Consider the following 115,343-nt stretch of genomic DNA (forward strand, 5'->3'; position numbering starts at 1 on the left):
ACGGGAAATCTCCAACCATTGCTAAAAGATTAAGAGAAACCTTTACGGAAGTTATTCCTGATGAAATGGATCATGTATTGGACAATATGCAGCATATCCGCAATCAACTGACCGGAGATTTCAATTACAAAGTAAAAGAACTCAACAAAATTACCACGGAATATCTATCGGACGGAAAAGCTGCTGCAAAACCGGACATGGAAATCGAAAAGCTGATCAATATTACCAAAACCGCTCAAAGAAAAGCTAATATTTATCTGGCCATCATAGGAGTTTTGCTTCTTTTTGGATTATTTGGACTTGTGGTATATCAGTTCAATCTTTCCGGAGATATTCAGTATTTTCTGAATAAAGATGGTCATATTTTTTACTGGATGCTGTTTGCAGGATTTATGGCAGAGATTGTTGCCGGATCCATGGGAATGGGATATGGTGTGATATGTACCACGATCCTTTTACTCCTGAATGTTCCGCCTCCCGTTGTAAGCGCCAGTATTCATTCTGCAGAATCTTTTACCACTGCGGCCGGAAGCTTCAGCCATTATAAACTGGGAAATGTCAATAAAAAAATGGTATGGGTTTTATTCCCGTTGGCTATCGTTGGCTCTATTATCGGTGCTTTAACCCTGTCTCATTATGGTGAACATTATGCTCATATTGTAAAACCTATTATTGCCTGCTACACGCTGTATCTTGGGATCAATATCCTTAAAAATGCATTCAAGGATAAAAAATCCGGGCAAGGACAAGCCAAGCGAAGAACCAATCTAAGAGTATTAGGTTTGGTTGGAGGCTTTATTGATTCTTTTGCAGGTGGTGGCTGGGGACCATTGGTGACCGGAACATTGATCAAAGAGGGAAGAATTCCCCGTTATGTAGTAGGAAGTTCTACCGTTGCCAAATTTCTACTGACAATAACAAGTGCCATTACCTTCATTTTTACGATTGGTATCCATCACTGGAATATTGTGTTGGGACTTTTGCTGGGTGGCGTTTTTACCGCTCCTTTTTCTGCCATGCTAACGTCAAAGCTTCCCACAAAGAAAATGTTCGTTGTGGTGGGAATAGTGGTGATCCTGATGAGTCTTATTACCATAACAAAATCAATTTTATCATAAGAAACCGATAATAACCTTCGGAAAAAAGTGTGTTTTTTTTAACGCAAAGCTTTTAATGTTTTACTTTATTTTGAGATATCAAAGGGGGAAAATCAATGATACAGTCTATAGACACTATTATTACTCATTTTTAGTAAAAATCTGAAACCATTAAAACTTTGCGTTTTTTTATTTAAAAAACATGTGGTCTTGCTTTTTTAAGATACGCAAAGGCGCAAAATGATATCAAAAATCTGCTGTTAAGGCGCAAAGATTTTATCTCCGATAAAATTGAACACTGTATATTTTTAAATTTCTCGTAGATTATACAAATTAAGCAGATAAGAACAATATCCCTTGCTAAAAATATTTGATTTGCTTGCGTCTTAAAAATTATATACGAAATTTAGAGAAAATTTGCGCCTTTGCGATTATCCAACAAAAATTTACAAAAAACAGCTCCCCAAAAAAGAGAGCTGCTTTAAGAAATTAACTATTTCCAGATTTTGTTTTTATGAAAGTATCAAGTCCCAATCCCGTACATCCCTGAAACAGGAAAAGAAGCAAAAACAGAAGATACAAGGTCTGAGGCAGATAAAGAAAATAGCTCAGCCACGTAAATGGATCCATTTCATAAATTCCGGTTTCTGATTTTATGGGAATAAGTTCTTTTGGAATAGAACCCAGATCATGCGTGAATAAAGCGACAAGTATAATGATGATTAAAAATACAGAGCTTATTCTCGTCCAGAAACCCAGCATTAAAAATAATCCGAATATACATTCACAGAAAGCTGTAAAATTGGCAGTAAACTGAGGAAATGGAAATCCAATCGTACTGATGGTATTGAACATATATCCCTGGAAAATAGGATGAAAAAGTTTATTAAAACCTGCTATAAAGAAGAATAATCCAATGAGTATTCTGCAAATTACGTAAATATTGACTGTATTTTTTTCGAGGGTTGATAGTGTTGTTTTCATTATTTTTTTAATTCATTAATTGATTAAATCCACATGACAAAACCATGAACAACAGGTGGTCATGTGATTCTGATGAGATAATTGGATTTCTTATATAATTTTCAGAAATCCGTAAGATACAATGTTCTGAATTATATTTTCGGAGGTATCCAGATAGAATTAAAAAATGAAGAATAGGGTGGATCATCATACAGGAAATAACGGTTGCTGATCTCCTGATCCATAAATTTTTCAAATGCAAAAGAATGAACAGAAGCGGTAAAAAACAGAGAAAAGTTGGAGCAATAATTACTATTACATTTTATTGGAGTTCTGTTGTTTTCTTCAAAACAGATTTTATTGCATTTTTTATGAGAAGTCTTTTCCTGACTATAATTTTGTTTTGCATTTAAAGAAGAAAAACTGGAATTTTCAGTTTTTAGGATCATCAAATGAATCAGCATTAAACATACATTAAATACCTGTATAAACTGCCATAATTCATTCTTTTTCACCATAAATTCCTTTCAATGAAGACAAATATAGTAAAATATTTGTACTTATTTTTGCTCTGAAACTCATCATAATTGATATTTCCAAGTTACTTATTTTAAATAGGGTTATGTTGTTGTTTGCTGTTCTTTTTTGATCTGTTCAATTCCCTGTCTGTAAGTGGTTACCGGAAATTCCGGGAATCTTTTTCTGAATTTTGAATCGTCAAAGAGATTATCATATTGATATCTTGGAAGCAATTCCTGAAGCTCTTTTGCATTTTTGTTGAATAAAGATCCTATGGTAAAAGCCAGTTTCGGGATTACAGAATACCTGAACTCTTTGCCATAAATCTGAGAGGCTAAAGCAATGAATTCTTTATAAGTTAATTTATGATTATCTACGGGTAGATGCCACGTCTGTCCATAAGCATCCGGAGTATTTCCTATTAAAGCAGTGGCGCGGCTTGCATCAGGTGTCCACATCAGGCTTCGTAATTGGTCATCTCTTAAAGGTACTTTCAGCTTTTTATTCTCCTTAATTGCATTGAAAATAAGGCTATTCGTAATACTCTGCGTTTTTTCAGGGCCATAAAATTCCGGAGCTCTGCAGATTACAGCTTGTATTGTTCCGGCTTTCATTTCTTTTAAAAGCATTTCTGTCATCTGTTTTCTTACCATTCCTTTTCGTCCTATAGGAGCAAATCGGGTTTCTTCTGTTAAAGCATGATTGTTTTGAGGATACATATAGGTGTTATCAAAAAACACGAGCTTGGTACCATTGATTTTACAAGCTTCAATAACGTTTTTCATGATGACCACGAATTGCTTTTCCCACAGATCGGTATCCATCGGAAGTCCAAGGGTGAAATAAGCAATCTCACTTCCTTTCACAGCTTCAATCGCTTTTTCTCTGTCTGATAAATCTGCAGAGAAAACAGTGTCAGTATCATTTACTTTTTTAGCGTTTCTGCTGACAATACGGATATCTGAGGTATAGTTTCTTTTAAGCTCTCTTGCCAGTTCTTCACCAATCTGTCCATTGGCTCCTAATATAGTTTGCATCATTTTTTATTTTGAGGATTATAGATTGCGTTGAAAATAAACAGAATATCTTCAACTGCAATTATTGATGATGCAAAATTCGGGCATAATTATAAAAATAGAGTAGCAGAATCTATGGAAGTTGTAACATAATCTCAGATCATGTAAAAAAGCCGGGAAAGAAAAGCTGACAAAATTTGAATAACATCCTTCCTCTTATTCTCTCTGTAACCTTTTCTATCCCAGCCTTAATCGCTTTTTTTGTTCTTTATCATTTTCTGTCCAAAGCCAGATGATTGTCATCAATTCTGCTGATCAGAATGTAGAACAAACCGGCATAGATCATCTGAATGCCCATTGCCTCCCAATTTTCGACAGTGCTGCTTCCAAAAAGCAGTAAAATAATCAGAGAGGCTCCGGCTATAGCAGCAATACGGGTTTTAAAACCAATCATCAGCAATAACCCGATGAGAAATTCTAAAAAGGGGAGTGTGACTCCAAAAAGATGGACCAATGGCTGTGGAAGCCAGCTTGTTTCAAAACCTTTCATCATTCCTGAGGCGAAGTCCTGCAATTTTACGAGGCGGACCAATCCGTGTCCCAAAAAGTTGATTCCCATCGATACGCGCAGGAAAAAATAGGCTGTTTTTGTATTGTTCATAGAGGTATTTTTTGGGTTGGGAGAGGGAAGCTGGGGGTTGGGAGCTATATTTGTCAAAAAAGTACTTTTCAGACTTCAACAACATCATTCTTCCAGCTTCCAGCCTCCTTACTTATTAAACTTTTCTTCGCTGTTATCAACCGGAGTATCAGCATCATTCATCACCATTTTGGCAATATCATCTTTTCTCATAAAGACTACGCCCTGTTTTTCTTTGGTGTATTTAATGAATTCCTCCATGGCATGAACCATTGCAGGTGTTCCTCCGATTCTGTCATGAAAACTGATGCTCATCATTCTTCTTTTGGATGCGCCTTCTTCATAGAGACGGTCAAACTCAAATTTCAGCTGTGCTAAAAACTGATCAGGACTCCAGTGTTTTCCTTCAATATTGACAATATCATTGTTACGAAGCGTATAAGGAATAACAACAAAGTTTTTTCCTTTTACTTTGGTAATGAAAGGCTCATCATGGCTTAAGTCATCGATATGATATAAAAAGCCCAGATCCTGTAATACTTTAAGGGTATTCGGACTTCTTCTCAACCAATTCGCATTATAACCAACAGCTTTCTTCCCTGTAATCTTTTCAACAATATCTACCCCTTGCTTTACAAAATTCAGTTCATCAGCATAACTCTTATTCCATTGATTGTCCCAGGTAAAACCATGAGCTGCAATTTCATGACCACCGTTGGCAATAGCTTTAGCCACTTCGGGATATCTTTCAGCAGCGGTTCCTACTACATGAGAGGTTACTTTGATATTGTATTTTTTCCATAAATCCAACATCCGGTAAATTCCTTCATTTCCTCCGTAGCGATACCAGCTTTCTGCAGGAAGATCCGGCTGACCTTTAGGAAGAGGAGTTCCACTGAAAGGACTTTCAGCGCCTTCCGGCTGTCCACCGGTTTCAAACTGCATAGAAACGGAAATGACCAATTGAGCTCCATTCGGCCAGTACTTTTTGGTAGAAGTCTGTTTTTCGTGCTGTTGCTTTTTTTCAGTTGTATCCCTGTCATGACGATCAGAAAAGGACATCAGAACAATTGTTGAAGCAAGCAGCAATACGGATTGTTTTATGTATTTCATTTTGAATGTTTTGATAGTACAAATTTGATCAATAATCCATCAGTAGATATTGTAAAAATTAATGGTAAATTTGTAAAAATTCATTCTTCTATGAAACGAATCGTTAATTTCAACTCTTTTAATGTTTTCAGTATTGAAAAAGACAATTGGGATGTTGAATATCACAATCATAACTTTTATGAACTGATCATCATAGAAAGTGGAAAAGGATTTCATCATCTTAACAATATTACATTTCCTTATAAAAAAGGAGATGTTTTTCTTCTCAGACCCAGTGATGGCCATGAATTTTCGATTAAAAACAAAACGAAATTCATTTATATCAAATTTACGGAACAGTATATATGGGAAAATTTGCTGTCTAATAAAAAGAATGAGCTTCAGAAAGTGGTACAGCTCCTGATGGAAGATCATTCTTTTGTGTATGAGTCGGTGATTAAAAGTACAACAGATAGGGTACATCTGTTACAGCTAGCCAGGATTCTCCTGTATGAATTCAGCCATAAAAACACCTATAACAAAGAGATAACTACAGATCTCTTTTCCAGTATTATTACGATTCTGATCCGAAATACGATGCAGAATGTTACTGCAAAAAACCGGATTGCACAAAATGTAAGCAGAATTGAGAGGATCTTGTATTATATCAATGTCAATGCGTTGGATGCGGATAAAATGAAAATTGAAAACCTGGCCAAAGAATTTATGCTGTCGCCGAATTATATCAGCATTTACATCAAAAAACAGACAGGCTTCTCGATACAACAGCATATTATACAACATAAAATAAAAACTGCTGAAAAGCTTTTACTTCAGAGTCATTATAATATCAGTGAAATTGCTGACAAACTGGGCTTCAATGATGCCAGCCACTTCCATAAAATATTCAAGGCATATAAAGAAATATCCCCTTCTGAATTCAAGAAGAACCTGTAATAGGATAATAGCTTATGATATATTAGTACTACAATTTATCGCTTTATTCCAATTGCTTTTAATGCACTGGAAGTTAAAAATATATCGTCAAACACCGTCAGTGATTCTACATCATTGAATCCCGAAGGAATCAGATCATTTTTATTAAAAGACAATTCAATAGAAGGGTCGTAAGAAGCGATGATTCTCACTTTTGAGTATCCATTATAATCTACTTTAAATCCTTCAAACATACAGTTCTGCTCAGCCTTTTGATATTCAGCATATTCTTCAAAACCCATAATGTCCGTTCTCTTCCCGTCATTATGGTCAAGAGATTTCCATGCTGTATAATTTTTGGGCTCTTTTAAGATATTTCCTGTACGGTCTATGGGAACAAACATTCCAAGAGTCAGACGCTTCTTTAAGAAATTGGCATAATTATTCATCAGATTCAAAATCTGAAGATCAGCATATCCTTCGTGGGAATAATACTCCAGCACGAAAGTGGTCATCGGAATCAGCTTAAGAGAAGCATCAGTCGGCATATTTAGTCTTTACTTTTTTGGGCGATAAAAATAGTATTTTTATTTACGCTACCCAATGGAAACAGATGAATAGGATGGAATTTATACCCATTCTGAATAACAATAACTTTAGGACAAACTCTCATTTTTCATTATTTTTGAAGGAATAACCATACAAACCATTATGAACACCTCTGTGAAAGACATGAAAACTTTTGCAGATACCAATTACAATATGTTGAATAAGATACTACTGGCAGCGGGAATCATTCAATGCTGCTTCTGCAATATCCAGGCTCAGAGTGCCGGAGCACGCCCGGTTTATACCTCCGAATGGGGTCACCTTTATCGTGAAAATGGAAAAAATAAGGATGTTTTGGGAATCTTTTCTACCGAAGCACCGGTTTACCTTCTGGATTCTACCCAAACACAATACAAAGTACAGGTAAGCAACGGTGATATTGGCTTTATAGACCGCCAGCCACTCCAAAAGTCTATGCGTGGGAAAAAATCTGCGGGTGAGCCACTACAGTATTTCTATAGAGGAAAAGAGGGATACCAATGTCCACATTTTTATGTGCAGGGATCAGAATTGCGTGTACGAAAAGGACCTACAACGGAAAGCACTGCAACACGCAAGGCAGCTTTAAATGAACTGATTTGTATTGATTATGTACCACTGTATCAGGATGGATGGGTATATATTGGCGACCATTTCCACGAGAATCCGGAATATATCCAGATGAAATACCTGGGAACAGAACTTACCTACGACAAAATTCTGAAAGATTATCTGGCTGCAAAAGGAAAGAACAAGGAAAAAGAACTGACTCAGGTTGGAAGATTACGCGAAATCGCATGGCTGGAAGATAAAAATCTTAAACAAGCATTACTTTATTGGAAAGAATCTTATTCAGGGATAGAAAACCCAAAAGTAGATATCGATTTTGAGCTTCTTCTGGCAGATCAATTGGCAAAAAAGCCCCAAACTGAAATCTATGAGAAAAAGCTGAAAGGGTTGAATATGCATTTCCTATGGAAAGAAACCCAACTTTTTGACGGAAAAATTACAGAAACGCAGGTGAAACAGCTGGAAATGCAGAAGGTAAAAGACATTCCCAATACTCCTGAATGTGGCTGGGAACCTCAATATTTTTACAGAACACCTGATATTATTGTAGCCTTTGAAGAATATAAAGGAAAAGTTTCCGGAAGTATTTACAAAATGTCTTTTAATAACGGTGAAGCTGTAATTCTCGGCAATGAACGCATGGATTCCAATTATAATGAAAAGGATTTTGTTACCCGTTTTGGAGATTTGCTCTCGACACACTGGATTGCTTCTCCCCACGAATATTATATTCAGAATGGAGATGCAGGACTCTTTATTTTTACATTCAAAGAGGGAAAACTTTTCAGCTATGAATGTATGTTTTATTGTTAGAAAATTCTAATCATTTTTATCAATAGAGGTGGGCTTCAGCAGGAACTTAAAAGATAGTAAGTTTTGGCTGAAGCCATAGGATTTTTTGCTTATTGTTAAAACGGGCTAAAGCCCGTTCCTATTGAATATTTACAATTATTAATTTTCAGATAGTTCTTAGATCAATAGAGGCGGGCTTTAGCCCGCTTATTTTATAAAATATTCTTCCATTGGCTTTAGCCGAAACTTAAAATATTTTCTAACACAAGTGATTAAATTTTAAAGCTGTATCTTTACTTCACCAAACAAAATATTACAATATGTCATTTATAACACCGGAAGGAGCCAGGAAGGCTCAGCTATCCCTATCTGAAAGGGCACCCGTTGCTCATTCCATTCTCTCAGGGGAAGAGAATATTTCGAAATACAACAGTGGAGTATGTCATGATGTGGTGGCCTATGCATTGTATATGCGTGGTGCCAGGATAAGTCCTACTCAGCTTGCAGAATCTGCAGGACAAAAATGGTTAACCTTATTCAATTATCCGGCTGGAGAAAAATGGGACGGATACACACCCATTCCTGCAGGAAAAGCCATTGGTTTTTACAGACTTATTGATAAAACATTCTTTCATTCAGCGATTACGACAGGAAACGGAAATGAAATCAGATCTGTCAACGGATTTTCATTAGGATCAGCATGGACAGTACCTGTGGATATGAAATGGGTATTGGGCAAAAAGAATTCTGACGGAACCTTCAATTATGATGGTACCAAAATAGAAGTCTATATTTCTTCTTTATAACAGAATTTATATTTCAATACAACAAAAGGCAGATCAGCATATTCGCTTTTCTGCCTTTTTACTTTTTAAGCATCAGCACATTTCGGGCATATCCCGCTGATGATAAAATTATATTCCTGTGCGATAAAATGTTCCGGTAAACTTATTTCCGGAATAGCGTTTTCAATGCACGTCACGGAATGACATTCCTTACAGTTAAAATGAACATGATTGTGAAAATGCTGTTCATGAGAACATTTTCCACTGCACTTAGCAAAATTCACCACCCCGTCAATGTTGACGATCTTGTGTATAGCGCCTTCGTTTTCAAGTCTTTCCAACACCCTGTAAATGGTTACTCTATTGCACAGATCTCCCAGTTTCTTCTGAATATCAGAATGGGTAAGGGCTACATCTGAACCATTGATAAGGTTTAAAATTTCCGTTTTGGCGTGTGTATTTCTAACCTGTTTCATATTTTAATGCAACAAAGTTGCGTTATTTAAATTTTTATCTATACTTTTGCAACAAAGTTACGATAAGAAAATTAATCCATACTATTATGAAATCAAAAATTCTTGATGCTGTAGGAATCTCCGCTGCTGTTTTATGCCTGATTCATTGTATTGTCTTTCCGTTATTATTAATTGTTCCTTTGGGAATATCCCATAACCCTTATATTGATCTGGCTTTCCTTTGCATTGGAGCTGTTGTGGTTTTCAGAATAACAAAGAAAATGGAAAACCGATGGCTGAAATTTTTATTCTGGGGATCTATAGTCCTCATTTTCATTTCTATACTGACAGATTTCCTGTTTGAAGTCCATATTCCTCTCATTTATGTGGGAGCTGTCGGGTTAATTACAGGTCATATCATCAATTTTAAAAATCATAAACATTAAGAACATGACTAAAAAACTTCCTGTAACGGTACTCAGTGGCTTTCTTGGAGCTGGAAAAACGACACTATTGAATCATATTCTTCACAATAAACAAGGATTAAAAGTAGCAGTCATAGTGAATGATATGAGCGAAATTAATATTGATGCACGCCTTGTTGAAAATCAAAATACCCTTTCAAGAACAGAAGAAAAGCTGGTGGAAATGAGTAACGGATGCATCTGCTGTACACTTCGTGAAGATCTTATGGTAGAAGTAGAACGTTTGGCGAATGAAAACCGTTTTGATTATCTCCTTATTGAAAGTACTGGAATCAGTGAGCCTATCCCTGTTGCCCAAACCTTTACCTATATTGATGAAGAGAGTGGAATAGATCTGTCCCGTTTCAGTTATGTTGATACAATGGTAACGGTAGTCGATTGTTTCAATTTCATGAATGATTTCGGCTCTAATGAAATGCTGCTGGATCGTGATCTTACCGATATGGAAGGCGATTACAGAACCATTGTTAATCTTTTGACCGACCAGATTGAATTTGCCAACGTGATTATTTTAAACAAAACAGATCTTATCAATACTGAAACACTGGGCTTTTTAAAAGCTGCGATCAGGAAACTGAATCCCGATGCAACACTTTTACATGCAGAGTTCGGAAAAATTGATCCTCAAAAGATTTTAAATACACAACTTTTTGATTTTGATAAAGCACAGTCATCCGCAGGTTGGCAAAAAGAATTACAATCCGATCATCACACCCCGGAAACTGAAGAATATGGCATAAGTTCACTGGTTTTCAGAGATAAAAAGCCTTTTCATCCTATGAGACTTTGGGAATATCTGAATCATCATTATCCTGAAGGAGCCATCAGAGCTAAAGGTTTGTTCTGGTTAGCCTCAAGACCCAACGATGCATTGAATTTTTCTCAGGCAGGAGGTTCATTCAGGCTTGAAAAAGCAGGCGTTTGGTGGAGTAGTATGCCTATGAACCATAGGGTGCAGTATTCTTCATTTGTAGAAAACCAAAAGTTCATAGAAAGCAGATGGGATAAAAACTGGGGCGACAGAATCAATGAATTGGTGTTTATCGGACAGAATCTGGACAAAGAACAAATGTTAACAGACCTTCAGCATTGTCTTATTAATGAAAGGGAAAAGGAACTGTTTGACAAAAAACAAAGTTTTGAAGATCCGTTTCCAAGGAATATTTAAAATTAACTTTTAATTAATGCAACAATGTTACGATAAAAAATTAAATACAATAACTTACAGCATTATTTCAAAAACAATATGGACAGAAGAAAATTTCTAAAAGGATCTGCATTACTTTCAGGGTTATTGACCTTATCACCATCCGATCTATGGAGCTTCGGGAAGAATACCGAACTGCACCAGAAAGGCAAAGCTAAGAATATCATCTTCATGGTAAGTGATGGGATGAGCCTGGGAACACTTTCAATGGCAGACTTGTATTCACGGAACATTTTAGGAAAAGGAAGCAACTGGCTTAATCTGTATCATGATAAAAAGGTAACCCGAGCTTTGATGGATACCGCTTCTGCAAGTTCTATTGTTACAGATTCTGCTGCTGCAAGTTCAGCTTTTGGAGGAGGAATAAGAGTTAAAAACGGAACCCTTAATATAGGAGCCAATGGTGAAAAACATCTTCCTATATGGCAGAAATATAAAAAAGCAGGAAAGAAAGCCGGTTGTGTCACTACAGTAACCATTACTCATGCAACTCCTGCAGGATTCTGTATAAATTCTTCTCAAAGAAATGCTGAACCTCAAATTGCAGAAATGTATGCAGAGCTGGAATTCGATGTCTTGTTAGGAGGTGGAGACGAGTTTTTCAACCCTTCAAAAAGAGAAGACAAAAAAGATCTTTATTCTGTTTACAGCAAAAAAGGATACCGGATTCTGAAAACACAAAGCGATCTGAAAGAAATCAAAAAAGGAGAAAAACTATTAGGAATCTTCAGTACAGGAGCGTTACCTTATACTATTGACAGAACGCATCTTACTGAGCACAAAAATACTCCGACTCTCGCTGAAATGGCTAATACTGCTATCCATCAGATGAAAGATCATCCCGAAGGTTTTGTCCTTCAGGTAGAAGCCGGAAAAGTAGACTGGTCTGCTCACGCAAATGATGTGGCAGCACTCATTCACGATCAGCTGGCTTTTGACGAAGCAGTGAAAACTGTAATAGATTTTGCTGAAAAAGATGGAAATACTCTGGTGATTATCACAACAGACCATGGGAATGCAAATCCGGGAACGATTTACGGAGCGGATGCTACCAAGAATTTTAACAGCATTTCAGAATACAAATACACCAATGAATATATTCTGAACAAGATTCACAAAGATTATTCGGTAAAAGACATTAAAGACTGGATTTATGAAGGTAATAAAATTACACTGAACGATGATGAAGCCAAACATATTTTGAGTTTTTACAACGGTCTTGAAAAAGAAGAAGGACTTTATAATTATAAGAAACTGCCTTTTAAATTATATTCAGAAATTCAGAAAAGCAGGAATTCTGTGGGGTGGATCAGCATGGATCATTCCGGAGATTATGTGGAAGTAGCCGCTTATGGCCCTGGAAACGAGCTTTTACAGCCGTTTATTAAAAATACAGACCTTCATGATCTGATGCTGAAGGCCTGTCTGGTATAGACATTCATATTTTTTCATATTTAATTATTTGGGAGATACGAGGCGGATTGATTGTGTCCGCCTTGTTTTTTTGTGCATAAAAAACAAACTTCCATCAAAATTACCCAGTAAGTATTTTTACTTATTTCACATTAAGTAGAAATACTATTGTAACATTCTGTCAATTGAAGTAACTTTATAGTATCATCGATTAAAAAAAATAACCTTAAAAACCTTATTATGAACCATGTAAAATACAGAGTGGGGAAATGGCTACCCTCAGACAGAAAGTTCCTCAACACCTGGTTGGAAAAAAAAGTAAAGCAGGCCCAAAACAGCAGACTCCCAATGAATCCTGCTGTTGCTGATCTCAGGGACGCTATTTACAATGATCCTGTTTTATATATGAGCTTTACCAGCATGTATGATGAGATCCCTCAAGGATATAATGAGCCCGTAAAAAACTTCGAAACCATGCTCCTTATTATCAATCAGGTTTTACAGGAAGCGCCCTGCTACAGTGTAATAGAAGATAATATAGGACTTGTAGGATTTCCCATTAATGCGATTGTAGACTGGGCAATGGGAACTCAGGCAGGATATTTAACGTTTCTCCATCCTGAAGTGAACCAAAAACTAAGCGTTATTTTAGCAGAATGGAAGACTTTTCTGGAATCTCCGGCATCACAATATGTTTTGGTGAATGGTCCGGTAAACCAGCCACAACCGGATTATACCAATCCTTTAGGTTGGTTTTCTCCACAAGCCCTGGAAGCAATTGCCGCCATGGATCCTTTAAGAGGAAAAGGGAATAACCCTGAAGATCCTTTGCAGAATTTCATTTACAATTATCAGTGTCAACCTCATGAACCGTATTTCGGATTCAAAAGCTGGGACGATTTTTTCACCCGTCAATTCAATCCCGGAGTGAGAGAAGTAAGTGAGGAAGATAAAGATCCGTCAGTTATTGTTAATGCCTGCGAATCGGCTCCTTACAATTGTGTTACCAATGCCCAGATGAAAGATAAATTCTGGATGAAAGGGCAGCCATATTCTTTGCTGGATATCATGAACCATCATGAACTGGCCCAGAAATTTGGCGATAACAGCACCGTTTACCAGGCATTTCTTTGTGCTAAAACCTATCATCGATGGAACAGTCCGGTTGATGGCACTATTGTAGCCATTGAGAATGTTCCGGGAACTTATTACGCTGAAGCTCCTATTGAAGGATATGATCCTTCTGGTCCTAATGATTCTCAGGGATATATCACAGAACTGGCAGCACGCGCTTTGATTTTCATCCAGTCAGATAATGATAAAATAGGGTTGATGTGTTTTGTTGCTGTTGGAATGGCTGAAGTATCCAGCTGCGAAATCACTGTAAAAGAAGGAGATCACGTCAAAAAAGGAGATCCTATAGGGACCTTTCATTTTGGTGGATCTACCCACTGTCTGATTTTCAGACCTGAAGTCAATATTGATTTTGATTTCCACGGGCAAACGCCTTGCCTGAATACCTATAACATTCCTTTGAAAGCAAGAATCGGAGTAGTCACAAACTAGATCATACGTCAAAATCATATTTATCAATCATAGAAACAGAGGATAATCTTCAGTTTCTATGATTTTTTTATAGGGTTGTGAAACAGTAAACTTTTCCGAAATTCTGTCCTCAAAACATATGAAACGCTTTACACTAAAATATACAATATCTTATTTATCAATAAATTAAATATCGTTATATAAAATTTAATCAAATGATTAAAATATTTGTTTAAATAAAAATTTTGTTTATATCTTTGTAAGAGAAAATAGTAGGAATGAAAAAAATAGATAGCAGTACGGAAGAAAAAATCAAAGAAGCAGCCCGTACTGTGTTTTATAAAAAAGGATTTGCTGCCACAAGAACGCGGGATATTGCGGAAGAAGCGGGAATCAATCTGGCCTTACTCAACTATTATTTCAGAAGCAAAGCAAAGCTTTTTGAGATGATTATGATAGAAACAATGGCTGGATTTTTTCAGAATTTAATGATGGTACTCAATGATAAAAATACCAGTATTGATGAGAAAGTGGTGGAAGTAGTAGGAAAATATATTGATCTCATCATCAAAGAACCGGAAATTCCAACGTTCATTATCAGTGAGCTTCGCAATAATCCTAATCTGCTTTTACAAAAGATACCTCTCAAAGAAGTAATAGAAACATCCGAGTTTTTAAAACAACATCAGGAAGCCGTAAAGAATGGAAGCATTAAAGAGCCCAATCCTCTACATTTTCTGATCAATATACTCGGGCTTACCGTATTTCCTTTTATTGCCAAACCCATGTTACTGGGAAGCAGTGAACTGAATGATAAAGAGTTTGAAAAGCTCATGCTGGAGCGCAAAAAACTTATTCCTATGTGGATAAAAGCAACCATGTCAGTAGGATAATTTTTTTGCCCTGAATTTAATCATTTGATTAAATCCGATGAATAATAAATACAAAATTGATTTTAACTTAAAATAATCAATTCTTATGGGTAGAAAATTTCATATACCTCTTCTTACGCTTTTTCTAAGTGTGACAGCTGTTACCTCACTGAATGCTCAGTCTGTACCATTAACGCTTGAAGAATGTTACCACCTTGCAAAAGAAAATTATCCTGCAATCAAAAAGCTGGGAATTGTAGCAAAAACAGCAGATTACACAATAGAGAATGCGAATAAAGGCTACCTGCCCAAAATTTCATTTACCGGTCAGGCAACTTATCAATCTCAAACCATCAGCTTTTCTGACGCTTTAGGGGCTCTTCCTATCAATGCATCCCTTCCATCATTGAGTAAAGATCAATATAAAATTCAGGGTGAGGTAAATCAGTTATTATATGACGGTGGTATAATACAAAACCAGAAGGAACTTACAAAAGCCAATACTGAACTGCAGACCCAGAATATAGAAGTTTCTTTATATACATTAAAACAGAGAATCAATGCCTTATTTTTCTCTATTCTTTTAACCAATGCTCAGCTCAGACAAAATGAAATCAAAAAAGCAAACCTGCAGACACAGGTACAGAAAGCAGAAGCAGCTCTGCAATATGGAACAGCCTACCGCAGTAATGTAGATGAACTGAAGGCAGAAGTAGTGAATACAGAGATGGCCAGTACAGAATATATATCAAGCCGAGCCGCTTACCTGAAAATGCTCGGGATCTTTATTGGAAAAGAACTTACCGATTCTTCAGTATTGGAATCACCGGAGCCTGAACTCCTGTCTCCAGAGATAAACAGACCGGAACTGAAAGGTTTTGATCTTCAGAAATCAGTCTACACATTACAGGAAGAACAGCTTAAATCTGATCTTATGCCTAAGGTAAGTGCTTTCTTTCAGGGAGCATATGGAAGACCTACTCTTAATATTATTGAAAATAAATTCGGACCATGGTTTATTACCGGAGTAAGATTCAGCTGGTCTCTGGAAAGTTTGTATACTTCTTCCAATAAAAAACAAATTCTGGAGCTGAACAGAAAAGCTACCGATACGGACAAAGAAACATTTTTACTCAATACCAAAATGGACATGGCTCAGCAGGAAGAAAACATTAAAAAATACAACAACCTGCTGGAGCAGGATAAAACCGTAATCGGCCTGCGACAGTCCGTCACCAGATCAGCAGAAGCCCAACTGCAAAATGGCGTGATTACAACCCATGAATATATTCAGAAACTCAATACAGAACACCTGGCCAATCAGACAATGATTCTTCATCAGATTCAGCTGTTACAGGCCAGATACAATCAGAAATTTATTTCCGGAAATTAATAATCCTCGAATCCTATGAAAAAAATGATCATCATATTAAGTGCTTTCGTCCTGTTAAGTGCATGTAAATCCAAAGACGATTTTGATGCTTCAGGAAACTTTGAGGCAGATGAAGTTATAGTTTCTGCCCAGCAAAACGGAGAATTAATTTCTTATTCCATACAGGAAGGAGCTACGCTCAAAGCAGGAGCTCAGGTGGGCCGTATTGACGTTACCATGGCCGAACTGCAGAAAGCACAGGCAGAAGCCAGCATTGAAGCTTTACAGCAAAAAACAAGCAATACCAATGAACAGGATTTGTTGGTGAAAAAACAATTGGCAGTACAGGAAGCACAGCTGGATCATCAGATTCATGAACGTACCCGTACCGCCAATCTGGTAAAGGCAGACGCTGCAACCCGAAAGCAGTTAGATGATATTGATGCTGGCATTGTACAGCTGAGAAAACAGATCGATGCTACCCGCCAGCAACTTTCCGTCAATAATTCCAACAACAGTACTCAAAACAGAAGTATTTTAAGTGAGAAAGCTCCCCTGGAAAAAACAGCAGCACAATTTCAGGAACAGATTAATAAAGGAACTATTATCAATCCCATCAATGGGACAGTATTGGTTAATTATGCGCTGAAAGGTGAAATGCAGGTGATTGGAAAACCACTGTATAAAATAGCAGATATCAGCACTCTAGATCTCAGAGCCTATATTACCGGCACGCAATTGCCACAGGTCAAACTTGGGCAGAAAGTAAAAGTAAGAATCGATCAGGGAGAAAAAAAATTTAAAGAATACCCTGGAATCATTACATGGATTTCAGACAAATCGGAATTTTCTCCAAAAACCATCCAAACCAAAGACGAAAGAGCCAATCTTGTCTATGCGATCAAAATCCGGGTGAAAAATGATGGCTACCTGAAGATAGGAATGTACGGAGAAACACTATTTTAAAAATTAAATACGATCATCAGAAAATGTTTTCCATTACCGTAAAAAATATAATCAAAACCTACAATGGCGTAAAAGCAGTAGATGATATTTCTTTTGATGTAAAGAAAGGGGAACTTTTTGGCCTTATCGGACCTGATGGAGCCGGAAAAACCTCTCTATTCCGGATTCTGACCACTCTTTTACTGGCAGACAGCGGAACGGCAGAAGTGGAAGGCCATGATGTGGTAAAGGAATATCAGACCATCCGAAATAAAGTAGGGTACATGCCCGGAAAATTTTCTCTTTATCAGGATCTTACCGTTAATGAGAACCTGAATTTCTTTGCCGCCATTTTTGAAACCACAATTGAAGAAAATTACGATCTGATTAAAGATATTTATGAACAGATCAAACCATTCGGTAACCGGCGGGCAGGCAAACTCTCTGGAGGAATGAAACAGAAACTGGCATTATGCTGCGCTCTGATCCATAAACCGGACGTCTTATTTCTTGATGAACCCACTACCGGGGTAGATGTTGTTTCCAGAAAGGAATTCTGGGATATGCTGGCTAAACTGAAACAGCAGAATATCACCATTCTGGTTTCCACACCTTATATGGATGAAGCAAAACTTTGTGACCGGATTGCTTTGATGCAGAATGGAAAAATAATGTCCGTAGACCAACCTGCAAACATTGTCAACAGTTTTCCAAAACCACTTTTTGCTGTTAAAAGCAAAAATATTTACCCACTGCTGGAGGCTCTCCGTACAGACAAAGATGTTGAAAGCTGTTATGCTTTTGGAGAATACCTGCACCTTACATTAAACGAAGATGGAGATATGCAATCTGTAATAGATACAGCAGAAAGATATCATCCGGAAAGTTTGGAAGTGATGAAAATAACTCCAACCATTGAAGACAGTTTTATCAGGCTGATGCGTGAACAAAAAGAAGTAAATCATGGAGAATAAAGCAATTATCTGTAGAGACCTCACCAAACAGTTTGGAGACTTTAAAGCTGTGGATGCCATTTCTTTTGATGTGGATCAAGGCGAGATATTCGGTTTCCTTGGAGCTAACGGAGCGGGAAAAACTACCGCCATGCGGATTCTGTGCGGATTATCTTATCCTACTTCAGGAACAGCATCTGTAGCCGGATTCAATGTATACAAACAACAGGAACAGATCAAAAAAAATATTGGCTATATGAGCCAGAAGTTCTCGCTCTATGACAACCTTACCATTCTGGAGAATATTGAGTTTTATGGCGGTGTATATGGAGTTTCCCGCAAAGATATCAAGACAAGAAGTGCAGAACTGGTTGCTACATTAGGCTTAGAAAACGAAGCAAGAAAACTGGTAGGAGCCCTGCCATTAGGCTGGAAACAAAAACTGGCATTCTCAGTGGCGGTTTTTCACAAACCTAAAATTGTATTTCTTGATGAGCCGACAGGAGGCGTAGATCCTATTACCCGAAGACAGTTCTGGGATATGATTTATCAGGCTGCTGCAGATGGAATTACGGTGTTTGTAACCACACACTATATGGATGAAGCAGAATACTGCAACCGGATCTCTGTAATGGTAGATGGAAGGGTAGAAGCCATGGATACTCCTTCCAATCTTAAAAAGAAATTCAATACCCATTCTATGGATGATGTATTTTATGAACTGGCAAGAGGAGCCAAAAGATCAGGTGACTAGACCTCAACGGATAAAAAGTTGTCCAAAAAAGACTAAACAATGAAACAGTTATTCGTATTCATCAGAAAAGAATTCTATCATGTATTCAGAGACCGGAGAACGCTGCTGATTCTTTTCGGTATGCCCGTTGTTCAGATCATCCTTTTTGGGTATGCTTTGAGCAGTGAGGTTAAAAATATCGGCATTACAGTTTTGGATAATGCCCATGATGTTCAATCTGAGCAGATCATTTCAAAGATAAAATCAAGTTCCTATTTCCAGATGCAGGAATCTTCTCTAAATTATCCGGATATCGAGAAAAAATTCAGGGAAGGGAAGATAAAATGTGCTGTAATATTTCCCGCGAATTTCGGATCAGATCTTTATACCTCAGACGGAGCACAGATACGGATTATTGCCGATGCTTCAGATCCGAATACAGCCACTATTCTTACCAATTATCTCAATGCCATGATTGCAGACTACCAGCAGCAGCTCAGTCCCAATATAAAACCTTCCTATCAGATTATCCCCGAAATGAGGCAGCTTTATAATGAAGAGCAGAACGGATCTCTTAATTTTATTCCTGGTGTTATTGCCCTTATCTTTATGATTGTAAGTACTGCTTTGACATCCGTAGCCGTTGTTCGCGAAAAAGAAATGGGAACCATGGAAATATTATTGGTATCTCCCTTCAAACCCGTTATGGTATTGATAGCAAAAGCCATCCCTTATCTCGTTCTGTCCCTCGTCAACTTTATCATTATTCTCCTTCTCTCTGTTTATTTATTAGACGTAGAGATCCGTGGCAGCCTTGTTTTACTCTTTGCAGAAAGTATCTTATTCATTATTACCTGTCTTTCATTAGGTTTGCTGATATCAAATGTGACCAACTCTCAACAGACCGCTATGTTGATTTCCATGATGGGAATGATGCTTCCTACCTTATTATTAACGGGATTTATGTTTCCCGTAGAAAATATGCCGGTAGTTTTTCAGGTGATATCCAGAATTCTTCCCTCAAGATATTATTATGATATTGTAAAAGCAGTGATGCTGAAAGGTCTTGATTTCAGATATGTATGGAAAGAGACGTTGGTTTTACTCATCATGTCGGTAGGATTGCTGGCACTTGCCCTGAAGAAATTTAAAATCCGCCTGTCATGAGAATAATGGTATTCATATTGAGAAAAGAATTTCGTCAGATATTCAGGGATAAAACAATCCTTGCAATGATGTTTGTAATGCCTATAGTACAGCTGATCATTATGCCTCTGGCCGCCAATTTCGAAGTAAAAAACGTCAATATTGCCTATGTAGATCATGACCACAGCAGCTATTCCCAAAAATTACTTCACAAAATCATGTCTTCCGGTTACTTTAAACTGGCTGGAAATCCTGAATCCTATAAAAATGGATTAAAAATGATTGAAGAGGGAAATGCTGACCTTGTTTTGGAAATTCCTCCCGGATTTGAACGTAATCTTGTTCGTGAAGGAAGCCAGAAGGTGAATCTCTCTATTGATGCAATTAATGGAACAAAATCATCACTGGGAGGAAGTTATTTACTCTCTGTGATCAATGATTTCAATAATAGTCTGGATGTGAATGTTAAATTGTCAGCCCGAAAATCAGACAACTCTCCTGCGAAAATTGTTATTAAAGAAACCAACTGGTATAATCCAAGAGCTGAATATAAATACTATATGGTTCCTGGCATATTAGTACTGCTTCTTACTTTGATCGGAGGTTTTATCACAGCCTTAAACATCGTAAAAGAGAAGGAAATAGGAACGATTGAACAAATCAACGTAACCCCAATAAAAAAATGGCAGTTTATCTTAGGTAAACTGATTCCTTTCTGGATTGTAGGAATGATCGTTTTTACCATAGGACTCATCGTAATGTATGTGATTTACGGTATTTTTCCGGAAGGAAGTCTTTTCACCCTGTATGTTTTTGCCGCAATTTATCTTATTGCTTTACTCGGCTTGGGATTGCTCATATCCACCTTTGCAGATACCCAGCTGCAGGCCATGTTTATTGCCTATTTCTTTATGATGGTATTTATGCTGATGAGTGGTTTTTTTACGAATACCGAAAGTATGCCGGACTGGGCTCGGAAAATGTCTAACCTTACTCCTGTAACTCATTTTATTAAAGTAGTAAGACTCATTGTATTGAAAGGAAGTAGATTTTATGAAGTACAAACCGAATTCTATTATCTGATAGGATTTGCCATTGTCCTCAACGGTCTTGCGATCTATAATTACAGAAAGACCAATTAAACAAAATGAAATGGGTGAAACTTAGATTTCACCCATTACAAACATATTTTCCATAGTCGGAACGCTGCTTCCGCCTTCTTTTTCAAGCGTAATAGCAAAAGCCTGAGCTTCTGGTATACTGGCCAGAGCAATCCTGCTGTCTTTATCTTCAGTGTACATTCCTGCATTTACAGGTTTTCCATCTTCTATCGCCCACAGCTGATATTGCATACCTTCAGGGGCTTTAGGAAGTTTTTCTGCATTCAGATAGACTTCTTTTGTTTTTTTATCCCAGAAAACCATGGCTTTGGCCTCTGTATGTTTTTCTACGCCCTTCAGCATTACCATCTGCATATCAGGATTGGAAAACATATCAATCTTAAGATTCATTTTCTCCATTGCCAGATCCTGATTCTTCTTGTCTGTTGCCATTAATGCCATTTTCTCCTGATTGGCAGATTGCGTATTCATCCAGAATAAATTTCCGCCAACACTTACAAGAAATAATACTGAAGCCGCTATAGCATATGTTTTCCAGGGAGTGCTTCTCTGAATCTCCTTTCTTTCTGTATTATTTTCTGTCTGTCTTCCTACTTCAGGAATATCTGGTGAAGGAGAAAATGTAACTTCTTCAACAATCTGTTCCTGCTGAATTTTATTCCAAATCTTAGATTTCAAATCACTTGGAGGTGTTACAGCCTGAGCTGTAGCAAGATGTTCTAAAGTTTTCTGTGCTTCTTCAAAAGCCGCTTTTACTTCAGCATTATTTTTCATCACACACTCCAAAATCCCTGCTTCCTCGGGAGAAGCATGACCTAGAATATAAGATTCTATAATTCCGGATGATATGTATTCTTTAGTGTTCAATTTATTGATAATCTTTTAGCAAATCTTTTAATTTCATCAGTGCATTCCGCATTTTCGTTTTTACCGTTCCCAGCGGTATCTTCAGTTTTTCGGATATTTCATGTTGGGTATATCCCTGATAATAAGCAAGGTTTATAAGCTCCTGCTTGTCTGCTTCCAGACCTTCCAGCACGTTATTAAATCCGATATAATCGGAAGAATTATTAGTGGTTGAAAGCTCTGCAGTATTATATACGAAATCCGGAAGTGATTGGTTTTTAAGTTCATTCTGGAATCCTTTAGACTTTAGATAGTCGATAGCCGTATTCCTGGCAATATTGATCATCCATGTATAAAACCGTCCTTTGGAGGAGTCATACTGATGAATGGAGTTCCATATTTTAACAAAAACATCCTGAATAACTTCTTCGGTATATTCTTTAGACTGAACGATTCGAAGAATAATTCCGTACAACGCACCGGAATAGTGGTCATACAGATAATGAAAACCGTTTTCGTTTTTTTCTTTTAATAAAACGATAAGTTCCTCTTCAGAATAGGTTGTTTTAATAGCGTTTATTTTTCTGTTCAAATGTAATAAAATAAAAGACATAGTCAACAAAAACCAATACATCTTTTATTTCGTACATGTTTTTCTGAAAATTATTGAAAAATATTCAATATGAAAATTGTATTTCATGGGTTGATTTTATTTTTCATTAAAAATAATTCACTACAAATCAGATAGTTATAATTTATTTTGTTTTTTTTCAATCTAAAATAAAACCAGCCTCGTAAATGATTTTAAAAACACATTCAATATAATTAACTAAAAATCAACGTAATGAACACACATTCAAGAATCACAGTTTTAGCAATGGTAGTTTTATCATTTGCTTTCAGCGGGAAGGTAACTGCACAAACGATGAAAGAAAAAACAGTAATGGTAGGAGGAGCTCCTATGTATCCTTCCAAGAACATTATTGAAAATGCAGTCAACTCCAAGGATCATAAAACCCTTGTAGCTGCCGTAAAAGCTGCTGGTCTGGTAGAAACACTACAGGGAGCAGGACCTTTTACCGTATTGGCACCTACAGATGCTGCCTTTGCAAAACTTCCAAAAGGAACAGTAGAAAATCTTGTAAAACCTGAAAATAAAGCCACACTTACTTCTATCTTAACCTATCATGTTCTTCCCGGAAGATACAGTGCTAAAGAAATATGGGCAGCCGTAAAAGCAGGGAACGGAAAAAGTATGATGAAAACAGTACAGGGTGAAAATCTTACATTCTGGACAAAAGGTAAAGATCTTTACATAAAAGATGCAAAAGGAAACAGTGCCAAAGTAACGATTGCTGATGTGAACCAATCTAACGGGGTGATTCATGTAATAGATACGGTATTGATGCCATAATAAATTCTAAGATTTCAAACAGCATATTCAGTATGCTGTTTTTCTTTCTTTTATATCTAACACTAAAAAAATTAATAGTATGAAAAAAACAATTCAGGTTTCTAATCAAGGTGCCACCCTTGATACCAGCAGAAGAAACTTTTTAAAATTAGGTGGAGTAGGATTAGCCATTGCAGGCCTTACCATCATCGGATGTAATGATGATGACTTCCAGATTATAGAAGAATCCAAGTATGATCTTGGAACAGGAGATGTAGGCGTACTCAATTATGCCTATGCTTTAGAACAGCTTGAAGCCGATTTTTATACGAAAGTGGTGAACAATTTTTATACAGGAATTTCCAGTATTGAAAAAGAGGTTTTTACAGATCTCTACCATCATGAGGTGATTCATCGTGATTTCTTCAAAGTTGCGATTAGCGGTGCTACAGATCACGTGCTTCCTAAACTTGAATTCCAGTATCCGAATGTGAATTTTAATGACCGGAATTCAGTATTGGCTACCGCAAAAGCATTGGAAGATACCGGTGTTGCAGCTTATAATGGAGCAGGAAAATATATTTCCAATCCTGCCTATCTTGTGATTGCAGGTAAAATAGTTTCTGTGGAAGCCAGACATGCCTCTGCCATCAGAAATCTAATCAATCCCGGATCTGCAGATTTTTCGGGAGATGATGTGATAGATGCCAATGGACTTGATCTCGCCAAAGAGCCAAAAGACATTGTTATGGCTGCCGGAGCATTTATCAAAACACCTTTTACCTGGAAAGAAAGAGGGATCAACTAATCATTCACCTTAAAAACTCACATTATGAATATTCTTAGATTACTGGATAAGCTTTCTGATGATAAATTTTTCACTTCAGAAGCTTCAAGGCTGGAAACCATCACGAATATTTCTTTATTCGGAAAAAAAGCAGCTACAGCAGCTGTACCTCTTGGATTAGGAGCAATGATGGCTACTCCAGCCAAAGCAGAAGCTCCCAAAACGGCATTAACAGGTATGGCTTTAAAAAGTACACTCACAGATGCTTTACAACTGGCATTGGTACTGGAATATCTGGAAAATGAATACTACAGCATAGGATTGTCAACACCAGGACTTATTCCCAATGCCGACAGAACCGTTTTCATGCAGATTTCAAAACATGAATCCGCCCATGTAAGTTTCCTGAAAAGCACACTGACTTCTTTAGGAACAACTCCCGGAAATAAGCCTACGTTTGATTTTACAGCCGGCGGAAATTTCATGCCTTTTACAGATTATAACCAATTCCTTATCCTTGCTCAGGCCTTTGAAGATACCGGAGTAAGGGCTTATAAAGGACAGGCAGGAAATGTTATGTCAAACAAAGTGGTGCTTCAGGCAGCATTACAGATTCATTCCGTTGAAGCAAGACATGCCTCACAGGTAAGAAGAATGAGAGCCAACAAAGGGTGGATTGAGCTTGCTAACGGAGGAAGTATGCCTTCAGCCACCAACCCTGTGTATGCAGGAGAAGACAATACCAATCAGGCAGGCTACAACACAGCAACTCTATTTGGTGCTGCGGCAGGTTCTGCAGCTTATGATGAAATTTTAAGTGGCAGCGATGCACAGGCTATTGCTTCATTGTTCATAGTTTAGTTGTGATTTGGATGATGATAAGTGGTGAGTCCATTTCCGAATTTTCCGGAAATGGACTTTTTTTAATAATTAATCATCAGCCTTTAAAAATATTCATATTTAAGATGCATTATACAGCAGATTTCATTCACTAAGCATCTTATTATCAGACAAGGTATTTTTATCTTCATAATAGATATTACTTCTTTTTTTATTTAAAACTTTTCCCAGCTAATTTTAAATAAACACACATATAGCTTTATTATCAAATTTCCTGTAACGGAATACGAAATAATTTCGTAATTTGGTTTACTTATTAAAATAATAATTTAAAGCACTTAAAAATATTTAAAATATAAACTTTAATGCCTTGATTATCATTTTTTAATAATCAAAAAAGAAAAGTCTCTAATTGTTGATATAGTATATGAAGAAGTATCCAATTCCTGCGAATGAAGAAGGGAGAATGAAGAAACTGGAGTATTTTGATCTTTTAAACCTTGAAAAAGATCCCCAGTTAGACATTTTTGCAGAAACCGCATGTCTGGTGACAGACTGCCCTGCAGCGCTTATTGCCATGATGGAAAGCGAAACCCAGACCATTCAGAGTTGCGTGGGAATGGCTCTTGATTTTGTAGACAGAAAAAATACGGTATGCCAATATTCAATTGCAAGTGGAGAAATTCTGATCATCAATGATACATTATTAGATGAAAGATCATCAGAAAATCCACTTATTCTGGCGGGCGGAATCCGGTTTTATGCAGGCGTTCCTTTGATTGATGATGAAGGTTTTGTATTGGGAACCATCTGCGTTATCGACTATAAACCTAAAACCATCACACAAGACCAGATATCTACTCTGAAAAAGATAGGAGACGCGATCACAAAAATCCTGACGGGTAAAAGGAAAAATATCCAGGCTGAGTATTTTCAACAAACTTTTACCATTTCCAATAACCTGATCTGTGTTCTGGATAAAGATTTCTCACTGAAAGAGAGTAATCCGGCTTTTGAAAAAACCTTTCAAATGGATAAAGGTCAGATTCTCGGACAGAATTTTCTGGACCTGATAGGGAATCATAATTCTCAACTCCAATTACTTTCCAAAAACCTTCCCAATTCAGACGAAGAAGTAACATTTACTACTTCCACAAAGATAGATGATACCCAAACGATCATTATTGAATGGTATTTAAAGCTTAATCAAAATCATTCAGAGATTTTTTGTTTTGGAATTAATATTACCCAACGTATTGAAGAAAAGCTTAAACTGGAAAGCTCTGAACGCCGCTTCAGAAGCTTCTTTGAAAACGCTATAGGCTTAATGAGTATGCATGATATGGAAGGAAATATCATCGCTGTCAACGAAAAAGGAAGAGAAACCCTTCAATATTCTACTGAAGAGGTAGAAAGGTTGAATTTAAAAGATCTTGTTCCCCAAAAAAACTGGCCTCTTCTTGAACAATACCTCGAAAGAATCAACAAAAATCAGGAAGATTTCGGAACCATGATCCTGAGAACCAAAGGAGGTGAAGACATGATCTGGATGTACCATAATCTTGTGGAAATCAACAAGGAAGGAAAACCTTATGTGGTGAGTACCGCACTGAATGTTACGGAAAGAATAAGTTTGGAAAAAGATCTTGTTCATACCAAAAAGATGTTGGAACAAACGAGTGCCGTTGCCCAAGTGGGAGGATGGGAAGTGAACCTGAAAAACAACACGGTTCTCTGGTCACAGTCTACCAGAGAAATCCATAAGATAGATAAAAATTTCCAGCCTGATTTTGAAAACGCACTGGGTTTCTACAGTGAAAAAAGCCGGGAAAAACTGGAATTCTTATTCGAAAAAGCTATAAAAGAAGGGATTCCCTATGATGAAGAATTACAGCTTGTACAAAATGACGGCATAATGATATGGGTAAGGGTAAAAGGTATTCCGGAATTTGAAGATGGAGTATGCACCAGAGTCTACGGGATCATTCAGAATATTGATATCTTCAAAAATATCTACCTGGAACTGGCTAAAAAAGAAGCTATGCTACAGTCTTTTGTAAAATACGTACCTGCTACAGTAGCCATGTTTGACAAAGATCTCAATTATGTTTCTGTAAGCAGAAGCTGGAAAGATGAGTTTCAGATGAATGACATCAGGCTTATTGGAGAGAACATGTTTAAAATCTCACCCAATGTACCGGATGAGAGATTAAAAATATATCAGGATGCACTGGCAGGAAAGGCCTATAAAAATGAAGACATGGCCATAGAAGTTCCGGGTACAGGAATCATTCAGCATTACAGCGTAGAGGTGACACCATGGTATCTTTCCAATAATGTTATCGGAGGAATTATTGTTTCTGCACAGAATATTACAGCTTCTGTAAAAATCAATAAAGAACTGAAAAATGCCAAGAAAATGGCAGATATTGCCAGCAAAGCAAAGTCTGAATTCTTAGCCAACATGAGCCATGAAATCCGGACTCCGCTGAATGGTGTTATTGGTTTTTCCGACCTTCTTTTAAAAACTCCGTTGAATGATATACAGACTCAATACCTCAATTATATCAATGAATCAGGAGAGAATTTATTGAATATCATCAACGATATTCTTGATTTCTCCAAGGTAGAATCCGGAAAAATGGATCTTATCATTGAAAAATCCAATATTTATGACATGGTAAGTCAGGTGATCAATGTAATCCTTTACCAGTCACAGAAAAAAAATATAGAATTACTCCTCAATATAGAGCAGGGACTTCCTGAAACCATCTGGCTGGATGAATCAAGGTTGAAACAAATTTTGGTCAATCTTCTTGGGAATGCCGTGAAATTTACAGCACAGGGAGAAATAGAGCTTAAAGTAGAAAAACTGAATCTGGACAGCAAGAATATCAAACTTAGATTTTCTGTAAGAGATACCGGAATTGGTATTCCTAAGGAAAAGCAACACCATATTTTCAATGCCTTTACGCAGGAAAACAGCTCTATCAGTAAGACGTATGGAGGAACGGGTCTCGGATTGACCATTTCCAATAATATTCTGAAATATATGGGAAGCAGCCTGTCATTGGTGAGCGAAGTTCAAAAAGGTTCTGTTTTCTATTTTGACTTAGAGGTTCCTTATGAACTATCTGATCGTCATGAAGACGAAGATCTGAAAATAAGCAAAGTACTTATTGTAGATGATAATGAAGCGAACAGAATTATCATTCAACACATGCTTGCTTATAAAAATATAGATTCAAAGCTAGCAGCCAATGGAATGGAAGCTCTTCAGATATTACTTGCAGGAGAGCGTTTTGATGTTATTCTGATGGATTACCATATGCCTATCATTTCCGGTCTGGAAACGATAGAAAAAATCAAAGAACTCTTTAACAAACAAAATGAATCATCTCCTCTGATTATCCTTCATACGTCTTCTGAGGAACACGATGTGATCAATTCTTTCCGTCAGGAAAACAATTCATTCTTCCTGCTGAAACCTATCAAGTCTGAAGAACTCTATAAAACATTGAGACGAGCTGTAAAAAATACTGAAAAGGAGGTAACCAGCATTGCACAACCGGAAACAGAAGCCTCCATACTGATGCAGGCACCGCAGGTTTTATTGGTAGATGACAACCCTGTCAATATGGTTCTTAACCACAAAATGATGCGTTCATTGGTCCCTGATGCACATCTTACAGAAGCTACGGATGGACTTCAGGCACTTTTGCAGTGTAAAGAAAAGGCATTCAATATCATTTTAATGGATGTTCAGATGCCGGTAATGGATGGTATTGAAGCTACCAAACAAATCCGATTACTCCCGGAATATTCCAATGTTCCGATTATCGGGGTAACGGCAGGTAATGTGCTGGGAGAGAAAGAAAAATGTCTGGATTCCGGGATGAATGACTTCCTTCCTAAACCTTTAAGACAGGCAGATCTGCTGGAAATGCTTAAAAAGTATATCATTAACGAAAATAATAACCCTGTTAAAGATTCTTCCCATCAGGAAAATTACCTTGATATAAATCTCCTGAACGAACAAATAGGTGACGATGATGAAGATTTCAGAAAAATATTCTTAAATCTTGTCATAGAGCAACTTAATCAGGCTGAAGAAAATATCAAAAAAAGTACCGCTGAAAAAGACAGTACCAACCTGAAACTGATTCTTCACAAACTCAAAGGAACGGCAGGAACAGCAGGATTGGTAAAACTTGCAGAACGTACTGCCAGCTGGGAGAAAAAAGCAGAGCCCGACATGGATTTTATGTCCATGGAAGAAGAAATTATCCGCGAAATAACAACAGGATTACAATTAATTAAAAATCTAATACAATAAAAAACTAAAATTATGCTGATTCTAATCGCCGAAGACGACGAACTGATTCTAAAAACGATTGAACACAAATTATTAAAAGAAGGGCATGAAGTGATCCTGACCCGAAACGGGAAAGACGCTATCGAAACCCTTAAAACCAGAGATGTAGATCTGGCCATCACAGATATTATGATGCCGTTTGCCTCAGGAATTGAAATACTTTCAGCCATTAAAACCATGGGCAAGCAGGTACCGGTGATCATGCTTTCCAGTATGGGGCAGGAAGAAGTAGTACTGAATGCTTTTGACCTCGGAGCTGCCGATTTTATTGTAAAACCATTCAGTCCCAATGAATTGATATTAAGAATAAAAAGATTTTCTTTAAAATAAGCTACAACCATGTTTCTCACCACTTCTGTGCATTTTCTTTTTCTTGTTTTTCTGGGAATGCTATCTTTAGTACTCTTACTGATTATTGCTGTACTGATTTACAGCTTTTATCAGTACAGAGAATCTGTTCAGGCCTTCAGATGGTCTGAAGTGATCAATAAAAAAATCTCAGAAGTGATTGTATATGGCGAAGAAGAAATGCCTGCAGACACTACCTTTTCAGTAGCTTCCGGCAGTCCTTCATTCAGAAATCTGTTCCTTCAGAAACTGGCAGAATCCGAGAAAAAATTTTCCGGAGCTGCACAAAATAAACTCAAAGACTTATTCCGGGAATATGGCCTTCAGGAAGAAGCATTGAAAAAGCTGAATCAAAAGAAAGAACATATCATTGCAGGAGGAATACAGGAACTTACAGCGATGCACGTGGAAGAAGCATTGCCCAAAATTTCCACATTTTTAAACCATCCTTCATCTCAGGTGTATCAGGAGGCGCAGTATGCAATGGTTAACTTTAAAGGATTCGAAGGTCTTCATTTTCTGAACAGCATTTCCTACAGAATATCAGAATGGCAGCAGCTTCGTTTGCTTATTTCGATCACCCAAATTCCAGAAAATTCAGGGGACAGTATTAAAAACTGGATGGAAAGTTCTAATGAATCCGTAGTCATTTTCACCCTTAAACTCTTAAGGAAATTTCAGATATTATCACTCTATTCTACAGTAATTAATCTCCTGGATCATCCTTCTGTTGACGTACGAATTCAGACCGTACAAACTTTATTATCACTGGAAAATTCTTCCACCATTGCTCATCTTATGGAAACCTATCCACATCAGCCGGTTGAAGTACAGAAAGAGATTCTGAAAGTCATGAAAAAGTCAAAAGATCAATGCAGTACAGATTTTCTTAAAGATCAATTATTAAATAACACAGACTCTGGAATAAAAGTGCATGCAGCAGAAGCTTTATGTGCTTTGGAGCAACAGGAATATCTGGCAGAAATATCTAAAAAAGAAACCTCTTCAGAAGAACTCATTCAAATTATTAAATACGCATTACAGGAAAAAGTATGTTAGAATTCTCACACATCATCTATGAAGTTGTTATTTGGCTGTTTTTGGTTTACGGAACAGCAGTAACCCTTATCTATGGCTGGATAGGAATTTATGCGTTGGGTGCTGTATTGCGTTATAAAAAAGAAAATACATTCACAGACTACAGCATCATTGCGGCCAATCCCAATGCTCCGGTATTCAGCGTTATTGCTCCGGCCTATAATGAAGGGATGACCATTGTGGAAAATGTACGTTCTCTCTTATCTCTTTACTATCATAATCTTGAAATTATCATTGTAAATGACGGAAGCAAGGATGATTCCATTCAAAAGCTGATCGAAGCTTACGAACTTGAATCTGTAGCTTATTTTATTCAGGGGAAAATAGAAACCAATGCGGTAAGAGGAGTGTATAAAAGTAAAAATCCGGCCTTCAAAAAACTGATTGTTGTTGATAAAGAAAACGGAGGAAAGGCGGATGCTTTGAATGTTGGCGTTAATATTTCTTCCGGTGAATATCTGGTCTGCATTGATGTAGACTGTATTCTGGAACAGGATTCGATTTTAAAGCTCGCAAAACCAATGTTGGAGCAGACTGATAAAAAGTTCATTGCCTGCGGTGGAGTGATTCGTCTGGCCAACAATTGTGTTATTGAAAACGGAAAAGTAGTAAGTGTCAATATGCCGAAATCTCTTCTGGGAAGAACACAGGCATTGGAATATATCCGGGCTTTTGTCCTTGGACGTATGGCATGGTCCAGAGCATCAGGATTGATTTTGATCTCCGGAGCTTTCGGAGTCTTTGACCGAAAAATTGTACTGGCGTGCGGTGGTTATGATAAAAATACAGTGGGAGAGGACATGGAGCTGGTGGTAAGAATGAGAAAGTACATGGAGGAAAAAAATGAGCCTTACGAAGTACTTACTATTCCGGATCCTCTATGCTGGACAGAAGTTCCCGAATCCAAAGACATTCTTAGAAAACAACGAAACAGATGGATGCGCGGTACCATGGAAACCCTGTGGAAACACAGAAAGATGATGTTCAATCCGAAGTATAAAAAACTGGGAATGGTAAGCCTTCCTTATTGGTTCTTCTTTGAATTTCTCGGTCCGCTCATCGAATTTTCAGGATATATTATCTTTATCATCTTTTTATTGCTGGGGATTATCAACTGGCCGTTCTTTATCGTTCTGTTCGCCCTCGTGATTTCAATGGGATTCTTATATTCCATCTATGCGATACTGGTGGATCTCGTAAGCCATCAGGTCTATACCAAAAGAAAAGACTTTTTTAGATTAATTTTCACAGCTTTTTCCGAACCTTTTTATTTTCATCCCATTGTGGTAAAAGCAGGAGTTAACGGATTTATAGATTATTTCAAAAAATCTCATGGCTGGGGTGAAATGACAAGGCAAGGTTTCAATCAAAGCACACAGCATTTACCACTGAAAGAAAGAATATATGCTATTCTTCAGGTAGGACTCAAAAAATGGGGAATGCTCGCCTTGGTTTTCTTTGCTTTATTTTTAATAGGAGTAACCGCAGAATCTCTATGGTACAAATATACCTTTCCAAAATTTGAAACTTCAGCCATTATTGGCCGTCTTTTCTTTGAAAACATTTTATTTGCACTACAACTAACATTCTGTGTCGGAGTTGTATATCTGATTATTAATTTTATAAAAGAAGGCTGGGCAAGAATCCTGGGAATGCTAACCCTGGTTGTTGTAGCCGTTACACAGTATATCTTATTCCTATATTTTTCTGAAAGCCGTAACGTATTGGGTGCAGATCTTTTATACTACAGCAAAGAAGAGATGAAGCAGATTTTGCAGGCAAGCGGAATGCTCAACTTCAAAAACTTTGCATTACTGGGAATTTTGATAACAGCATCTCTTGTTCCTTTATGGATTGCCGGTAGGACAGCTTTAAAATCAATCTATCCGGGAATGATACTATTGATTTTCGGATTAGCGGCATTCTTTATTCCTTCTAATTTAGTAGGAGCAAAGGTTTTGAATTCTGAGAGTGAGTTTAATCAAAATGCAGCAAAAAGTAAATGGGCTTACTTCTTTAAATCCAATGAAGACAATTTTATCAGCGACCATCCGGAACTCACCGAATTGTTGAGCGATAATGAAGATTTTATTGCCAATGCAGAAATGATCGATAAAAACTTTCCGTTCTGGAGAAAAGAAAACACCCCGGATTTCTTAGGATCTTATATGAACAAATCTGAGAAAGTTCCTAATCTTGTTTTTCTTGTTATGGAGGGCTTCGGACATGCGTATACATCTCCGAAAGGATATATCGGCAACTTCACTCCTTATCTTGATTCTTTATCCAATAAAGGGTTGTATTGGGAAAACAGTTTAAGCTCGGCAGGAAGAACATTCGGAGCATTACCATCATTGACCGGGTCTCTTCCTTTTGGAAAAAACGGTTTCCTTGAAATAGAAAAAACACCGGAGAATTTCAATCTCTATAATATCCTTAAAGCAAACGGATTTGAAACAGGATTTTATTATGGAGGTCATGTATCATTTGACCGCTACCGCGAATTCCTGGACTACAGTGGAGTAGATCATATTGTAGACGAAGCCTCATTCAGCAGTCCTTACCGTAAACTTCCAGCCAACAACGGGGAGAGCTGGGGATATGAAGATCAGGCTGTTTTAAGCAAAATGCAACAGCAGCAGAAACCACAGGATCAGCCGTATTTCAATATGATACTTACGCTTTCAACCCATAATCCTTTTTTAATCAACAATAAGGATTATTATGAAAAGTTGTACAACCAAAGGCTTAACTCAGGGATTTTAACCAAAGAACAGGAAAAATGGGCAGCCGCTCACAAAAATCAGCTCATCTCCGTCTTGAATGCTGATGATGCTATGAAAGGCTTCTTTGAAAATTACAGCAAACGTCCGGATTTCAAAAACACAATTTTTGTCATTACAGGAGATCACAGTATGCCTGAAATTACCTTAGAATCTAAAATTGACAGGTTCCATGTGCCTTTATTAATCTATTCACCTTTATTAAAAGAATCCAAGCGTTTTCACAAAACAGTAAGTCATTTTGATATTGCACCTTCTATTTTAGCATACTACAGAAATAATTATAAAATCCATACCCCTTCTACAGTAACGTGGGTGGGAAGAGGCTTCTCCGCAGATTCTGAAATCAGCAAGGCCGGAATTCCTATGATGCAGAGTAAAAACCAGCTTATAGATTTTGTTTCTGAAAAATATTATATCCATGACGGACAGCTTTTCACGCTTAAAGACATGGAAGAAGATGCTTCCAATGACGCTGCAGCCATTAGTAAAATCAACGGCAGGTTCAATCAGTATAAAAGCATGAATGCTAAGTTTTATTCCACGAAAAAACTGATGCCGGATTCGGTAATGGTCAACTTTAAGAAAAAAACAAAATCAAAGTTTTAAAACTTTCGGGTATAGCCTAAAGTAATATCAAACTGATTTCCTTTCTCACCCGGACGAAATTCCTGGTTATAATACATTGTTCCTATAGAAAAAAGATTGACGGAGCGGTAAGAAAAATTATACTCAGCACCTATTTTAAAGGTTTTAAGCTTAAAGGTCTCATTTTCCAGAAGGTTATTTCGGTATTCTTCCGGGCTTATTCCTGTTCCGATCTGGAAGGCAAAATAGTCCTGAGCTCCTTTTGTATAGTATCGTACCGTTCCTGTATAAGAATGTGAAATGTTTTTGCTGTCAGGAGTAATATAAGTACGCAGGTTGAACCAGAAATTTTTATAGTATTTTCCTACAGCAGCAGTATACATCCAGATGCTGTTGCTGAAATGAAGCTGACGGTAGCCCAGTTCTGCCTCAAAACTGTGAGGAAGATTGGCGTTCAGGGAAACTCCGGTACGGTATTTCGGAAACAGACCTACATCATCAGAATATCCTCCGCCAACGTACAGGTAAAACATTTTGGAAAGTCTTGGATACGCTTCCAACTCAATCTGTGTACCCCCTTGTGCAAACTTGTTCGCATAATTTCCACGAAGGATCACAGAACCAATAGGTGTGATTCTCTTATAACTTACTCCCACAATATGCCAGTCATCATCAAATTGTTTGTCAAAATGAGAATAATTGTAAATAATTCCAATAGCATTTTTAGAAGACAGATCCTTGATTCTTACAGCAAGAGCCCTTGCTTCCGTATTTTTGGGATTAATCGATAATAGAGTGGTTACTGCTTTATCAGCTTCCTCATAATTATCCATTCCAAAATATACTTTAGCCTTAAGTAGCAGCAATGCTTCTGATTTAGAATGATAAGAAAGTCCTTTATCTATAATTTCGATAGCTTTTGTATTCTGATCATTCCAGTATTCCAATGAAGCATACGCCAGAAAATAGTCTTCATCCTGAACCTCTCTTTTTCCGAGATCTTCAAATACTGCTCTTGCTGCAGCCAGATCTTTGTTCCAGGTATATAACCTTCCCAGAAAAACGGAAATATCAGTATAATTGGGAGCTTTTTCCAATGCCTCTTTTGCCAGGGCAATAGATGTAACATAGTCTTTCTGTTCAAAAGCAGTGGTACGGGCTTTAACAAATAATTCATCAGCAGTAAGGTTCTGCTGGCTGTATAGGGTAATTGGAAAAAGTAATGCTAATAAAAAGGTCGGATATCTTTTCATCGAAGTTTATTATTAATGAGCTACATCTGGTATCACAAATATATTGAACTTTTATCTCTCAAACCAGAGATTATTCATTAAAACTTATTTTTTTAAGATTATTATTCCACAAAACATCAAATAATAGATATTTATGATGAAATAATTGTTGCCGTAATTAAAAAGAATTGATTTTTTTTAATATCACATCAAATGCTGTTAGAAAAAGATGTCATATCAACAAATACTCCCGGCTGTATAACCGGGAGTAGATATTATAATATAAGTATTTTACATCTTAAGATTGCTTACGGCGACGTCCGGAAACCTTTTTGTCAAGATCTCTGATATCCTGTCTCAGTTCACGGAACATTTCTTTAAAATTGTAGCTTTCATAATCGCCCGGTTCAAAATCTTCAGGGAAAATTCCTGAAGCGTACTGCCAGATTTCCACTACTTCTTCAAAAGGAATATCATAAGGCTCATAAAAAGAATTGTCAGCACTTACTGAGATTGCATTTTCTTTTCTTTCTTTAAAACGTTTATAGGTAATTCCATCATTTAAGGTAACAAAAACATACGTTTTGCCTTGTTTCAACTCATTGATTCCTTCTACATATTTTCCTACAATATAAGACCCGTTTCTGAACGGAGGCATAGAATCCCCATCTGCAGGGAAAGCTCTGTATTTTCCATTGGTAAGAAAAGGAAGAGCAATACGCTGAAGACTTTCGATGTAGTCTATATCGCTATAACCTTCCAGATAACCCATGGAAGCTTTCTGAGGAATAATTTCTATCGTATCATTTCCATGAGTATCTACCGCAACCGGAAGAACAATTCTGTTGTCCGGAAGCTTCAGCATTTCATCTATCGGATGCTTCTCAATATCTACAGACAGCATAAGGTCAATACTTACATGAAAATATTTTGAGATTTTTACCAACAGCTCGATAGGAGGTTCAGAAATTCCGTTTTCATATTTTGAATACCGAACTCTTGAAATCAATAATTCATCGGCTACATTTTGTTGGGAGAGCTTTCTCCTGGCTCTTAAAAAGCGTATATTATTTGAAAAAACTGACATTGATATAAGTATGTCAGCAAAAATACAAAATTTGATTCCGTTATCAATGAGCAGAATGGTTTTTACTACAAGAAGAACACAAATTTTATCTTCCTTTTCTCTTTTTTTCAAAAATCAATCCATCTGAGGACTTCAAATGATCAATTTCCACCTTACCAGAAGTCTGTTTATAGGCAAATTACAGAGGTTTCATAGGTGTTGAAAAATAAATACCAATAAAGAGCATTTAATGCAAAAATAATAACTCTAAATTCCACAAATTGAGTTATTATTTTTAACTTTTAGAAAATCAATCACATATAAGTGATAATCATATTTTTATTAAAATACACTTATATTAATGAAATATTAAATAATAAAAACATATAATTAATTTATTGAAAATAATTTGCAATTGTAAAGTTATTATTCATATATTCGTGATGTAATAATCATATAAAATTATAGTTATGAAAAACTTAAAAAAATTGGACAGAAACGAATTAAAAGCTATTTCAGGTAACGGATTACTAGATCCAATCGGCGGTCTTCTAGGTGGACTAGGAGGTGTAGTTGGTGGAGTAGTAGGCGGTGTAGGTACTATCGTTGGAGGTGTTGTTTCTGGCGTAGGATCTACAGTAGGTGGAGTAGTAGGCGGTGTAAGCACTGTTGTAACTAACGCTTTATGCCAAACACAATGTGTTGTTAATGGTGTAATCCACATCAAATTACTTGAGTGCGGTTCTACTTGCTAATCAGCAAGCAAATTCACAGTAAAAAATCAGACCGCTCTTTTTAGAGCGGTTTTTTTATATCCTTACAGACCGAAGAAATCTCTTATAGAATATTTATTCTCAGACACTTAAATCCATTTAGTAATCTTTTCAATAAAAAATCAATAAAGCAACAATGTTGCATTAATAAATTTAATTTTCTAGCTTTGCCGGATCATTAAAGTATATGCACATGAAAAGGACTGTTTATTTTTTGGTGGGTGGCACACTTATGTATTCACCATCCATTCTGAAAGCTCAGAAAATTACCCCTGAAAAAAAGATTGTAAAGGACATAGAGTCTGTACAAGTACAGGGAAAAACTAATTATAACACTGTAAATATTTCAAGAAAAAAGCTGGATTTTATTCAATCCAATACATTGGGAGAAACATTGAGTAAAATTCCCGGAATTCAAAATTCTGGATACGGACCGAATTCCGGAGCTCCCGTGATCAGAAGTCTAAGTGGAAACCGTGTAAAAATTCTGGAAAACGGAACAGCAGTGAATGATCTTTCCGGGATAAGTCCTGATTTTAATACGGATATAGAAATGAACAATGTTCAGAGTATCACCGTTTATAAGAACTCAGCATCAGTTTTATATGGAGGAAAAGCTATTGGAGGAGCCATAGATATTGAAACAGATTATATCGCCAGACAATTGCCGGATAAAAAGATCAATGTAAAAGGTCTTCTTGAAGGGGGAAGCAACAGTGGACAAAAACAGGCTTTTTCAGCGAAAGGAGTCATTGCTAAAAACTGGGTCTGGACGGTAGGAGCATCCAATCAGAAACAGGAAATGGTCAGAATTCCTGGAAAATCCAAAGACAGCAGGTGCTATGATCCGAACCTTGTTGGTTTCAACAGTATCTTACAGTCGTTGTGCCAGATCGATGTAAATTCGAGACGTGTACTCAACAAGAGTCTTTTCCCATACATCAGCCAGTTTGCCAAGGATCATATGATTGAATATGAACTCTCTGAGGATGATCTTTACACCTTCAGTTCTACGTATTACAATCCTGCTGACGGAAAACATTATCCCAATCCAAAAAATGATCTGTATGTTCCTGGTCAGGATGCCGTGAACGACCGTTATAAAAGTGAAGTAAACGGAATCAAGGATTATGTGGAAACAAAAGATGGAGTGATACCCAACAGTCATTCAGAGAGCAACTCATTTTATGTAGGCACCAGTTATATTGGAAAATCATTGTATGTGGGAGGAGCTTATCAGAATTCTTATTCCTATTTTGGAGTTCCCGGGTATGCAATCCCTAAAATACCCAAACATAGCCATGGAAAACCACAGCCCAAAATAGAATATAGTCCCATTAATATCAGAAGCTTATCTCATAAAGCCATGTTTGAATCCGGTTACAAGTTTACCCATTCTCCAATTTCAAGCATCAAACTGAATTATATGGGCGTATTTTCAAAAAACGCAGAACTTCTTGATCGTTACCGTGCCAATCAGTTTGCTGTAAACCAGCACAATGGCCGTCTGGAAATCACACAGCAGAAATTGAAATTTCTTACCGGAACTACGGGTCTTGAAGTACAATACAGAGATATGGAAGGTACTGGTGGTCAAAGATATTTACCTAATAATATCAGTAGAGAAATAGGAATTTTTACGATGCAGCATCTTGATTTTAATATCATTCAGTTTGATCTTGGGTATAGAAACGATCATGTACAACGTAGAGCGGAAGCTGATAGTAAGTATGTCAGAAGCCGTGGACTTTCCGGCGGAAAACTCAGCGACAGAGATTTCACCCTTCATCAATTTCACAGTTCTGCTCAATGGAATATCTTTAAAAAAGGCTATCTGAAAGTACAGTATAACCATTCAGAAAGAGCACCGGAAGTGAATGAGCTTTATTCAGGAAACAATCATTTTGCGATCCTGACAGAAGAAAATGGCGATGACAAGCTGGATAAGGAAACTGCCAACACCATTGAAATCGGGGCTGGACTTAATCTGAAAAACCTAAGAGTATCCGCCAACTGGTACAATACTTCTTATAAAAATTATATTTACCTTGCCCACACCGGGATTTCCAGAGAAATTTTTCTGGTAAAAGAATGGCGTTCTGATGATACTGAAATCAATGGAATTGAAGCTGAAGCTGCTTATAAAGCAGATCTTGGAAAAATAGGAAAGTGGGAGATAGGCGGATATTATGATCTGGTAAGAAACATAAGCGTTGCCGACAGCTCCATAAGAAAATGGAGTGATGGGGATTATATGCCCAATATGCCAACAAGCCGTTTTGGATTCTCTCTGGAAGGAAATGTACAGAACTTCAATATGAATGTAAGTTTAGACCACTATTTAAAACAAAAATATTTAGGAAAGAATATCAATCCTGAGCTTCCTATGCCGGCATTCTCATTACTAAATGTACGTTTGGCCTATAAAGACAACAGTTTAGGCATAGGTGATCTGGAGTATTATATTATAGGAAATAATCTGCTGAACACCGAGGCAAGGCTTCAGAACTCTCAGTTAAAGTTTCTCAGCCCGCTTCCAGGAATTAATATTTCAGCCGGCGTGAAAATTACAATATAAATCAATCTCATTTCTGCAGTTATTATGAATTAATAGCTGCAGATTTTTTTTAGGTTATCTATTCAGAATCCATCTTAGAATGGGTGGTTTTTACCCTGTTTATTTACACAAAAATTAATCAAAAAAAACTAAAAAAAAGAGGTTATAACTTTTAATACGACGAGTTCTGTCGCTGTGCGTAAGTACCTTTGTATTAGAGATAAGATAAAGAATCCCGGGAAATTAATTGTCTTATTAAACCAATTTTAACCTAACAAAACCTCTTTTAATTTATGTGTAAAAAACAACTAATAATCATTTTTCTTCTTTTATTTTGCATTTCCTATGCGCAGAATGAATTTACTACCATCTGGAAACCCAATGCAAATGGCATTATCGATCATTCCATAAGGTTCGGTGGCACAGGAACCGATTACACCATTCACTGGGAAGAAGTAGGATATCCTGAGCATAACGGAATGTTTGATTATGTAACCTCTAGCAGCAATGAACCTCTACTCATATATTTTGGGCCATCATTCCATCCAGATCCTCTGCAGGCCACTTACGAATTAAAAGTATCCAGCGGTAACGGATCATTTTATGGGTTCAGGGCCAATACCGACATCATGCCTCCAGGTGGAAATCAGGAACTCATAGAGCTCAGCCAGTGGGGAAATACGACATGGCTTCAGCAATTCGACAGAGCATTCGCCAACTGTCCCAATCTTAACGTAACAGCTGCAGATACTCCAGATATGACACAGATAACCAGTTTATCACAAATGTTCCTTAACTGTTCATCTTTGACAGGCCATACTTCATTTTCTTACTGGAATCCATACCATATTACGGACATGAGCGGTATGTTCAGCGGAGCAACGCTGTTTAATCAGAATATTGGAAACTGGGATACCTCAAAAGTAACCAATTTCAGCAGCATGTTTTCTTCTGCCTCTTCTTTCAATCAGGATATTTCTGCCTGGAACACAATATCCGGAACTGATTTCTCCTCCATGTTTGCAGATGCCACAGCTTTCAACCAGCCATTAAATTCATGGAATACAGAAAATGCTACTAATTTCCGCTATACATTCTATAATGCAAAAGCATTTAATCAGCCGCTTGATAACTGGAATACAGGTAAAGTAACAGATTTTGAGCATATGTTTGAAAATGCAGTATCATTCAATCAGCCCATCGGAAACTGGGATGTAAGTAAGATTGATTATTTCGCCGGATTTAATATGTTTGCAGGTGCTTCGCATTTTGACCAGGATATTTCTTCATGGAATATCAAGCTTCAGAACTTCAGCTGGAATTCAATCTATTTTGGATTTAAAAAAGTTGGCTTATCATGTACGAATTACAGCAATTTTCTCATCGCTCTGAATAATAATCCTACATGGGCGAACTCAACAATAACATCCGGAACTATAGATGCAACAGGATTGGTTTATTCTACACCGCAAGCGATGCTGGCGAGAGCCCAACTGATCAACAAAGGGTTTAATATTACTGGAGATTCCTATATTTCCGGCTGTTTTCTGTCAACAAGAGAAGTTTCCCCAAAAACGAAAACTTCCGCGTATCCTAATCCAACGACAGGAGTGATCAACGTGGAATCCTCAGTAGACGAAAATGTTTATTTATATGATAATAATGGTAACCTCATTAAAAATATATTATTTAGAAAAGGGAAAAATACCATCGATCTTACTGAATATCCTTCAGGAGACTATATCTTTAAAGGTGATACTTTTTTCAATAAAATCACCAAACAATAGTAGAACAGCCGAAAGGTTAGCTATTTAAATTTAGCTCCAAAGTCATTGTACTTTGGAGCTTTTTATGGGTAAAATCGAAAAAACATTATCATCATTGCAAATTTTATATAAACACAATCCGTACATTTGAGTCTTAACTGATATTTACACCAATTGCCATGATAAAAAAGTATTTACTCTTTCTTTTAATTTTCACTTCAGCAACTTCTTCAATGCTTGCCCAGAACTATGAAAGATATAAAATACTAAAAGACACAACATTAAAATCAACAAGTCTGGGATTTGAGAAAAAAATTTCTGTAATGGTTCCCATAGAATGGCAAAAGAAATCCGGGAATAAATTCCCATTAATCATTGTATTTGATAGGCAAAATAAAAGAAGTAATCATTATATTCTCAATACAATTGACTATTTAACAAGTAATGAACAGATTCCTTCCTCTATCATAATAAGCGTTGAATCAGAACAAAGATACCGCTATCTTGAAACACAATATAAAATTTCGGATCCCAACGGCCTTGCACTGGAGAATGAAAAATTTATATTTGAACAACTCATCCCATTAGCTGAAAGAGCGTACAAAGCCTCTGCTTTTAGAGTGTTAATCGGTCATTCCAGATATGGATATTTTACAACCTCATTATTGAATTCCAGAATAAATGACTTGAATGCAATTATCTCTATGAGTCCGTTTTTTACTCAGAAAAATGTGGACTTAACAGATTCTATAAGCCAGTTCAATAAGCGCTCTTTTCATACAAAAAAATATTATCGCTATGGAATCGGAAACGATTATCCTGAAGATTTCATGAAGATGGATTCCATCATTAAGAAAATTAACAATCCCTTTCTGGATATGAAAGGATATGAGTTTAAAAAAGCAGATCATAATGCAACGCCAGGTTTACTTATTAATACAGCTCTTTACGAGATATTTGAAGATTGGTCTGCCATTCAGTCGAAATATATTTCCAATAAACAAACAGATTTAAGCATTAAATCATCATTGGATAAAGAAATACGATCCAATTACGGTGTTAATCTAAATTTTTCATTAGGTATTTTAAATGGAAAAGGATGGGCATTTTATAATGAAAAGCAATATGACAAAGCTATTCAGGCCTGGAAAATCCTCATAGATTCTTATCCAAATTTTTCAGAGGCTTATTTAAATATTATAAAGGCTAAAATCTTACTAAAACAGGATTACTCTGCAACTGTCAAAGAATTCAATATTTCATTAGCAAACTCTGAATTTTATAAAGAAAAGGAAAAGAAGGATTTAGAAGTTGAATTGCAGGAAATAGTTAAATAAATGGATGTAATACGTGTAAAATCGAAAAATGTTAACGAAATTGCACAAACTATATAACCAGCTACGAACGAGAATTACATGACAGAGAAATTTCCGACAATAAACAGCACACTTTCACCTGATAAACTTGGTCGACTTATTCAAGAAAAATATGGACTAACCGACAAAACGGAATGCAGCATTTTCCGACTTGCGATGAACCATTTATACATCGTTCATAATGGCGAAAACAAATACGTTTTTAGAGTATACACTCATGATTGGCGAACTGAATTAGAAATTCAAGAAGAATTAAGACTTCTCAACCATCTGAAAGAAGCAGACCGACAAGTTGCTTTTCCCATAGCAGATCAATCCAACAAGTTTATCCAGGAAATTGAAGCTCCGGAAGGAACAAGATTCGGCGTTTTATTTTCATATGCTAAAGGTATAAAGACAGCAAAATTCTCACCCGAAACCAGCTTTCTGATTGGGCAGGCATTAGCTAAAGTTCATCAATCAACAGAAAATGTCGAACTGATGAGAATGTCATACAATGCTCAAAACCTTCTCAAGAACCCAGTTATAAGCACAAAAAAATTCTATAGTAAAAACACTACCGAAATTGAATTTTTAGAAAACCTTTCCGATTTTTTAACGCTAAAGTTTGAAAATGCAGACCAACAGAACATGAGATATGGAGCGGTTCATCTTGATGTGTGGTTTGATAATTTACACATTGATAACGAAGAAGAAATCACATTTTTTGACTTTGATTTTTGTGGGAACGGTTATTTATGCTTTGATATTTCTTATTTTCTATTTCAGTTATTTACAACCCATTTGAACCAAGAAGAGTATGAGGCAAAAGCAGATCATTTCATAAGAGGCTATGAAACTGTCACTAAAATTAATGATGAAGAAAAAAAGTTTTTACCGTACGCATGTCTGGCTATTATGAACTATTATATAAGTGTTCAGTGCGACAGATTTGAATATTGGACCAATATTTTCCTGAATGAAGATCATTTAAAAAGAATGGTGGGGAATCTCAAACAATGGATTGCTTATCATAAAATTGAGGTAAAATAATACTTTTAAATTTCAACCTACATATTTCAAAAACGATCTGAAAATTTATATGATTAATACGAGCTTTCTTATCTTAAATAAATATTATTAATATGGATACAAAACCGATCGCTTTTCCCAATCAGCGAAAGCATAATGCTGTACTACGTTTTCTGCATTTGTTTGTTATTTCTTATGTGTATCTTTTTATTTTTACTTCCCAGTTTTCACCTTTAGCAGGAATACATAAGAGTGGAGTCTTGTGGTTGTGTAAAAATGTTTTTCAGCAAACGAAGGTAGAGTATATTACAATGACTGGCAGTGGCGATACTACATTAGATTATTGGGTAGTGATTGTAAATATTGGCTTAGCGGTAGTGGCTGCACTTGTTATACTTATTGCAGATAAAAAACAACGGACATTTAAAGATCTTCATTGGTTTACGGTAGTAGTAGCACGCTATTATGTAGCTATGATAATGCTTTCTTACGGTTTTGCAAAACTACACGACGGGCAGTTTCCTCCTAATTCAATTGGCAGACTGGAAGAAAAAGTTGGAGATATGTCGCCAATGGGCATGGTATGGACTATGATGGGAGCTTCCACGGGGTATACATTTGTTTCCGGATTGTTGGAAGTTATGGGTGGACTTTTGCTTCTTTTCAGGAGAACCAAAACTTTTGGTGCGCTTTTTTCCATGACAGTGATGATCAATGTAGCTCTGTTGAATTTTTTCTATGATGTGCCGGTTAAAATATTTTCCAGTCATATTGTTTTGTTCTGCCTCTTTATTGTAAGCGGTGATGCAATGGCTTTATATCGTTTTTTTATCTTGCATCAGCCATCGCAGTTACGTTTTCAAAAAAGAACATTCGACAAAAAGTGGAAGAGTATTACCGTTATTGTATTCAAATGGCTTGTAGTATCATTTTTCATATTGAGTTCTTCATCAGCATTGTTCTATACACCTCCGGCTGTTCCAATGGAGGGTGCATATATTGTGGATAAATTTATCATAAACAACCAGGAAATACCATGCAACGATTCCATTGGCTGGAAAAAAATATTGATAAGTTCTCCAAGCCGGACAAAAGTAATATTGAACAATGACAGTACTAAAGCGTTTCAGAGTGTTATAGATACTGAAAAAAAGACACTTATGCTGCGTAAAGTGGATCAACAAGATCTCTATGCTTACCTGCATTACAATATTCAAAAAGATAGTATCATTTTTACTGGAAATAAGGGTCGTGATTCTGTAAAAATAAAAACAATAAGAAAGAAAAAGGAAGATTATCCTTTAAACAAGAGGAGTTTTCATTGGATTAATGAATATCCGTTTAACAGGTAACGGATATATACTTAAAAGAAGACATGTAATTTTAGTACATGTCTTCTTATTTTCCGGGGTATTTTTATTTCAAATCCTCCACATTGTTCAGGATATAACACTGTTCCCATTGTTTCATCCCGATTTTAGGATAATAGCCTACAGCTTTTGGTGCTGCCAGTAGAATCAATGTAGCTTTTGGAGTGTGTTCTTTTGTCAATCGGATTAATTCTTTTCCAATGCCTTTCTTTTGATAATTCTCATCTACAGCCAGATCTGAAAGATAAGTACAGAAGGCAAAATCGGTTAGTGATCTTGATATTCCAATCAATTTCCCATTATCCCGGGCTGTTGCAATAAGATTGGCATGCTGCAGCATCTGTGTAATTCTTTCCGGTTCGTTGACCGGGCGTCTTTCTCCTAATGTAGAGTTTACCAACACCTGGGTGAATTCTTCTATTCCAATTTTTTCTTCAATTTGGTACGTAATCATTTTTTATCTTTTTTACTGTTATTTTAAAAAATATTATCTGCAGGTGCTTCCTGTCTTTCAGACATTCCATAATCCCGTATGACGGAAGCGACACGCAATCTGTAATCTTCAAACACAGAATTCCGTCCTGCCTGTTGTGCTTTCCTGTGCGTGGTTCTGTTGCGCCATTCTTTTATACTCTTTTCATCTTCCCAAAAAGACAGGGAGAGGATTTTTTTTGGATCTACAAGACTTTGAAACCGTTCAATCGAAATAAATCCAGGAATCACTTCCAGCTCAGATTTTAGTGATCTCGCTATATCCAGGTATTCATCTTTTTTTCCTTCTTCAGGAACGACTTCAAATATTACCGCTATCATATTTTAATTAAAATTTATTTGATTCAGACGACAAAATTATAGGTAATTTGGACTACATTTGTATACCAGATTAAACATATAGAGTAGTCCAGAATGTTTCCGTTTGAACATATCATCAATATTGATAAAGAAAAAAAGCTTCCTGTTTACAGACAGATAGCCATCTCTATTATTAATGCGATAAGAAATGGTAATTTAAAGGCTGGAATGGCTCTTCCCGGTACCAGAGAACTTGCAAAAACACTGGGTGTGCATCGTAAGACGGTAATCGCTGCTTATGAAGAGCTCAATGCTCAGGATTGGATCTTGATTATTCCCCGAAAGCAGGTCAGAGTATCTGAACATATTCCAACTCTACAACCTCAAAAGTGGAACGCCCAAGATTCATTTGCATCCTATGAAAATAATTTTGATCTTCCGCTTCATCTATCAAAAAAAGATCCGTCACAACAAGAACTGACTGCTCTTCCTGAGGTTTTTATTGATGATGGACATCCCGATATTCGGCTTTCTCCTATAGATGAACTGTTGAAAATTTACCGCAGTTATACATCAAGAAGCTTTAGCATTAAAAAAGCAGTTGTTGGAACAACTCAAGGTACATTAAAACTAAGAGAAGAGTTATCGAGATATCTATCTTCAACAAGAGGGCTGAATATCTCCGCTGATAACCTATTGATTACCCATGGTGCCCAAATGAGCATTTATCTGTCGGCTCAATTACTTTTACAGCCAGAAGACATTATTATTGCCGGAAAACCAGGATATCCTATGGCAAACAGTGCTTTTGAAAAAACAAAGGCGTCTGTGATAGAAATTCCTGTAGACGAAAACGGGCTGGACATCAATGCTCTCGAAAAAATATGTAAAAAGAAAAAAATAACTGCTGTATACCTCATTCCTCATCATCATTATCCTACAACAGTCACTTTGAGCGTTGAAAGGAGAATGAAACTGTTGGAGCTTTCCAATCAGTATTCATTTGCTGTTATTGAGGATGATTACGATTATGATTATCATTATTCCTCTTCACCATATCTACCTTTGGCAAGTGGAGCTCATAAGGGGAATGTCATTTATATAGGGTCATTTTCAAAAATATTGGGCTCTTCCATTCGTATTGGTTTTATGGTAGCTCCTAAAAATTTCATTCAGGAAGCGGTTCTTCTGAGAAAAGCAATTGATGTAGGAGGGGATGGATATATGCAAAATGCATTAGCAGAATTGATTAAAAGTGGTGATTTGGGAAGGTATCTGAAGAAAGCCAAAAAAACTTACCATCAACGCAGAGATTACCTGAATATACTTTTGCAACAGCATCTGAGTCCTTATATCTCTTTTACTTTACCAGACGGAGGTTTGTCGGTTTGGATACAGCTCAAACATCTATACAGCGTTAATATATTGAAAACTCATTCGCAATTGAAAATCAAGCAAATAGATGAAGAAGAGAATGCTTTTCGATTAGGTTTTGCTTCAAAGAATGAGAAAGAACTTGAAGATGCCGTTTTACTTATAAAGAAAATTCTTATAAATAGGTATCCAATATGATGATTTAATTTAAAAACAAAAAAATTCGTTAATACAACGAAAAACTAGTATAATTTATTTTTTGTGATCTCTTAACAATCCAATCATCAAAATAAATTTTATATTAGTAGAATAATAACCATCTAAAATTTAAGAATTAAATACAGAAAACATGAGAAACACTATTTATACTTTGTTATTATTATTTTTATTCGTAAACGTGAATGCTCAGGAATATTCAAAATTAATAAGTGAAGCTAATCAATTATATGAATCAAAAGATTATAAAATGTCTGCAGATTTATATAATAAGGCTTTTAAAATCGAAAGCGAAAATCCCAGTCACTTATATAATGGTGCGTGTTCATCTTCTTTAGCGGGAAATACAAAACAAGCATTTCAATGGTTGAACTTATCAATAGAAAAAGGCTGGACCAATCTAAAGCACTTAAATTCTGATACTGATTTAGAAAATTTGCATTCAAAAAAAGAGTGGGGGAAAACCATTGAAAAGTTAGAGAAAAAAATAGCAGCCATAGAAGCAAATTATGACAAGCCATTGCAGGCTGAATTATTGGCAATTCTTGAAGAAGACCAGAAATATAGAATGCAAATGGGTGAAACTCAAAAAAAATTCGGCCAAAATTCTAAAGAAATGAATGACCTTTGGAAAATAGCCAATCAGAAGGACTCGATTAATTTAATAAAAGTAAAAAAAATATTAGATGAAAAAGGCTGGGTAGGTAAAGACAAAGTAGGTGCACAAGCCAATAGTGCATTATTTCTTGTTATTCAACATTCAGATCTGGAAACGCAAAAAAAATATTTACCCATGATGAAAGAAGCAGTAACAAAAGGAAATGCAAGTCCAGGTTCTTTAGCTTTGTTAATTGACAGAATAGAAATTCGGGAAGGTAGAAAACAAATCTACGGAAGCCAAATAGGAATCAATCAAAGCAATAATACTTACTATGTTTTACCTTTAACGGATCCAGACAATGTAGATAAAAGAAGAACAGAAGTTGGCTTAGATCCAATCTCTAATTATGTTAAAAATTGGAATTTAGTTTGGGACGTTGAAAAGTATAAAAGAGAATTACCCGAATTAGAAAAATTAAATAAATAAAAAAGCTGCTTACAACAGCTTTCAAAAATGTCGGATTAAGGCTTAATATAAAGATTCCTTAATCCGACATTTATTTTGTAGACTGTAAAACGAAGGAAATGATTTACCGGAAAAATTAAAAGCAACTGCAGAAGAGATTAAAACGTGGGATAGAGAGTTTATTATACTTGAAAATCTGGTGCAATAATCGAAAGTGTAAAATAATGAAATCTGACATGTTCTGTAAATCTTTGAAACCAAAATAATATTCAATTTAACATAATATAAATTATAGGACTTTTATTATAGCCTAGAAATAGAGTAACTAACCGCCTGAGAATCTCTTATTCTGTCATTTTCCTTGCCAAATATTCTTTAACCGTTTCTAAGAACTCTTGTGTGGTATAAATATATACTTCTAATCCAATGCCTGTGAATTTTTTTGAAAAAAAGCTCGGATTATAAAATCCAAGCTTAACATTCTATATAATAAAAAAGCTATAGTTTAATAAACTTTTCAACAACCCTTCTTGAGCCTTCAGTTGCATTAAAAATATAATTACCTTTCACTAATTGAGAAATATCCAGTTTTTCATTTGGCAAAATTTCACCTTTTAAAACAATCTGTCCGGCCATATTAATAATCTCAAAATGAATATCCTCCTTTTCTTTACTCTTAACTGATATATAGTGATAAGCAGGGTTAGGATAAATTTCAAATTCTAAAGGTGGCAGGGAATTGCTTTTTACAGAAAGCGTTGCTGCTTCAAGTTGTAATATTGCAGCTTTAACATTCGGTAATGGACCTATTTTGGTACTCAGGTCCCCACCTTGAGGAATTCCGGTACTCACCAAAATATTTTTCATTGCTGACGGAGTCATATATCCTCCGGTAGTCTGATAATAAAAAGATTGAATAAGTATAGCTGCTGATGCTACAACAGGAGTCGCTGAGCTGGTTCCACTGAACATGATATAGGTTCTGTTGGCATCATTATCATATTTGGCATAAGATCCATACCCGGCAGATAAAACGCCAGTACCCCAGCCCTGTACATCAACTCTTGAACCATAAGTACTAAAGCCTAGTCTTGAATGCTCAGTAGTATTGTAGCCCGCTCCTACAATAATAGCACCACTATTTCCTCTATTGGTATAATTTGCATAGGATGGATCATTGAGATTCTGATTGCCGTTTCCTGCTGCTGCGATAATGATAATACCTGAATCAGTGGCAGCTTTTGTAAGATCCCAGATCAGATTTTCATATTCGGCAGGTACATAATTAGGATTTTGATCAGTAGAATTAACACCTCCGGTCTGCATTTCGTATAATATAATATCTCCGGCCTGAGATGCATTAATAGATCTGCTTACTGCAGAAACTCTATTGTAACCCACAGTAGTCCATTCCATATAACCTTTTATTTCAGAAGCATTGTAAGCAGCTCCTGTAAGTCCGATATTATCTTTTATAGAACCTAAAATACTCACAACTGCAGTTCCGTGGTCACGGTAATTATTATTGGCTAATGCCGCATTAGGAGAATAACCAGATTCAAGCTGTATAGAGTTTTGATTAGAAAGCATTTCGTGGGTTTTGTAGAACCCATATTCTACATCACGCACACGGATATTCTGTCCTGTGATTCCTTTTGACCATGCGTATTTGGCATTGATTCCCGGATTGTCATTCAGATAGGTCTGCAGGTTTTCCAGATCAGGAGTTATCACAAATGCAGTGGTAAAAGGTGGTTTAATTGGCTGATTACTTATAATAGAGGCATATTCGATCTCTTTAAATTTTTCAAAAGCTTCAGCCAGTTTTAAGATAGTTTTATTATCCTCACTGGGGATCTGAACTTTATAAATACGTTTAAGTTTCTGTACAGACTCACCAGATGCTTTATTCTTTCGGCTGTTTTCATACATTTCATTCAGTTTACGATCATCAAAACCTAAGCCTTGGGTAAAAGAAATCCCATTTTCTTTTATAAATGTTGCCATTTCAGGATTCTGATTCAAAACCTGTTTTACAATATCATCACCCTTTATTTCCTTAGAAAAACAAATATACAATGTATGCGAGTCGGAATTCGTTTGTAATTGGAACTGATTTTTTCTACTCTGTCCAAAAATTGTAACACAGCTAAAGACAACTAATAAGATAGTTTTTTTCATAATTTTTTAACATTTTTATTGTGAATTTTGAAACGAATATAAAAAAATCCAACCAATAGTCAATAAAAAATTAGATAATTTTTCAAACCACCATTTTTTCTGTTTTGCAGAAAAAGCCTCAACACTATTCCTCTACAAATCCATCCAGCCCTTCATAATCCGCAGAGTTTTAATCTATCAATATATTATGTTAAATTGAAGCCATTCAAAGTCTCATATTAATCTTAAAAATACAAAATCTTGCCACATGGCAGTTTTTATTCTGTAAAAACAGAATACCTTTATCCTAACCAAAAAATAAAATAGTATGAAACCTAAAATGATATGGGTCAATCTGGCCGTAACCGACCTTGAACGCACACAGAAGTTCTATACTGAGCTGGGATTCAAACCCAATAATCCTCATAGTTCCAATGAGCTGGTAAGTTTTTTTATGGCTGGAAATGAATTGATTGTTCACTTTTTCTTAAAAAATGTCATAGAAAATAACCTGAAAAGCATGAAATTTGGAGATCCTCAAAGCTCCAACGAAATTATATTCACCCTTTCTGCAGAAAGCAAAAATCAGGTGGATGAATGGGCTGAAGAAGTAAGAAATGCCGGAGGAACCATTGTTTCAGAGCCTGAGAGCTTTGGAGAAAATTACTACGGTTTTGTGTTTGCAGATCCTGATGGACACAAGTTCAATGTATTTTTTATGTAGATTTTCAAAATATTTTTCCCTATATTTGACATTCAACAGATCAATATGAACCGCTCGAACTGTCTGCCTCCTCCGGCACCTTAATATTTTCAATTTAATTTGAAGTGTACTCATGTCGTTAATTTATTAATGATAGTGTTTGTCGTGCTTCACATTCTAACAAAAATATTAATTCCAATTTTACAGTTCATTCTCTAATGAAAAAATCATATTTATTATTACATCTGGCCGTAATTCTGGCCGGATTTACAGGTGTATTCGGGAAATTGATCACTCTTAACGAAGGTTTGCTGGTCTGGTACAGACTCCTCTTCTCCTCTATTATTTTGTTCTTTATTGTCAAACTCTTGAAAATCCCAACGGATATTCCTTTCCGGGGAAAAATTCAGATCTCAAAGGCAGGATTACTGCTTACCTTACATTGGCTGTTATTTTATGCCAGTATAAAATATGCGAATATATCCATTGGTGTAGTATGCTACTGCCTGACAAGTTTTTTCACCGCGGTATTCAAACCTATTCTTGATAAGGAGAAATTCAAACTTTCAGAATTGCTTCTCAGTACACTGACCATTATAGGGATCAGTTTAATATTTCATTTTGATACTTCCTATCAACTTGGGATTATATTAGGTGTCTTTTCATCTGCATTCGGGGCTTTGTATACGATTTATAACAAACGTCTGGTGAGTCATTTTGATACCAAAATCATCAACTATTATCAGATGATTGCCGGTACTTTATGCTGGGGAGCGTTTTTGCCCATATATCTCCTCTATTTTCAGTCAGATAGCATAGTTCCTGACTTAAAAAACACGGCTTATTTGGGCGTTTTATCGCTTTTTTGTACCGTTGGCTTATATGTGATGTTTGCAGAGGTTTTGAAGAAAATTCCTGCATTTACCGTCAATTTAACATACAATCTGGAACCTGTGTATGCTATTATTATGGCGTTCTTATTTTTCGGAGAAAGTAAAGAAGTCAATCTTTCGTTTTATATAGGATTGGTGTTTATTATTGCTTCTGTGGTTTTGCAGACGGTAATTTCTATTAAGAAAACAAAATAAAAATCAAAGCTTTTTAAACCAAAACCGGACACTTAAAATAACTTAAGTGTCCGGTTTTTATATAATAGTTTTAAATAACTATCCATTCAATCCCAAGCTATTATACAGCTGTACCTGCCATATTCCCAACACTTCTTTGAGCATCACAAAAGTAAATGCCGCATTATAACTGTTAGGAAATACAGTAATTTCAGTATCTATAAAATCTGAGGCCTGTGGAACAGGATTTAATCCAAATGTCTGAAACAAAGCCATAGACCTTTTCATATGAAACCCGGAAGTAACCAGGTATACATCAGAAGGCGCCATCTGTTGCAAGATCTTGCTGGAATATTTTGCATTTTGATACGTATTCATGCTTTTATCTTCTTTAATGATATCAGCATCTGATACTCCCATTCTTTTAAAATTTTCACTGAATAATTCTGCTTCACTTTTGTGTCCTCTACCTTTTCCGGAAATCAGTATTTTACAAGGTAGATTATGGGTCTTGTATTCATGGTACAGCTGATAAGCCGTTACCATTCTGGAATAAGACATGGTGTGCAGCTTTTCTGTGTGTTCAAAATCTACAACTCCACCGCCTAATACAACAATAACGGGATTTTGAGGAGCTTTATTTTTAGTCACAACAGTGCTCACATAATTTTTCTGCAGATATCCGGAAGTCAGTTTTCCCAGAAAGCCATTTCCTATAAAAATGATCATTAAAACGGCAAAAAAGCCAACTCCTATTCTCAGATTCTTATACTTGTTTTTTCTTTTGAGCAAAGCAATGATAACTACTGCAAGAAATACTAAAAAATAAGGTTCTGTAAAAAGCTGAACAACACGGAATAAAAGGTCTAATAAAAATTTCATTTTCGAATACTATTGATTAATGCCGGAAGGCATAGAAACCTCAAAGATAAGGCAATTTCCTGAGTATAGTTTTCCACAGCACCAGACCTCTAAAAATGAACAGAATAATTTCATCTCATTTTTCTTTCTGTTTATACAATTATTTTATACATTTGCAACCATCAAACAACACACTTTTTAGTGTGTTAATGAAAAAAACAAATACCTACCCAGTGAAAAAGCAGAATAGTATCGCCGTTTTTATGACCGTACTCCATATATTTTTGGACAGACATTTTTGTAAAGAAAAAAACAAAAACTCTTCCTCCAATATAAAGAAATGATTTCTCCTTTACACAGCTGAAATCAGAGAATCTTATCTTTTGCGAATCAAACTGATCCCACAAATTATCATCTAAACATCTGCCTAATCACAAAAATCTGATAGCGACTCTCCCGCCACTTCACCTGACACACTCACAGACTTATCCAACCTCCTAAATTAAAGCAAATCAATGCTTTAAAATTTCACCTTTATATCAAAATAAGATATTTCACTGATTAATTACCGGACTCCATTTATTAAAAAATCTTAAACAGATTTACTCTCAAAATTAATATTGCCTCAATGTAATATGGTTTTTAATAGGATACATTTGTCTTGTAACTTTAATACAATCAATGAAATGTCAACAGTTCTCAAAACATTTGTAGCTTATCTTAAAAGACCTGCTCTTTATCCTGAACTGGGCAGAAAAATCATTAAAAATACGGTAAGCAGAAGAAGTCCGTTCAAAGGAAAAGCAAAAACAAATTCCTGGGCTGCCTCCATAGCAGTTTCCCAAAAAGAAGCTGTTTCCAGACTTTTCTCTATGAATACAGATCATTTCAGATCTACCTATGCTGATATCCTGGAAAAAGCCAGCTTAAAAGAAAAAGAATGTCCTATTACAATGGGTGGACCTGGTGCTCTGGAGCTCATTTATTACGCCTGCGAATTTACCAAAGCACAAAACGTTCTGGAAACAGGTGTGGCTTATGGATGGTCTTCTCTGGCCATATTACTATCGCTTCAAAAAAGAAATGGTACACTCTATAGCTCAGATATGCCTTATCTTGCTCAGGATGGCGATCAGTATGTAGGATATGTTGTTCCTGAAAACCTTAAAAAATATTGGCAGTTATTCCGTTTTGCAGACAGAGAATCATTACCTAAAATTTTTAAAAAAGTTTCCTCTTTTGATGTATTCCACTATGATTCTGACAAAAGTTACCACGGAAGAATGTGGGCTTACCATCAGATTTATAAAAGACTGAAGCCTGGTGCCGTCTTTATTAGTGATGATATTGGTGACAATTCTGCTTATCAGGATTTTTGTATCAAAAAAAATATAGATACTTCTGTTGTCGAATACAATGGAAAATATATCGGTATTTTTATAAAATAAATAAAATATCATAAGAAACTAGCCATTGATAAATTCTTAAACCATTAAGAATAGATAAGTTATTAAGAATATTAAGTGAATATCTAAAGACATTCTTGAAACACAACCCTTCATTCAAATTTATTTGAATCTTAACTTTACTTAAAACCTTAAGCCCTCCTTAAATGGTTTAAAAAAATAATCTCCCGCAGATCAAACAGATATCACAGATTATAACTCTAAAAAGATCTGCATAATCTCCAAAATCTGCGAGAAACTATCTTTCGCTTCATCAGGCAAGTTCACTTGCCCATCCTTAGCCTCCTTAAAGTATAAAATCCTTCAATTGAAAACTTTGCGTTTAATTCAATAATAATAAAATATCCCGCAGATCAAGCAGATATCGCAGATTATAACTCTAAAAAAGATCTGCGTAATCTCCAAAATCTGCGAGAAACTATCATCCGCTTCATCAGGCAAGTTCACTTGCCCATCCTTAGCCTCCTTAAAATACAAAATCCTTCAATTGAAAACTTTGCGTTTAATTCAATAATAATAAAATCTCCCGCAGATATCGCAGATTATAATTCTAAAAGCATCTGCGATATCTCCAAAATCTGCGAGAAACCATCAAAAAAATCATACTGATCCTTCAAAATCCACTTCCCTTTCCAGGATAATCTGGTTTCTGCTCACCGTAACCAATATTTTATCTCCCGCCTTAAAACCACATTGCTGTACCCACTTCCCTGCTATTCTTATTTCGGGGAAGTATACTATTTTGCCATACGCTCTTGAAAACGATTTGAGGAAAACCGTAAGGTAACGATTGTTCAGTTCATTATATTTGCTGCTGTTCATTCTTCTTTTTCTTTTCATATGTGTTATTTTTCTACAAATGAAGGTATAATAAGAAGGATAAACCATCTGAGGAAAGGATATTTTATTCTGAAACAGGGATATTTTAGAATAGTATTTATTTTAAAACAGCGCTTTATTTTTTTGATCTAAAGCTTTATATTTGTTATTATGAGTTACACAGATATGCAAAATAAAAAAATACACCAAGATAGAAATATAAAGCGTTTCCGCGAAATGCTGGGAATCAAACAGGAAGCATTGGCTTTTGAACTGGGCGACGACTGGAACCAGAAGAAAATCTCGCTTTTAGAGCAAAAAGAAACCGTAGAATCTGAGATTCTGGCGCAGGTAGCTCAAATCTTGAAAGTTCCTGCAGAAGCGATTGAGAATTTTGATGAGGAACAAGCGGTGAATATTATTTCTAACACCTTCACAAGCAACGATACATCAACTTTAAATGCTATAAATGTACAACCCACTTTTAATCCTCTTGATAAAATGGTGGAGCTTTATGAGCGTATGCTTCAGCAGCAGAAGGAAATGATTGAGAAATTGGAGAGATTAATTGAAAAGAAATAATAAAAGATGACCGATCTTTCAAATTTAATACAATATGAAAATGAGAATACAGCTTTAGATTTCAAAGCTATACAATATAAAAAAGATAATAACGAGAATTTTTTAAAAGACATTATATCATTAGCAAATGCTATAACTAAAAATCAAAAATTTATAATTATAGGAGTAAAACATTACTCAAACGGTGAAAGAGACCTATTAGGAATTGATGAAAATTTTATTGACGATGCCTCCTATCAACAATTAGTCGACTCAAATATTGAACCTCACTTATCATTTAAATATTTTCCATATAAATATGAAAATAAAATTTTTGGCATTTTTCAGATATTAGAATGTTCCAATCCCCCTTATATGATGAAAAAAGCTCTTGGAAAATTAAATTTAGGAGATTCATTTATTAGAAGAGGATCGCATCAGACAAGACTAGCCAGAAAAGATATTGACTATTATGAAAGTACACGAAATAAATCTGATATTTCTGATAATATACTTATTTCCTTTAGCGAAAAAGAAAGTATTGCTACTCTAATTACTCAAAGAAATGAATTTGAATTACCTTCAACTCTAAAAAAAAGGGAAATAGAATCAGTTATTAAAAAAAAAGAAGAATCAAATTCTCCATTGAAAAATTTTACAATTTCTTCATATAACCCATTTAGCTTTGTACCATACGAAAATCGAAGTCTTGACGATTTGCGATTAAATCTTAATAACGTAATGAAAGACTATGAAGAGGAAGACAATTACTACATTTTTGAGCAAAATGCATATAAAATTAATTTCTACATACATAATAAAAGTACAGAATTTTTAGAAGATGTTTCTATTGAAATAACTGTAAAGAAAACAGATCAATTCTTGATTAGAGACGATATATATGTTAAGTCAAAAAAAAATCATCCGCTTATAAAAAATATACCAAGAGTTGCAACATGGGAAGAAATAAACTATCCATCTGTTAAATCTAAAGATGAAGAATATATTATAAATAATGAATTAAAGCATGTAAAACATCATCTTCCGACAGAAATTCTATCAGTACCTATCCGAGTTGTATTATTTTCGAGAACAGAAATATTAATAAAATTTCAGATTAAAGTTTTTGCTAAAAATTTAGATAAGCCTATAATTAACATACTACAATTAACATTTCCTGAACGACTTAAAATCTTATTTAATATTAAAAAAATTTTAAGATGACATTTATTGACAGTATAGATCTCCAAACCTTAAACTTATCTTAAAATCCCACTCCACAACTACTTATTATCAATATTTTTCATACATTCACATGATTTTATAAAAGCATATTGAAAACTCTTGTTTACTACTATTTTCAATCATTAAATTGAAAATAGATCAATTAATAGCAACAAAACAAGCATAGTTTTCAATTAAAAGCACAATCAGAGATATGTTGAAAAATTTTAGAACCGTTCGTTTATTACTTCTTCTTCCGCTTACATTTTTCGTGTTCGGTTTCCGTCCTCCCCTTAATGAAGAAGAAAAGATGCAGATCATCATGGTCAATACAAAGAATATTTTGTCTTATCTGCATTACAGCCCCAAACCTATTAATGATGCGTATTCAAAAGAAGTGTATAAGCAGTATTTTGAATCAATAGATCCTACAAAAACCTATTTCCTACAATCTGATATGGATGAGTTTCGTAAATATGAAACCAAACTGGACGATTATCTGGGCACCGGAGATTTGACTTTTTATAAGCTGACAGTCGATAAATTGTATCAAAGGATTGATGAAATTGATAAAATGACCAAAGACATTTTCAGTAAACCTATCAATCTGGAAGAGGATGAAATACTGACTTTAGAGCCCAAACTGAAAAATGCACCTGCCAATAAGCAGCAGCAGTATAATGAATGGAGGAAATATGTGAAATACAATATTCTACAGGAAATAGAATCCTTGAACAGGAAAAGCGAAGAAAAGAAGAAGAAAGATTCTGATAATAAAGAAAACAACAGTAAGCCTGAAGTACTGAGCCAGGACGAAAAGATAAAAAAAGCGACAGAAAATGTTAAAGATCTTCTGGAAGAAAAATTTATCAGATTCCGAAAAAGGCAAAAAATGGATTGGTTTACCGTATACATCAATGCTTATACCCATATTTTTGATCCGCATACCAATTATTATTCGCCGCAGGGAAAGAAAGATTTTGATATGGATTTCAAAGGAAAAATCATCGGGATAGGTGCCGTGATTCAGGAGAAGAAAGGAAACCTCTATATCGGTACGTTATCCATTGGAGCTCCGGCATGGAAGACCAAACAGCTGACTGAAGGAGATAAGATCTTAAAAATAAAATCTACTCCCGATACTGATCCTGTAAACGTTGTGGATATGCTTTCCAGCGAAGCCATCAAATTAATCAGAGGTGAAAAAGGAACGCCAATCACTTTAACCGTACAGAAAAAAGACGGAACGATTCAGGATGTAACCATAATCCGTGAAGAAATATCGATTGAAGATACTTTTGCTAAAAGTATTATTATCAACGCATCCGATAAAAAATACGGACTTATTAATTTACCTAAATTCAATGCTGATTTTGAAGATAAGGACGGCAGAAATGCTTCTGATGATATTAAAAAAGAAATCATCAAGCTTAAAGAACAAAATATCCAGGGAATTGTTTTAGATCTTAGAGGGAACTCTGGCGGTTCTTTATCTGAAGTTGGTGATATTATGGGGCTTTTCATGGATGCAGGCCCTTATGTGCAGGTGAAGGACGGAAATGGAAAGATTACCACTTTAAAAAATAAAAATGAGGCTCCCATCTGGAAGGGTCCACTTGTGATTCTGCAGAATGAATTGTCTGCTTCTGCGGCAGAAATTTTAGCCGGTGTGATGCAGGATTACGGAAGAGCAGTTATCATGGGCTCTCCTGTTTCGTATGGAAAAGGAACAGTGCAGGTATTTGTAGATTTGAACAGGTTTTTAAATACGGAGGAAGATTTTGGTTCCATAAAGCTAACCATTCAGAAATATTATAGAATCACCGGAGAGTCTACCCAGAGAAAAGGAGTAAGCTCAGATATCCAGATGAAAGATGTATTTTCTTATGCAGACATTGGTGAAAAATATGATGACTATGCATTAGCCTGGGATAAAATACAGGGAACAAATTTCAACAGACAAAACTCTTTCAATATTCAGGCTTTGCAGAAAGTAAGTGCAGAGAGAATTGCTAAAAACGATAATTATAAGCTATTACTTGAATACGCTCAATGGAAAGAAAATCTGGGTAAGGAAAAAACAGTGCCTTTGAGCATTCAAAAATACAGCGATCTGATGAAGCAGAGAAAAACTCAGGATGATAAATTCAAAGGATTAAAAACATTAGAAAGCGGTCTTACATTTACCATGTATCCAAAGGATATTGAAAGAGAGAAAAATGATGCCGCATTCAAAAATAAATCGGAGGTATGGATTAAAAATCTGCAAAAAGACCTCTATCTGCAGGAAGCTATACATATAGTTGAAGATCTGGAAGTAAGATCTTAAGCATACTTCCCTATCTTAATTTAAAAATTCAAAGCTCAGCAATGTATTCCATTATATTGTTGAGCTTTTTTCATTATAATCAAAAATTTATTACAAAATATTTGCGTAGCTAAATAACTACACATATATTTGTAGTCAAATAACTACACGATGAATTTAAGAAGAGATGTATTTCAGGCGATAGCAGATCCTACAAGACGATCTATATTGATATTGGTAGCGACACAGTCGATGACAGCTGGAGCCATTGCCTCCAATTTTGATACGGCACGCCCCACTGTTTCAAAACATCTCCAGATCCTTACAGAATGTGAACTGCTGCGATCTGAACAAAACGGTAGAGAAATTATCTATCACCTAAATCCCAATAAAATGAAAGAAATAGCCGATTTTATAGAACCTTTCCGCAACATGTGGGACGAGAAATTCAACAAGCTGGAAAGTGTGATGAAGGCCTTCCAAAACATGAGTAAGAAATAATATGAGATAAAAGATGAAAGACGAATAGATGAGAGACAATGGATGTCAAAGTTTAAATTGTGAACATCAATAGCAATAGTGAATTTTGCTTTGCAAGTGAATCGTCAATGAGCAGTGAAAGGATAACAACATTAAACTTTAAACCTTGAACTCTCCTACTCTAACACAAAATAACCCGGATCTCGCATCCCGAACCCTTGAACTCTCCAACTCTAATACCCTCAAACTAAAGAAAACCCAAAATATGGAACTTAAAACAAAAATCCAGGCAGAAGACGGCAAACAGGAAATCTTCATTATCAGAGAATTTGACCTTCCTGTAGAACTTCTTTTCAAAGCGTATACAGAAGCTGAACTGTTCGAACAATGGATGGGAACGAAAGTAACCCAATTTGAAAATAAACAACATGGAAGTTACCGTTTTGAAACCTCAAATCCTCAGGGTGATGTGGTTTTCAGTGCTAATGGGACTATTCATGACATTGTTCAGAATGAGAAAATTATAAGAACTTTCCAGATGGAAAACACTCCTTTTCCGGCTCAGATCGAGTTTTTAGAATTTGAAAAGTTAACGGACACTACCAGCAAAATTACCATCCAAACCATTTATAAATCTGTAGACTTCAGAGATCAGCATCTGAAAATGCCTTTTGCACAGGGTATTAATATCGCGCATAATCGTTTGCAGGAATTGTTAGGTGGTGAGAGAAAGAGATAATAGACGAAGAGATGAGAGACGATACGGGATACGAGGTTCGAGGTTTATATACTATCCTGATTAACTCGAATCTCACATCCCGAAACGCAAAACTCACCCACTCTAATACTCTCAAACCCTCTAACCTAAACACCCCGCATCTCGAATCCCAAAACCCAAAACTCTCCCACTCTAACACTCTCAAACCCTCTAACCTAAACACCCCGAATCTCACATCCCGAAACCCAAAACTCTCCCACTCTAACACTCTCAAACCCTCTAACCTAAATAACCCTCAAACATACCACACCATGAATCCAAAAGTTAATTTTTTCTTCGAAAATGCCGGACAATGGCAGGAAGAATTTGAAAAGTTAAGAGCGATTGCCCTTAGTACTGAGCTTGTAGAAGATCTAAAATGGGGCTGCCCATGCTATACCTATGAAGGGAAAAATATTTTCCTGATCCACGGTTTTAAAGAATATTGCGCGCTTCTCTTCTTTAAAGGAGCTTTGATGAAAGATCCGGACAATATCCTTATTCAGCAGTCTAAAAATGTACAGGCGGCAAGACAGATTCGTTTTACCGAAGTAGCACAGATTAATGATTTAGAGGAAGTTATTCGCTCTTATATGTTTCAAGCCGTTGAAATAGAAGAATCAGGTGCTAAAGTGGAAATGAAGAAAACAAAAGAGTTTGAAATGGCTGAAGAATTTCAAGAGAAACTGGATCAAAATCCTGCATTACAGGACGCTTTTAAAGCATTAACTCCCGGAAGACAAAGAGCTTACCTACTCCACTTTTCTTCTGCCAAACAGTCCAAAACCCGTGAAGCGCGCATTGAAAAATGTATTCCACAAATCATGGACGGAATAGGATTAAACGACTAACTATAAAAAACAATCATGAACACACCACAACCATCACAAAAAAGAACAAAAATCATCTATTGGATATTCACCCTTTGGATGGCTTTGGGAATGGTTTCAACAGCCATTGTCCAACTGATGAAAAACAAAGATGAACTGGCCAATTTTACCAATCTCGGCTACCCTTCTTATCTGATGACCATCATCGGAATATGGAAAATTCTGGGCGTTATGGCCATCTTAATTCCTAAGCGCCTGCTTTTAAAAGAATGGGCGTATGCTGGATTTTTCTTTGTCATGTCAGGTGCTGTCATTTCCCATCTTATCGTTGGTGACACGGCAGGACGAACTTTTCCAGCGGTATTATTATTGGTATTGGTTCTTATTTCCTGGTATTTCAGACCAGCAGAAAGAAAAATTACTATTACTGATTAATTATTTTATAGATTAACAGTCAGAAATTTTATCGCAGATAAAATCCTTGCGTCTTTAAACAAGCCATTATTAATAAAATTTGCGTCTTCGCGATTTCCAACAACACCAATCAACATAACAAAATAAAATTTGACATGAAAAATAAACTGACCCAGGAACAAATCAACGAGCTTTTGAAAACCCTAAAAGCCCGTTTCGAAAAAAACATGAACCGTCATAAAGACCTGAAATGGGAAAAAATCCAGCAAAAACTGGAAGCCAATCCCGAAAAGATCCGCTCTTTATACGAAATGGAAACCACAGAAGGTGAACCTGACGTGGTAGATTATAATAAAAAAACGGATGAATACTCTTTCGTTGACTGTTCTCCGGAAAGTCCAAAACGCCGAAGCTTATGCTATGATTATCCTGCCTGGGATGCCAGAAAGGCCAACAAACCGGAAAGCAATGTGATTGATACCGCTTCTGAAATGGGCATTGAACTTTTGACAGAGGAAGGATATCGTCAGCTTCAGGAATTGGGAAAATTTGACCAAAAGACTTCAAGCTGGATCAAAACACCATCGCATATCCGTGAACTTGGAGGCGCTATTTTCTGCGACAGACGGTATAACACCGTATTTACTTATCATAACGGTGCCGATTCTTATTATGCGGCAAGAGGCTTCAGAGGAGTATTAAAAGTATAAAGGAAATTGTTAGCTGGGATCTCTCAACCAGGGAGATTCCACACTCCAGAAAATAATGTTAACGCCAAGATAGTTTTCAGCATATTCTGTAAATTCTTCTTTGGTAAAAGGTTTCTTCGTTTTCGGATTTTTATAAGTCAGCGTCGGCTCCTGAACGGCCATGGCCACCAGAGAAAGCTTTCCTTTGTATTGATTAAAAAAAGGATAAGAATTTTTCATTTGTGCTTTTTTATCCGGAACAATATCAGGTCCACCCAATCCGATATTATTTTTATAAGCAAAATCGAACAGTCTGGACATATACTGGTGATCATTTTCCCATTCACACGGAAAGAAATTGACATATTGCAATACGTAAGACTGGTGGAAAGCAGTTCTTGCAAATTTTAAATTTTCCAATTCGGCCTGAAAATAACGGTCGCAGCTAAAGCCTGTTTTATCTTTTTTCATATCAATATCTATCGCTGTTTCCGGAAGATTAATCCCTTGAATTTTTCCGTCAAATTGCTTTGCCAGCTCTCCTATCAGTTTCTGAAATCTCATTCGGACCGCTGGATTCCATTGCTGGGTAGCCCAACCATTTCCAACAGGTTTATTTTCTCCCGGATTATCATACTGAGGAACCAATCCTCCTGTGTATTCTTGATCTTTCAACACATACTCAGGAATATATTTTGCCTGTGGCTCAAAAAATCTGTCCTGAAGCTGGATAAATAGTTTTTTGTTGAGGCTCGTCAGGTAATTCAGATCTTTCTCAATAACAGAAAAATCATATACATCTTTTGATGTTTCCAAAGCCTTCCAGTTATAGACAATCTGTACTCCGCCAATATCTTTACGGGTAATCATCTTTTCAATTCCATGCAGATCTCCCGAGGAAGTATAAATATAATTCTGAGGAGTTTGTCCTTCCACAAAACATACACCTAAAATAAATAATCCTAAGCTCAGCACTTTAGCAATCTTTTTCATTAAAATCAATTTTAAAGAGTAAATCATTTTCCGTGCCTAAAAACATTGATCAGCTTAATGGCTTTTGAAAATTATTCTTATTTATCAACAATATTCTTTAATATATAAATAGTATTGTTATTTTTGGAAGGTAAATTTGATTTTTAACAATTAAGGATATGAAAAAATTAATGTTATTGGGCGCTGTATCAGCTTTTTTAATCAATTGTAATAAGAAAACTGAAGCACCGGCTCCCAAAGTGGAAGCAGATACCATTGCTGTGGAAGAACCTGTAATAGATACTCTTGGGCCAAAATCGTTCTGTTATATCGGGGCTACAGGAAAAGACAGTGTTTTTGCTTCTATCGATGACAATTTAGGAACAATCACCGGAAAATTATCTTATAAAAACAGCGAAAAAGACAGCTCAAAAGGAGATGTAACAGGTTTTAAATCAGGAGACACTCTAAAACTAACTTATGAATTCAGCTCTGAAGGAAAAAAGAGCAAAAGAGACATCTACTTCCTTCAAAAGGATAATGTTTTGACGGAAGGTATCGGTGATCATAAAGAAGAAGACGGGCAGTCTAAATATGCTGATGAGAAAAAGATAAGCTATAAAGACGGACAGAAGCTAAGCCCTGCAGATTGTAAGGTCGTAAGTGAAGCTTTGAAAAAATAATCTGTTATAAAACAAAAACAGCCTTTTTTCAAGGCTGTTTTTTTATGCTAATTCTGTTCAATAATTTCAATAAAGCGGTTCACAGCTTCATCTCCTGTGCTCCATGAAGTAATAAGACGAATGGCTGAAAAATTTTCATCTACTTTTTTCCAGACATAGAATTCAAAATTTTCTGATAATACCTCAATAAGTTGGTTATTGAGAATAGGGAAAATCTGGTTGGTATAGGTATCGGAAAGAAAAGCAGTTCCTTTTTCCTGCAAAGCCTTTTTAATTTTCATCGCCTGTTGATTGGCATGTTTCGCCAGATCAAAATACAGATCGTCTTTCATCAGTTCCATAAACTGAATTCCCAACAGCCTTCCTTTTGCCAGTAACGCTCCTTTCTGTTTGATATTAAAAGCAAAATCTTCCTGTAGCACAGGATTATTTATTACAATTGCCTCTCCAATCAAAGCTCCGTTTTTAGTTCCTCCAAGATAGAAAACATCAGTAAGAGCAGCTACTTTTTCCAGGGTCAGATCACTGATCTCTGCTGTCAGCCCATGTCCAAGCCTTGCTCCATCCATAAACAGATATAATTTATTTTCCTTACAAAATGCGGAGAGTTCTTCCAGTTCTTTTGCCTGATAAATTGTCCCCAGCTCTGTAGAATTGGAAATATAAACCAATTTGGGCATTACCTGATGTGGCACATTACTGTGCCCCTCTAAAATTGGAACAATATCTGAAGGTTTTATTTTTCCATCTGCCGTTTCAATGCTCAATATTTTATGGCCTGTAGCTTCAATAGCTCCTGTTTCATTATTCAGGATATGCCCGGGAGCAGCAGAGATAACACACTGATAAGGTTTTAGAATGGCAGAAATAACAATTAAGTTAGCCTGTGTTCCACCTGAAACCAAAAAAACTTCCGAATCCGGGTTGTTGATTTTTTCTTTAATTAATGCTTTCGCTTTTAATGAATACTCATCTTCTCCATAGCCAGCCTGCTGTACAAGATTATGCTGTGAAAGTGCCTGTAAGATATTAGGATGGCAACCTTCAGAATAATCGTTTTTGAATGAAAATTTCATAGAGTAAAAGTAAAAAAAGTTAAAATAACAAGAGTCAACTTTTCATTTTATTTTGTTAGATTTGTACTGAAAATCATCTAACATTTTGAAAACAACCCTAACAGAAGAGAATTACCTGAAAGCTTTGTTTCATTTAGTTGACAATGAAGGAAAGGTTACGATTAATGAGCTCAGCAAATTTTTAAATGTAAAAATGCCGAGTGTCAATAACATGATGAAGAAATTTGCGGAAAAAAAGTGGGTTATTTATGAAACCTACAAACCCTTAATCGTTACAGAAAGCGGAAGACGTGAAGCTGCCCTGGTCGTTCGTAAACACCGACTTACCGAAATGTTCCTGGTGAAGAAAATGAATTTCGGCTGGGAAAATGTTCATGAAATTGCAGAACAGCTTGAGCATGTGCATTCTCAAATCTTCTTCGATAAAATGGACGAAATTCTGGATCATCCTAAATTTGATCCTCATGGAGAACCTATTCCTGATAAAGATGGTAATATTATCGCCCAGGATCTACAAAAATTAAGCAGTTGTGAACCAGGAGAAAATGTAACTTTTGCTTCTGTTACCCTTTCCGACGATGCTTTTCTGACGTATCTCAACGACAGAAAATTGCTGCTCAATACAAAAGTGAAAATTGTAAAAATAGAAAGTTTTGATAAATCTATGACGATAGAAATTGAAGGCAAAACAGAAATTTTAAGCAAAAAAGCGACTGAGAAAATACTCGTAAAGAAATAAGTCATTAAAACTGAGAAAATAAACCTCACAGGTTTTAAAAACCTGTGAGGTTTGCTTTAATTCATCAAAAAATTTAAACCATTAAGGAAGATTTAAGAAATAAAGTATAGTTAAGATAAATCATTCTGATTTTAAGCTTACAGCGAAACTTTACTTAATGCTCTATCCTAAATAAACCTAGCAGGTTTTAAAAACCTGCTAGGTTTGTCATTTTACAAAAAGCATCATAAACAACTTAATTGACCTGATAGATCAAGCGCAGACATTTTTTACCTCTGCTCCTGAAGTTCAGTATCAAGATTAAAAAGGAATAATTAGTTTTAAAGAGACATTTCTTCCCATATTATAGATATTTCCCAAATACTTTAGCCTGCTGAGATGAGACTGGTAAGCGCGGTCAAATACATTATTGACCTGAAACTGCAATACAGCAGAATGGCTTTCAGAATAATGAAGCTCTACGGATGTCCCGATATTGAACAATGTATAGTCCCGTGTAGCAGTTTCGGTATTATCCAATCCCAAATATCTGTTTTGAGCTGCTGAAAATTCCATTTCTGCGATGGGAGTTACCGATGAAATTAATTTTGAGCTTACATCTATTTTCTGAGACAGATTTCCGGATAGTTTTAATGGAGAAATCAACGGTAAGTATTCTCCCTGAGTTTCTTTATTTTTAAATCTTTGATCACGATTGAACCCATAAATAACAGATAAACTGGTTTCAAAATTAAACCCTTTCCATTTCTCAGGATGTAAGGACAGCCACGCTTCCATACCATAAAGCTGCGCTGAAGCCTGCTGATATTGGTAGGTTTTGTTTCCCTGTGAATCTACAACAGGATTTCCCTGTGAATCTACAAGTAATGACAGATAAATATAATTCTGAATATTATTGTTGAACCAGCTTACCTCCGCTGAAAAGTCTTTGAAACGGGTACTGATTCCAAGATCTTCCTGTAATGAAAATTCGGGATCAAAATCTCTGTTTCCTTTGTAGATAATATGAGCTCCGGGATCCAGCCCGTTCGAACCAATTTCTGTAATATTGGGAGCCCTGTAGCTTCTTCCCACATTAGCTTTAAGACTGATATGTTTCGTCAGTTGAAATGCTGATCCTATGCTAGCTGATAAACCACCGAATGTTTTGTGATAAGCCGCAAAGCCAAGTCTGGTATCCGATGATGGCTGAGCAGCCTGTTCTTCAAACTGTGTTACAGGGTTGGTTTGTATATAGAAGTTATCCCATCCGATTTTCCGGATATCATACCGGATTCCTCCACTGATGTTCAGTCTTTTGTATTTCCATTTGATATAGGTATAAACACCACCTTCACTCAGATTGTAATCGGGAATAGGAAAATCTGTCGCCGATTCATTTTTATTATTCTGCATCATTCCATTAATCCCTGCGGAAATTTCGAGAGCAGAAAATTTAGGAAAATTGTAGCGTAATCCATAGTTTAAAGTATTTAGTCGGACGTACATCCCTGGTTGTGAAGGCGCTGTAGGATGGTTATATTCTCTGCGGACATTCTGTTGCAAAGCCAGCTGTACATCAAGCTCTCCTTTCCCGATCTGCTGATTATGTTGAGCATACAGTCTGTAATGCTGAATTCTCTGGTGCAAAGGGGAAAGTCTGTATGAATTAAGATCTTTTTCTGAAACAGCAGGTCTTTTTTCTATATCATCATCATCTCCCTCACCTATCTGATATGTGAATTTTCCGGTTTTTGGATCTCTGCTACCATCAGGAATTCCCTGCAGATTGTCATATAATGTAAAATTGATTTTGGAAAAGCTGGTTGATGTTTTGCGCCCCAAAAGGAAAGAAAAGTTTTTTTCTTCAAAATTGGTGTTGTATACCCGTCCATCTACAGCATTTCTATAGTTTTTGGCCATTCTGTAAGAAGCGTTTAAAGAGGCTATGAAAGAATTCTTTTTATAGCCCAGCTGCATTCCGTTACCGATAAGATCGTTATTTCCCTGATATTCACTAGTTATCTTGCCGTGTACGATACCATCATTCTGAGAAGGCATATAAGGAAAAAGACTGACTACCCCTGCCAAAGCATCAGAACCAAACATCAGGCTAGCAGGCCCTTTGATCACCTCTGCCCGTTCTACAATATATGGAGCGACCTCTATACCATGCTCATCTCCCCATTGCTGACCTTCCTGACGTATACCGTCATAAAGAGTCAGTACCCTATTATATCCTAGTCCGCGGATAAAAGGTTTTGAAATATTAGGTCCTGTTTCTACCACACTTAATCCCGGAGCAGATTTCACCAATGAACTGATGATGTTTGTAGCCACAGCTCTTTCTATTTGCCTGGTAGAAATACTAAGAATAGCAACAGGCGTCTCTTTAATCAAAGTTTCTCTTGAAACTCCTGTTATGGCTATTTCATCTATGCTATGAGCATTGCGGAGCACGATATCCGGAATCAGTGTCATTTTTTTATCAACAGTGATTTCCTGTTCATACATCTCATAGCCTTTGGCTTTTACTAAAAGTCTGTAATTTCCGGAAGCCAGATTTTTGATTGTATAAGCCCCGTTTTTATTGACCATCGTTTTTCCCGGAGTATCTCTCAGCATTACTTCAGCAGGTATACTGTCTCCATTTTCAAAAAGTACCTTCCCCACCACTTCTGATTCCTGAGCACTGGCTATCGTAGCAATAGAGATCGCAGAAGCTGACAACATCAATTTGAATTTCATATAACATTAAGGTTTTTTATTGTATCCGTTAAACTTTTAAAAGAATGATTATTAACAAAAGCCAAAAGTAATAAAAAAAACAATATTGCAACATTGTTGCGTTATTTAATTTTAAACTTGTTATCTGAAACAGTGGGAATAGGACTACAGCTGTGAGAAAAAACATCTTTTCTTCAAAAGGAAATATCCCTATAATTGTTAAAAAACGGTTAAACTCCTCTTCCCTAAATACCGGAAATTTTATTTTTACCTAGGTTTGCAAAACTTTCCATATTCTTTGTCTTTCCGGCAAATACAAACATTTTAATTATTACTTTAAAAAATTATGAAAAAAAGCATTCCGTTTTTTATTATTTCGATGTTGCTAAGTCCATTGGCAACGGCTCAAACCACTCAGGTAAGAGACTTTGTCATTGAACCACAGATTCAACCCAATTTTTATATTTATAAAACTTTTGGAGTATTCGGAGGAAAAGAATATTCTACCAATGCCGTTTATCTGGTGACCAAAAAAGGGGTTGTTTTGTTCGATGTTCCTTGGCAGAAAACACAGTATCAAAGTCTTTTGGATACTATTCAGAAAAGACATAACCTTCCTGTTATTGCAGTATTTGCTACGCATTCGCATGAAGACAGAGCCGGAGATTTAAGCTTTTATAATAAGAAAGGGATCAAAACCTACGCTACAGCGAAAACCAATGAGCTTTTGAAGAAAGATGGAAAGGCAACTTCTACTGAACTTATTAAAACAGGAAAACCTTACCGCATTGGGGGAGAAGAATTTATAGTAGACTTTCTTGGGGAAGGACATACTGCTGATAATGTAGTGGTTTGGTTTCCAAAATATAAAATACTGGATGGAGGATGTCTTGTCAAGAGCAAAGCAGCCGTTGATCTTGGCTACACGGGAGAAGCTAACGTTGCCCAATGGCCGCAAACCATGACAAAACTGAAAAATAAATATTCACAAGCGATCTTGATCATCCCTGGACATGATGAATGGAAAGGAGGCGGACACGTAGAACATACGCTTGATCTTCTGAACAAAAAATAAATTTGAAGAGCCCTGGCGAATGCCAGGGCTCTCCGATTTTAAAACCATCATTTTAATGGTGTATATTTTCTAAAAGTTGTGATACTTTTTCAATTTCTTCCATTGTATTGAAATAATGAGGAGATAACCGGATCGCATGATCTACATTTTTAGAGGTAAAATCAATTAATGCATCCTGTCTGCGGTTTTCCTTAAAAAACACTTTATGATCACTCAAAGCTTTATGAATCTTTTCAACCTTTCCATCTGCCTGGCAAAAAGTCACAATACTGCTTAATCTGTTTCCTTTATCCAGAACTCTGAAACCATTATTCTGCAGATTAATTCTTAAAGTATCGGTCAATTTCCGGTTGTAATTCTCAATTTGATCCATTCCAATTGCATTGGCATAGCGTAAAGCCTCTGCAAATCCAGCTAAAGCAGCATAAGGTCTTTCAAAAAGTTCAAATCTTTTAGCAGTATCATTGAGCTGAAAATCATCAAATGCGATCCATAGAGCACCAAAGCTATCTAAAAACAGAGGATACATTTTCTGGTTTAATACTTTATCTGAAACGTATAAAAATCCGGTTCCTCTTGGTCCCCGCATAAATTTCCTTCCGGTTGCCGTCAGAAAATCACAATGGATTTTTTCTACATCCACCACGATCTGTCCTACAGACTGACAAGCATCCACAAGATAAAGAACATCATACTGTTTACATAACTTCCCCACTCCTTCTACATTCTGAATTAAACCGGAATTGGTAGGAATGTGAGTAACAGCAATTAATTTGGGATTATGTTTTTTGATCAGATTTTCAAAATCTTCAAGATCCAATTCATGGTCAGGAAGATTAGCAACCCGGATGATTTCGATCTGATACCTTTTCTGCAAAGAAATAAAAGCAATCTGATTAGATATATAATCATCATTGGTGGTGATGATACAATCTCCTTCTTTAAAATCAATACTGGATAACGCTTTTGCATATCCATCTGTAGAACTGCTTACAAATGCAATATGGGAAGGTTTTGTATTAATCAATTTTGCAGTCTCTTCATAAAACTGATTGATGAGACCTGGGTTTTGCACCGCCGCTGCATATCCTCCCAATTCCTGTTCTTCATATAAAAACTTAATGGTAGTCTCCACAACGGATTTAGGCATTAATGAAGCCCCTGCACTGTTTAAAAATATCTTATCTGAACATCCCGGAGTATCCTGTCTTATAACCTCTAAATTCATTTTTATCAATCCTTACAACAAATTTACTTTTAATTTTTTCTAAATAGGTCTATAAAAAATCCCGAATTTTCATTCGGGACTCTATTTTTACTCAATGATTTTAATCTAAAACGCTCCAACCTCTTTTTGGATTCGTGTTGGTAGAAACTTCCTGCTCATTAACGATGATATTTTCTTTTCTCTGACCGATATAATCAAGCTCGCTCAGTTTAGAGAAGATGATTTCAAGGCTTCTCAACATCTGTTGAATATAAAGCAATGGTTCACCACAATTATGGTGATCATAGTTTGTTTCTGCTACAATAGACAACTGGTTCAGTAAGGTATGAGGAGCAATCTCACTCCATTCCAAACTGTAGTTCAGCATTTCCTCCAATTCTGCAGGAACAAGAAGCTGGGTTGAATTGTATAAATGAAGTGCCAGTCTCGCAAAAGACTCAATTAAAAATACTGGCGGTTGCCAAGGTGTAATATTTCTGAACTGGAAATACATATCTCCGAAAGTATTCACCATGGTAGTACACAAAAACTTAACGTTTTGTGCCAATGCTGTATTCTGATTTTTATGGGATGCTTTCTGAATGATTTTAAAAGCATACTGCTGAAGATTTCCTATAGACTTCGCATAGCTGCTGTAATAGTCTACCAAAGCCGGATGACTCTGTACAGAAGTACAAGGCGGAATAAAGTTGGAATCCACCTGAGCAATATTTCCTTTTAAATCTACCTTACCGATGATAAGATAATTTCCTCCTGAATAGCTGCTGTTTAAAGACGTTACAGGAAGAAGTTCAATATGGTGATTTGGCTGTGCACTTGGATGGCGTGGCGGAATTTCCTCAGGATCAATATCTCCAAAAGGTACTTTATCAAAAGGATTTACAGAGATCAAAATATAATATTCACCATCAGCCTGTTCTTCATTCATTGATTTTGCCAATGATTTCACGCTGATTCTTCTGTCTGTCAGTTCAATACGGTACCCTGCCATTGTCACAGCGCTGCAACGCTTGATTACAAGCTGTACATCATTGGTTGCCGTGTTGTGAACGTCAAAAATGGTACGGTCTGTAAATTCGTTGGAAATAGGTAAAAGCCCGTAGTTATATGTAGTAATTCCAAGGGAATTGGAATCTCTGATGGTATCAATTAAGAAATTATCCTGATCATTAAGGTGCCTCTGGGAAACTTTCATCCCATCCACCCAATTGATTGCAAAATGTTTAATAGGCTGTATCATGTTTAATACTTTTTAATTTTTTGTGTTTATGATTTTCTTGTGACTCCCTCCTCTTCATGCTGAATAACTCTCTTACAAATCACCACTTCATTTTCAGAAATGCTGTTTGTCGTAATGTCGTGGTCGAAATCTATATATTTTCTAAAGCTGAAAAACGATTTTTTAGTGTAGAAGATCCAGTAATAAGGCTCATTTCCTTCATCTGAAAGGTGAATAATAGACCCTGGATTTTTGTGGTTATAATCATCTACTACCCTGTAGAACCAATCTCCGAAAGTAACTCCTGTAGGAAGTGTTTTGGCTTTAATTCTGAAACGGTTGGTATCCTCTAATTTTTTGCTCAATTCAACATTCAGTACCATTAATCTGTCAAAATCTGCCCCTTCAAAATCAGGCAACTTCTGTTCAGGTGAATATCTCCATGTTTTATAAATATCAAAAGGAATACTGATAAACTGGATATAGCAGTAATAAAATACCATAGGAACCACAAAGATCACCATACTTGTTGCTGCCATCACAGCATATCCTGTACCTTTACTCATCCAGTTAAAAATCAGGGTGAAAAGATATCCACCCAAAGCCATACACGTTAATGAAAGGATAGACTCAAACAGAATACTCATTGCCAGAGAATCGATGTGCTTTTTGAAATATTTATGTAACAGATTCACATGAATAATCCCAAAAATAAGATAGATCACCTGTGCAATAAGATACCAGTACGGGTTAAAAAGGTTTCCTGCAAAACCAAAAACGCCTGGGATAGCCAGACATAAGCTGCAAAGGAGTACATATATAATGATCACTTTAATTTTGATCGCAGGTTTATTTCTCCTGATTACACCGAGTATAACCATCATAATAATTGCGATTAAAGGCATTAAGATATACCTTAAAAAAATACCTTTTACTGAAGAAATTTCCATTTGTTTCTTTTCGAATTTATACTTTGTTGGTAGCTGTAAATATAATAAAATAATTTAGAGGAATGTAGAGTATCCAAGGCGGCTGGCATTTCTTTCATCGTCTTCAAGACTGAATGAATATTCCTCTTTTTCTGTGACAAAATTCTCTTCCACATCTACTGTTACAGGAAGAAAATAATCATACAGTGCCTGAAGCACATTTCTGAACGGACTTCCCGGAATATACTTCTTCATATCCCCATAAGGAATAGGGCCAATATTTACGACCCAGTTTCGCTGTCCATCCATATGAGGCCCGCTTGGAATATAGGTGACTCCCAATCGTGAATTTCCCAATAACATGGAATCATCATTTTTTTCAATTCCGTCAATAATATTAGGGGAAAAAGTAACTTGTACCTGTACCTGCAGAAAAGCAGTCATGCATCTTTCAAACCATCTTTTATCTCCTCTGATCTGATGGAAAAAAGGTAAAATATGCATAAAAATATAAGCACTCTGCTTATCCAGCATTTTGATCATAGGCCAAAGCTCACTTACTGTTTCCAGTAAAGAATCGGTGCTGCTGGTGATATCAAATTCTGATTCTTTAAGCAAAGCACTGATTTCCGTAAAGAATACTTCCAGCTCAAAAGGTCGGAAAAATTTACGGGCATCATCTTCTACCCTTTTCTGTTTCCGGATTTCCCTTACCACTGTATCTACATTCTTTCTGGAAGCTCCCAGAGACGGTGGATGGAACAAGCCTTCCGGAAGGTAGTCATAAATACCTTCTCTGTAACTCTCTATGGTAAAGACTTCCTCATCAAATCCTAAATAACTGCTTGAAATACTTTTAATATCCTTCAGGTAAGCACGGTCGTTCACGCCGACACGCTCAATGAATATATTGCTTACCGCACGGTGGTATTTCAAGAGGTTTACAGCCACAGCTTCAGCCTTAAAGTCTGTCTGCAGCTTATTGTAATGCATATCTACAATATTATTCTCATACATAGTGTTTCCTCTGATTATGACTTGTAAAGATAATATATCTCATAAGTTTGAAAAAATATTTTTACAACAATTTTATTCTAAAAGTAGTAATTTATTGACATTAATAGGAATAATTTTCTACAAATTCCGTGAAAATACGGTAAATAGCCTATTTATTTGTTTTTTAGAATTTAAAATTAACTATTCAGAACCAATTGTTTAGAGTGTGAGGTTCAAGGTTTAAAGTTTAAAGTTATGGGGTTAAGGTTTTACTTTAGGTCTATATAGTATATGAAGAGTTTTATGCCTTTATCTTCAATGCTTTCTATTCTTTTCAAACCTAAGATTATTAGATATTTATTTACATTAAATTTTATTAACATCATCTTATGGAATAAATTCAGGATTATGTATGCTCATTCCGAAAGTGGGCCGTATCTTTGCAGACTGAAAATTGTTATTTAAAATGAAAAGTATTTATTCTAAAATTCTGATTTTAGCATTCATGGCCTCTTCACTTTATTCTTATGCGTGGGGATTAACGGGACACAGGGTGATTGCAGATATTGCACAGAACCACCTTTCCCGTAAAGCAAGAAGAGAGATTAAAAAGATCATGGGAAAAGAACGTCTGGCTTACTGGGCGAACTGGCCGGATTTCATCAAATCTGATACAACAGGTGCATGGAAGCAGGCTTCAGCATGGCATTATGTAAACATTGATCCGATGACTGATTTTAAAGCTTTTGAACAAAATTTAAAAGCACAGGCAGGACCAAGCCTTTATACACAGGTAAATACATTGTCAAGCCAGATCAAAGACAAAAACACTTCTGAAAAAGACAGAAAAATTGCTTTAATCTTCCTTATCCACATTATGGGAGATCTTGCACAGCCACTTCACGTAGGAAGAGCTGAAGATTTGGGCGGAAACAAAATCAACGTTACCTATTTCGGGGAAAAAACCAATTTACACTCTGTTTGGGATGGGAAATTAGTAGATTCTCAAAAATACAGCTACACTGAATATTCTAAGCTTTTAGATATCAAATCTAAAGAAGAAGTAGCACAGATCCAATCCGGAACACTGGAAGACTGGTTATATGATTCTCATAAAATCGCCAACAAGATCTATGCACAGACTCCAAATGATTCTAAGCTATCTTACGACTATCAGTATAAATTCAACGAAACAATGGAAAGACAATTGTTGTACGGAGGATTGAGACTGGCAAAAGTATTGAATGAGCTTTTCTAAGTAGAATTTCGAGTTGCGAGTTACGGGTTTTAACCCAATACAATTTAAAATATAACTCTTAGAGATAAAAACGGGACTTCGGTTTCGTTTTTTTTGTTCAAAATTCAGAGTTTAAAGTTTAAGGAATTTACAGGATTTTTAAATAAATACTAGTAATTTTATTATTATTTCAATTTTATTTCTCAGACGAAAAACAAGCACAAAACATTAAATATCAATCAATTAAACTCATACCGCAAATACATTAATACATTTTACTTTATACATTGTACAAAAAATACTGAACCTTGTGTAACCTTTTTACCTTTTCATACGTATATATTATAGTAACTCTTTTTTGAGGATAAAATAAATGAGACAATTAAAAATCACTAAGCAGGTTACCAACAGGGAAACTGCTTCATTAGACAAGTATTTGCAGGAAATTGGTAAAGTGGAACTGATCACTGCGGACGAGGAAGTAGAATTGGCACAAAGAATACGTGCAGGTGACAGAGCCGCACTTGAGAAATTAATCAAAGCCAACCTTCGTTTCGTAGTATCTGTATCTAAGCAATACCAAAATCAAGGTCTTTCTTTACCCGATTTGATTAATGAAGGTAACTTAGGATTAATGAAAGCGGCAAAAAGGTACGATGAAACTAGAGGTTTCAAATTTATCTCTTATGCAGTATGGTGGATCCGTCAATCAATCTTACAGGCATTGGCTGAACAGTCAAGAATTGTAAGATTACCATTGAACAAGATTGGGTCTATCAACAAAATCAATAAAGCATACGCTCACCTTGAGCAGGAAAATGAAAGACCACCTTCTCCGGAAGAATTGGCTGAAGTTCTTGACATGAGCGAGGAAGATATTAAAGAATCTATGAAAAACTCCGGAAGACACCTGTCTATGGATGCACCTTTAGTAGAAGGTGAAGATTCTAATCTTTATGATGTATTACGTTCAGGAGAATCTCCAAGTCCTGATAAAGATCTGATGCTGGAATCTCTACAAATTGAGATTGAAAGAGCATTGAATACTTTGACGCCAAGAGAGGCTGATCTGGTAAGATTGTACTTCGGACTGAACGGAAAACACCCAATGACTTTAGAGGAAATTGGTGAAACTTTCGATCTTACAAGAGAGAGAGTTCGTCAGATCAAAGAAAAAGCAATTAAGAGACTAAAACACAATACCAGAAGCAAGATTCTTAAATCTTACCTGGGTAAATAATTTTAGCGTAAAAAATTTTATAGGCGGAGTCTGTTTTCAGGCTCCGTTTTTTTATGGATGTAACATTTTTCAAACTTTGTTCAACTAATTAAAATCATATCCTTTAATCACTTGCGTTAGAATTGAAATGATTAATTTTAGTTGCTTTGGATATGATGCTGATTTTCAACCAAAACAAAACATACTATGAAAAAAATACTTTTCGCCTCTATTCTGGCCTTATCTCTACTTTCCTGCAGCGAAAACAAATCGAAGCAGGCTCCTGTGCTAGAAAACGCCGTTGACAATGCTAAATCTTCAGTTTCAGGAGCTATTAAAAAAAATACCCGATACTCCTCACGTGAAGGAAATCTTGTTCATGAAATCTATCAGGAGTTGATAAAAAATGATAAAACTTTACAGGATCTTGACACAAGGATAGACAATATTCAAAAGGAAGCTGAAACCTCCATTTCGGAATATGATGATATTATCGGTAAATCGGAAACATATTATAATGATGCAACGACACTATCAAATTCGGTAACCGATTCTGCTACAAAGAAACAAATTGAAAAAGAGATAAAAGCAAGCGCTGAAAAATATGATCTAAAAACACAAACAATCAGAGACCTCATCGCCAAAATAAAAGCAAACAGGACCACACTTCATGATCAATACCTTGTATTCAAAATCAGAAAAACACTTCCTGAAATTGAAAAATATCAAAAGGCTCACCCTCTGAAAACAGATAGTCTCAATCAATTTATCAATAAGCAGAATCAACTTCTGGAAGAATTGAAAAAGTTAAAATAAAAACCATTACACCTCATGAAATATACTACCCAATGGCTTACCGATAAAAGCCGAGTAAAAGATCTCGTAGACTTTTTTATTACCCACAAAACAGATTCTTATATTTCTCATGGCGAAATGATGTCCGGCAGAGCCATAGATTCTCACCATTGGAATCCTGATCTTGAACTGATCCTGACAGAACAGCTGATCACCGATTTTAATTCTGACGGGAGTTCCAAACTGAATATTCTGATTGCAGAAAATGAAAACAGTGAAATTGTCGGTATGATGGTTTTCAATGTCATCAACAGTCCTTTTAAAAAATACGCAATTCTGGAGGATATGCTCCTGGACCAGTCTGTGAGAGGTCAATCCCTGGGAAGTACCCTTTTGGAGAAAGCCATTCATGAATCTAAAAACTGGAATATCAGTTTCATTTTGCTAGAAAGCGGAGTCAATAATCATGGTGCTCACAACTTTTTCAGCCGATATGGTTTTAAAAAGGTATCGGAGAGTTATATTTTAACGCTATAAGTTATCATTTGACTTTCATAAAATGATACACCCATAAGAATCTTTCACCTCTTTACGTTTTAAATAAAACTAAGCCTTATGAATACCATTTCAATCATTGGAGCAGGAATCGGAGGACTTACCCTCGGAAATGTACTGAAACAGCATCAGTATGATTTTACGATCTATGAATCTGCTCCCGAAATAAAACCTGTAGGAGCTGGAATTATGATGGCCGTCAATGCCATGCAGGTTTTCGATCGTTTAGGTTTAAAAGAAAAGATTGAAAATGCAGGTAATAAAGTTCATAGAATCGTTATCGCTAACGAATCATTACAAACCATCTCCAAAACAGAAATTCTGGAACTGGAAACGCAGTACAATTCCTGTAACGTTGCCATTCACCGAGCTGAGCTTCAGAAAATCCTGGCTGAAAATTTAAACCCAAATTCTATACAGCTCAACCATTCCTTACAAAAAATAAGAAAAGAGGAAAACTATATTTTAGATTTTGACAATGGAAATCAGATTGAAAGTACAATCGTTTTTGGTGCAGACGGCATAAAATCTCCTATCCGTAATCATATCCTGAAAACCGGTACTATACGAAATTCCGGACAGAAATGCTGGCGTGGTCTGGTAGATTTTGATCTTCCTGAAAAACACCATCAGGAAGCTTTTGAAATGTGGGGCAAAGGAAAACGTTTCGGCTTTGTTAAAATTTCTGATAAAAAGGTGTACTGGTATGCCTGTGTCAATGAAAAAAGCTTCGGGAGATATCTTGAAATTGCAGAGATTTTTAATGATTTTGATCCTTTGGTCTTACAACTTATTGAAGCTACAGCAAACGAAGATATTATTTGTAATACAATTTCCGACCTCGCTCCTATCCCTCAATGGTATTCTGAAAATCTATGCCTGATTGGGGATGCAGCCCACGCTACAACTCCCAATATGGGACAAGGTGCCTGCCAGGCCATTGAAGATGCTTATATCATTGGAAAATTGCTGGAAAGTCATCAGGATTTCAATGCTATTTTCAAAAAGTTTCAAAGTACCAGAAGAAAAAAGGTTGATTATATCGTTAATACAAGCCGTACCATCGGAAAGGTTTCTCAATGGGAAAAAGGAAATTCAATCCGGAATTTTCTGATGGGCTTACTACCGGAAAGTATGAATCAGAAAATGGCAAAAAAAATCATAGAACTGGAAATGTAAGTCATTATTGTTAGAATCGATAAAAATTAAAAAATCATAACAATTTATTAATAACAACTAAAACTTAAAAACATGAAAAAAATCTTTTATGTATTGCTCCTGCTCATAGGAGTACATACAGCACGAGCACAGGAAGTCCCGGTACTGGACCGAGGTTTATTCTTTGGTAACCCGGAAATTGCCGGAGGACAATTGAGTCCGGATGGGAAATGGATTTCCTTTACAAAAGAATATGAGGGGATTATGAATATCTGGGTAAAAAAAATTGATGAGCCTTTTGAGAAAGCACGTCCTTTAACAAACAGCAAACGCCCGTTGAATGGATATTTCTGGACAGAAGACGGAAAATATATCCTGTATGTAAAAGATAATAACGGAGATGAAAACATGAATATTTTTGCAGTAGATCCTATGGCAAAAGTAACAAAAGGAGTTCCGGAATCAAGGAATATAACACCGCTTAAAGATGTAACAGCAAATATCTACGTGGCAAGCAGAAAAGATCCTGATTTACTGATGATTGGATTGAATAACCGTGATAAAGCATGGCACGATTTATATTCACTGAAAATTTCTACAGGAGAACTGAAAAAGATTTACGAAAATACAGACCGTATTACAAGCTATGAATTTGACTGGGATGAAAAATTGAGAGTTCTTTCCAAAACGGATGATAAGGGAACCACACAGTTTTTTTATAAAGAAGGTGATAAACTGACTCCTATTTACGAAACACTGGTTACAGAAAGTGCTTATATCTCCAACTGGAACGAAGACAATTCTAAGTTTTATCTGGTAACCAATAAAGGAGATCTGGATAAATCTGCACTATTCCTGATGGATCCGAAAACAAAACAGATTACAAAAATAGAAAGTGATCCTAAAGATAAAGTAGATTTTGGAGGACTGTTTTTAGACAGAAATACAAGAAAAATGATCTACACTTCTTACACTGGAGATAAAACAGAATATTACTGGAAAGATAAAGCGTGGGAAGCTAATTATAAATTCCTACAAAGCAAATTCCCAGGAAGAGAGGTTAGTTTTGCAAGTTCTACCAATGATTATTCTAAGTTTCTGGTTTCTGTAGGAGGAGATAAATATGCTTCAGAAGCGTATTTCTTTGATGCAAAGACAAAACAGCTGATATTCCAGTATACGCCAAGAACAGAACTGAAAAAAGTTGAAAAGTATTTGGCAGCAATGACTCCTATCAGCTATAAAAGCAGTGACGGACTTGAAATTCCGGCTTACCTGACTTTACCTGTAGGTTCTTCTGGCAAGAATGTTCCTGTAGTGGTGTTGGTTCACGGAGGCCCGAAAGGTCCAAGAGATTATTGGGGATATAACTCAACCGTACAATTTTTAGCCAACAGAGGATATGCCGTGCTTCAGCCTAACTTCAGAGCAAGTGGCGGTTATGGTAAAAAGTTCCAGAATGGTGGAGATCTTCAATGGGGAAAACTGATGCAGGATGACATTACCTGGGGCGTAAAATATCTGATCGATCAGGGAATTGCAGATAAAAATAAAGTAGTCATCATGGGAGGAAGCTACGGTGGCTATGCAACACTGGCAGGTCTGGCTTTCACTCCGGATGTATATGCTGCAGGAGTAGATATCGTAGGACCAAGTAACCTATTTACCTTGCTGGATTCTGTTCCTGCTTACTGGGAAGCTGCCCGTGCTTTCCTTTATGGTATGGTAGGTGATCCTAAAACTGAGGAAGGTAAAAAACGCATGCATGATGCAAGCCCACTATTCAGTGTAGATAAAATCAACAAACCTTTACTGATTGTTCAGGGAGCTAATGATCCAAGAGTAAAGCAGGCTGAAGCAGATCAGATTGTCATCGCGCTTCGTGATAAAGGTAAAAAGGTTAATTATATCCTGGCTGATGATGAAGGTCATGGATTCCGTAAACCTGTAAACAGCATGGCGATGTATGCTGAAACCGAAAAATTCCTTGCAGAAGTAATCGGAGGTAGATATCAGAAAGAAATGCCTGAGAATGTGGCAAAACGTCTGAAAGAAATGACGGTTGATATTTCGAAAGTTACTTATACACCAGCAAAGACCGAAAAAGCCGTAGGAGCTTCTAAATAAAAGCATTTGCATTAATTATATAAAGCCATCTCGTGAAAATGAGGTGGCTTTTTATTTTTAAAACAATAAGCTTATAGCTTAAATGGTAGTCAAATGTCAATTAAATCTAACCCTATTCCTTATAATCCAATAGAATTGGAATAACCCTAAAGAATAAATCGTCTCAAAATATGTTAGGAGACGATTTTATTTTTATTTTAATAGTTTAAAGGTTTTCATGATTGGTCCATTCTACAAATGTATCGGTCCCGTCTATTTTACCATTAAATACTCCCTTTGCCTTCACAGTAGGTTGATTAGCTTTCAAATAATGATCAAAAACAAAGTGATTTTGATAATTCTGCTCAGCTTTTAACCATTCCTCAGTATCAACATCTGCTTTCATTAAAAAATCAAAAGAGTGATTTTTTCTTTGCTTTGCGTATTCTACCTGATGTGGCACTTTTGTCTGGTTATAAGTTCTCAGCCAGTACAACCAATAATTCCAGATTTCAAGACCAAGAGTAAAAATATCTTCTGACAATGGTGTTAAAAGGTATTCATTAGTCCAGTCATCTTCTGCCTCAGAAAAGATATTTATATAATAACAAGGTTTGCCATTATAATCAGCTATTCCCTCAAGAACATTCATATCCCAATAATTATCTACACTATATACTTTTTCTTTCATAATATTTCCGAAGTAAAGCTAAAGATATAACTTTTATCCCATAAAAAAACGCCTCACAAATGAGACGTTTTTTATTTTAATAAGTTAAAGTAATACCTGCACCCCAGCCTATTTCTTTATCATAGTTTCCGGAAAGGGATAACCATTTCTGAACAATGTATCGAAGTCCTGTAGAAAACTCTCCATCTGAATTGATGCTAAAGTTTCCTCTCAGTCTTCTGGAAAGCGGTATATCTTCACGGCTAAGCTCCAATAACACTTTTCCGTTTTGATCAACACTTGCGTCAGCAGTAATCAGCATTGGCAACACATACTGCATACCAACAATGAATGCAAATCTATTTTTCGAAGCCTTCTGCTGTCCAAACCAGGTCTTTTTACCATGAAATTCCATTCCGAGATCTTCGGCCATCTGTCTCTCCATGATCTCATGATTTTTCTGAACCCTGATTCCGGCATAAGGCAATGCCCACTGGAATTTTCCTAAGAAACGTCCTACTTTTGCACTTCCTTCAAAATGATCAAAATTCCAGTTGGTATGAAACTCATTCAGGTTAGCCCATCTTGGCCCAAACATCGTCATTGTTTCTGCGTGGATCTTATTACTTGCTAAATCCAGCATTGCCATGGAACTGGTCATTTTATTATCCTGGATAAAGTTTTTCCAGGCCATTTTTCTGTTCGGAAGCTGTGGATTGGGTTTTGAGTTTTCATAACTGAAAATTCTTCCCATTCCTGCCATCATATGGTATAAAATATGACAATGGAAAAACCAGTCGCCATCTTGGTTGGCTGCAAATTCTATTGTTACCGTTTCCATCGGCATGATATCCACTACATTTTTCAATGGAGAATACTCTCCTTTTGAATTAATCAGCCTGAAATCATGACCATGAAGGTGCATCGGGTGACGCATCATGGAATTATTATAGAGTTTAATTCTAAGAACTTCTCCTTTTTTGATCATAATTTTATCCGTCTCTGTTACCGTTTTATTATCCAGCGTCCACAGATAATGGTTCATATTTCCTTCCAGTGTAAACTTCATTTCCCGAATGCTGTCTATAGGAAGAATCGTTTTTTCAGGAGATTTTAAAATATTGTAAGATAGTCTCTTGATTGTTTTCTCTTCCTTCATCTCCATTCCTGAGTGTTGAGAATGATCTTCTTTCTTATCTTCTTTGGTTTTCACTCCCATCATCTCATTGATATGCTTTGCAGTAGTTTTTCTTTGATTTTCAGATAATTCCGGATACATCACTTCGTTCATATCCATCATTTGATTTCCCATTGTCATGTTCATCGGTTTCATATTTCCGCTCATTTCCATCATACCGTTCATCATTTTCATTCCTTCAAAAAGCATCAACCTTGGAAGATTAGGAGCTTCTATCTTTTCACCCGATCCCAGCCAAAGGGAAGCATGTCCTATTCTGTCTTCAGAAGTCGCTCTGAACTCAAAGCTTTTGTTTTCTGGAATCGTAACTTCAATATCATAGGTTTCAGAAACTCCGACAATCAGACGATCAACTTCTACTGGTACCACATCATTACCGTCATTTCCCACTACTTTTATTTTTCCTCCGCCATAATTCAGCCAGAAATAGGTAGATGAACCTCCGTTCGCGACTCTCAACCGTACTTTGTCACCAGCTTTTAAGTTAGAATAATCTGAACTCGGTGTACCATTGATGAGGAATTTATCGTAATACACGTCACTTACATCCATGGCTTCCATTCTTTTCCATTCATTCAGAGCTTTTGTTCCCAGATTTCCGGATTTAATCGCTTCCCAGTAACTTTGTACAGCATTTTTCTTTACCGCATACCAGTCTGTATTGGCCATATGAAGCCTTCTTGCAATCTGCATAGGATCATCATCACTCCAATCTCCCAGTAATACCGGAATATCAGCATTGTATTCTGTTTTGGGTTCTCCTTCTCTTTTTTTGAAAACCAGAATACCATTCATTCCTATCTGTTCCTGAAGCGCTTCGTGAGAATGATACCAGTACGTTCCGTTTTGAGAGATTCTGAATTTATATAAATGGGTTTCTCCAGGTTTTACAGGCTTGGTGGTAAGATAAGGAACTCCGTCCTGTTCGTTGGGAAGAATCACACCGTGCCAGTGCAGTCCTGTATTTTCCTTAAGCATATTATGCAGATAGATCTCGGCCGTGTCTCCTTCCGTAAAATACAACGTCGGAGCCTGAAGTTTACCATTGATTGCAATTGCTCTTCTGTTTTTTCCTGTGAAATTCACAATAGTATCTTTTACATACAGGTCGTAACGAACGGTTTTCCCTCCAAATGTAATTCTCCCGTTTTCAGAGTTTCTTCTTAAAACATAGCCTTCTGATTTCGTTTTATCTGAAAGGGAGTGATCTTCTTTTTCCTCAAGTTCCATCCCGCATTTAGGACATTTTCCCGGTTTGTCTGAAACAACTTCCGGATGCATCGGACATGCATAGGTAATTTGAGAATGGGTTGTATTTATTTTTGTTTCTGAGGATTTTGTTGTTGTCTCTGTTATAGATTTCGCTTCCGGTTTTGCCGCTGCTTTTGACTTTAGGGCAAGAGTTTTCTTCTCCAGAGCCATTCCACATTTGGGACAGTCTCCAGGTTTAGAAGACACCACTTCAGAGTGCATCGGACAAGTATAAACGTTTTTTGTAGTTTGAGCGAAAGTCAATACAGAGAACAAAAGTACCAGAAACATTATCAGCTTTTTCATAATATTTCGAACTTTTTAGAAGTTGCATAGCTTAAAGTAAATTATAATTCAAGCTATGCAACTTATTATTTTAAAGAATAGTACGGCAATTATTTAATTTCCGACTTTACACTTCCACATGTAAGCATAGACTTTCCGTAATATGGATTAACGATCTGTTTTTCATCGCTTAGCCAGCTTCCGTCTGCCATTGGGCAATATTGAACGTAGACTGGTTTTTCAGAAAGTTTGAACTGCTTGGTCAGAGCAATCATATTGTCCGAAAGGTTTAAAAAAGTTTCTCTTTGTGTGGCAATAGTTCTTGCATCCGAAATAGCAGAAGCATCTTTTCTGAGCACATTAAGATTTCCCTCAGAAACTACTTTATAATCAATAACAGAAGCTGTTTTAATAAATTCTGTTGCGGCTTTTGAAGTTTTATCCGCATCATCTGAAGCTAACGCTGATTTGATAGCAATATAATTCTGGTATAGTTTAGAAACCTGAGCATCCTTTTTAGATTGTGCAGATAATGAAACGATTGAGAATAAAGATAAGGCTGCTGTGATGATATATTTTTTCATTGTTTTAAATTTTAGAATTAATTTTTAATAAAGAATAATGGATGACACATCAGTAAATGCGTCAAAACATGTCGCTCATAACAGTATATACTTATACCGGAAACGACTTGACAAATTCTAAATTCTAAAATTACAATGATTGATGTAGATAGGTATCGACCCGTATTCAGGCGGTGCATTAATCTGGATCTGAGTAAATTTGGTGGCAGAAAAAGACTTATCAATAGCGGCAAACTGATGTTTCACCGGTATCTCTGAAACTGCACTTAAGAAATCGACGTTCACATAATCAGATTTCTGGGAATCGTCTACTTTTACGATTTTGATCTCCGTTTTACAGCATCCTTTTTTTTCCTTAACACCACATTTCGCACAGATATCATCTGCTTTCTGGCTGACAGAAACAAATTCTTTCATACAATAATGAATACTGAAAGCTGCTCCGGAAGAAAATCCGAAGTAGAAAACAGAAAACAATATGGCAAGAATCTTTTTCATTGGTAAGACAAAGGTAAAAATATCTCAGAGACCGTTGTTATAAAATTTGGTAATGTTGTTATAAAATTCGGGTAAACAAAAAAGCTTCCGAAAATTCGGAAGCTTTCTGTTCTTTTATTGATATCCTAAAGGATTTTAATTTTATAGTCTGAATTCCAGTTTTACATTAAAGAAACGTCCTGTAAGACGTACCGGAACAGGATACATATAATTGGTATTATAATCTGTAATCCACTGGTTGGCAACAGTATTATTGATATTAAAGGCATTGAAAACCTGAACGCCTAGTGTCAATTCCTCGAAATTACCCCAGAATCCGGATCTCTTATTTTTCTCTTTCGGATCAATAAATACTTTTGTAAGTCCCAGATCCACTCGTTTATAAGAAGGTAGTTTCTGCTGATAATTATAAGCAGAACCAAAATCTGGCTGCCCGTTGCTGTTAAACATTACCGGAGCTCCCGTAGGCAATCCCATAGCATATACTAAAGTAAGGTTCACACGCATAGACGGGAAGCTTGGCATATAATCCTGATAGAACATCGCAAACCTCAACCTCTGATCTGTAGGTCTTGGAATATCTCCTCTTCCATCAATATTCTCATACACCCTTGCGTAACTCGCGGATAGCCAAGAATCTACACCAGGAACAAATTCCCCGAATAATCTTGTATCAATACCATAGGCATATCCTTTGGAATTATTCTGCCCGGAATAACGAATCCTTACATTATCCATATAATAAGGAATCAGATTATCCATTTTCTTATAATAAAGTTCCGTAGTCAGCTTAAATGGTCTGTCATACATCTGAAACTCGTAATCATTAGCAAGAATTACCTGGATAGAGCGTTGTGACTTTATATTGGAGTTAAAATTACCATCCAGATCTTTAATCTCTTTATAAAAAGGAGACTGATAGTAAATACCTCCGGAAATTTTAAACAACATATCGCTTTCCCAATCAGGCTTTATGGCAAACTGAGCTCTTGGAGAGAAAATAGTTTCTTTATTGAAACTCCAGTTGGCCACACGTACTCCCGCATTCACAAATACTTTACTGGCTCCCCAATAGAATTTCTGAGAATACTGCGCATAGGCAGAAAGTCTTGTCGGTTCGATATTATTTTGTCCGGCAATATAATAAGCAAGCTTAAGATCTCCTGTAGTTCCTGTTCTCGGATCAATGACTTCCGGTCTTGGAATGCTATATCCTGCAGAATCTACCAATTTCCATTCATTGGTAAGATCTTTCAGGTTTTCTTTTTCATATTTAAATCCAACCTCAAAGTCTGTATTGACATTGGGAGAGAATTTTGCTCTGAACTGTGTTCCGTATGTTCTTACAAACAAGTCGTTTCTTGCATGTTCTATCTGACCACCCACATCGAAAGACGTTACAGGCTGCTGCGTAACAGGATCAAAAGTCTGCAGTTCGTAAGCTGACTGTATGGTATAATACTCTCTTTCTCTGTTCTGATAAGCAAAAGCATCCAAGGTAAGCTTCCATTTGTCTGCAGGCTTATAGTTCATAGAAAATGTACCCATCATATTTTTATACTGGTCATTTTCCTGTCCTCCATAGCCGATATTTACAGTGATAGGCTGCTGAAGACTTCCGAATGTAACACTTTTCGCTTTAGGAATCATCTGATAGTCATTCTTGGAATAATATCCGATGAATGACATCGTGAATTTATCACTCACATGATAGTTCAGATAAGACTGAAAATCCCAGTACGTCGGGTTAAAATCTGTATCTTCTTTTAAGGTATTAAGAACAAGATTGGTGTTTCTGTATCTTCCGGAAAATAAGGCTGTAAATTTTTTATTTTTGGAAGCCAGGCCTGTTGTCAGCCTACCTCCAATTAAACTTGCCTCTCCTGAAACTTCAAATTTTTCAGGCTCTCGGTAATAGATATTTAAAGCAGAAGACATTTTATCACCATATTTAGCTTCAAATCCTCCTGCAGAGAAATTCACTGCGGAAACCATATCCGGGTTAATGATACTCATCCCTTCCTGCTGAGAGTTTCTGATCAGGAAAGGTCTGTAGATTTCAATATCATTAATGTAGATAAGGTTTTCATCATAGTTTCCACCACGAACCATATATTGTGAAGACAGCTCGGTGTTGGAGTTTACGGAAGGTAATGTTTTAAGCAATCCTTCAATTCCTCCATTAATAGAAGCTACTGATTTCGCTTCTTTCGCTGAAATTCTTACGTTGGTAAGGTCATTGGTTCTTCCTGTTGCTTTTTTCTGGAAGACAACTTCCTCTATATCGGTTACTTTAGTAGTCGCTGTATCTTTTTTCCTTTGTTGGGAGAAAAACAGTACAGGGACCATAAGGCTTAGCGGTAAAACTAGTTTTTTCAAAAGAAATGTTTTAGAATTTCTAAAATTAATGTTTTTTTAACAATTACAAAATCGATTCTCTAATTCTTGTCAATTTTTGTAACAAATCTTCTAATAAATCTAATCTTAACATGTTGGCACCATCAGATAATGCAGTTTCCGGTGTAGGATGCGTTTCGATGAAAATTCCGTCTGCTCCTACTGCAATTCCTGCTTTGGCAACAGTTTCAATAAGATCCGGTCTTCCGCCTGTAACTCCTGAACTTTGGTTAGGTTGTTGTAGAGAGTGTGTAACATCCAAAATAACAGGAGCATATTCTCTCATCGTAGGAATTCCTCTGTAATCTACGATCAGATCTGTATATCCGAAAGAATTTCCTCTTTCAATAATCGCTACTTTCTCGTTATTGGAATCTGTAATTTTCTGAACGGCAAACTTCATCGCTTCCGGAGAAAGGAACTGTCCTTTTTTCAAAGTCACACATTTTCCTGTTTGGGCTGCAGCCACCAATAGATCGGTCTGGCGAACAAGGAATGCAGGAATCTGTAGAACATCTACATATTGTGCTGCTAATGCTGCATGTTCATTTTCATGAATATCTGTTGTGGTAGGAATATTGAACGTCTCTCCTACTTTTCTAAGGATTTCAAGAGATTTTTCTTCACCAATAGTTGTGAAAGAATCTACACGGCTTCTGTTTGCTTTTTTGAAACTTCCTTTGAAAATATAAGGAATATTGTATTTATCGGTAATGCTGATTACTTTTTCAGCGATTCTTAATGCCATATCTTCCCCTTCAATAATACAAGGTCCGGCAATAAGGAAAAAGTTTTTTGAATCTTTGTGCGAAATATTATCTAAATACTGAATCATTTTGTTGTAATTAAAAAGTTCAGTAAAAATACTGAGAAAGTTTCACAAATGGAAATTATTTGATTGCTTTAACAGGCTATGGTTGCAATAGTCTTTGAGTATTTTGTATTCTTGAATTTCCGGTTATTAAATTGATAGATGCTTCGACAGGCTCAGCATGACAACTCTAATACTATCTGTTATATTAACCGTTAAAACTATGACTATGATAATCAATGTAGTAATCAAAAGGCTCTTGAATATATGATTATTAAAGTGGTAGATGCTTCGACAGGCTCAGCATGACAGCTCTAATACTATCTGTTATATTAACATGAAAAATATAATAGCTGATGATTTATCCAAAAAAATATCGGGGTCATGCTTTTTCCAAAGGTAGAATCTGTGTAAATCTGAGGAATCTGTGGGAAACTCTACCATAAATATAGGATAGGTTTTGGCTGAAGCCAATGGCTGTTACTTTTATTGATAAACGGGCTAAAGCCCGTTCCTATTGAATTTCTAAGAAATGTTATGATATGATATAATCGGATAAGCTATATCCGAAGGTGATTCGTATATTTTAATTCATCTTTTTCAGAACCTTCTCAAACGTATTCACATTTCTGCTCGTAAACTGATCTTTAAGACTTTTTTTGCCCAGCACTTTTCCAAAGGTAGAATCCAACGTATTTCCTTTCGGAACCTGCCAGTAAAATATATCATTGATGATTTCAGCTTTCTCATTTTCCACCTGACCTGCTTTCTGAAACTCTTCCATTAAAACGTTTTCAACTCCGGAAATTCCGACAAAACCATAAATATGAAGTTCGTCTTTCTTTTCAAAAGGAATACTGTTCCAGAAAGCCTCGGTTTCTTCCTGAGATTTCACAAACAAAAAGGCTTCATAAGAAAAATGTTCCGACATTGCTTTTTCGAGAATAGTTTTTAATTCTGTCGTATTTTTATCCGAAGAAAAAACAATATTTCCGGAAGCCAGTATTGAACTCACTTCTTTCATACCTGCATCTTTAAAAACCTGGCATACATCTGCCATTTTCATATTGGTTCCTTTTACGTTAACGCCACGGAGAAAAGCACAGTATTTCATTTTTTCAGGTATTAGGTTTTAGATATTAGGTTGCAGTGATTGTTGGGTCGGAGGGTTTGAGAGTATTAGAGTGAAAGAGTTATTATAAAACTTTTTTTTCTCAATTCTTTCAATTTTTAAATATTTCAATCTTTTAATCAACCCTAATGTACAAATTATAGTCTGTTCCGGAAGGTTTTAGGTGGTAAATTTTTTCTAAAATTTTGTTGTCACTTTTTAGATGATCCTTTACTCTGAACTCTTTTAAAAGTCTATAATGAGTTTTATAGTACTCTGAATTGGCATTCTTTTCTTCATATAAATTCTGATAAGAAAGAAGATATTTCGGTTTTCTGTTTTTTACCGTGTTGATCCAGTAATTGACCTTATCTTTTTTAATTTCCTCCTGAATCTGTTTATCAACCAATCCAACCTCATCGATTGTTTTTAATCCTGAAAAATAAGGAACATAACCTGCAGGTTCCAATAAGATCCACTGGTTTTTATCCTTTTCATATTGATTTAAAAAGGTACCAATTGTTCTGCGGTAGTTCCATTCTCCGTTTCCTGTTGCAATACAGTGAACTGTCTGGAAGACAAGCATTGGGAAGATATAGAATATCACAAGTAATGACAGCCATAGGTTTCTCTTCTCTTTCTGTTCAAGTACAAAAATAAGAACGGGAACGAAAAGTAAAAGTTGTGGTACCCAATAATACCAGTCGAACAAGCTTTTCTGAGAAATAAAAATGATTTGTTTTGCCCATCCGAAAAGAAAAATCATCCACAAAAAGTAGTTTCTCCTTTCTCTTTGTCTGATCAGATAAATAAAACAAAGCAATTCAAAAATCAATACTACAATCGTCAGAGGATTGAAATCTCCCGGAACTTTCAACATTCCCCAGAAGTTTCCAAAACTTTTAAAGAAATATCCGATATGCTGCTGGAGGGTAAAATTTTCACTGTAAAGTAGTTTTTTTGCAGTAATGGTATTATTAACCAATTCGCCAAAGTAAAACCAGTTGAAAGCAACTGTAGCTAAGACTCCCAGCGCTCCGCCAAAAATATAATTCCATCTGATTTTTCTGTTCCAGAATAGATCTACAAGAAATACAATTCCCAGAAAGATTACTGTATCAATCCTTGTAAACATGATTAAAACAGGAAGAATTGTCACTACCCATTTTTTCCCTTTATGGAAACCGTAATACAATAATGCCATCTCCAGAAAAAACAGAATTCCGTATTCCATTCCAAGAATTGAAATTTTAATGGAGGGCGGCAAAATCCCGATCAGAAATATAAAGATCGCTTTATGCCATGGATTTTTTAAAACCAAATGAGACAGCAATAAAGTTCCTATGGTAAACAGTAGAGAATTAAAAATCAAAAGAGGTTCAATAAAGTTTTCTTTTCCAAAAACAAGATTGAAAATATAGGATACAAATACATACAGATGAGTGGTAGAGGCAGAAATCTTGGTATCTCCATTGAAGCCAATGACTCCATAATCCAACAGATTCTGAGCAACCCTCCAGGTGATAAATGCATCTTCCTGAATGTAGTGCGTTAATAAAAAAAGAAGCTTAAAAAGAACCGTAGCAATGACGGCATAGATTGGGAATTTGCTATTTTGTGTTTCGGACATTATGTATTTTTACTTTCACAAATATAACCTTAATATTCAGGAATCCCAATAATAAAAAAACGGAACCGAAGTTCCGTTTTAAAGTATTTTTATTTTGTCGCTTTGATAATCGCGTTGGTAATCTGACTTTCCTTTTCTTTTGAATACGTAGAATCATAAGGTTCCATGACATCAAATAAGTACTGGTAGAATGGCGTGATCTGCTGAACATTTTCAGACTCTTTCATCGCCTTATCTCTTCCCATTTCCTGAAGATCTTTGATAAACACATTGAACTTCTTGTCAATCGGCTCTATGGATTTTACCAGATAAGCATATGCTTTTTCCTTCTGTCCGATCTTAGTGTAAGCATCCGTTACTGCAGAAACCACAAGAGAATATTCCATTGGTTTTGTTCTCATCTGTCTTCTCAGGTAGCTTTGATCTGCTTTAGAAAGACTTAAATAATAATCATATTCTTCAAAGATTCCTTTCTTAAGTACCTCAGCAAGCTGAAGACCTTTCTGCTCCTGACCAGCGATAATATATCCTGAAACAATTGAACTTAAAGAACGAGGATCATTATATTTCTCTGCCGGAATTTCTTTCGCTGCAAGATCAAGAATTTCTAATGCTTTAGCTTTCTGTCCGCTTAATGCAAGGGCTGACGCCGCTCTGCTTGCTGACATTCTATAGCTGATGATATTGGAAGTTGCCGTTTCATCAAAATGAGCATTTAAATTCTTAAAGTTCCCCCATCTGAAGTTTTTCACTACGTTGTAAAGAGAATTGGCATCTACTCTTCCCATATCTCCATCCGCTGTCGGAGGCGTTTGGATAGGAATTAATCTGTAGCTGAATCCGTCAAACTGAAGGTAATCGTTCAGATAGAAAATATTCTCACTGTCATAAATACCTCCTGATGAGAAGTTGATCGGACGCTTCCAGTCGAAGTTCGCTAAAAGATCCATCAGAATCAGGTTATTCTTATAAAGCGTATTTCCTTTGTAAGTAATCATAATCTGATTGGCTACGTTTGGAAGATCTTCTTTGTTGATGATTCCTGCTTTTAAAGCATTTTCTTTATTAACAGGAAGGATGAATTTGTTTACCGGAAGGATATTGTATTTTTCAAATTTCTCTTCCCCAAAATACATTTTCAACAATTCATCTTTTTCAGGAGATTTGAATTTAATGAATTCAATTGCTTGCTTCAATGTTAAAGAATCCTGAGTAAGATATTTTCTGAACGACTGGAATTCTGTTTCCGGAGCTCCCTGCTCTTTCAGCATAGAGAAAACACCTTCCCAATCTTCCTTCTTCATCATGTAGATCTGGTCATTTACACCATCTCTATAATCTTCGTGTGTCAATTGGCTAGGGATTCCCATAGCATTGTATGTTCTTCTTTTTACCTGATCCAGGTTCCAGGGAGTTGAAGCAAGGGTAAAGTTCACTACCTTCACATCATCTCTGAACTGTTCTGTCTCCTGAATCGCCCAAACCGGGTAAGTATCGTTATCTCCGTAAACGAAAAGGATATCGTTTTTCGGTAATGATTTTAACACTGAATACGCATAATCATACGCTGTATATCTGTCGCTTCTGTCATGAACATTATAGTTCTGGAAGCCCATCATGAAAGGTACTCCTAATAAAACCACTCCTAAAGCAATGTTAGCTCCGTTTGATTTTATTTTAGACTGTAAGAACCATAAGATGGCTCCTGCTCCTAATCCAATCCAGATGGCAAATGCATAGAATGAACCTACCATTGCATAATCTCTTTCTCTCGGTTCAAAAGGTTTTACACCAGTATAGAAAACAATCCCTACACTTGTTAAAATGAATAAAGATAACAGGGCATAGAATCTTCCAAAGTCTCTGTTCAATTGGAAAAAGAATCCGATCAAACCTAAAATTAATGGAAGGAAGAAGAATTTTACCGTACTTTCATTCTTGAATTTAGCAGGCATTTTATCCTGATTTCCTACAGTAGCATTATCAATGAAAGGAATACCGGAAATCCAGTTTCCTTTTGTGCTTTCCATGTTTCCTTCAAGATCATTTTGTCTTCCTACGAAGTTCCACATCAGATATCTTACAAAGTAATATCCGTTCTGGAAAGTAATAAAGTAATCCATATTCTGAAGTAATGAAGGCTTCTGAACATTGATCAGGTTATAAGGTTTTACTTTCAGATAATCTGAAGCGGTAATGGATTTGTCTTCATATTTAGCTCTCAGCTCATCAAAGATCTGCTTAGCCTGCGGATTGTCTGCCACATCTTCATTCGCATAGTTGAATGTAAAATCAGGAGCACCATACATAGAAATATAGTTCGCCATTACATCCTTATCCTCATTAAACATTCTTGGCATTAAGCTCACCTGAGACTTGTTGAATACATAATTGAAACGGTCTCCGGTTTTTCTGTATGTTCCGGTTTTTTCGTCTTTTTCGTAGATTTCTCCGGTTTTTTGGGTCTTAAAGCTTCCGTCTTCATTCTTTTCAATTCCGTTAGCATCAAGGAACGCCGTATAGTTTTGTCCGTAGATTGTTGGCCAGTCACCATACTGCTCTCTGTTATAATAATCCAGCATACCAATTGCTGTATCCGGATCATTAAGGTTCATTGGCGGATTCGCATTTGCTCTGATAGGAATAACCATCCAGCAAGAGAACCCGATCATCATGAAAACTACAGATAATGCAGCCGTCTGGTAGATATTTCTTTTTGCTTTTCTTGCATATTTGATTAAGAAATAGCAAATCGCTACCATTAAAATAAACGCTGCAATTGTTCCTGAGTGGAAAGGAAGTCCAAGACCATTTACAAAGAAAATCTCAAGTCTTCCGAACATCGTCATAATTAAAGGGAAGATAATTTTGAAAACGATAATCAAAATTCCCAGTGTAATAAGGTTTGCCCAGATAAAGTTTTTCCAGGTAAACTTATAATTTCTTGCATAGTATACCAGACATACTGCAGGAATTGCAAGCATACACATCATGTGTACTCCCACAGAAAGTCCTAAAACGAAGAAAATAAGAATAATCCATCTTTCACTGTCTCCCGCTTGATACTCATTCTCCCATTTGGTGATTAACCAGACCAAAAGCGCAATGAACATAGAAGCCATAGAGTAAACCTCTCCTTCTACTGCCGAAAACCAGAATGTATCTGAGAACGTAAAGCAAAGTGCTCCTACCGCTCCGGCAAATAAAATAGAGATTTCCTGATGTTTTGTAATTTCTTCAAAATCTTTGTTTAAAAGTCTTCTCACAAAATGGGTGATCGTCCAAAACAAAAATAAAATAGTCAGCGCACTGAACAATGCAGACATCGCGTTGATCACGATAGAATAGTTTTCGCCTTTCCCTAATGCAAAAATGGCTGCCACGGCACCCACTATCTGGAATAAAGCAGCTCCGGGAGCGTGCGTTACTTCAAGTTTTACTGCAGAAGAAATGTACTCGCCACAATCCCAGAAACTGAAATTGGGTTCTATGGTGGACAAGTACGTGAAAAAAGCAACGACGAAAATCACCCATCCTGAAACGGTGTTCCATTGCCTAAAAGTCCAATTTTTCATAGTATTAAATCAATTATGCGAAAATAAGGCTTTTATCTTATTTTATGCGGGTTTTAACAAAATTTAAAAATTTTGGCGTAGTATTTGCGATTATACTCGTGTCAAAACTGAAAATACTAAAATATTTTTTTACAAACTATATCCTAGAAATCAAACAAAAGTTTAGTAATTATTTATTTTTTTGTATTTTTGCAGTCAGATTTTTATTGAAAATAACAAATAATGAGTAATGTTTACGATAATATTCTTGGCCTAATAGGACACACTCCTATGGTGAAGCTAAATACTGTTACAAAAGATATTCCAGCAACCGTATACGCCAAGTTAGAATCATATAATCCTGGACATTCCACCAAAGACCGAATCGCACTTCATATTATAGAGAACGCAGAGAAAAAAGGCCTTTTAAAAGAAGATTCTGTAGTTGTAGAAACTACTTCCGGTAATACTGGGTTTTCTATTGCGATGGTATGTATCATTAAGGGATATAAATGTATTCTTGCAGTAAGTGATAAAACAAAGCCTGAAAAAATTGCTTATCTGAAAGCATTGGGTGCCACGGTGTATATATGCCCGGCCAATGTACCGGCGGATGATCCGAGATCATATTATGAAGTAGCTAAAAGAATCGCTCAGGAAACCCCTAATTCTATTTACATCAATCAATATTTTAACGAACTTAATATTGATGCACACTATCAGACGACAGGTCCAGAGATCTGGGAACAGACAGAAGGTAAGATCACTCACCTTTTCGCTTGTACAGGAACTGGTGGTACGCTGTCCGGCTCTGCCAAATTCTTGAAGGAAAAAAATCCTGATATCAAAATTATTGGTGTTGATGCTGATGGTTCTATTCTAAAGAGCTATCACGAGACAGGAGAAATTCATAAAGAAGATGTACATCCTTATCAGATCGAAGGAATGGGTAAAAACCTGATCCCTTCTGCCCTGCTTTTTGACAAGGTGGATGAGTTTGTAAGGGTAAATGATGAAATGTCCGCGTACAGAACCCGTGAAATTGCTTTGAAAGAAGCTATTATGGGAGGTTATACTACCGGAGCTGTAACACAGGGATTGATGCAGTATGCCCAGTCTCATGAGCTTACAGAAAATGATATAGTTGTTTTAATATATCCTGACCACGGTTCCCGATACATCACTAAAGTATACAGTGATAAATGGATGGCGGAACAGGGATTTGTCAACAACTGTGTTCACAACTACGACGAAGTTTTCAAAACGGAGTTTATCAAATAAGAACGAATAAAATCACGATACAAATAAAGCCTTTTGCGTGTTCAGACAAAAAAGGCTTTTTTACTTAAAAATTACGATACAATGTTGGATATTTTTGAAAGAATAAAAGAAAATCCAGGACCACTTGGACAATTTGCAGATTATGGTGAAGGCTATTTTATTTTCCCAAGATTAGAGGGACCTATCGGCCCGAGAATGCAATTTCAGGGGAGAGAAGTAATTTTCTGGAGTGCCAATGACTACTTAGGATTGTGTAATCATCCTGAAGTTATAGAAGCGGATGCAAAAGCGGCTGCAGAATATGGAATGTTCTACCCAATGGGAGCAAGAGCGATGTCTGGAGAAACAGATCAGCACCTTCAGTTGGAAAGAGAATTGGCAGACTTCGTAAAAAAAGAATCAGCATATCTATTGAATTTCGGTTACCAGGGAATGGTTTCTACCATTGATGCTTTGGTAAGCAGAAATGATGTTATTGTTTATGATATGGATTCTCATGCCTGCATCGTGGATGGAGTAAGACTTCATTCCGGTAAAAGATTTACCTACAAGCACAATGATATGGCAAGTCTTGAGAAGAATCTTCAGAGAGCAACCAAAGTAGCTGAAGAAACAGGAGGAGGTATCCTTGTAATTACGGAAGGTGTTTTCGGGATGAGAGGACAACAAGGAAAAATCAAAGAGATCTGCGATCTTAAATCTAAATATCAGTTCAGACTTTTAGTAGATGATGCTCATGGTTTCGGAACACTTGGAACAACAGGTGCCGGTGTAGGTGAAGAACAGGACTGTAATGATCAGATTGATGTTTATTTCTCAACTTTTGCTAAATCTATGGCAGGTTTCGGAGCATTCCTTGCGGGTGACAAAGAAATCATCAGATACCTGAAGTTCAACTTAAGATCACAAATCTTTGCAAAATCTCTTACGATGCCAATGGTAATCGGAGGATTAAAAAGACTGGAGCTATTGAGATCAAGACCTGAGATCAAAGCGAAACTTTGGGAGAATGTTTACAAACTACAGAACGGACTTATAGAAAGAGGATTCAATATTGGAGACACTAATACTTGTGTAACTCCGGTAATGATGCAGGGAACTCCTGTAGAAGCTACTCTATTGGTAAAAGATTTAAGAGAGAATTACGGTATCTTCACCTCCGTGGTGGTGTATCCGGTCATTCCGAAGGGAATGATTCTTTTAAGGCTTATTCCTACCGCTTCTCATACCGATGCAGAGATCAATGAAACTCTGGCAGCGTTTGAAGCAATTCATGATAAATTAGTAGGTGGCTACTACAAAGAGCAGGAACAAAAATTACTGCAGGAACAAGGATTAAGTTTTAAACCGATTTAATCTTAAAAATAAAAAAAGCCACTGATTGATTCAGTGGCTTTTTTGTTTAATAACTATAAAGCAAATGAAACTTAGAGGTTACACACTGGGAATTTTATCAGCCGTTTCATATGGTTTGATTCCTATTTTTATCCTGCCTGTTAAGCAGGCACACTTTTCAATGGACATCACGCTGTTTTACAGATTTTTCTTTTCAGCTTTAATGGTGGGAGGATATTTGCTGTATTCCAGAGAAAGTTTTAAAATCAATAAAAAAGAAGCCTTAATTCTGGCCATCCTTGGAATCTGCTATGCCCTTTCTTCGGAGTTTCTGTTTTTAGGATATGATTTCCTCACGCCAGGAATTGCCTCTACCGTTTTATTTATTTACCCAATTATTGTAGCACTCATCATGCTTTTCTTTTACAAAGAGAGATTGACCAGACTATCGGGAGCATCTTTACTTCTTGCTTTCGCTGGAGTCATTGTTTTATGTTTAAAAGGAAACGGACTGGAAATCAATTTTGCAGGATTGGGAATTGTCATGCTTAGTTCATTGTTCTATGCATTATATATGGTCATTGTCAACAAATCGAATATCAAAGTTTCAGGATTTAAGCTTACGTTTTATTCTATGCTTTTCACCTCAATATTCTTTATGACCAAAGCTTTGATGGCAAATGAATCGTTTGCTATTCCATCAACAGAAATTTTTATTAACTTCCTTATTTTTGCATTTCTTACTACAGTTATTTCCAGCTTATGTCTGGTATTTGCTATTAAATATATAGGTTCTACTCCAGTTGCTATTTTAGGAGCTTTGGAACCTGTAGTCGCTGTATTGATCAGTGTCTTGATGTTTCATGAAAAATTTACTCCCAATTTGCTCATCGGGATTACTTTAATTCTTTTCGGAGTTACTCTTAATGTAATTGGTGATCAAAAGAAAATAGGCCATGTGTAGCCATTATAAATTATAATACAAAAGCCGGGCTTCTTTATCAGTCCGGCTTTTGTATAACTTTAGTAAATGTTTCTATAATTTTGATTGAGCTTCTGCAAGGCTTACTGTTTTTCCCAGTGCTCCAAATTCATGCAGATCTCCAAAAACTTCAATACGGATCGACTGATCAATCCCTCCTACTTTTAAAGGATCAAATCCTGCATTTCTAATAACATCTTCTATATCTTTGTCAACTGAGGTATCATCTGAAGCATAAAACAATACTGCTTTTTCAGGATTATTGTTGGAAGCTCCCGCAAGACTTCCTGCACCCAATGTTCCAAATGCCTTTACCAGCTTAGCTCCCTGAGGAAGCACAGCTCTGTTGAGTTCTCCTGCAGATTCTTTTTCTCCGATAATCTTTTTAAATCCTCCATTTCCATCCGGAGCAATAGGATTGGATACGTCAATAATGATTTTTCCTTTCAGAAGCTCCTCATGATCATTGAAAAATTCTTTGAAAGCTCCAAACCATATTGCCGGAATAATAATATCCGCGGTATTGATCGCCTGATCAATATCCATACTTTGGGCAAAACCATTCGAGTGCTGTGCAAAACCCGCAGACTCTTCATCATTTCTTGATGCTACAATCACGTTACGGCTATTATTAACCAAATCACCTGCAATTGCTTTTCCAATATTACCAAGACCAATAACGGCCACTTTTTTTAATGTTTCCATTTTCTTTTGATTTTTAATAAATTATCTATGTCAAAATTAGTGGGAAAGCCATTCAAAAAAAGACAAACTAGTTTAAGAACTCTTCTTGACATTTGGTAAGGCAAATGATGAAACTAGTTTCATATAAAAATTAGTTTTTTATTCTTCGCTGCCGGATTTTGCTTAAAAACTGTGGTGTGATTCCAAGATAGGAAGCAATCTGTGTATTGGGAAGCCGATTCGCCAGCTGAGGATAATGTTTGAGGAAAAACTCATATTTTTCTTCTCCCGTAGCACTGATATTCTGAAGCACCCGGTTTTGAAGTTCAATAAATTTTTGCTCAATAATTACTCTGAAATTCCTGTCAAATTTGGGATAGTAGGTGTAAAGAAACCAAAGATCATTCTTCTCAATCTGCAGAACAATGGAAGTTTCAAGAGCTGCAATGTATAGCTTACTGAGCTTTTTATTATGAAAACTGTCTATATCTACAATCCAGTCGTTTTCTGCAGCAAACTGAAGGTTATGTTCTTCTCCGTTACCATCTATATTGTACATTTTTAAACATCCTGAAACTACAAACGTATAATATTGGCAGATCTCGTTTTCTTTAAGAATAAACTGTTTTCGCTTGATTCTTCTTTCAACAAACCGTTCATCCAATACCTCAATTTCTTTCTTTGAAAGCGGGATATAACTTTTAAAATATTCTACAAGTGGAGCGGTTTCTTTTGGCATCGTAAATAAAATGTAGTTATTATATAGATTTTGAGTAAATCATTACTACAATATATCAAAAAAACTGAACATTATATAGATAAATGACCCTGAAAAATCAATATCAAAACACTAATTTAATATTGTTCTTTTTTGTATCAAAAATAGCAAAGTACCACGCAGGAGTCGTATAAATAAGTTTATTGATAAAATAATATCATATTAAGATAAAAAAATATTATGTCTGAATATATTTAATAAAATAAATCCTTTACTTTCTGGCATAACAAAATTTATCTGACTATATTGCATCTGTCTATTAATAGGTATTTCCTCTCCTGTCAGACCAATGTATATACTTTTAAAAACCGATGAAAGAATTGCAGAAACTCACCAAAGATCAATTATATAAAAAGCTTAAAGATAAATCGGAAAATCTATATAGCATCGCTCATGAAGCTTTGGAAAATAATTTTTTCAGTGAAAGCTATTTAGATGAAGAAAGTCTTGCCGAATTTCTCGAAATGCTGGATGATGAAACAGCAGAAAAGATCAAAGATGCTTCTCTGTATATCAACAATGAGGAGAATGCACCCGAAATAGTTCTCATAGAAAATGAAGACAGCATTTCTCTTGGATTAATTACCACTGAAGATGAAGGATACAAAATAATTCTTATAGAAGGAAACCTTCAGTTATCCAAAAAGCTGTTTGTGGAAGACTATATTGTTCTTATTGTTACCGGTAATATACAGGCTGAAAATATTATCGTCAACGGTTCATTATATTGCTCCGGAAATGTGACCTCAAAAGTATTGTTTGGTGCTTCGGGGAATGATAATGAAACATACATCGGAGGAAGCATTATGACTTCTCTCATTGCAGAAAATGGACATTACACGGTGGCTGAAGGAAATATTTATTCCAGATACTTGATCAGTTTCCATAATGAAATAACAGGGAAAACCGGAAAGTTTATTGAAAATATAAGCCTTGAAAAACCTGGTGAAATCGGATTGCTGAAAGCTGAAATTCTTGATGAAGACGGATATTTTGACGAAGATGCTTTCTTAACATTTATTGACAGCTATTCTCCGGATGCTTTGTTTAATAAACCTTCTAATTTATTCTAAAATACTTTGCTGCTCCCATAGATTGGAAATAAGAAGAATTAAGAAAATCGAATAGTAATAAAATGCAATATCTCTAAAGACTTTTCTTCACTGTTTATAATCAGGGGAAAAAATTTTTTTCTAAAAAAACTTTGGAATAACTTTGCAAAAAATTTCTGTTGAAAGACCTGCTTCTTATTACTCCGCCGTTTACCCAACTTAATACTCCTTATCCTGCAACAGCTTATATAAAAGGATTTTTAAATACCAAGAATATTTCAAGCTATCAGGTAGATTTGGGGATCGATGTTATCTTGGAATTATTTTCAAAAGACGGAATCCAGAAGGTTTTCAGTAAAGAAATTGACCTCCAGAACACCTCTGAAAACTCTCAGAGAATCTATGCCTTAAGAGAGGAATATTTAAAAACAATAGATCAGGTCATTACTTTTTTACAGGATAAAACTCCTACACTGGCAAGACAGATCTGCAGCATGAATTTCCTTCCCGAAGCTTCCCGTTTCAACCAGCTGGATGATATGGAATTTGCTTTTGGAAATATGGGACTTCAGGATAAAGCCAAGCATCTGGCAACTTTGTACCTGGAAGATATTTCCGATTATATTGTAGAAAATATTGATGCTGATTTTGGCTTCAGCAGATATGCAGAACGCCTTGGAAAAAGTGCTAATTCTTTTGATGAATTATATTCTAAACTATCTGGTGAACCTACATTTATAGATGAGTTCACTTTAAAAATTCTTAAGGAAAAAATTGAAGCTGTTCAGCCAAAGCTTGTTTGTTTTTCCATCCCGTTTCCTGGTAATTTGTATTCAGGATTCAAATGTGCCCAATGGATCAAAAAGCATTATCCTCACATTAAAATTGCTATGGGAGGAGGATTTCCCAATACGGAATTAAGAGAAGTCAAAGATCAGAGAGTATTCGAATTTTTTGATTTTATTACTTTAGATGATGGTGAACTTCCTCTGGAACTTCTTTACCAGAATTTAGAAATTACACCTGAGGAAGGAGAGTTTAAAAGAACTTTTCTTCTCGAAAATAAAGAAGTTGTCTACAAAAACAATTCTAAAAGGCATGACTTCAAACAGTCTGAAATAGGAACTCCTGATTATACAGATTTAAAACTTGATCAGTATATTTCCGTTATCGAAATTGCCAATCCGATGCACAGTTTATGGAGCGACGGAAGATGGAATAAACTGACCATGGCGCACGGATGCTACTGGGGAAAATGTACATTCTGTGATATCTCTTTAGACTATATTAAAATCTATGAACCTATTTCTGCTAAGATTCTGGTAGACCGAATTGAAGAATTAATCAAAACAACCGGTGAGACAGGATTCCATTTTGTAGACGAAGCGGCACCACCTGCCTTAATGAGAGAGGTTGCTCTGGAAATTCTCAGAAGAAATCTTGTGGTTACGTGGTGGACCAATATCCGTTTTGAAAAAAGCTTCACCCGTGATTTATGTTATCTCCTGAAACTTTCGGGATGTGTTGCGGTTTCCGGTGGTCTGGAAGTAGCCAGTGACCGATTGCTGAAGTTAATAGATAAAGGAGTTTCTGTAGATCAGGTAGCGAATGTAACAAGAAACTTTACAGAAGCAGGAATTATGGTTCATGCTTATCTGATGTATGGCTACCCTACCCAAACGGTTCAGGAAACGGTAGATTCTCTGGAAATGATTAGACAGATGTTTGAGATGGGAATTCTTCAAAGTGGTTTCTGGCATCAGTTTGCGATGACTGCTCACTCACCCGTTGGAATGAGCCCGGAAGATTTTGGAGTAGTTCCGGTAAAACAGGAAATTTTGTTTGCCAATAATGATATTGACTTTAAAGATAAAACCGGAATCGATCACAACAAGTTCAGCTTCGGATTAAAAAAATCTCTGTTCAATTATATGCATGGAGTCAATTTCGAACTTCCGCTTCAGGAGTGGTTTGATTTTAAAATTCCAAGGACTACCATTCATCCGGATTATATTCATGACTGTCTTTTAGAAGATGGACAGTTCAGTCTGAAAGCAAATTCAAAAGTTGTCTTTTTGACCAAAAATGTAATCGCTGAGAATCGCGTAAAAAATAAAAAGAAATATTCTGGTACGTATACGCTTCTTACATTCCACTTAAAAACCAATATTGTAAAGGTTGAGCTGGAACAGGAAAAGGCAGAATGGCTGATGAATGTATTGGAAGAGAATGCTATTGAAAATTCTAAAAAACCTACAATTCAACAACTTAAGAATCAATTTGAAGAAAATTTCGATGATTTTGAGTTATTCTGGTTCTCAAAACCGATACAACAATTGAAGGAAAATGGAGTAATTTTAAGTTTATAAAAATTTCCACTTTTTTCTCAGGGATTTTCAAAATTGCAGAATTTTTATTTTTTTGAACGAATAACACCTGTTTCTATTAAATTATAATCTCCCACAGATTTCACGGATTTACACAGATCTTGATTTTTATTTGAGAGAATAAAATTTTCTATATTTCATACCGAAGGAATCAAATCCAAACTTTTGACTACCATATATGGAACGGCAAAATATTCCCATCCTCTGGAGGGGTGGCGAAAATTCAAAGAATTTTTGACGGGGTGGTAAAAGTACGATTATATAAGTTTGGGCCAAAGCCAGATGAAAATTAATCTTTAATAAAAAAACGGGCTTTAGCCCGTTCCTATTGATAATAAATAATTTCTTTTCTCAGATAAATTAATTAGGAGTCTCTTTTGTTACAGTACCCACCGATACTTTTTCCTGTATTTTAATAAAATTGGGATCCATAATAGCCATGCGTTCTGCAAGTGCTTTATAAGTTGGAAATTTTAAGATAGAAGCTCTTCCGGACATTTCCTTGTATATGGTAAAAGATTTCCCGCCAGCTGTTTTTAATTGCTTTGTGGTCGTAATATATCTACCGATAAGTTTACTCTTAGCATCATAAATCTCAATATCTATTGGGGTCTTATCCATGATGGTATCTTCTGAGCCAAAACTTACAGGAAGATTCGTAAAATATCCTACCGGAACACCATTACTAAGGATCTCTCCTACTTTATTGACCTCAATATTCATTTTATCAATTTTCTTTCGGATGGCATACGCATCTTTCGTTTTAGTATCCAGTTTTCTTTTAGGTACATTGGAGAAAAGTTCATCGAGATTTTTGACATTGATTCCTTTGTTATCAATGATTTTAAGATCTTTAACTGAGGTAAAGACGGCAGATTTTTCTTCTCCGGAAAATGCAGAAGGTGATGAATAATCAATTTCGATTGTTTTATCCCTGTTGTATACTCTGTTGACACTGATATAGCTGTCCCGAACAGAATCAACGATGCTTTTATCAATGAATTTTATCGTATAGAGCGGAGTCTCTTTTAAATCCATAAAAGTATATTCGCTGGATTTGTTGGAGAGCTTAGCTACCGGAATACCGTCAAGATTAATAATTCCTCTCTTGGTTTTAATATTCTGAGCATGGAGGAAAACACCCAGAACTGTAAAGAATATGATTATGCCTTTCTTCATACCATCAGACTTTTACATAAATAAAAAAAGTGTAACACAAAGTTACACTTTCTTGAAAATATATTTAGCTTTTCATTTAATTATTCACAAAGGATAATACCTTTATTATGATTAAATTCTACAACACCGCTTTTGATAGCATAAGCAAAAACAGAGTCTTTTCCAGTTTCTTTAGTGAAGTTTTTAGCATATGCCTCATCAATAGAATTAGCAAAAAGCTTTACATCACCTCCGATTAAAGAAGAAACAATTCCTGCGTGGTTTTTCATGATGTGAAATTCACCATTTTTTCCAGGCAATAATACTGAGTCTACTTCTCCTTCAAAAACTACGTATTCTGGTGTTAAAATTTTTATATTCATTTTAATTTAGATTTGAAGATTTCAGATTTCAGATTTCAGACAACCTTAAAGTCTCATGTCTTGTATCTGTTATCTTTATGTCTAATTATTAAGCGTTTTCAGCTAACATTTTTTGTCCTGCTTCGATAGCTTCTTCGATGGTTCCTTTCAAGTTGAAAGCTGCTTCTGGTAAGTGATCTAATTCACCATCCATAATCATGTTGAATCCTTTGATGGTATCTTTGATGTCTACCAATGATCCTGGGATACCTGTAAACTGCTCTGCTACGTGGAAAGGCTGAGATAAGAATCTCTGAACTTTTCTTGCACGGTATACAACAGCTTTATCTTCTTCAGAAAGTTCTTCCATACCAAGGATGGCAATGATATCCTGAAGCGCTTTGTATCTTTGAAGGATTTCTTTTACTCTTTGAGCACAGTTGTAGTGATCATTACCTAAAATTTCAGGGTTTAGGATTCTAGAAGTAGAAGAAAGTGGATCTACCGCTGGATAGATACCTAATGAAGCAATCTTTCTGTCAAGTACTGTAGTTGCATCCAAGTGAGCAAACGTAGTTGCAGGAGCCGGGTCAGTTAAGTCATCCGCAGGTACGTATACCGCCTGTACTGAAGTAATTGAACCATTTTTAGTTGAAGTAATTCTTTCCTGCATCGCACCCATTTCAGAAGCTAGCGTTGGTTGGTAACCTACCGCTGATGGCATACGACCAAGAAGTGCAGATACCTCAGAACCAGCCTGTGTAAAACGGAAGATGTTGTCTACGAAGAAAAGTACGTCTCTACCTTGTCCGCTTTCTCCACCATCTCTGTAGTACTCAGCTAATGTAAGACCAGAAAGTGCTACTCTAGCTCTTGCACCTGGCGGCTCGTTCATCTGTCCGAAAACGAATGCAGCTTTTGAATCTTTCATAGCTTCTAAGTCTACTTTAGAAAGATCCCAACCTCCGTTTTCCATAGAGTGCATGAAATCATCACCATACTTGATAATACCTGATTCCAACATCTCTCTCAAAAGGTCATTTCCTTCTCTCGTTCTTTCACCTACTCCGGCGAATACAGAAAGACCTCCGTGTCCTTTTGCAATATTGTTAATCAACTCCTGGATCAATACTGTTTTACCTACACCAGCACCACCGAACAATCCAATTTTACCTCCTTTTGCGTAAGGCTCAACTAGGTCGATTACTTTAATACCTGTAAATAAAACTTCTGCCGAAGTTGATAATTGATCAAATTTTGGAGCTGGTCTGTGAATTGGAAGACCACCATCCTTAGAAATATCTTGAAGTCCATCGATAGCATCACCAACAACGTTGAATAGTCTTCCGTTTACTGCCTCTCCGATAGGCATCATAATAGGATTTCCGTATCCAATTACGTCTTGCCCTCTTTTAAGACCGTCAGTAGCGTCCATTGCGATACATCTTACTGTATCTTCGCCAATATGTTGTTCTACCTCTAAAACTACTTTTTCACCGTTTTCTTTTGTAATTTCTAACGCGTCATAGATTGCTGGAACAGCTTCCACATCTGTGAAGACAACGTCGATTACCGGACCAATAATTTGAGAAATTTTACCTTTAATTTGGTTTGCCATTGCTAAATTTTTTCTTGGTGCAAATATAGTGATTCTTCATAAACCCGCAATTGGTAAAAAAAAGATTTTTATCATGCTTTTGAAGAGATGAATGAGTTTGCCATTTACTAGGTAAAATTCAATATTTATCATTATATTTAAAAGCAAATTTGCAATTCACTAATTTGTTATTATTATAGTATCATACAATGTAGGATTTTTTTCAAAATTTTTCATTTTCAAATTTTCAGATTCCCTCCGTTACATTAAAAATAAAGGTTTTATATTTGCAATCAAAATTTTTCCGTTTTGAAAGTTTTCAAGAATTTTACAGATTACTCCTCACAGAAGCCTTTAGCATTGTCTTTAGGAATGTTTGACGGGGTGCATCTAGGGCACAAGAGTATTATCGATGAACTGACTAAAATAGGTACAGAAAATAATCTGGAAACAGCAATCCTTACGTTCTGGCCTCATCCAAGATTTGTTTTTAATCCTAATGAAGATTTAAAGCTTCTCAATACACTGGAAGAAAAGAAACAGCTGGTTGAAAAATATGGCATTGATAATTTGTTCCTGAAAGAATTTGATGAAGAATTCAGAAACCTGACAGGGGAAGAGTTTGTACGTCAGATTTTAATTGACAAACTTAATGTAAAGTACCTTATTATAGGATACGATCATTCTTTCGGAAAAAATAAAAGCGGAAATTTTGAGCTTCTTCAGAAATTATCAAAAGAACTTGATTTTGAAGTAGAACAGATGGAAGCGATTAATATTCATGAAAATAATATCAGTTCCACTAAAGTACGTAATGCCCTATTAACAGGTAATGTTAAAGAAGCTAACGAAATGCTCGGATACTCCTACTCCGTTTCAGGAACTGTAGTTCATGGGAAAAAGATTGGAAGAACCATTGGATATCCAACTGCCAATATTGATACTGAATCCATCAAGCTATTACCTAAAAAAGGAGCTTATATTGTAGAAGTATTCGTAAAAGGCAACCAGTATAAAGGAATGCTGAGCGTGGGAACCAATCCAACGGTAAACGGTGAAAAGCTAACTGTGGAAGTTTATATCCTTGATTTTGATGATGATATTTATGAAGAAAAGATTACGGTAAGTTTCAGGGATTTTCTTCATGATGAAATCAAATTTGAAGGTCTTGAAAAACTGATTGAAAGACTGGATGAGGATAAAAGAATAACAGAAAAATTCGATTTTTAAAATATAGAAAAAGGCTATTCGGCGATGAATAGCCTTTTTTTAATTATTTCAATACTTTTAAGTATACTTTTTGAGGTTCATTTGTCAGTTTCACATTCGGGAACTGTTTGTCATAATCAATGAAGATATCTCCTTTTTCATCTGCTTTTCCGTTTCCATCCGAATCCCAGCTTATGGTTACATAGTATTTTGCAGGACCTGCGGGTTTTGGATTGATCTTACTTTCAGCATCTTTAGGTACCGGAAGATCAATGGTGAATGGCACAGATTTCTGCTCAAATTCTTTCTCTGTAATTAAGCTTGCAGGAGCATCAGCCAGTTTTTCATCCATTCCGTACAGGCTAACCTTTAGTTTTGGATTTTTAATGGTAAAATTATCCGCTCCTGAAAATTCTATTTTAAGATTTTCAGAAGAAGTTTCTGCTGTGGAGACTTCGGGAGCTGGAGTTTCTGTAGTACTTTTCTTTACCGGATTGGTACAGCTTGAAAGCATTATTGTCCCAGCTGCTACGAATAATAAAAGGCGATTTCTCATTTGTTATTTATTTTATTAATGTTAAATATATTATTTCACTGGTGAAAGATAACAAATACCGTACCTCAATTTATTTTATTTACTATAAAGAATTTACTTCATTCTGAGCTTTCTTTGTCAGAGATTTAAAAACCAGATCATAGGAGTGGTCAATAAGTTTAAAGATCAAATCTCTTTTCAGTCCATCTACTGCTACAGAATTCCAATGGGTTTTATTCATATGATACGCGCCCGTGATCTGAGGATGTTGCTCACGAAGCTCTGCACTCCACTCCGGATCTGTTTTTACATTGATTGCTAATGGCTGTCTTTCAAGACCCATCAGTAAAAACATTTTGGTATCTACTTTCAGCACAAGTGTTTCGTTATCAAACGGAAAAATTTCCGTAACTCCCTTTTTGGCAAGGCAATAGTCTAAAATATCGTTGGCATCCATATTCAATATGAGTAATGAGTGATAAGTAATGGGTAATGATCAAATTAATTCTTGAATCTTTAATTCAAATTTAGTAAATTTAAGAAAGAAATAATCTCACAAAATCGCAATTATTATGAAAGCTCTGGTAATAGGTGCTACAGGTGCCACAGGAAAAGATCTTGTCAATCAGTTATTGAATGACAAAGAGTTTGATGAAGTGGATATTTTTGTCAGAAAACCTGTCGATATTCAGAATGATAAGCTGAAAGTTCATGTGGTGAATTTTGAAAAACCGGAGGAATGGAAAGAGATGGTGAAAGGAGATGTGGCGTTTTCATGTCTGGGAACGACTTTAAAGGATGCCGGAAGCAAAGAAGCCCAGAAGAAAGTCGACTTTGATTATCAGTATGAATTTGCGAAAGCTGCAAAAGAGAATGAAGTAGAAGATTATATTCTGGTATCGGCTTACGGAGCCAATCCACAGTCTAAAATTTTCTATTCTAAAATGAAAGGTGAACTGGAAGAAGCTGTAAAACAGTTACATTTCAATAAGATCACTATTTTCAAACCGGGAATGCTTGAACGAAAAGATTCTGAGAGAACCGGAGAAGTATTGGGAAGCCGCATTATTAAATTTGCGAATAAACTTGGGTTATTAGAAAGTCAAAAACCTCTGCCAACAGATATTTTAGCAAAGGCAATGATTAATTCTTCAAAAATAAAAAGTAATGGCTACTCTAGTATTAAACTGGGGAATATTTTCTGTTTTGCAGAGAAAAACAATGGATAATATTTCAACTGATTTTCTGTTTTGTGGCATCAATAATTGGCTTGATCCATTTATAATCCGGTAGTTTTTTTAGTTTCAAAATTAATTCATGGGGAATATTTTCAGTTCCGATCAATGTTCCTGCAATTTGTCCAGCAATTGAAGCATTGGTATCTGTATCTCCTCCCGAACTGATAATTTGTTTCAACATTTCTTCCAGACCTAAATCAATAATTTTAGTTGAACAGTAAATTGCAAAAGGAACTGAATTAACAACATAGCCATTATTACCCAATTTTGATATTTCTGAAATTGAAGAATTATTTCCTGTTGAATTAATTTCGATTAATCTATCTCTTACATTGGTATCAGGAATTTCTGGAATAATAATATCAAAAAGATTATTGTTTCCATCCCAATCAGAATTGAGGATTGCTTTTATAGAAAGAAAAACAGCCAAAGCTCCAGAAAAGGCTTCATCATTTCTGTGTGTTACCTTACAAGCATCGTAAACATCTTGTCTTGTAATATCTGAAAAAAAAGCAAAAGGAGCAATTCTCATCGCTCCTCCGTTTCCTGCGGCAAACTCTCCAATTCTACCAGCCTGACTCCAATGAATACCGGCTTCTGTATCTAAAATTGCCTTAAGTGTAGAAGCACCAATTCCTGTTAATTTATGGCTTCTGTAATATTCTAAAAATTTATTGATAAGATTTTCAGGAGTAAAGCTGCCTTCAGACAAAACTTCACAAGTTGCCAAAGTCATTTGTGTATCATCCGTAATACTCCAAACTCTTCGCTTTATATTCTTTTTTCCAAGATAATAAATCAGTGAATCATCAGTTTCAACTTCATTTTCATAGCTGCTTCCCCACGCATCTCCAATTGCTCCGCTAACAATGCAAGCTTCAAACCTATCCGGAAAATCCATGTAATAATTTATTATTTCAGATATTTTGTAATCGCCTGATCTGTAGGATTTGTAGTGCTTACAAAAGTGTCAATCAATTTTCCGTTTTCATCTACCAGAAATTTCGTAAAGTTCCAAAGGATGCTTGTATTTTTTACTCCGTTCAGTTCCTTCTCTGTTAAAAATTTAAAGATAGGTGCTGTATCATCGCCTTTCACAGAAACTTTAGCAGCCATCGGGAATGTTACGCCATAATTTTTCTGGCAGAAAGCCCCAATTTCAGTATTGGTTCCAGGTTCCTGTCCACCAAAATTATTGGCAGGGAAACCTACCACTACCAATTTATCTTTATATTGTTCGTATACCTTTTCAAGATCTGCATACTGTGGGGTAAATCCACATTCTGAAGCGGTATTGACGATCAGGATTTTTTTTCCTTTGAAATCTGCAAAATTGATTTCTTTGCCATCAAGACTTTCTACTTTGAAGTCATATATTGTTTTTCCCATAAGTTCTGTGGTTTTAGCTTTAGAAATTTCACTTTTTTGGTTGGTGCAGCTTTGCAGAAATGCCATGAAAGAAAGCAGCAGTAAAAAAATCTTTTTCATGTCTTATAAGTTTATGCAGAAGACTGCAGTTGAATTAAAACTTAAAAATATTAGCCGGGAATACTTTATTGATGTCTACTCTGTTTAATAACATCACATAATCTCCATCTTTTTTAGCACTTGAAGATTCAATTCTGAAAGGCATTATAATGTTTCCCACTTTTTTAAAATCAGAATAGATCAATGTTTCATCTTTTTTCACTTCTTTGATTAGCATATAAGTTTTTGTATCAAAATAATACATATTCTTATTCACATTCTTGGTAAGTTCTACCTTATGACAGTAGATCTCTCCTACTTTTTCTTTTCCAAGGTATTTGGCATCAAATCCTTTATTCTCCCAATCAATGAAGTCATTATCAAAGCTTTCCGGCACATATTCAGGATATTCCTGAAGTTTATTGGCAGCATAATTCATAGCATATCCTTTGGTACCATCAAAACCTTCAATTGCGGTTTCTTTTCCTCCGGTCGTAATCAATGTTTTAGTAAGATTTGGACGTTGCTGGAAAATTCTTATCGGATATTCATCTTTAATTCCCAAAATTACTTTTCCCTGAAGCAATACTGAGTTTAACAGTTTCCAATTGGTTAACCCTCCGGATAATTCAATGTTTTTGTCAATAATTTCCTTTGCGGTCTGTCCGAATATCACGTGTGAAAATATCAGTCCAAATACTAATAATAACTTCTTCATTAATTTTATTTATAAATTCAAATATAGGGGGATTTATGTAAAATTGCAAAAACGCAAAACAACTAAAAGGCTAATTTGTTTTGCTGCTTCTTCTGATTTTAAATTAACTTCCGGGCTTTTTCCAGATCTTCCGGAGTATCAATGCCTACTCCCACAAAATTGGTTTCTATCATTTTGATTTTCATTCCGTATTCAAGATAACGGATGCATTCAATCTTTTCTGATATTTCCAATGGCTTCATAGCCAGTTTTGAAAATTGCAACAGCGCTTCTTTTCTGAAAGCATATACTCCAATATGTTTAAAATAACTTACATCATAAGAAACTTCTCTGTGAAAAGGAATTACAGAACGGCTGAAATACAAAGCAAAACCATTATTATCAGTAATCACTTTTACGTTATTCGGGTTTTCAATTTCTTCTTTTTCATGCAGCTGTATTTTTAAAGAAGCTAAAGATATTTCCTGTTGGTTATCATTTCTGAAAACTTCAATCAGCTGACGTAAAGGTTCTAACTTAAGGAAGGGCTCATCCCCTTGAACATTGATGACGATATCACAGTCTATATTCTGTACTGCTTCAGCAATACGGTCACTTCCAGTCTCGTGCTGTCCTGTCATTACGGCTTTTCCTCCGTTTTTTACAATTTCATCAAGAATAATTTCAGAGTCTGTGGCGACAAATACTTCATCAAACAATCCGGTTTCCACTACATTCTGATAGGTTGTGGTAATCACGGTTTTTTCTCCTAAAATCTGCATTAGTTTCCCTGGAAAACGACTTGCTTCGTAGCGGGCAGGGATGACAGCGATTATTTTCATTCAATACAATATTAAGTAATTCTTTTTAAATCAGAAGGTTTCATTCCGGCATTTATAAAAGTCCGGATACACCTTTTATCCTGAGATCAAATGTAGTGAAAAGTATCTTATTTCCTCTACAAAACAGAGATTTCAGAGTTTAAAAAGAGAGTTTTACTCCTACCATATTGTATTCCCATTGGCGGGATGCAATGAAGTTGAGACTATATTTTGTTTTTCCGATTGTTCCTTCTGAAGAAGTGTATCTGCTTTTTGATATGGTTTTTCCTATAAAATATCCCATTAATAGGGCTAGCGGATAGTCTGAAGCCCAGTGAACTTTACTCTGCATCATTTGAAAACATAATGCTCCTGCCAGTGTATATCCTACAGGCTTGATCCATTTGGCATCCGGATAGTTATCTGCAATCACAGTGATTCCAGCCATGAAGGTGGTTAAATGTCCTGACGGCATTGCATCATAATTCGAGGTATTTTTACTGAATGCAGAGAAACTTGGAAACGGATTCCATGCGCCTCCTTTGTGTCCGTATTCTTCGGCAATAAACGGGCTTTCTCTTCCGGTAATTCTTTTAAGGGTTTGGGTGAAAACTCCGGAAAGAATTAAACTTTCCATCAAACCGCTCGCTGTAGCCTGTGCTCTGTAATCATTTTTAATCAATCCATACGTTCCGAAACCAATACCTAATAATACTAATGTAGAGCCATTTCCTATAAGGTACAGTGCAGATCCGACATCTTTAGGGACTTTAAAAACGCCTCCTACTTTGTGATAGTTATTATCTTTATCCATTCCCCATTGTTCAGCCAGTTCTCTTGAGTTGTCTATCAGCTTTTGATCAAATGGCAGAAGAATCAGCGTAGCGGCAACAGCTCCTCCCAGATAATAAGCATGATCTTTGGCTACAAAATCTTTATTGGTGTTGATAAAGTTTCTGGGTAATTTGGTTACAAAATCCAGTAATTTAGGTTTCGGATAGGTGCGGACAGATCCGTCTTTTAAAGTGTAGGTTTGTACTTTTGGTAATTCTGGTTCCTTGGGAAACTCTTTTACCTTCAGTGTATCAACCTCTTGTGAGCATACCAATATTGAAACTGGTAAGAGTAGAAATCTCAGTTTTTTCATCGTGTAATTTTCAACTTTTATATTCAGGGGTGTAAAAGTTTCAAAGATAACCCCTTGTTGAGTATCCTGCAAAGTTGATGTTTAACTTTTAATATTTATTTAATTTTTTGATGAAAAAACACAGCTTCAATTCAAATATTTGATCAGAAAAATAATTCCATACATCCAGGAAATATAAAGAAAAGAATAGAAAAGTCCGAACCCAAAACTTTTTAGCAAATTGCCCTTGCATTTTGCTGAGTTTTTGAAAACCAATCTCAAAGCTCTGAAAAAAATCCAGTACAAAATAGCACCCAGCAAGAATACTGCTGACCAAAAGAAGAGACCGAAAAAATAGGAAAGAAAAATAAGCAGAATAGAAATTACAATCCATAAAAGAATTGATAAAATAACACCTCCTATTCCATCACCTACAGCTGGTGGATCAAACTCAAAACCATCAAATTTCGGTGTTTTATCAGCATATCTTTGTATTCTTTCTTTGTTTAAAATATTTCCTACGTTATCTTTTAATTTTAAACCAGAATAGAGTCCTATACTAATAAACAGGAAAAATGCTCCAGCCAAAACAGAAGTTGATAAGATTGAATTCTGAAAAAGGGAACGATGATCTGCTTTTCCTGAAAGCCAAACGCTTAAGATTACTACTGTAATGATCGCCAGTGTTGAAAAAAACACATATTTTGTTTC

102 protein-coding genes (1 of these 102 running past the window's edge) are annotated in these 115,343 nt (G+C 36.0%); 57 read left to right on the forward strand and 45 right to left on the reverse strand.

Annotation, left to right across the window (positions count from 1 at the left end; translation table 11 throughout):
* Positions 1 to 1,118 (forward strand): TSUP family transporter (locus ACMA47_RS13160; RefSeq protein ID WP_413930126.1); only part of this gene is annotated, 1,118 nt, incomplete at its 5' end.
* Positions 1,119 to 1,586: 468 nt separating this feature from the next.
* On the opposite strand, the gene ACMA47_RS13165 is transcribed toward ACMA47_RS13160, so the two are convergent.
* The 5 genes from ACMA47_RS13165 to ACMA47_RS13185 all read right to left on the reverse strand — a co-directional run bounded on the left by ACMA47_RS13165 (position 1,587) and on the right by ACMA47_RS13185 (position 5,348).
* Complete coding sequence (locus tag ACMA47_RS13165; protein ID WP_413930127.1) at positions 1,587 to 2,081, reverse strand: DoxX family protein; 495 nt, start codon at positions 2,079 to 2,081, stop codon at positions 1,587 to 1,589.
* Positions 2,082 to 2,212: 131 nt separating this feature from the next.
* Positions 2,213 to 2,578, reverse strand: a complete 366-nt coding sequence (locus ACMA47_RS13170) for a hypothetical protein (RefSeq protein ID WP_413930128.1) — start codon at positions 2,576 to 2,578, stop codon at positions 2,213 to 2,215.
* A 102-nt stretch (positions 2,579 to 2,680) separates the two neighbouring features.
* Positions 2,681 to 3,616 (reverse strand): NAD-dependent epimerase/dehydratase family protein, encoded by a 936-nt coding sequence (locus tag ACMA47_RS13175; protein WP_413930347.1) that lies wholly within the window; start codon positions 3,614 to 3,616, stop codon positions 2,681 to 2,683.
* 250 nt (positions 3,617 to 3,866) lie between these two features.
* Positions 3,867 to 4,256, reverse strand: a complete 390-nt coding sequence (locus ACMA47_RS13180; protein ID WP_413930129.1) for a DoxX family protein — start codon at positions 4,254 to 4,256, stop codon at positions 3,867 to 3,869.
* 108 nt (positions 4,257 to 4,364) lie between these two features.
* Positions 4,365 to 5,348, reverse strand: coding sequence for a polysaccharide deacetylase family protein (locus ACMA47_RS13185; protein WP_413930130.1), 984 nt, complete (start codon positions 5,346 to 5,348; stop codon positions 4,365 to 4,367).
* Positions 5,349 to 5,438: 90 nt separating this feature from the next.
* Between ACMA47_RS13185 and ACMA47_RS13190 the strand changes: the two genes are divergently transcribed.
* Positions 5,439 to 6,284: an AraC family transcriptional regulator gene (locus ACMA47_RS13190; RefSeq protein WP_413930131.1), complete on the forward strand. Its 846-nt coding sequence runs from the start codon at positions 5,439 to 5,441 to the stop codon at positions 6,282 to 6,284.
* A 35-nt stretch (positions 6,285 to 6,319) separates the two neighbouring features.
* Here the strand turns inward: ACMA47_RS13190 and ACMA47_RS13195 are convergent, their stop codons facing one another.
* Entirely contained in the window at positions 6,320 to 6,811 is a 492-nt protein-coding gene (locus ACMA47_RS13195; RefSeq protein WP_413930132.1) for a hypothetical protein, read from the reverse strand.
* A 184-nt stretch (positions 6,812 to 6,995) separates the two neighbouring features.
* On the opposite strand from ACMA47_RS13195, the gene ACMA47_RS13200 reads away from it, so the two are divergent.
* A complete protein-coding gene (locus ACMA47_RS13200) occupies positions 6,996 to 8,234 on the forward strand; it encodes a hypothetical protein (RefSeq protein WP_413930133.1) in 1,239 nt (412 codons plus the stop codon).
* Between the two features lie 299 nt (positions 8,235 to 8,533).
* Complete coding sequence (locus ACMA47_RS13205; RefSeq protein ID WP_034697952.1) at positions 8,534 to 9,019, forward strand: hypothetical protein; 486 nt, start codon at positions 8,534 to 8,536, stop codon at positions 9,017 to 9,019.
* 65 nt (positions 9,020 to 9,084) lie between these two features.
* Here ACMA47_RS13205 and ACMA47_RS13210 read toward each other — a convergent pair whose 3' ends face one another.
* Entirely contained in the window at positions 9,085 to 9,474 is a 390-nt protein-coding gene (locus ACMA47_RS13210) for a Fur family transcriptional regulator (protein ID WP_114820230.1), read from the reverse strand.
* Positions 9,475 to 9,560: 86 nt separating this feature from the next.
* On the opposite strand from ACMA47_RS13210, the gene ACMA47_RS13215 reads away from it, so the two are divergent.
* The 11 genes from ACMA47_RS13215 (at position 9,561) to ACMA47_RS13265 (ending at position 21,266) form a co-directional block, all read left to right on the forward strand.
* Entirely contained in the window at positions 9,561 to 9,899 is a 339-nt protein-coding gene (locus ACMA47_RS13215) for a MerC domain-containing protein (RefSeq protein WP_413930134.1), read from the forward strand.
* A gap of 4 nt (positions 9,900 to 9,903) precedes the next feature.
* A complete protein-coding gene (locus ACMA47_RS13220; protein WP_413930135.1) occupies positions 9,904 to 11,106 on the forward strand; it encodes a GTP-binding protein in 1,203 nt (400 codons plus the stop codon).
* Between the two features lie 78 nt (positions 11,107 to 11,184).
* Positions 11,185 to 12,579 carry an alkaline phosphatase gene (locus ACMA47_RS13225; protein ID WP_413930136.1) on the forward strand — a complete coding sequence of 465 codons (1,395 nt, stop codon included), beginning with the start codon at positions 11,185 to 11,187 and terminating at the stop codon, positions 12,577 to 12,579.
* Positions 12,580 to 12,798: 219 nt separating this feature from the next.
* A complete protein-coding gene (locus ACMA47_RS13230; RefSeq protein WP_413930137.1) occupies positions 12,799 to 14,124 on the forward strand; it encodes a phosphatidylserine decarboxylase family protein in 1,326 nt (441 codons plus the stop codon).
* 257 nt (positions 14,125 to 14,381) lie between these two features.
* Positions 14,382 to 14,996 (forward strand): TetR/AcrR family transcriptional regulator, encoded by a 615-nt coding sequence (locus ACMA47_RS13235; RefSeq protein WP_413930138.1) that lies wholly within the window; start codon positions 14,382 to 14,384, stop codon positions 14,994 to 14,996.
* 85 nt (positions 14,997 to 15,081) lie between these two features.
* Entirely contained in the window at positions 15,082 to 16,368 is a 1,287-nt protein-coding gene (locus tag ACMA47_RS13240; protein WP_413930139.1) for a TolC family protein, read from the forward strand.
* Positions 16,369 to 16,383: 15 nt separating this feature from the next.
* Positions 16,384 to 17,313 carry an HlyD family secretion protein gene (locus ACMA47_RS13245; RefSeq protein WP_413930140.1) on the forward strand — a complete coding sequence of 310 codons (930 nt, stop codon included), beginning with the start codon at positions 16,384 to 16,386 and terminating at the stop codon, positions 17,311 to 17,313.
* Positions 17,314 to 17,336: 23 nt separating this feature from the next.
* Positions 17,337 to 18,266 (forward strand): ABC transporter ATP-binding protein, encoded by a 930-nt coding sequence (locus ACMA47_RS13250; protein WP_413930141.1) that lies wholly within the window; start codon positions 17,337 to 17,339, stop codon positions 18,264 to 18,266.
* A complete protein-coding gene (locus ACMA47_RS13255; RefSeq protein WP_413930142.1) occupies positions 18,256 to 18,999 on the forward strand; it encodes an ABC transporter ATP-binding protein in 744 nt (247 codons plus the stop codon). Before ACMA47_RS13250 ends, ACMA47_RS13255 begins: the two co-directional genes overlap by 11 nt.
* 39 nt (positions 19,000 to 19,038) lie before the next feature.
* Positions 19,039 to 20,145, forward strand: a complete 1,107-nt coding sequence (locus ACMA47_RS13260) for an ABC transporter permease (RefSeq protein ID WP_413930143.1) — start codon at positions 19,039 to 19,041, stop codon at positions 20,143 to 20,145.
* The gene (locus tag ACMA47_RS13265) at positions 20,142 to 21,266 is read left to right on the forward strand and encodes an ABC transporter permease (RefSeq protein ID WP_413930144.1); all 1,125 of its coding nucleotides are present in this window, start codon (positions 20,142 to 20,144) and stop codon (positions 21,264 to 21,266) included. Before ACMA47_RS13260 ends, ACMA47_RS13265 begins: the two co-directional genes overlap by 4 nt.
* A gap of 21 nt (positions 21,267 to 21,287) precedes the next feature.
* Here ACMA47_RS13265 and ACMA47_RS13270 read toward each other — a convergent pair whose 3' ends face one another.
* Positions 21,288 to 22,112, reverse strand: coding sequence for an anti-sigma factor domain-containing protein (locus ACMA47_RS13270; RefSeq protein WP_413930145.1), 825 nt, complete (start codon positions 22,110 to 22,112; stop codon positions 21,288 to 21,290).
* A gap of 1 nt (position 22,113) precedes the next feature.
* Complete coding sequence (locus tag ACMA47_RS13275) at positions 22,114 to 22,683, reverse strand: RNA polymerase sigma factor (RefSeq protein WP_413930146.1); 570 nt, start codon at positions 22,681 to 22,683, stop codon at positions 22,114 to 22,116.
* A gap of 252 nt (positions 22,684 to 22,935) precedes the next feature.
* Here ACMA47_RS13275 and ACMA47_RS13280 point away from each other — a divergent pair, with 252 nt between their 5' ends.
* The 7 genes from ACMA47_RS13280 to ACMA47_RS13310 all read left to right on the forward strand — a co-directional run bounded on the left by ACMA47_RS13280 (position 22,936) and on the right by ACMA47_RS13310 (position 34,324).
* Complete coding sequence (locus tag ACMA47_RS13280; RefSeq protein WP_413930147.1) at positions 22,936 to 23,505, forward strand: fasciclin domain-containing protein; 570 nt, start codon at positions 22,936 to 22,938, stop codon at positions 23,503 to 23,505.
* A gap of 79 nt (positions 23,506 to 23,584) precedes the next feature.
* Complete coding sequence (locus tag ACMA47_RS13285; protein WP_413930148.1) at positions 23,585 to 24,292, forward strand: ferritin-like domain-containing protein; 708 nt, start codon at positions 23,585 to 23,587, stop codon at positions 24,290 to 24,292.
* A gap of 24 nt (positions 24,293 to 24,316) precedes the next feature.
* Positions 24,317 to 25,132, forward strand: coding sequence for a ferritin-like domain-containing protein (locus tag ACMA47_RS13290; protein ID WP_413930149.1), 816 nt, complete (start codon positions 24,317 to 24,319; stop codon positions 25,130 to 25,132).
* A 406-nt stretch (positions 25,133 to 25,538) separates the two neighbouring features.
* Complete coding sequence (locus ACMA47_RS13295; protein ID WP_413930150.1) at positions 25,539 to 29,447, forward strand: response regulator; 3,909 nt, start codon at positions 25,539 to 25,541, stop codon at positions 29,445 to 29,447.
* A 12-nt stretch (positions 29,448 to 29,459) separates the two neighbouring features.
* Positions 29,460 to 29,816 (forward strand): response regulator transcription factor, encoded by a 357-nt coding sequence (locus tag ACMA47_RS13300; protein WP_034697917.1) that lies wholly within the window; start codon positions 29,460 to 29,462, stop codon positions 29,814 to 29,816.
* Positions 29,817 to 29,825: 9 nt separating this feature from the next.
* Complete coding sequence (locus tag ACMA47_RS13305) at positions 29,826 to 30,893, forward strand: HEAT repeat domain-containing protein (protein WP_413930151.1); 1,068 nt, start codon at positions 29,826 to 29,828, stop codon at positions 30,891 to 30,893.
* Positions 30,887 to 34,324, forward strand: coding sequence for a sulfatase-like hydrolase/transferase (locus ACMA47_RS13310; RefSeq protein ID WP_413930152.1), 3,438 nt, complete (start codon positions 30,887 to 30,889; stop codon positions 34,322 to 34,324). Before ACMA47_RS13305 ends, ACMA47_RS13310 begins: the two co-directional genes overlap by 7 nt.
* Here the strand turns inward: ACMA47_RS13310 and ACMA47_RS13315 are convergent.
* Together ACMA47_RS13315 and ACMA47_RS13320 are read right to left on the reverse strand one after the other, a co-directional pair.
* A complete protein-coding gene (locus ACMA47_RS13315; protein WP_413930153.1) occupies positions 34,321 to 35,556 on the reverse strand; it encodes a YaiO family outer membrane beta-barrel protein in 1,236 nt (411 codons plus the stop codon). The genes ACMA47_RS13310 and ACMA47_RS13315 overlap by 4 nt on opposite strands.
* Positions 35,557 to 35,833: 277 nt before the next feature.
* Entirely contained in the window at positions 35,834 to 36,622 is a 789-nt protein-coding gene (locus tag ACMA47_RS13320) for an XRE family transcriptional regulator (protein ID WP_413930154.1), read from the reverse strand.
* Between the two features lie 449 nt (positions 36,623 to 37,071).
* Here ACMA47_RS13320 and ACMA47_RS13325 point away from each other — a divergent pair, with 449 nt between their 5' ends.
* The 6 genes from ACMA47_RS13325 to ACMA47_RS13350 all read left to right on the forward strand — a co-directional run bounded on the left by ACMA47_RS13325 (position 37,072) and on the right by ACMA47_RS13350 (position 45,436).
* Positions 37,072 to 37,356 carry a bacteriocin-like protein gene (locus tag ACMA47_RS13325; RefSeq protein WP_413930155.1) on the forward strand — a complete coding sequence of 95 codons (285 nt, stop codon included), beginning with the start codon at positions 37,072 to 37,074 and terminating at the stop codon, positions 37,354 to 37,356.
* Positions 37,357 to 37,567: 211 nt separating this feature from the next.
* Positions 37,568 to 39,952, forward strand: coding sequence for a TonB-dependent receptor (locus tag ACMA47_RS13330; protein WP_413930156.1), 2,385 nt, complete (start codon positions 37,568 to 37,570; stop codon positions 39,950 to 39,952).
* A gap of 272 nt (positions 39,953 to 40,224) precedes the next feature.
* Complete coding sequence (locus tag ACMA47_RS13335) at positions 40,225 to 41,718, forward strand: BspA family leucine-rich repeat surface protein (RefSeq protein ID WP_413930157.1); 1,494 nt, start codon at positions 40,225 to 40,227, stop codon at positions 41,716 to 41,718.
* 158 nt (positions 41,719 to 41,876) lie between these two features.
* Entirely contained in the window at positions 41,877 to 43,034 is a 1,158-nt protein-coding gene (locus tag ACMA47_RS13340) for an alpha/beta hydrolase-fold protein (RefSeq protein WP_413930158.1), read from the forward strand.
* Positions 43,035 to 43,112: 78 nt separating this feature from the next.
* Entirely contained in the window at positions 43,113 to 44,105 is a 993-nt protein-coding gene (locus ACMA47_RS13345; RefSeq protein ID WP_413930159.1) for a phosphotransferase, read from the forward strand.
* 92 nt (positions 44,106 to 44,197) lie between these two features.
* Entirely contained in the window at positions 44,198 to 45,436 is a 1,239-nt protein-coding gene (locus tag ACMA47_RS13350; protein WP_413930160.1) for a hypothetical protein, read from the forward strand.
* Positions 45,437 to 45,500: 64 nt separating this feature from the next.
* Here ACMA47_RS13350 and ACMA47_RS13355 read toward each other — a convergent pair whose 3' ends face one another.
* Both ACMA47_RS13355 and ACMA47_RS13360 read right to left on the reverse strand, forming a co-directional pair.
* Positions 45,501 to 45,908, reverse strand: coding sequence for a GNAT family N-acetyltransferase (locus ACMA47_RS13355; RefSeq protein ID WP_413930161.1), 408 nt, complete (start codon positions 45,906 to 45,908; stop codon positions 45,501 to 45,503).
* A gap of 23 nt (positions 45,909 to 45,931) precedes the next feature.
* Positions 45,932 to 46,267, reverse strand: a complete 336-nt coding sequence (locus ACMA47_RS13360; RefSeq protein WP_413930162.1) for an antibiotic biosynthesis monooxygenase family protein — start codon at positions 46,265 to 46,267, stop codon at positions 45,932 to 45,934.
* Positions 46,268 to 46,360: 93 nt separating this feature from the next.
* Here ACMA47_RS13360 and ACMA47_RS13365 point away from each other — a divergent pair, with 93 nt between their 5' ends.
* Positions 46,361 to 47,818, forward strand: coding sequence for a PLP-dependent aminotransferase family protein (locus ACMA47_RS13365; RefSeq protein WP_413930163.1), 1,458 nt, complete (start codon positions 46,361 to 46,363; stop codon positions 47,816 to 47,818).
* 151 nt (positions 47,819 to 47,969) lie between these two features.
* Positions 47,970 to 48,923, forward strand: coding sequence for a DUF6624 domain-containing protein (locus tag ACMA47_RS13370; protein WP_413930164.1), 954 nt, complete (start codon positions 47,970 to 47,972; stop codon positions 48,921 to 48,923).
* 477 nt (positions 48,924 to 49,400) lie between these two features.
* Here the strand turns inward: ACMA47_RS13370 and ACMA47_RS13375 are convergent, their stop codons facing one another.
* The gene (locus ACMA47_RS13375; protein ID WP_413930165.1) at positions 49,401 to 51,083 is read right to left on the reverse strand and encodes a S8 family peptidase; all 1,683 of its coding nucleotides are present in this window, start codon (positions 51,081 to 51,083) and stop codon (positions 49,401 to 49,403) included.
* A gap of 307 nt (positions 51,084 to 51,390) precedes the next feature.
* Here ACMA47_RS13375 and ACMA47_RS13380 point away from each other — a divergent pair, with 307 nt between their 5' ends.
* Together ACMA47_RS13380 and ACMA47_RS13385 are read left to right on the forward strand one after the other, a co-directional pair.
* On the forward strand, positions 51,391 to 51,786 hold the full coding sequence (locus tag ACMA47_RS13380) for a VOC family protein (RefSeq protein ID WP_413930166.1): 396 nt from the start codon (positions 51,391 to 51,393) through the stop codon (positions 51,784 to 51,786).
* A 197-nt stretch (positions 51,787 to 51,983) separates the two neighbouring features.
* Positions 51,984 to 52,853, forward strand: a complete 870-nt coding sequence (locus tag ACMA47_RS13385; protein ID WP_413930167.1) for a DMT family transporter — start codon at positions 51,984 to 51,986, stop codon at positions 52,851 to 52,853.
* 78 nt (positions 52,854 to 52,931) lie between these two features.
* Here the strand turns inward: ACMA47_RS13385 and ACMA47_RS13390 are convergent, their stop codons facing one another.
* Positions 52,932 to 53,714 carry a YdcF family protein gene (locus tag ACMA47_RS13390; protein WP_413930168.1) on the reverse strand — a complete coding sequence of 261 codons (783 nt, stop codon included), beginning with the start codon at positions 53,712 to 53,714 and terminating at the stop codon, positions 52,932 to 52,934.
* A gap of 665 nt (positions 53,715 to 54,379) precedes the next feature.
* Here ACMA47_RS13390 and ACMA47_RS13395 point away from each other — a divergent pair.
* The gene (locus ACMA47_RS13395; RefSeq protein ID WP_413930169.1) at positions 54,380 to 55,141 is read left to right on the forward strand and encodes an O-methyltransferase; all 762 of its coding nucleotides are present in this window, start codon (positions 54,380 to 54,382) and stop codon (positions 55,139 to 55,141) included.
* A gap of 618 nt (positions 55,142 to 55,759) precedes the next feature.
* On the opposite strand, the gene ACMA47_RS13400 is transcribed toward ACMA47_RS13395, so the two are convergent.
* Positions 55,760 to 55,999 carry a SymE family type I addiction module toxin gene (locus ACMA47_RS13400; protein WP_413930170.1) on the reverse strand — a complete coding sequence of 80 codons (240 nt, stop codon included), beginning with the start codon at positions 55,997 to 55,999 and terminating at the stop codon, positions 55,760 to 55,762.
* Between the two features lie 150 nt (positions 56,000 to 56,149).
* Here ACMA47_RS13400 and ACMA47_RS13405 point away from each other — a divergent pair, with 150 nt between their 5' ends.
* The 8 genes from ACMA47_RS13405 to ACMA47_RS13440 all read left to right on the forward strand — a co-directional run bounded on the left by ACMA47_RS13405 (position 56,150) and on the right by ACMA47_RS13440 (position 63,262).
* Positions 56,150 to 56,560 (forward strand): XRE family transcriptional regulator, encoded by a 411-nt coding sequence (locus tag ACMA47_RS13405; RefSeq protein WP_413930171.1) that lies wholly within the window; start codon positions 56,150 to 56,152, stop codon positions 56,558 to 56,560.
* 6 nt (positions 56,561 to 56,566) lie between these two features.
* Complete coding sequence (locus tag ACMA47_RS13410) at positions 56,567 to 57,763, forward strand: helix-turn-helix domain-containing protein (RefSeq protein ID WP_413930172.1); 1,197 nt, start codon at positions 56,567 to 56,569, stop codon at positions 57,761 to 57,763.
* 214 nt (positions 57,764 to 57,977) lie between these two features.
* The gene (locus ACMA47_RS13415; protein WP_413930173.1) at positions 57,978 to 60,092 is read left to right on the forward strand and encodes a carboxy terminal-processing peptidase; all 2,115 of its coding nucleotides are present in this window, start codon (positions 57,978 to 57,980) and stop codon (positions 60,090 to 60,092) included.
* 150 nt (positions 60,093 to 60,242) lie between these two features.
* The gene (locus ACMA47_RS13420; RefSeq protein ID WP_413930174.1) at positions 60,243 to 60,572 is read left to right on the forward strand and encodes an ArsR/SmtB family transcription factor; all 330 of its coding nucleotides are present in this window, start codon (positions 60,243 to 60,245) and stop codon (positions 60,570 to 60,572) included.
* A 244-nt stretch (positions 60,573 to 60,816) separates the two neighbouring features.
* Positions 60,817 to 61,290: an SRPBCC domain-containing protein gene (locus ACMA47_RS13425; protein WP_413930175.1), complete on the forward strand. Its 474-nt coding sequence runs from the start codon at positions 60,817 to 60,819 to the stop codon at positions 61,288 to 61,290.
* A gap of 290 nt (positions 61,291 to 61,580) precedes the next feature.
* Positions 61,581 to 62,159, forward strand: a complete 579-nt coding sequence (locus ACMA47_RS13430) for a YdeI/OmpD-associated family protein (protein ID WP_413930176.1) — start codon at positions 61,581 to 61,583, stop codon at positions 62,157 to 62,159.
* A gap of 15 nt (positions 62,160 to 62,174) precedes the next feature.
* Positions 62,175 to 62,573 carry a DoxX family protein gene (locus ACMA47_RS13435; protein WP_413930177.1) on the forward strand — a complete coding sequence of 133 codons (399 nt, stop codon included), beginning with the start codon at positions 62,175 to 62,177 and terminating at the stop codon, positions 62,571 to 62,573.
* Between the two features lie 134 nt (positions 62,574 to 62,707).
* The gene (locus tag ACMA47_RS13440; protein WP_413930178.1) at positions 62,708 to 63,262 is read left to right on the forward strand and encodes a DUF4256 domain-containing protein; all 555 of its coding nucleotides are present in this window, start codon (positions 62,708 to 62,710) and stop codon (positions 63,260 to 63,262) included.
* A gap of 9 nt (positions 63,263 to 63,271) precedes the next feature.
* Here ACMA47_RS13440 and ACMA47_RS13445 read toward each other — a convergent pair whose 3' ends face one another.
* The gene (locus tag ACMA47_RS13445) at positions 63,272 to 64,234 is read right to left on the reverse strand and encodes a hypothetical protein (RefSeq protein ID WP_413930179.1); all 963 of its coding nucleotides are present in this window, start codon (positions 64,232 to 64,234) and stop codon (positions 63,272 to 63,274) included.
* 158 nt (positions 64,235 to 64,392) lie between these two features.
* Between ACMA47_RS13445 and ACMA47_RS13450 the strand changes: the two genes are divergently transcribed.
* Entirely contained in the window at positions 64,393 to 64,896 is a 504-nt protein-coding gene (locus ACMA47_RS13450) for a hypothetical protein (RefSeq protein ID WP_413930180.1), read from the forward strand.
* Positions 64,897 to 64,943: 47 nt separating this feature from the next.
* On the opposite strand, the gene ACMA47_RS13455 is transcribed toward ACMA47_RS13450, so the two are convergent.
* Positions 64,944 to 65,972 (reverse strand): threonine aldolase family protein, encoded by a 1,029-nt coding sequence (locus ACMA47_RS13455; protein ID WP_413930181.1) that lies wholly within the window; start codon positions 65,970 to 65,972, stop codon positions 64,944 to 64,946.
* 85 nt (positions 65,973 to 66,057) lie between these two features.
* Here ACMA47_RS13455 and ACMA47_RS13460 point away from each other — a divergent pair, with 85 nt between their 5' ends.
* Positions 66,058 to 66,711: a metal-dependent transcriptional regulator gene (locus ACMA47_RS13460; RefSeq protein ID WP_034697829.1), complete on the forward strand. Its 654-nt coding sequence runs from the start codon at positions 66,058 to 66,060 to the stop codon at positions 66,709 to 66,711.
* 300 nt (positions 66,712 to 67,011) lie between these two features.
* Here ACMA47_RS13460 and ACMA47_RS13465 read toward each other — a convergent pair whose 3' ends face one another.
* Positions 67,012 to 69,438, reverse strand: a complete 2,427-nt coding sequence (locus tag ACMA47_RS13465) for a TonB-dependent receptor (protein ID WP_413930182.1) — start codon at positions 69,436 to 69,438, stop codon at positions 67,012 to 67,014.
* Between the two features lie 325 nt (positions 69,439 to 69,763).
* Between ACMA47_RS13465 and blaIND the strand changes: the two genes are divergently transcribed.
* Positions 69,764 to 70,492 carry an IND family subclass B1 metallo-beta-lactamase gene (blaIND, locus tag ACMA47_RS13470; protein WP_413930183.1) on the forward strand — a complete coding sequence of 243 codons (729 nt, stop codon included), beginning with the start codon at positions 69,764 to 69,766 and terminating at the stop codon, positions 70,490 to 70,492.
* A 52-nt stretch (positions 70,493 to 70,544) separates the two neighbouring features.
* Here blaIND and ACMA47_RS13475 read toward each other — a convergent pair whose 3' ends face one another.
* From ACMA47_RS13475 to ACMA47_RS13490, 4 genes are all read right to left on the reverse strand, one after another.
* Entirely contained in the window at positions 70,545 to 71,720 is a 1,176-nt protein-coding gene (locus ACMA47_RS13475) for an aminotransferase class V-fold PLP-dependent enzyme (RefSeq protein ID WP_413930184.1), read from the reverse strand.
* A 100-nt stretch (positions 71,721 to 71,820) separates the two neighbouring features.
* Positions 71,821 to 72,960, reverse strand: coding sequence for a hypothetical protein (locus ACMA47_RS13480; protein WP_034697821.1), 1,140 nt, complete (start codon positions 72,958 to 72,960; stop codon positions 71,821 to 71,823).
* Positions 72,961 to 72,986: 26 nt separating this feature from the next.
* Positions 72,987 to 73,889 (reverse strand): TssN family type VI secretion system protein, encoded by a 903-nt coding sequence (locus ACMA47_RS13485; RefSeq protein WP_413930185.1) that lies wholly within the window; start codon positions 73,887 to 73,889, stop codon positions 72,987 to 72,989.
* Positions 73,890 to 73,943: 54 nt separating this feature from the next.
* Positions 73,944 to 74,885 carry a type VI secretion system baseplate subunit TssG gene (locus ACMA47_RS13490; RefSeq protein WP_413930186.1) on the reverse strand — a complete coding sequence of 314 codons (942 nt, stop codon included), beginning with the start codon at positions 74,883 to 74,885 and terminating at the stop codon, positions 73,944 to 73,946.
* A 445-nt stretch (positions 74,886 to 75,330) separates the two neighbouring features.
* On the opposite strand from ACMA47_RS13490, the gene ACMA47_RS13495 reads away from it, so the two are divergent.
* The 6 genes from ACMA47_RS13495 to ACMA47_RS13520 all read left to right on the forward strand — a co-directional run bounded on the left by ACMA47_RS13495 (position 75,331) and on the right by ACMA47_RS13520 (position 81,955).
* On the forward strand, positions 75,331 to 76,122 hold the full coding sequence (locus tag ACMA47_RS13495; protein WP_034697813.1) for a S1/P1 nuclease: 792 nt from the start codon (positions 75,331 to 75,333) through the stop codon (positions 76,120 to 76,122).
* A 352-nt stretch (positions 76,123 to 76,474) separates the two neighbouring features.
* A complete protein-coding gene (locus tag ACMA47_RS13500) occupies positions 76,475 to 77,341 on the forward strand; it encodes an RNA polymerase sigma factor RpoD/SigA (protein WP_002979276.1) in 867 nt (288 codons plus the stop codon).
* A 186-nt stretch (positions 77,342 to 77,527) separates the two neighbouring features.
* Entirely contained in the window at positions 77,528 to 78,136 is a 609-nt protein-coding gene (locus tag ACMA47_RS13505) for a hypothetical protein (RefSeq protein ID WP_413930187.1), read from the forward strand.
* Positions 78,137 to 78,151: 15 nt separating this feature from the next.
* Positions 78,152 to 78,652 (forward strand): GNAT family N-acetyltransferase, encoded by a 501-nt coding sequence (locus ACMA47_RS13510; RefSeq protein WP_413930188.1) that lies wholly within the window; start codon positions 78,152 to 78,154, stop codon positions 78,650 to 78,652.
* 78 nt (positions 78,653 to 78,730) lie between these two features.
* Positions 78,731 to 79,849: an FAD-dependent monooxygenase gene (locus ACMA47_RS13515; RefSeq protein ID WP_413930189.1), complete on the forward strand. Its 1,119-nt coding sequence runs from the start codon at positions 78,731 to 78,733 to the stop codon at positions 79,847 to 79,849.
* Positions 79,850 to 79,921: 72 nt separating this feature from the next.
* Positions 79,922 to 81,955, forward strand: coding sequence for a S9 family peptidase (locus ACMA47_RS13520; RefSeq protein WP_413930190.1), 2,034 nt, complete (start codon positions 79,922 to 79,924; stop codon positions 81,953 to 81,955).
* A gap of 205 nt (positions 81,956 to 82,160) precedes the next feature.
* Here ACMA47_RS13520 and ACMA47_RS13525 read toward each other — a convergent pair whose 3' ends face one another.
* The 9 genes from ACMA47_RS13525 to ACMA47_RS13565 form a co-directional block, all read right to left on the reverse strand.
* Positions 82,161 to 82,625 (reverse strand): hypothetical protein, encoded by a 465-nt coding sequence (locus tag ACMA47_RS13525; RefSeq protein ID WP_413930191.1) that lies wholly within the window; start codon positions 82,623 to 82,625, stop codon positions 82,161 to 82,163.
* 76 nt (positions 82,626 to 82,701) lie between these two features.
* A complete protein-coding gene (locus ACMA47_RS13530; protein WP_413930192.1) occupies positions 82,702 to 85,359 on the reverse strand; it encodes a multicopper oxidase domain-containing protein in 2,658 nt (885 codons plus the stop codon).
* An 89-nt stretch (positions 85,360 to 85,448) separates the two neighbouring features.
* Complete coding sequence (locus ACMA47_RS13535) at positions 85,449 to 85,922, reverse strand: DUF3347 domain-containing protein (RefSeq protein WP_034697788.1); 474 nt, start codon at positions 85,920 to 85,922, stop codon at positions 85,449 to 85,451.
* Positions 85,923 to 86,039: 117 nt separating this feature from the next.
* On the reverse strand, positions 86,040 to 86,420 hold the full coding sequence (locus ACMA47_RS13540) for an HYC_CC_PP family protein (RefSeq protein ID WP_413930193.1): 381 nt from the start codon (positions 86,418 to 86,420) through the stop codon (positions 86,040 to 86,042).
* Positions 86,421 to 86,561: 141 nt separating this feature from the next.
* Positions 86,562 to 88,799, reverse strand: a complete 2,238-nt coding sequence (locus ACMA47_RS13545; protein WP_413930194.1) for a TonB-dependent receptor plug domain-containing protein — start codon at positions 88,797 to 88,799, stop codon at positions 86,562 to 86,564.
* A 43-nt stretch (positions 88,800 to 88,842) separates the two neighbouring features.
* Entirely contained in the window at positions 88,843 to 89,652 is an 810-nt protein-coding gene (gene kdsA / locus ACMA47_RS13550; RefSeq protein ID WP_034697782.1) for a 3-deoxy-8-phosphooctulonate synthase, read from the reverse strand.
* A 562-nt stretch (positions 89,653 to 90,214) separates the two neighbouring features.
* Positions 90,215 to 90,742 carry a DUF1697 domain-containing protein gene (locus tag ACMA47_RS13555; protein ID WP_413930195.1) on the reverse strand — a complete coding sequence of 176 codons (528 nt, stop codon included), beginning with the start codon at positions 90,740 to 90,742 and terminating at the stop codon, positions 90,215 to 90,217.
* Positions 90,743 to 90,875: 133 nt separating this feature from the next.
* Positions 90,876 to 92,369, reverse strand: coding sequence for a hypothetical protein (locus tag ACMA47_RS13560; protein ID WP_413930196.1), 1,494 nt, complete (start codon positions 92,367 to 92,369; stop codon positions 90,876 to 90,878).
* Positions 92,370 to 92,458: 89 nt separating this feature from the next.
* Positions 92,459 to 95,944, reverse strand: a complete 3,486-nt coding sequence (locus tag ACMA47_RS13565) for a DUF2723 domain-containing protein (RefSeq protein WP_413930197.1) — start codon at positions 95,942 to 95,944, stop codon at positions 92,459 to 92,461.
* Positions 95,945 to 96,166: 222 nt separating this feature from the next.
* Here ACMA47_RS13565 and ACMA47_RS13570 point away from each other — a divergent pair, with 222 nt between their 5' ends.
* The 3 genes from ACMA47_RS13570 to ACMA47_RS13580 all read left to right on the forward strand — a co-directional run bounded on the left by ACMA47_RS13570 (position 96,167) and on the right by ACMA47_RS13580 (position 99,503).
* Complete coding sequence (locus ACMA47_RS13570; protein WP_034697765.1) at positions 96,167 to 97,204, forward strand: PLP-dependent cysteine synthase family protein; 1,038 nt, start codon at positions 96,167 to 96,169, stop codon at positions 97,202 to 97,204.
* 84 nt (positions 97,205 to 97,288) lie between these two features.
* Positions 97,289 to 98,560: an aminotransferase class I/II-fold pyridoxal phosphate-dependent enzyme gene (locus ACMA47_RS13575; protein ID WP_185103739.1), complete on the forward strand. Its 1,272-nt coding sequence runs from the start codon at positions 97,289 to 97,291 to the stop codon at positions 98,558 to 98,560.
* Between the two features lie 64 nt (positions 98,561 to 98,624).
* The gene (locus ACMA47_RS13580; RefSeq protein WP_413930198.1) at positions 98,625 to 99,503 is read left to right on the forward strand and encodes a DMT family transporter; all 879 of its coding nucleotides are present in this window, start codon (positions 98,625 to 98,627) and stop codon (positions 99,501 to 99,503) included.
* Between the two features lie 72 nt (positions 99,504 to 99,575).
* On the opposite strand, the gene ACMA47_RS13585 is transcribed toward ACMA47_RS13580, so the two are convergent.
* Together ACMA47_RS13585 and ACMA47_RS13590 are read right to left on the reverse strand one after the other, a co-directional pair.
* Entirely contained in the window at positions 99,576 to 100,226 is a 651-nt protein-coding gene (locus ACMA47_RS13585) for an NADPH-dependent F420 reductase (protein ID WP_413930199.1), read from the reverse strand.
* A gap of 130 nt (positions 100,227 to 100,356) precedes the next feature.
* Entirely contained in the window at positions 100,357 to 100,944 is a 588-nt protein-coding gene (locus ACMA47_RS13590) for a Crp/Fnr family transcriptional regulator (protein WP_413930200.1), read from the reverse strand.
* Between the two features lie 350 nt (positions 100,945 to 101,294).
* On the opposite strand from ACMA47_RS13590, the gene ACMA47_RS13595 reads away from it, so the two are divergent.
* On the forward strand, positions 101,295 to 102,056 hold the full coding sequence (locus ACMA47_RS13595; RefSeq protein ID WP_413930201.1) for a hypothetical protein: 762 nt from the start codon (positions 101,295 to 101,297) through the stop codon (positions 102,054 to 102,056).
* A 158-nt stretch (positions 102,057 to 102,214) separates the two neighbouring features.
* Positions 102,215 to 104,404: a B12-binding domain-containing radical SAM protein gene (locus ACMA47_RS13600; protein WP_413930202.1), complete on the forward strand. Its 2,190-nt coding sequence runs from the start codon at positions 102,215 to 102,217 to the stop codon at positions 104,402 to 104,404.
* A gap of 378 nt (positions 104,405 to 104,782) precedes the next feature.
* Here the strand turns inward: ACMA47_RS13600 and ACMA47_RS13605 are convergent, their stop codons facing one another.
* The 3 genes from ACMA47_RS13605 to atpD all read right to left on the reverse strand — a co-directional run bounded on the left by ACMA47_RS13605 (position 104,783) and on the right by atpD (position 107,560).
* The gene (locus tag ACMA47_RS13605; protein WP_034697750.1) at positions 104,783 to 105,601 is read right to left on the reverse strand and encodes a hypothetical protein; all 819 of its coding nucleotides are present in this window, start codon (positions 105,599 to 105,601) and stop codon (positions 104,783 to 104,785) included.
* An 80-nt stretch (positions 105,602 to 105,681) separates the two neighbouring features.
* Positions 105,682 to 105,963 carry a FoF1 ATP synthase subunit delta/epsilon gene (locus tag ACMA47_RS13610; protein WP_034697749.1) on the reverse strand — a complete coding sequence of 94 codons (282 nt, stop codon included), beginning with the start codon at positions 105,961 to 105,963 and terminating at the stop codon, positions 105,682 to 105,684.
* 88 nt (positions 105,964 to 106,051) lie between these two features.
* On the reverse strand, positions 106,052 to 107,560 hold the full coding sequence (gene atpD / locus ACMA47_RS13615; RefSeq protein ID WP_034697748.1) for a F0F1 ATP synthase subunit beta: 1,509 nt from the start codon (positions 107,558 to 107,560) through the stop codon (positions 106,052 to 106,054).
* Between the two features lie 288 nt (positions 107,561 to 107,848).
* Here atpD and ACMA47_RS13620 point away from each other — a divergent pair, with 288 nt between their 5' ends.
* Complete coding sequence (locus tag ACMA47_RS13620) at positions 107,849 to 108,769, forward strand: bifunctional riboflavin kinase/FAD synthetase (RefSeq protein ID WP_413930203.1); 921 nt, start codon at positions 107,849 to 107,851, stop codon at positions 108,767 to 108,769.
* 43 nt (positions 108,770 to 108,812) lie between these two features.
* On the opposite strand, the gene ACMA47_RS13625 is transcribed toward ACMA47_RS13620, so the two are convergent.
* A complete protein-coding gene (locus tag ACMA47_RS13625) occupies positions 108,813 to 109,304 on the reverse strand; it encodes a hypothetical protein (RefSeq protein WP_413930204.1) in 492 nt (163 codons plus the stop codon).
* An 82-nt stretch (positions 109,305 to 109,386) separates the two neighbouring features.
* Positions 109,387 to 109,740: an MmcQ/YjbR family DNA-binding protein gene (locus ACMA47_RS13630; RefSeq protein ID WP_413930205.1), complete on the reverse strand. Its 354-nt coding sequence runs from the start codon at positions 109,738 to 109,740 to the stop codon at positions 109,387 to 109,389.
* Between the two features lie 115 nt (positions 109,741 to 109,855).
* Here ACMA47_RS13630 and ACMA47_RS13635 point away from each other — a divergent pair, with 115 nt between their 5' ends.
* Positions 109,856 to 110,512: an NAD(P)H-binding protein gene (locus tag ACMA47_RS13635; protein ID WP_413930206.1), complete on the forward strand. Its 657-nt coding sequence runs from the start codon at positions 109,856 to 109,858 to the stop codon at positions 110,510 to 110,512.
* A 4-nt stretch (positions 110,513 to 110,516) separates the two neighbouring features.
* Here the strand turns inward: ACMA47_RS13635 and ACMA47_RS13640 are convergent, their stop codons facing one another.
* From ACMA47_RS13640 to ACMA47_RS13665, 6 genes are all read right to left on the reverse strand, one after another.
* Positions 110,517 to 111,422 carry an ADP-ribosylglycohydrolase family protein gene (locus tag ACMA47_RS13640; protein ID WP_413930207.1) on the reverse strand — a complete coding sequence of 302 codons (906 nt, stop codon included), beginning with the start codon at positions 111,420 to 111,422 and terminating at the stop codon, positions 110,517 to 110,519.
* A gap of 11 nt (positions 111,423 to 111,433) precedes the next feature.
* Positions 111,434 to 112,009, reverse strand: a complete 576-nt coding sequence (locus tag ACMA47_RS13645) for a glutathione peroxidase (RefSeq protein ID WP_413930208.1) — start codon at positions 112,007 to 112,009, stop codon at positions 111,434 to 111,436.
* 34 nt (positions 112,010 to 112,043) lie between these two features.
* Positions 112,044 to 112,706, reverse strand: coding sequence for a histidine kinase (locus ACMA47_RS13650; RefSeq protein WP_413930209.1), 663 nt, complete (start codon positions 112,704 to 112,706; stop codon positions 112,044 to 112,046).
* A 98-nt stretch (positions 112,707 to 112,804) separates the two neighbouring features.
* Positions 112,805 to 113,527 (reverse strand): 3-deoxy-manno-octulosonate cytidylyltransferase, encoded by a 723-nt coding sequence (gene kdsB, locus ACMA47_RS13655; RefSeq protein WP_413930210.1) that lies wholly within the window; start codon positions 113,525 to 113,527, stop codon positions 112,805 to 112,807.
* A gap of 139 nt (positions 113,528 to 113,666) precedes the next feature.
* Entirely contained in the window at positions 113,667 to 114,653 is a 987-nt protein-coding gene (locus ACMA47_RS13660; protein ID WP_413930211.1) for a phosphatase PAP2 family protein, read from the reverse strand.
* Between the two features lie 126 nt (positions 114,654 to 114,779).
* On the reverse strand, positions 114,780 to 115,343 hold the 3' portion of the coding sequence (locus ACMA47_RS13665; RefSeq protein WP_413930212.1) for a hypothetical protein. The gene runs 27 nt beyond the window's last position; the window shows 564 of its 591 coding nt (coding positions 28-591); the start codon falls outside the window, past its right edge; the stop codon is at positions 114,780 to 114,782.

The sequence above is a fragment of the Chryseobacterium sp. T20 genome (genome assembly GCF_047345655.1).
Taxonomy (GTDB): domain Bacteria; phylum Bacteroidota; class Bacteroidia; order Flavobacteriales; family Weeksellaceae; genus Chryseobacterium.

Coding starts and splice junctions, on each gene's coding strand:
- ACMA47_RS13165 (WP_413930127.1), bottom strand. CDS start 2,081: ATGAAAACAACACTATCAACCCTCGAAAAAAATACAGTCAATATTTAC.
- ACMA47_RS13170 (WP_413930128.1), bottom strand. CDS start 2,578: ATGGTGAAAAAGAATGAATTATGGCAGTTTATACAGGTATTTAATGTA.
- ACMA47_RS13175 (WP_413930347.1), bottom strand. CDS start 3,616: ATGCAAACTATATTAGGAGCCAATGGACAGATTGGTGAAGAACTGGCA.
- ACMA47_RS13180 (WP_413930129.1), bottom strand. CDS start 4,256: ATGAACAATACAAAAACAGCCTATTTTTTCCTGCGCGTATCGATGGGA.
- ACMA47_RS13185 (WP_413930130.1), bottom strand. CDS start 5,348: ATGAAATACATAAAACAATCCGTATTGCTGCTTGCTTCAACAATTGTT.
- ACMA47_RS13190 (WP_413930131.1), top strand. CDS start 5,439: ATGAAACGAATCGTTAATTTCAACTCTTTTAATGTTTTCAGTATTGAA.
- ACMA47_RS13195 (WP_413930132.1), bottom strand. CDS start 6,811: ATGCCGACTGATGCTTCTCTTAAGCTGATTCCGATGACCACTTTCGTG.
- ACMA47_RS13200 (WP_413930133.1), top strand. CDS start 6,996: ATGAAAACTTTTGCAGATACCAATTACAATATGTTGAATAAGATACTA.
- ACMA47_RS13205 (WP_034697952.1), top strand. CDS start 8,534: ATGTCATTTATAACACCGGAAGGAGCCAGGAAGGCTCAGCTATCCCTA.
- ACMA47_RS13210 (WP_114820230.1), bottom strand. CDS start 9,474: ATGAAACAGGTTAGAAATACACACGCCAAAACGGAAATTTTAAACCTT.
- ACMA47_RS13215 (WP_413930134.1), top strand. CDS start 9,561: ATGAAATCAAAAATTCTTGATGCTGTAGGAATCTCCGCTGCTGTTTTA.
- ACMA47_RS13220 (WP_413930135.1), top strand. CDS start 9,904: ATGACTAAAAAACTTCCTGTAACGGTACTCAGTGGCTTTCTTGGAGCT.
- ACMA47_RS13225 (WP_413930136.1), top strand. CDS start 11,185: ATGGACAGAAGAAAATTTCTAAAAGGATCTGCATTACTTTCAGGGTTA.
- ACMA47_RS13230 (WP_413930137.1), top strand. CDS start 12,799: ATGAACCATGTAAAATACAGAGTGGGGAAATGGCTACCCTCAGACAGA.
- ACMA47_RS13235 (WP_413930138.1), top strand. CDS start 14,382: ATGAAAAAAATAGATAGCAGTACGGAAGAAAAAATCAAAGAAGCAGCC.
- ACMA47_RS13240 (WP_413930139.1), top strand. CDS start 15,082: ATGGGTAGAAAATTTCATATACCTCTTCTTACGCTTTTTCTAAGTGTG.
- ACMA47_RS13245 (WP_413930140.1), top strand. CDS start 16,384: ATGAAAAAAATGATCATCATATTAAGTGCTTTCGTCCTGTTAAGTGCA.
- ACMA47_RS13250 (WP_413930141.1), top strand. CDS start 17,337: ATGTTTTCCATTACCGTAAAAAATATAATCAAAACCTACAATGGCGTA.
- ACMA47_RS13255 (WP_413930142.1), top strand. CDS start 18,256: ATGGAGAATAAAGCAATTATCTGTAGAGACCTCACCAAACAGTTTGGA.
- ACMA47_RS13260 (WP_413930143.1), top strand. CDS start 19,039: ATGAAACAGTTATTCGTATTCATCAGAAAAGAATTCTATCATGTATTC.
- ACMA47_RS13265 (WP_413930144.1), top strand. CDS start 20,142: ATGAGAATAATGGTATTCATATTGAGAAAAGAATTTCGTCAGATATTC.
- ACMA47_RS13280 (WP_413930147.1), top strand. CDS start 22,936: ATGAACACACATTCAAGAATCACAGTTTTAGCAATGGTAGTTTTATCA.
- ACMA47_RS13285 (WP_413930148.1), top strand. CDS start 23,585: ATGAAAAAAACAATTCAGGTTTCTAATCAAGGTGCCACCCTTGATACC.
- ACMA47_RS13290 (WP_413930149.1), top strand. CDS start 24,317: ATGAATATTCTTAGATTACTGGATAAGCTTTCTGATGATAAATTTTTC.
- ACMA47_RS13295 (WP_413930150.1), top strand. CDS start 25,539: ATGAAGAAGTATCCAATTCCTGCGAATGAAGAAGGGAGAATGAAGAAA.
- ACMA47_RS13300 (WP_034697917.1), top strand. CDS start 29,460: ATGCTGATTCTAATCGCCGAAGACGACGAACTGATTCTAAAAACGATT.
- ACMA47_RS13305 (WP_413930151.1), top strand. CDS start 29,826: ATGTTTCTCACCACTTCTGTGCATTTTCTTTTTCTTGTTTTTCTGGGA.
- ACMA47_RS13310 (WP_413930152.1), top strand. CDS start 30,887: ATGTTAGAATTCTCACACATCATCTATGAAGTTGTTATTTGGCTGTTT.
- ACMA47_RS13315 (WP_413930153.1), bottom strand. CDS start 35,556: ATGAAAAGATATCCGACCTTTTTATTAGCATTACTTTTTCCAATTACC.
- ACMA47_RS13320 (WP_413930154.1), bottom strand. CDS start 36,622: ATGTCAGTTTTTTCAAATAATATACGCTTTTTAAGAGCCAGGAGAAAG.
- ACMA47_RS13325 (WP_413930155.1), top strand. CDS start 37,072: ATGAAAAACTTAAAAAAATTGGACAGAAACGAATTAAAAGCTATTTCA.
- ACMA47_RS13330 (WP_413930156.1), top strand. CDS start 37,568: ATGAAAAGGACTGTTTATTTTTTGGTGGGTGGCACACTTATGTATTCA.
- ACMA47_RS13335 (WP_413930157.1), top strand. CDS start 40,225: ATGTGTAAAAAACAACTAATAATCATTTTTCTTCTTTTATTTTGCATT.
- ACMA47_RS13340 (WP_413930158.1), top strand. CDS start 41,877: ATGATAAAAAAGTATTTACTCTTTCTTTTAATTTTCACTTCAGCAACT.
- ACMA47_RS13345 (WP_413930159.1), top strand. CDS start 43,113: ATGACAGAGAAATTTCCGACAATAAACAGCACACTTTCACCTGATAAA.
- ACMA47_RS13350 (WP_413930160.1), top strand. CDS start 44,198: ATGGATACAAAACCGATCGCTTTTCCCAATCAGCGAAAGCATAATGCT.
- ACMA47_RS13355 (WP_413930161.1), bottom strand. CDS start 45,908: ATGATTACGTACCAAATTGAAGAAAAAATTGGAATAGAAGAATTCACC.
- ACMA47_RS13360 (WP_413930162.1), bottom strand. CDS start 46,267: ATGATAGCGGTAATATTTGAAGTCGTTCCTGAAGAAGGAAAAAAAGAT.
- ACMA47_RS13365 (WP_413930163.1), top strand. CDS start 46,361: ATGTTTCCGTTTGAACATATCATCAATATTGATAAAGAAAAAAAGCTT.
- ACMA47_RS13370 (WP_413930164.1), top strand. CDS start 47,970: ATGAGAAACACTATTTATACTTTGTTATTATTATTTTTATTCGTAAAC.
- ACMA47_RS13375 (WP_413930165.1), bottom strand. CDS start 51,083: ATGAAAAAAACTATCTTATTAGTTGTCTTTAGCTGTGTTACAATTTTT.
- ACMA47_RS13380 (WP_413930166.1), top strand. CDS start 51,391: ATGAAACCTAAAATGATATGGGTCAATCTGGCCGTAACCGACCTTGAA.
- ACMA47_RS13385 (WP_413930167.1), top strand. CDS start 51,984: ATGAAAAAATCATATTTATTATTACATCTGGCCGTAATTCTGGCCGGA.
- ACMA47_RS13390 (WP_413930168.1), bottom strand. CDS start 53,714: ATGAAATTTTTATTAGACCTTTTATTCCGTGTTGTTCAGCTTTTTACA.
- ACMA47_RS13395 (WP_413930169.1), top strand. CDS start 54,380: ATGTCAACAGTTCTCAAAACATTTGTAGCTTATCTTAAAAGACCTGCT.
- ACMA47_RS13400 (WP_413930170.1), bottom strand. CDS start 55,999: ATGAAAAGAAAAAGAAGAATGAACAGCAGCAAATATAATGAACTGAAC.
- ACMA47_RS13405 (WP_413930171.1), top strand. CDS start 56,150: ATGAGTTACACAGATATGCAAAATAAAAAAATACACCAAGATAGAAAT.
- ACMA47_RS13410 (WP_413930172.1), top strand. CDS start 56,567: ATGACCGATCTTTCAAATTTAATACAATATGAAAATGAGAATACAGCT.
- ACMA47_RS13415 (WP_413930173.1), top strand. CDS start 57,978: ATGTTGAAAAATTTTAGAACCGTTCGTTTATTACTTCTTCTTCCGCTT.
- ACMA47_RS13420 (WP_413930174.1), top strand. CDS start 60,243: ATGAATTTAAGAAGAGATGTATTTCAGGCGATAGCAGATCCTACAAGA.
- ACMA47_RS13425 (WP_413930175.1), top strand. CDS start 60,817: ATGGAACTTAAAACAAAAATCCAGGCAGAAGACGGCAAACAGGAAATC.
- ACMA47_RS13430 (WP_413930176.1), top strand. CDS start 61,581: ATGAATCCAAAAGTTAATTTTTTCTTCGAAAATGCCGGACAATGGCAG.
- ACMA47_RS13435 (WP_413930177.1), top strand. CDS start 62,175: ATGAACACACCACAACCATCACAAAAAAGAACAAAAATCATCTATTGG.
- ACMA47_RS13440 (WP_413930178.1), top strand. CDS start 62,708: ATGAAAAATAAACTGACCCAGGAACAAATCAACGAGCTTTTGAAAACC.
- ACMA47_RS13445 (WP_413930179.1), bottom strand. CDS start 64,234: ATGAAAAAGATTGCTAAAGTGCTGAGCTTAGGATTATTTATTTTAGGT.
- ACMA47_RS13450 (WP_413930180.1), top strand. CDS start 64,393: ATGAAAAAATTAATGTTATTGGGCGCTGTATCAGCTTTTTTAATCAAT.
- ACMA47_RS13455 (WP_413930181.1), bottom strand. CDS start 65,972: ATGAAATTTTCATTCAAAAACGATTATTCTGAAGGTTGCCATCCTAAT.
- ACMA47_RS13465 (WP_413930182.1), bottom strand. CDS start 69,438: ATGAAATTCAAATTGATGTTGTCAGCTTCTGCGATCTCTATTGCTACG.
- blaIND (WP_413930183.1), top strand. CDS start 69,764: ATGAAAAAAAGCATTCCGTTTTTTATTATTTCGATGTTGCTAAGTCCA.
- ACMA47_RS13475 (WP_413930184.1), bottom strand. CDS start 71,720: ATGAATTTAGAGGTTATAAGACAGGATACTCCGGGATGTTCAGATAAG.
- ACMA47_RS13480 (WP_034697821.1), bottom strand. CDS start 72,960: ATGATACAGCCTATTAAACATTTTGCAATCAATTGGGTGGATGGGATG.
- ACMA47_RS13485 (WP_413930185.1), bottom strand. CDS start 73,889: ATGGAAATTTCTTCAGTAAAAGGTATTTTTTTAAGGTATATCTTAATG.
- ACMA47_RS13490 (WP_413930186.1), bottom strand. CDS start 74,885: ATGTATGAGAATAATATTGTAGATATGCATTACAATAAGCTGCAGACA.
- ACMA47_RS13495 (WP_034697813.1), top strand. CDS start 75,331: ATGAAAAGTATTTATTCTAAAATTCTGATTTTAGCATTCATGGCCTCT.
- ACMA47_RS13500 (WP_002979276.1), top strand. CDS start 76,475: ATGAGACAATTAAAAATCACTAAGCAGGTTACCAACAGGGAAACTGCT.
- ACMA47_RS13505 (WP_413930187.1), top strand. CDS start 77,528: ATGAAAAAAATACTTTTCGCCTCTATTCTGGCCTTATCTCTACTTTCC.
- ACMA47_RS13510 (WP_413930188.1), top strand. CDS start 78,152: ATGAAATATACTACCCAATGGCTTACCGATAAAAGCCGAGTAAAAGAT.
- ACMA47_RS13515 (WP_413930189.1), top strand. CDS start 78,731: ATGAATACCATTTCAATCATTGGAGCAGGAATCGGAGGACTTACCCTC.
- ACMA47_RS13520 (WP_413930190.1), top strand. CDS start 79,922: ATGAAAAAAATCTTTTATGTATTGCTCCTGCTCATAGGAGTACATACA.
- ACMA47_RS13525 (WP_413930191.1), bottom strand. CDS start 82,625: ATGAAAGAAAAAGTATATAGTGTAGATAATTATTGGGATATGAATGTT.
- ACMA47_RS13530 (WP_413930192.1), bottom strand. CDS start 85,359: ATGAAAAAGCTGATAATGTTTCTGGTACTTTTGTTCTCTGTATTGACT.
- ACMA47_RS13535 (WP_034697788.1), bottom strand. CDS start 85,922: ATGAAAAAATATATCATCACAGCAGCCTTATCTTTATTCTCAATCGTT.
- ACMA47_RS13540 (WP_413930193.1), bottom strand. CDS start 86,420: ATGAAAAAGATTCTTGCCATATTGTTTTCTGTTTTCTACTTCGGATTT.
- kdsA (WP_034697782.1), bottom strand. CDS start 89,652: ATGATTCAGTATTTAGATAATATTTCGCACAAAGATTCAAAAAACTTT.
- ACMA47_RS13555 (WP_413930195.1), bottom strand. CDS start 90,742: ATGAAATACTGTGCTTTTCTCCGTGGCGTTAACGTAAAAGGAACCAAT.
- ACMA47_RS13560 (WP_413930196.1), bottom strand. CDS start 92,369: ATGTCCGAAACACAAAATAGCAAATTCCCAATCTATGCCGTCATTGCT.
- ACMA47_RS13565 (WP_413930197.1), bottom strand. CDS start 95,944: ATGAAAAATTGGACTTTTAGGCAATGGAACACCGTTTCAGGATGGGTG.
- ACMA47_RS13570 (WP_034697765.1), top strand. CDS start 96,167: ATGAGTAATGTTTACGATAATATTCTTGGCCTAATAGGACACACTCCT.
- ACMA47_RS13580 (WP_413930198.1), top strand. CDS start 98,625: ATGAAACTTAGAGGTTACACACTGGGAATTTTATCAGCCGTTTCATAT.
- ACMA47_RS13585 (WP_413930199.1), bottom strand. CDS start 100,226: ATGGAAACATTAAAAAAAGTGGCCGTTATTGGTCTTGGTAATATTGGA.
- ACMA47_RS13590 (WP_413930200.1), bottom strand. CDS start 100,944: ATGCCAAAAGAAACCGCTCCACTTGTAGAATATTTTAAAAGTTATATC.
- ACMA47_RS13595 (WP_413930201.1), top strand. CDS start 101,295: ATGAAAGAATTGCAGAAACTCACCAAAGATCAATTATATAAAAAGCTT.
- ACMA47_RS13605 (WP_034697750.1), bottom strand. CDS start 105,601: ATGAAGAAAGGCATAATCATATTCTTTACAGTTCTGGGTGTTTTCCTC.
- ACMA47_RS13610 (WP_034697749.1), bottom strand. CDS start 105,963: ATGAATATAAAAATTTTAACACCAGAATACGTAGTTTTTGAAGGAGAA.
- atpD (WP_034697748.1), bottom strand. CDS start 107,560: ATGGCAAACCAAATTAAAGGTAAAATTTCTCAAATTATTGGTCCGGTA.
- ACMA47_RS13625 (WP_413930204.1), bottom strand. CDS start 109,304: ATGAGAAATCGCCTTTTATTATTCGTAGCAGCTGGGACAATAATGCTT.
- ACMA47_RS13630 (WP_413930205.1), bottom strand. CDS start 109,740: ATGGATGCCAACGATATTTTAGACTATTGCCTTGCCAAAAAGGGAGTT.
- ACMA47_RS13635 (WP_413930206.1), top strand. CDS start 109,856: ATGAAAGCTCTGGTAATAGGTGCTACAGGTGCCACAGGAAAAGATCTT.
- ACMA47_RS13640 (WP_413930207.1), bottom strand. CDS start 111,422: ATGGATTTTCCGGATAGGTTTGAAGCTTGCATTGTTAGCGGAGCAATT.
- ACMA47_RS13645 (WP_413930208.1), bottom strand. CDS start 112,009: ATGAAAAAGATTTTTTTACTGCTGCTTTCTTTCATGGCATTTCTGCAA.
- ACMA47_RS13650 (WP_413930209.1), bottom strand. CDS start 112,706: ATGAAGAAGTTATTATTAGTATTTGGACTGATATTTTCACACGTGATA.
- kdsB (WP_413930210.1), bottom strand. CDS start 113,527: ATGAAAATAATCGCTGTCATCCCTGCCCGCTACGAAGCAAGTCGTTTT.
- ACMA47_RS13660 (WP_413930211.1), bottom strand. CDS start 114,653: ATGAAAAAACTGAGATTTCTACTCTTACCAGTTTCAATATTGGTATGC.